General features: G+C 67.9%; 68 protein-coding genes, 3 tRNA genes, 1 rRNA gene and 1 pseudogene (1 of these 73 only partly in view). 40 read left to right on the forward strand and 33 right to left on the reverse strand.

Annotated elements, in window-relative coordinates:
- The 3 genes and pseudogenes from ACWPOC_RS02965 to ACWPOC_RS02975 form a co-directional block, all read right to left on the reverse strand.
- Window positions 1-171, reverse strand: a pseudogene (locus ACWPOC_RS02965) (enterochelin esterase domain-containing protein) (its annotated part extends 909 nt beyond the left edge of the window); the annotation flags it as partial.
- 4 nt (window positions 172-175) lie between these two features.
- Window positions 176-1165, reverse strand: coding sequence for an ABC transporter substrate-binding protein (locus ACWPOC_RS02970; RefSeq protein ID WP_455407976.1), 990 nt, complete (start codon window positions 1163-1165; stop codon window positions 176-178).
- A 72-nt stretch (window positions 1166-1237) separates the two neighbouring features.
- Window positions 1238-2788: a Rieske 2Fe-2S domain-containing protein gene (locus ACWPOC_RS02975; RefSeq protein WP_455407977.1), complete on the reverse strand. Its 1551-nt coding sequence runs from the start codon at window positions 2786-2788 to the stop codon at window positions 1238-1240.
- Between the two features lie 282 nt (window positions 2789-3070).
- Between ACWPOC_RS02975 and ACWPOC_RS02980 the strand changes: the two genes are divergently transcribed.
- Window positions 3071-3886, forward strand: a complete 816-nt coding sequence (locus ACWPOC_RS02980; protein WP_159416993.1) for a lysophospholipid acyltransferase family protein — start codon at window positions 3071-3073, stop codon at window positions 3884-3886.
- A 4-nt stretch (window positions 3887-3890) separates the two neighbouring features.
- Window positions 3891-4754 carry an HAD family hydrolase gene (locus ACWPOC_RS02985; protein ID WP_404817782.1) on the forward strand — a complete coding sequence of 288 codons (864 nt, stop codon included), beginning with the start codon at window positions 3891-3893 and terminating at the stop codon, window positions 4752-4754.
- A 25-nt stretch (window positions 4755-4779) separates the two neighbouring features.
- Here ACWPOC_RS02985 and ACWPOC_RS02990 read toward each other — a convergent pair whose 3' ends face one another.
- Window positions 4780-6924 (reverse strand): N-acetylmuramoyl-L-alanine amidase, encoded by a 2145-nt coding sequence (locus ACWPOC_RS02990; protein WP_455407978.1) that lies wholly within the window; start codon window positions 6922-6924, stop codon window positions 4780-4782.
- 273 nt (window positions 6925-7197) lie between these two features.
- On the opposite strand from ACWPOC_RS02990, the gene ACWPOC_RS02995 reads away from it, so the two are divergent.
- The 14 genes from ACWPOC_RS02995 to ACWPOC_RS03060 all read left to right on the forward strand — a co-directional run bounded on the left by ACWPOC_RS02995 (window position 7198) and on the right by ACWPOC_RS03060 (window position 30592).
- Complete coding sequence (locus tag ACWPOC_RS02995; protein WP_455407979.1) at window positions 7198-8757, forward strand: SpoIID/LytB domain-containing protein; 1560 nt, start codon at window positions 7198-7200, stop codon at window positions 8755-8757.
- Window positions 8758-8897: 140 nt separating this feature from the next.
- Entirely contained in the window at window positions 8898-9650 is a 753-nt protein-coding gene (locus ACWPOC_RS03000) for a MerR family transcriptional regulator (RefSeq protein ID WP_455407980.1), read from the forward strand.
- Window positions 9651-9722: 72 nt separating this feature from the next.
- On the forward strand, window positions 9723-10943 hold the full coding sequence (glf, locus tag ACWPOC_RS03005; RefSeq protein ID WP_120281074.1) for a UDP-galactopyranose mutase: 1221 nt from the start codon (window positions 9723-9725) through the stop codon (window positions 10941-10943).
- A gap of 50 nt (window positions 10944-10993) precedes the next feature.
- Window positions 10994-12892: a glycosyltransferase gene (locus ACWPOC_RS03010; RefSeq protein ID WP_455408014.1), complete on the forward strand. Its 1899-nt coding sequence runs from the start codon at window positions 10994-10996 to the stop codon at window positions 12890-12892.
- Window positions 12893-12938: 46 nt separating this feature from the next.
- Window positions 12939-13487: a phosphatase PAP2 family protein gene (locus tag ACWPOC_RS03015; protein WP_159419070.1), complete on the forward strand. Its 549-nt coding sequence runs from the start codon at window positions 12939-12941 to the stop codon at window positions 13485-13487.
- A complete protein-coding gene (locus ACWPOC_RS03020) occupies window positions 13484-14389 on the forward strand; it encodes a decaprenyl-phosphate phosphoribosyltransferase (RefSeq protein ID WP_455407981.1) in 906 nt (301 codons plus the stop codon). Before ACWPOC_RS03015 ends, ACWPOC_RS03020 begins: the two co-directional genes overlap by 4 nt.
- 4 nt (window positions 14390-14393) lie before the next feature.
- Window positions 14394-16340: a flagellar motor control protein ZomB gene (gene zomB, locus ACWPOC_RS03025; protein WP_455407982.1), complete on the forward strand. Its 1947-nt coding sequence runs from the start codon at window positions 14394-14396 to the stop codon at window positions 16338-16340.
- A 267-nt stretch (window positions 16341-16607) separates the two neighbouring features.
- On the forward strand, window positions 16608-17618 hold the full coding sequence (locus tag ACWPOC_RS03030; protein ID WP_120281076.1) for an alpha/beta hydrolase: 1011 nt from the start codon (window positions 16608-16610) through the stop codon (window positions 17616-17618).
- A gap of 259 nt (window positions 17619-17877) precedes the next feature.
- Window positions 17878-19794 carry an alpha/beta hydrolase-fold protein gene (locus ACWPOC_RS03035; protein WP_455407983.1) on the forward strand — a complete coding sequence of 639 codons (1917 nt, stop codon included), beginning with the start codon at window positions 17878-17880 and terminating at the stop codon, window positions 19792-19794.
- Window positions 19795-19927: 133 nt separating this feature from the next.
- A complete protein-coding gene (locus ACWPOC_RS03040; RefSeq protein WP_120281078.1) occupies window positions 19928-20500 on the forward strand; it encodes a DUF732 domain-containing protein in 573 nt (190 codons plus the stop codon).
- A gap of 20 nt (window positions 20501-20520) precedes the next feature.
- On the forward strand, window positions 20521-21480 hold the full coding sequence (locus tag ACWPOC_RS03045) for a cutinase family protein (protein WP_006553445.1): 960 nt from the start codon (window positions 20521-20523) through the stop codon (window positions 21478-21480).
- A 684-nt stretch (window positions 21481-22164) separates the two neighbouring features.
- The gene (gene fadD32 / locus ACWPOC_RS03050; RefSeq protein ID WP_060652455.1) at window positions 22165-24054 is read left to right on the forward strand and encodes a long-chain-fatty-acid--AMP ligase FadD32; all 1890 of its coding nucleotides are present in this window, start codon (window positions 22165-22167) and stop codon (window positions 24052-24054) included.
- A 53-nt stretch (window positions 24055-24107) separates the two neighbouring features.
- Window positions 24108-29042: a polyketide synthase Pks13 gene (pks13, locus tag ACWPOC_RS03055; RefSeq protein WP_455408015.1), complete on the forward strand. Its 4935-nt coding sequence runs from the start codon at window positions 24108-24110 to the stop codon at window positions 29040-29042.
- A gap of 8 nt (window positions 29043-29050) precedes the next feature.
- Window positions 29051-30592: an acyl-CoA carboxylase subunit beta gene (locus ACWPOC_RS03060; RefSeq protein WP_120281080.1), complete on the forward strand. Its 1542-nt coding sequence runs from the start codon at window positions 29051-29053 to the stop codon at window positions 30590-30592.
- Between the two features lie 36 nt (window positions 30593-30628).
- On the opposite strand, the gene ACWPOC_RS03065 is transcribed toward ACWPOC_RS03060, so the two are convergent.
- The 3 genes from ACWPOC_RS03065 to ACWPOC_RS03075 form a co-directional block, all read right to left on the reverse strand.
- Window positions 30629-31270 carry a TetR/AcrR family transcriptional regulator gene (locus ACWPOC_RS03065; protein WP_230789721.1) on the reverse strand — a complete coding sequence of 214 codons (642 nt, stop codon included), beginning with the start codon at window positions 31268-31270 and terminating at the stop codon, window positions 30629-30631.
- A gap of 148 nt (window positions 31271-31418) precedes the next feature.
- Window positions 31419-34727 carry an arabinosyltransferase domain-containing protein gene (locus ACWPOC_RS03070; protein ID WP_455407984.1) on the reverse strand — a complete coding sequence of 1103 codons (3309 nt, stop codon included), beginning with the start codon at window positions 34725-34727 and terminating at the stop codon, window positions 31419-31421.
- Window positions 34728-34771: 44 nt separating this feature from the next.
- The gene (locus ACWPOC_RS03075; RefSeq protein WP_455407985.1) at window positions 34772-38068 is read right to left on the reverse strand and encodes an arabinosyltransferase domain-containing protein; all 3297 of its coding nucleotides are present in this window, start codon (window positions 38066-38068) and stop codon (window positions 34772-34774) included.
- 130 nt (window positions 38069-38198) lie between these two features.
- On the opposite strand from ACWPOC_RS03075, the gene ACWPOC_RS03080 reads away from it, so the two are divergent.
- A complete protein-coding gene (locus ACWPOC_RS03080) occupies window positions 38199-40976 on the forward strand; it encodes an FAD-binding and (Fe-S)-binding domain-containing protein (RefSeq protein WP_455407986.1) in 2778 nt (925 codons plus the stop codon).
- 14 nt (window positions 40977-40990) lie between these two features.
- Here ACWPOC_RS03080 and ACWPOC_RS03085 read toward each other — a convergent pair whose 3' ends face one another.
- Genes ACWPOC_RS03085 through ACWPOC_RS03100 form a run of 4 tightly spaced genes read right to left on the reverse strand, consistent with a single transcriptional unit; the run spans window position 40991 to window position 43387 of the window.
- Complete coding sequence (locus ACWPOC_RS03085; RefSeq protein WP_455407987.1) at window positions 40991-41647, reverse strand: hypothetical protein; 657 nt, start codon at window positions 41645-41647, stop codon at window positions 40991-40993.
- A gap of 8 nt (window positions 41648-41655) precedes the next feature.
- Window positions 41656-42816 (reverse strand): hypothetical protein, encoded by a 1161-nt coding sequence (locus tag ACWPOC_RS03090; RefSeq protein WP_455407988.1) that lies wholly within the window; start codon window positions 42814-42816, stop codon window positions 41656-41658.
- Window positions 42813-43088 (reverse strand): hypothetical protein, encoded by a 276-nt coding sequence (locus ACWPOC_RS03095; protein WP_455407989.1) that lies wholly within the window; start codon window positions 43086-43088, stop codon window positions 42813-42815. Before ACWPOC_RS03095 ends, ACWPOC_RS03090 begins: the two co-directional genes overlap by 4 nt.
- A complete protein-coding gene (locus ACWPOC_RS03100) occupies window positions 43085-43387 on the reverse strand; it encodes an SAV_915 family protein (protein WP_455407990.1) in 303 nt (100 codons plus the stop codon). The genes ACWPOC_RS03095 and ACWPOC_RS03100 overlap by 4 nt, the downstream gene beginning before the upstream one ends.
- A gap of 124 nt (window positions 43388-43511) precedes the next feature.
- Between ACWPOC_RS03100 and ACWPOC_RS03105 the strand changes: the two genes are divergently transcribed.
- On the forward strand, window positions 43512-43952 hold the full coding sequence (locus ACWPOC_RS03105; RefSeq protein ID WP_120281088.1) for a DoxX family protein: 441 nt from the start codon (window positions 43512-43514) through the stop codon (window positions 43950-43952).
- Here ACWPOC_RS03105 and ACWPOC_RS03110 read toward each other — a convergent pair.
- Entirely contained in the window at window positions 43927-45855 is a 1929-nt protein-coding gene (locus ACWPOC_RS03110; protein WP_455407991.1) for an arabinofuranosyltransferase, read from the reverse strand. The genes ACWPOC_RS03105 and ACWPOC_RS03110 overlap by 26 nt on opposite strands.
- 155 nt (window positions 45856-46010) lie before the next feature.
- Between ACWPOC_RS03110 and ACWPOC_RS03115 the strand changes: the two genes are divergently transcribed.
- Window positions 46011-46331 (forward strand): hypothetical protein, encoded by a 321-nt coding sequence (locus tag ACWPOC_RS03115; RefSeq protein ID WP_159416976.1) that lies wholly within the window; start codon window positions 46011-46013, stop codon window positions 46329-46331.
- Between the two features lie 61 nt (window positions 46332-46392).
- Here ACWPOC_RS03115 and ACWPOC_RS03120 read toward each other — a convergent pair whose 3' ends face one another.
- Complete coding sequence (locus tag ACWPOC_RS03120; RefSeq protein ID WP_016692644.1) at window positions 46393-47154, reverse strand: decaprenylphospho-beta-D-erythro-pentofuranosid-2-ulose 2-reductase; 762 nt, start codon at window positions 47152-47154, stop codon at window positions 46393-46395.
- Window positions 47154-48578 (reverse strand): FAD-binding oxidoreductase, encoded by a 1425-nt coding sequence (locus tag ACWPOC_RS03125; RefSeq protein WP_120281092.1) that lies wholly within the window; start codon window positions 48576-48578, stop codon window positions 47154-47156. The genes ACWPOC_RS03120 and ACWPOC_RS03125 overlap by 1 nt, the downstream gene beginning before the upstream one ends.
- 19 nt (window positions 48579-48597) lie before the next feature.
- Between ACWPOC_RS03125 and ACWPOC_RS03130 the strand changes: the two genes are divergently transcribed.
- On the forward strand, window positions 48598-49131 hold the full coding sequence (locus tag ACWPOC_RS03130) for a GtrA family protein (RefSeq protein ID WP_016692646.1): 534 nt from the start codon (window positions 48598-48600) through the stop codon (window positions 49129-49131).
- Between the two features lie 31 nt (window positions 49132-49162).
- On the opposite strand, the gene ACWPOC_RS03135 is transcribed toward ACWPOC_RS03130, so the two are convergent.
- The 3 genes from ACWPOC_RS03135 to rfbA form a co-directional block, all read right to left on the reverse strand.
- Window positions 49163-50044, reverse strand: coding sequence for a DUF559 domain-containing protein (locus tag ACWPOC_RS03135; RefSeq protein ID WP_159416975.1), 882 nt, complete (start codon window positions 50042-50044; stop codon window positions 49163-49165).
- 94 nt (window positions 50045-50138) lie between these two features.
- Complete coding sequence (rfbC, locus tag ACWPOC_RS03140) at window positions 50139-50720, reverse strand: dTDP-4-dehydrorhamnose 3,5-epimerase (protein WP_455407992.1); 582 nt, start codon at window positions 50718-50720, stop codon at window positions 50139-50141.
- A gap of 1 nt (window position 50721) precedes the next feature.
- Entirely contained in the window at window positions 50722-51597 is an 876-nt protein-coding gene (gene rfbA, locus ACWPOC_RS03145) for a glucose-1-phosphate thymidylyltransferase RfbA (RefSeq protein ID WP_120281096.1), read from the reverse strand.
- 33 nt (window positions 51598-51630) lie between these two features.
- Between rfbA and rfbB the strand changes: the two genes are divergently transcribed.
- From rfbB to ACWPOC_RS03160, 3 genes are all read left to right on the forward strand, one after another.
- Window positions 51631-52638 (forward strand): dTDP-glucose 4,6-dehydratase, encoded by a 1008-nt coding sequence (gene rfbB, locus ACWPOC_RS03150; RefSeq protein WP_455407993.1) that lies wholly within the window; start codon window positions 51631-51633, stop codon window positions 52636-52638.
- Between the two features lie 143 nt (window positions 52639-52781).
- Window positions 52782-54686: a glycosyltransferase gene (locus ACWPOC_RS03155; protein WP_016692651.1), complete on the forward strand. Its 1905-nt coding sequence runs from the start codon at window positions 52782-52784 to the stop codon at window positions 54684-54686.
- 24 nt (window positions 54687-54710) lie between these two features.
- Complete coding sequence (locus ACWPOC_RS03160) at window positions 54711-56195, forward strand: glycosyltransferase family 39 protein (protein ID WP_455407994.1); 1485 nt, start codon at window positions 54711-54713, stop codon at window positions 56193-56195.
- Here ACWPOC_RS03160 and wzm read toward each other — a convergent pair.
- A complete protein-coding gene (gene wzm, locus ACWPOC_RS03165; protein ID WP_006553471.1) occupies window positions 56183-57031 on the reverse strand; it encodes a galactan export ABC transporter permease subunit Wzm/RfbD in 849 nt (282 codons plus the stop codon). The two genes, ACWPOC_RS03160 and wzm, sit on opposite strands and share 13 nt — an antisense overlap.
- 188 nt (window positions 57032-57219) lie before the next feature.
- On the opposite strand from wzm, the gene ACWPOC_RS03170 reads away from it, so the two are divergent.
- The 4 genes from ACWPOC_RS03170 to ACWPOC_RS03185 all read left to right on the forward strand — a co-directional run bounded on the left by ACWPOC_RS03170 (window position 57220) and on the right by ACWPOC_RS03185 (window position 62188).
- A complete protein-coding gene (locus ACWPOC_RS03170) occupies window positions 57220-58464 on the forward strand; it encodes an amidohydrolase (protein ID WP_455407995.1) in 1245 nt (414 codons plus the stop codon).
- Between the two features lie 13 nt (window positions 58465-58477).
- A complete protein-coding gene (locus tag ACWPOC_RS03175) occupies window positions 58478-59125 on the forward strand; it encodes a trimeric intracellular cation channel family protein (protein ID WP_120281100.1) in 648 nt (215 codons plus the stop codon).
- Between the two features lie 172 nt (window positions 59126-59297).
- Complete coding sequence (locus tag ACWPOC_RS03180; protein ID WP_232622138.1) at window positions 59298-59537, forward strand: hypothetical protein; 240 nt, start codon at window positions 59298-59300, stop codon at window positions 59535-59537.
- Between the two features lie 158 nt (window positions 59538-59695).
- Window positions 59696-62188, forward strand: coding sequence for a response regulator (locus tag ACWPOC_RS03185; RefSeq protein ID WP_455407996.1), 2493 nt, complete (start codon window positions 59696-59698; stop codon window positions 62186-62188).
- Between the two features lie 56 nt (window positions 62189-62244).
- Here ACWPOC_RS03185 and ACWPOC_RS03190 read toward each other — a convergent pair whose 3' ends face one another.
- Window positions 62245-64026 carry an AMP-dependent synthetase/ligase gene (locus ACWPOC_RS03190; RefSeq protein WP_455407997.1) on the reverse strand — a complete coding sequence of 594 codons (1782 nt, stop codon included), beginning with the start codon at window positions 64024-64026 and terminating at the stop codon, window positions 62245-62247.
- 143 nt (window positions 64027-64169) lie between these two features.
- On the opposite strand from ACWPOC_RS03190, the gene ACWPOC_RS03195 reads away from it, so the two are divergent.
- Both ACWPOC_RS03195 and ACWPOC_RS03200 read left to right on the forward strand, forming a co-directional pair.
- The gene (locus tag ACWPOC_RS03195) at window positions 64170-66629 is read left to right on the forward strand and encodes a molybdopterin oxidoreductase family protein (RefSeq protein ID WP_455407998.1); all 2460 of its coding nucleotides are present in this window, start codon (window positions 64170-64172) and stop codon (window positions 66627-66629) included.
- Window positions 66626-67114 (forward strand): hypothetical protein, encoded by a 489-nt coding sequence (locus ACWPOC_RS03200; RefSeq protein ID WP_059382170.1) that lies wholly within the window; start codon window positions 66626-66628, stop codon window positions 67112-67114. Before ACWPOC_RS03195 ends, ACWPOC_RS03200 begins: the two co-directional genes overlap by 4 nt.
- 12 nt (window positions 67115-67126) lie before the next feature.
- On the opposite strand, the gene glfT1 is transcribed toward ACWPOC_RS03200, so the two are convergent.
- From glfT1 to ACWPOC_RS03215, 3 genes are all read right to left on the reverse strand, one after another.
- The gene (gene glfT1 / locus ACWPOC_RS03205) at window positions 67127-68017 is read right to left on the reverse strand and encodes a galactofuranosyltransferase GlfT1 (protein ID WP_016692663.1); all 891 of its coding nucleotides are present in this window, start codon (window positions 68015-68017) and stop codon (window positions 67127-67129) included.
- Complete coding sequence (gene wzt, locus ACWPOC_RS03210; protein ID WP_120283862.1) at window positions 68010-68861, reverse strand: galactan export ABC transporter ATP-binding subunit Wzt/RfbE; 852 nt, start codon at window positions 68859-68861, stop codon at window positions 68010-68012. Before wzt ends, glfT1 begins: the two co-directional genes overlap by 8 nt.
- Window positions 68862-68938: 77 nt before the next feature.
- Window positions 68939-69523 (reverse strand): bacterial proteasome activator family protein, encoded by a 585-nt coding sequence (locus ACWPOC_RS03215; RefSeq protein ID WP_060652232.1) that lies wholly within the window; start codon window positions 69521-69523, stop codon window positions 68939-68941.
- Window positions 69524-69670: 147 nt separating this feature from the next.
- On the opposite strand from ACWPOC_RS03215, the gene ACWPOC_RS03220 reads away from it, so the two are divergent.
- Window positions 69671-70870, forward strand: a complete 1200-nt coding sequence (locus ACWPOC_RS03220; RefSeq protein WP_455407999.1) for a cysteine desulfurase-like protein — start codon at window positions 69671-69673, stop codon at window positions 70868-70870.
- On the opposite strand, the gene ACWPOC_RS03225 is transcribed toward ACWPOC_RS03220, so the two are convergent.
- Window positions 70867-71853, reverse strand: coding sequence for an NAD(P)H-quinone oxidoreductase (locus ACWPOC_RS03225; RefSeq protein WP_059382174.1), 987 nt, complete (start codon window positions 71851-71853; stop codon window positions 70867-70869). The genes ACWPOC_RS03220 and ACWPOC_RS03225 overlap by 4 nt on opposite strands.
- Before the next feature lie 119 nt (window positions 71854-71972).
- On the opposite strand from ACWPOC_RS03225, the gene ACWPOC_RS03230 reads away from it, so the two are divergent.
- Window positions 71973-72443: a MarR family winged helix-turn-helix transcriptional regulator gene (locus ACWPOC_RS03230; RefSeq protein ID WP_455408000.1), complete on the forward strand. Its 471-nt coding sequence runs from the start codon at window positions 71973-71975 to the stop codon at window positions 72441-72443.
- Window positions 72444-72494: 51 nt separating this feature from the next.
- Window positions 72495-72582: transfer RNA gene (locus tag ACWPOC_RS03235), tRNA-Ser, on the forward strand.
- A 48-nt stretch (window positions 72583-72630) separates the two neighbouring features.
- On the opposite strand, the gene ACWPOC_RS03240 is transcribed toward ACWPOC_RS03235, so the two are convergent.
- The 5 genes from ACWPOC_RS03240 to ACWPOC_RS03260 all read right to left on the reverse strand — a co-directional run bounded on the left by ACWPOC_RS03240 (window position 72631) and on the right by ACWPOC_RS03260 (window position 76429).
- Window positions 72631-73131: a hypothetical protein gene (locus ACWPOC_RS03240; protein ID WP_455408001.1), complete on the reverse strand. Its 501-nt coding sequence runs from the start codon at window positions 73129-73131 to the stop codon at window positions 72631-72633.
- 61 nt (window positions 73132-73192) lie between these two features.
- On the reverse strand, window positions 73193-73936 hold the full coding sequence (locus tag ACWPOC_RS03245) for an MBL fold metallo-hydrolase (RefSeq protein WP_271039086.1): 744 nt from the start codon (window positions 73934-73936) through the stop codon (window positions 73193-73195).
- A 31-nt stretch (window positions 73937-73967) separates the two neighbouring features.
- Window positions 73968-74366 carry a flavodoxin domain-containing protein gene (locus ACWPOC_RS03250; RefSeq protein WP_060652227.1) on the reverse strand — a complete coding sequence of 133 codons (399 nt, stop codon included), beginning with the start codon at window positions 74364-74366 and terminating at the stop codon, window positions 73968-73970.
- A 99-nt stretch (window positions 74367-74465) separates the two neighbouring features.
- Complete coding sequence (locus ACWPOC_RS03255; RefSeq protein WP_183070628.1) at window positions 74466-75110, reverse strand: hypothetical protein; 645 nt, start codon at window positions 75108-75110, stop codon at window positions 74466-74468.
- A 56-nt stretch (window positions 75111-75166) separates the two neighbouring features.
- Window positions 75167-76429 carry a GAF domain-containing protein gene (locus tag ACWPOC_RS03260; protein ID WP_120281108.1) on the reverse strand — a complete coding sequence of 421 codons (1263 nt, stop codon included), beginning with the start codon at window positions 76427-76429 and terminating at the stop codon, window positions 75167-75169.
- A gap of 146 nt (window positions 76430-76575) precedes the next feature.
- On the opposite strand from ACWPOC_RS03260, the gene ACWPOC_RS03265 reads away from it, so the two are divergent.
- Together ACWPOC_RS03265 and ACWPOC_RS03270 are read left to right on the forward strand one after the other, a co-directional pair.
- Window positions 76576-78417, forward strand: coding sequence for an NAD(P)/FAD-dependent oxidoreductase (locus ACWPOC_RS03265; RefSeq protein WP_120281109.1), 1842 nt, complete (start codon window positions 76576-76578; stop codon window positions 78415-78417).
- A 173-nt stretch (window positions 78418-78590) separates the two neighbouring features.
- Complete coding sequence (locus ACWPOC_RS03270; RefSeq protein WP_120281110.1) at window positions 78591-79589, forward strand: alpha/beta hydrolase; 999 nt, start codon at window positions 78591-78593, stop codon at window positions 79587-79589.
- Window positions 79590-79610: 21 nt separating this feature from the next.
- Here the strand turns inward: ACWPOC_RS03270 and ACWPOC_RS03275 are convergent, their stop codons facing one another.
- Together ACWPOC_RS03275 and hisC are read right to left on the reverse strand one after the other, a co-directional pair.
- Complete coding sequence (locus ACWPOC_RS03275) at window positions 79611-81308, reverse strand: bifunctional metallophosphatase/5'-nucleotidase (RefSeq protein WP_455408002.1); 1698 nt, start codon at window positions 81306-81308, stop codon at window positions 79611-79613.
- Window positions 81309-81407: 99 nt separating this feature from the next.
- Entirely contained in the window at window positions 81408-82487 is a 1080-nt protein-coding gene (gene hisC, locus ACWPOC_RS03280; protein WP_120281112.1) for a histidinol-phosphate transaminase, read from the reverse strand.
- A gap of 148 nt (window positions 82488-82635) precedes the next feature.
- Here hisC and ACWPOC_RS03285 point away from each other — a divergent pair.
- From ACWPOC_RS03285 to ACWPOC_RS03295, 3 genes are all read left to right on the forward strand, one after another.
- Window positions 82636-82727 (forward strand) — tRNA-Ser (locus ACWPOC_RS03285).
- A gap of 37 nt (window positions 82728-82764) precedes the next feature.
- Window positions 82765-82837 (forward strand) — tRNA-Arg (locus ACWPOC_RS03290).
- A 171-nt stretch (window positions 82838-83008) separates the two neighbouring features.
- A complete protein-coding gene (locus tag ACWPOC_RS03295; RefSeq protein ID WP_120281113.1) occupies window positions 83009-83827 on the forward strand; it encodes a RelA/SpoT domain-containing protein in 819 nt (272 codons plus the stop codon).
- Window positions 83828-84149: 322 nt separating this feature from the next.
- Here the strand turns inward: ACWPOC_RS03295 and ACWPOC_RS03300 are convergent, their stop codons facing one another.
- A complete protein-coding gene (locus ACWPOC_RS03300) occupies window positions 84150-85043 on the reverse strand; it encodes a TIGR03619 family F420-dependent LLM class oxidoreductase (RefSeq protein ID WP_120281114.1) in 894 nt (297 codons plus the stop codon).
- 351 nt (window positions 85044-85394) lie between these two features.
- On the opposite strand from ACWPOC_RS03300, the gene ACWPOC_RS03305 reads away from it, so the two are divergent.
- Window positions 85395-86627, forward strand: a complete 1233-nt coding sequence (locus tag ACWPOC_RS03305; RefSeq protein ID WP_120281115.1) for an acyl-CoA dehydrogenase family protein — start codon at window positions 85395-85397, stop codon at window positions 86625-86627.
- Complete coding sequence (locus ACWPOC_RS03310) at window positions 86627-87775, forward strand: acyl-CoA dehydrogenase family protein (RefSeq protein ID WP_120281116.1); 1149 nt, start codon at window positions 86627-86629, stop codon at window positions 87773-87775. Before ACWPOC_RS03305 ends, ACWPOC_RS03310 begins: the two co-directional genes overlap by 1 nt.
- A gap of 30 nt (window positions 87776-87805) precedes the next feature.
- Here ACWPOC_RS03310 and ACWPOC_RS03315 read toward each other — a convergent pair whose 3' ends face one another.
- Window positions 87806-88255: a very short patch repair endonuclease gene (locus ACWPOC_RS03315; RefSeq protein ID WP_120281117.1), complete on the reverse strand. Its 450-nt coding sequence runs from the start codon at window positions 88253-88255 to the stop codon at window positions 87806-87808.
- Window positions 88256-88266: 11 nt separating this feature from the next.
- On the reverse strand, window positions 88267-89412 hold the full coding sequence (locus ACWPOC_RS03320; RefSeq protein ID WP_120281118.1) for a DNA (cytosine-5-)-methyltransferase: 1146 nt from the start codon (window positions 89410-89412) through the stop codon (window positions 88267-88269).
- Window positions 89413-90045: 633 nt separating this feature from the next.
- Here ACWPOC_RS03320 and ACWPOC_RS03325 point away from each other — a divergent pair.
- Window positions 90046-90165 (forward strand): 16S ribosomal RNA (locus ACWPOC_RS03325); the annotation flags it as partial.

The following is a 90165-nucleotide window of genomic DNA, read 5'->3' on the forward strand; positions in this document are numbered from 1 at the left end:
GCTCACCGTGAAGGTCGCGATCCAGCCGTCGTCGTCGGCGGTGAACACCGGCGTACCGTCCCCGAGCACGCGCGAGCGGTAGGCAGCCTCGGGAGGCGTGACGGCACTGCGATCCGGGGCGGGCAGCCGTTTCCGAGGAGATGGGGTAGGCACGCCGGTGTCGTCGGTCATGGCGTCAGGCGTCGCCGCGGACCGCAGCGGCGATCTTCTCGGGCAACTGCTCACCGAGCCACGCCATGCTCAGCAGGCTCGTCGAGCGGAAGGCGCGCCACTCCTCGTCGGTGGGCACGTAGTGACGACCCTCCCGAACGACGTCCAACGACGCGAAGACCGGCATGGCGGAGTAGCTTTCGCGGAACGACTCGTCCGGGAAATAGCCGATGAACACGTCCGCTTCGAACAGGTCGAAGTTCTCCGGGCTGATCTGGTTGTCCTTGCCCTGCGCGACGTACTGCTCGGTGGCAGGGGACGGTACGAGTCCGAGGTCACCGAAGAGCTGGCTCGTCGCCGAATCCGGCCCGGTCAGCAATCCGGCCCGGTCGGTGGAATGCAGGAGGGATACGACGTAGGTCGCGCCGTCGAGTTCGGGATGCTGCTCCTTGGCGGACGCCAATTCGGTCTCGACCGCTTCGATGCGCGCGTCGATCTCGTCGCGGACCCCGAACAGTTCGGCGACACGCTGCGTCTGCTGCGTCCAACTGTCGGCCTTCTTCTCGTCTGCACGCGCAAGGGTGGGGGCGACGGCCGAAAGCTGCTCGTACACCGAGTTCTCCAGCTCGATTCCCGTGGCGAGGATGAGGTCGGGTTCGTAGGAGGCGATCTCTTCGACGGGCACCTCGGTGAACTCGAGCAAGGGTGGGACAGTGCCTCCGAGTTCGGTGACCGCATCCTCGGTCCACGGCATGACGGGTCGGACCACCGAAGCGGTCATGGCCACCGGCACCACTCCGGCCGCCAGAGCGGCGTCGTTGTCGGAAACCGACAGGGTGACGACGCGTTCGGGTGTCTCGTCGAGCGTGACCTCGCCGAACCGGTCGGTGACACTGAAGGTTCGGTTCTCTCCCGGAGGCTCGGTGGAGCCTGCGGGATCGGACGAACCCGAGCAGGCGACGGTCAGGGCCAAGGGGACGGCCAGTAGCGGCACGACACGACGGAGCGACTTCAAGACTCACCTTCCACAACGTAAGGACTAGGTAAGCCTAAACTAATTAACTCGCGGGTTGTGCCGTCATCGTCGTCACAACTTGCTGCTGCGCAGTTCGTGCCCCTTCGAGGTCTTGCAGCGACCCGATTCGAGATCCCACTGCCAGCCGTGCAGGTTACAGGTCAGCGTGGTGCCGTCGACGACACCGAACTTCGACAGGTCCGCCTTCAGATGCGGGCAGCGACGCTGGATCTCGTAGCCGCCCAACTCGATCGACGCCGAGTCGTCGTGCGCCTCGGCGAACCAGCCGTCGGCGTACGCGATGCGCTCGTCGGTCAGGCACTTGAAGAAGGTGTAGAGGAACTCGTTGTATCCGCCGATGCGCCAGGCCGTGAACCGGGTGGACAGGAAGATCGTGTTGACCCAGTCGGGCTCGTCGTCGCGCAGAACCGTGCGCACGAGCTCGGGGGAGATGCGGAAACCGTAACGGTACTTGCCTTCTCCCTCGATGGGTTCGCGCACGACGCGCTTGGGGAAGTCGAGCACCACGGTCTCGTCGCCCATCACCAGACCCACCGGATAGCCGATGCCGTCGCAGATGAGATCGGACTGCGCCATGATCGGCTCGAACTTCGCCTTGAGCGCGGACAGCAGCGGCTCACCCTCGGCGGGAGCCCAGGTCGCCTTCTGCGCCGCGATCACCGGAGCGAAACGCTGCGCCATGTCCTCGATGTAGGCGGCCTTGTTCGTGAAGATCGCCTCGACCTGCTCGTCGGGGATCGGGTGCGTGAGCGTCATGTGCTCGCTGCCCTTCAGATCCACCACCGAACCCGGGATCATGAGCAGACCGCCCTCGCGGCCGTGGATGCGCAGCTGCTCGAGGAAGACCTGCTGGTCGGGGAAGATGTTGCCCTCGTCGCCGTGGTCGTCGTTGAGATCGCGCAGGTCGTCGTCGAGGAAGACCGGCGGACCGGCAGACGGCACGATCCACGTCGCGTCGACCTGGTCGATGTAACTGCGGCAACGGTCCATGCCGCGCTGGCGCTTCTGCTTGCCGAAGTTGGCCTTGGTCTTCTTCGGGATGTCGTAGACCATCGGGTACCAGATGGCGCCCGAGTACTGCAGCAGGTGGATGTCGATCTTCCCGAACGCCTCGTGCATGACGTCCATGTCGATCGGCCGCGCGTCGTTCATGTTGAACACGGTCGACTCACCGTCGGAGACGATCAGGCCCGAATCGCCGATCGGTCCGTCGGCCGGCGCGCGCAGCGCGATGATCATGATGTCGAGATCGCCCTCGGGACCACTTACCGTGTGCTTCACGGAATCGGTGGTCTCGAAGAACTTCGTGAAGCCGAGATTCTCGAGCTCGCGACGCAGGTCCGGCACCGGATAATCGGGCAACAGGACGGTCGCGTCCTTGTTGACGTGCTTGCTCAGCGTGTCGGGATCGAAGTGATCCTTGTGCAGATGCGAGACGTACAGGTAGTCGACGTTGCCGAGAGCGTCCCAGTCGAGACCGGTGTTGTCCGGGAAGGGCACCCACGAGGCGAAGTACGCGGGCGTGACCCACGGATCGCACAGGATGGACCCCGCTTCGGTCTGGATGTGGAAACCGGCGTGTCCGACGCTGGTGATCTGCACTTCGTACCCTCCTGACGTGCTGACCGACGCCTACCAGGGTAGGCGCCGCCAGTCGGTCCACTGCGCCCAGGCAGTACCCGTTGCTACCCGTCGTGAGCAGGACCACCAGGTCACGGGGTGTACCGGCCCCAACGATCGGAATCGTCACACTCGTGTACACCTCCGAGATCGGGGTGACGGAGGCGGCCGCGGCATCGAAGGATTCGAGGTCGCCGCGCACAGCATCGCCTTTCGACGATGATCACGGTCGTTCCTCCACCGGGCCCCGCTAGGCTGACCGGCGTGGAACCCTTCTATCGGACCATCATCGGTGTCGCCCGCACGCTCTTCGCAGCGCAAGGGCTGAAATTCGCGATCACCGGGGCGGAGAACATCCCGGCGACGGGTGGTGCGGTCATCGCGATCAACCACACCGGCTACATGGACTTCACCTACGCCGGGATCCCCGCCCGGGTCACCAAGCGGTACATCCGCTTCATGGCGAAGAAGGAAGTCTTCGACCACAAGATCTCCGGCCCCATGATGCGCGCGATGAAGCACATCCCCGTCGACCGCGGCGACGCCGGCGAGTCCTACCGTCTCGCCGTCGAGGCGCTGCGTGCCGGGCAGCTCGTGGGTGTGTTCCCGGAGGAGACGATCAGCCGCAGCTTCGAGCTCAAGGCGTTCCGGTCCGGCGCGGCGCGGATGGCGAACGAAGCCGGTGTCCCCGTGGTCCCCATGGTCATCTGGGGGTCGCAGCGGGTGTGGACGAAGGGCCACCCCAAGCGGCTCGGACGTACGAACACCCCGATCACCATCGAGGTGGGCGCCCCCATCCAACCGTTCGAGCCTGCAGCGGAGATGACCGCGCAGCTCCACGCGACCATGGAAAAGATGCTCCACCGGGTCCAGGACGGTTACACCCACGAGGCCGGCGCCTACTGGGTGCCCCGCCGGCTGGGCGGATCCGCGCCGACCCTCGAGGAGGCGACCGCCCTGGACGAGGCCGCGGCCGCCGAGCGCCGCGCGCGGAAGGCACGCGAACGTGCCGCCCGTGAAGGTGCTGCCGGTAGCGGCAACGACGACGCAGGCGGCGACCGCGGTACTTCGGCACAATGACGGAGTGAACGCAGAGTCGAGTCGAGAGCCGTATCGGGACCACATCACGGACGCGTCGCGTCCCGGATTGGTGGCCACGGACGTGGACGGCACCCTGATCGACGACACCGAGAAGGTGTCCGATCGGACCCGCGCCGCGGTGCATGCGGTGGTCGACTCCGGTGTTCCGTTCGTTCTGGCCACCGGCCGCCCGCCGCGCTGGATCGCGCCGGTGGTCGAGGAACTGGGCTACGCGCCCATGGCGGTGTGCGCGAACGGTGCCGTGCTCTACGACAGTTCCACCGACCGTGTGCTCAGCGCCGCGGTGCTCGAGGTCGACGAACTGGCGTGGCTCGCCGAGGTGGCCTCGTCGGTGCTTCCCGGTTGCGGTCTGGCCGCGGAGCGGGTGGGGGAGCGGGCCCACGACGCGGCGACGCCGCAGTTCGTCAGCGCTCCCGGTTACGAACACGCCTGGCTGAATCCGGACAACACCGAACTCGCCGAGCACGAGGTGATCGGTGAGCCGGCCATCAAATTGCTCGTCCGGCTCCCCGGCGCGACCAGCCGGGAGATGGCGGAGGCTCTCGTGCCGAAACTGCACGGGCTGGTCGACGTGACCTATTCGACGACCCACGGGCTCATCGAGATCTCCGCGGCGGGGGTCACGAAGGCGTCCGGTCTCCAGGAGATGGCCCGGATGCTCGGTGTCTCCCACGAGAATCTCGTGGCCTTCGGCGACATGCCCAACGACATCCCGATGCTGTCGATGGCGCGTCACGGCGTGGCGATGGAGAACGCGCATCCGGACGCGAAGTCGGTCGCAGACGAAGTCACCGCCACCAACGTCGAGGACGGGGTGGCCCGCGTTCTCGAACGGTGGTGGCGGTGACTCGTTCCTACCGGTGCGCTGCGGGTCAGCCCGCGGGCGCCGGTGCGGGTGCCGGTTCCGGCGCAGGTGCCGGTTCGGGTCCGGGTTCGGGCGCAGGAGCACCCTCGGGTGCGGGTCCTGCGACGTCGGCCGGCTGATCCTGCATCGCCTGGTTGTAGGCGTCGTCGTAGGCGCGCAGCACCTTGGTGACGACACCCGTGACCTCGTTGAAGATCAGCGAGCCGAACTCGAAGTCCGAACGCCAACCGTCCGGCACCCGGTACTCGTCGCTGGTGGGCAACCCCAGCTCACCAGCGTCGAGTCCGTTCTTCTCCCACGCCTTGTAGATCTCGCCGAGTACCGTCCACGTGCCGCCGTTCGGTGACGTGTAGATGGCACCGTTGACGAAATTCACTCGTTCGAAACCGCTCTTGACCGCGGGAAGGATCGAGGTCACCGCCTGACCGAGCCGTCCGAGTTCGCCGCCCTCGGCGAGCCACTTCTGGACCAGCGGGTGACCGCTGAGGCGGATCAGTTCGTCGACGACACCTTCGGCGGTGTCGGCCGAGCCCGAGGCGAGCGCTCCGACGTTGACGTCCGGCACGTTCGGCGACGGGTTCGACGGTGACGGATTCGAGGGCTGCGGGTTCGACGGCTTCGGGTTCGAGGGCTGCGGGTTCGACGGTTGCGGGCTGCCACCGCCACCCTTCGCCGCGGCTGCGGCGATGTCGCGGATCTTCCCCATCTGCGCGTAACCGGCGTCGCCCGGGCAACTGGTGTTGCCCACGTCGCGGTGCGCGAAGATGATCGGCAGGTCGACCGCCGCGCCGCGCGGGTACGGAGTGAACGACGTGCCCTCGGAGTACATGGTGGTGCGACCCTTGGGGTCGAGCCCCGCCCGTGCCAGTCGCCAGCCGAGGAACTTGCCGACCGATTCCACTGCGGCCTGCGGCGGGGCCTGGGTCGAGAAGTCGCCCATCATCGCGATGCCGTGGGTGTTCTCGTTGAAACCACCCGAGTGGGCGCCCTGCACGTTGCGCTCGAGACCACCGGCGCGACCCTCGAAGATCTGGCCGTACTTGTCGACGAGCGTGTTGTATCCGATGTCGCACCAGCCGAGCGTGCGTGCGTGGTACGCGTAGATCGCGCGCACGATCTCGGCCGATTCGGCCTTCGAGTAGTTGTTGCTGCCCGCGGTGTGGTGCACGGTCGCGCCACCGAGGGAGTCGTCGTAGGTCGGGGTCTGGCAGCGCATCGACTCGTCGGCGCCCCACTGCTGGCGGGTGATCACCTTCAGGCCGGAGTTGCCGAGCGGGCTCGCGATGTCCTCGAGTCGCGCGTCCGCCTCGCTGCTGCCGGGCGAGATGAGCACGGCACTGACCGCTTCGGCGGCTGCCTGCAGCGGGTTCTCGCGCAGCGGCTTGGACGAGGACGCGGGCACGTATCCGAGGTCGGGCGCATCGGCTGCGGGTGCAGCGACCGGCGCGGGTGCCTCGTCGACGGGGACCGGGGCCTCCACCGGTGCTGCAGGAGCGGGAGCTCCGGGCGCCGGTGCCTCAGGGGCGGGTGCCTCGGGAGCGGGAGCAGCAGCTTCGGGCGCCGGCGGGGCCTCCGCGCCGGCAAGATTCGGTTCGGGGCCGGGACGCGGCGTCAGCAGCACCTGCACCGCACGCGTGGCACCGACGTAGATCGGCTCCGTGCCCGTGCGTCCTTCGGCGGTGGCGTCGTCGGCGCGCGTCTCGATCGGCTCGGTCGCGGTCCAGGGACCCCAGCTGCCGTCGTCCTTCTGCGCGCGGATGAGCGCGTCGGTGGCGGCGACGTCCTCGGCGGCGAGCGCGACGAGGCTGAACGGGGTGTCGCGGGTGAGTTCCTTGACGGTCGCACCGACGCGCTGGACGAGTCCGCCGTTCGGGTCGGGAGCAGTCGTGATCTGCGGGAGGCCGTCGACGATCTCCTTCAGGCTGAGGTCCGGCAGGTTGAGACCGGTCAGTTCCTCGAGCGGGATGATCAGGTCGGGCACCGAGGCGAGCACGACTTCCGCGATATCGGGTGCCACTGCCTCGACGGTGTCGTTGGCATTCCGGATCTCGGGAGCGGTGCTGGTCAGCCCGGTGACGGCGAAGGGCGTCGCGACGGCCAGGGCGGCGACGGCACCCAGGACGATCGACGGCTTGGGGCGGCGATGCGGCACTGTTTGCTACTCCCTGTCGTTGGTGCTCCAGCGGACGGTTCCGACTTCGGATCGTCCCTTACGTGTCGCTTCCGTAGTCCGGTTCGGACACGAAAGTTCTGTAACTCGTGATTCTTGTGTTGCTTCTGTGACATTTGTTGCCTAGCTCCGTCACTCTTGTCACACTAGACGCAGCAAACCTTAAGCCTCAACCTGAGCTTGAGGATCGGTCGAAATTGTCCGATATCGCGGATCACGAGTTCGCGCCCAGAGCGACAACGAGGGAGCAACGTCATGTCACGACAGTCCATCGGGCGCAGAGGCAAGATCCGGAGGCGGCGCATCATCCTCGGCAGGCCGTTGCGCAACGGATGGCGTCCCTCCGTCGCCCGTGCTGCCGCGATCGGGGTCGCTCCCGCGCTGCTCGTCGGAGCCGGCGTCGGCGCGCTCGTCCAGAGCAACCAGGCGGCACCGGTTGTCGTGCAAGCGGTTTCGGCCGACACGCCCTTCACGTTCAGCGGCTTCGGTCACGGCCACGGTCGCGGCATGGGGCAGTGGGGTGCCTACGGCTACGCCCAGGACGGATGGACCGCCGAACGGATCATCGGCCATTACTACGGCGGTACCGAACTCGGCACGGTTGACGACGCGATGATCGCGGTCCGTCTCATGGCGCGCGACGACCACACCCTCGACGTCTACTCCGACACCGGCATGATCGTCGCCGGTAAGCAGCTCGCGCCCGGCGAGGCCGCGCACCTGACACCCACCCCGGACGGTGGTGCGAACGTCGTCGTCACCGAGGGCTGCAGCGGCGACGTGCTGTGGCAGGCCGCCACCGACCTGCCGTGGGTCGACCCGATCGACCTCGCCGAGGACCGTCCCGCGAACGAGCACCTCACCATGTGCTCGGACGACAAGACCTACCGCGGCGCCCTCGGTGTGGTGCTCGACGGCACCGCCCCGCGCACCGTCAACCGCCTCCACGTCGAGGACTACCTGCGCAGCGTGGTCCCCGCCGAGGCGCTGCCCGCCTGGGCCGACACCGGTGGTGCCGAGGCGCTGCGGGCGCAGGCCATCGCCGCGCGGTCCTACGCCCTCGCCGAGAAGCGTCACGAGAAGTGGCAGACCTGCGACACCACGGACTGTCAGGTCTACGGCGGGTCGGGCGTCGAGGATCCGCGCACGGACGACGGTGTGCGCACCACCCGCGGAACCGTCCTGATGAAGGACGGCGAGGTCGTGCGCAGCGAGTTCTCCGCCTCCACCGGTGGCTACTCGGCCGGCGGCACCTTCCCGCCCGTCGAGGACGAGGGCGACAAGGTCGCCCCGAACCGCGAATGGGCCAAGACCTTCACCGCGGCCGAGATCGGCAGCAAGTTCGGCGTCGGCGACCTCCAGGCCTTCGAGGTGCTCTCCCGCAACAATCTCGGACCCGAGGGTGGCCGCGTGACGCGGGTCCGTGTGGTCGGCTCCGACCGCACCATCGAGACGACGGGTGCCGAGGCACGGACCAAGCTGGGACTGCGTTCCGACTGGTTCACCGTCAAGGAAGGCATCGACGAGGACGCCCCGGAGATCACTCCGGCGCCCGAACCCGGCCCCGAGACCGGCACCGATCCCTTCGGCAGCGGCACCGGCACCTCACCCATCGAGCAGGCCTATCTGGACCTCGGCGGCGTCGACAGCGTGCTCGGCTCGCCCATCGGCCCCGAGCTGATGCTGCCCGACGAGATCGGTAAGTTCCGGATCTTCACCGGCGGCGCCATCGTGTGGACACCGGACCTCGGTGCGCAGGTGATCGATGCGAGCTTCCTCGAGGACTGGTTCCCCAACACGGGTAGCGCCGAGTAACCCGACGGCACACCTCGACCGGCCGGTCGCCCGAACAGGGCGGCCGGCCGGTGGCGTTCCGGCACCGCGACGACGAGTGTTGACGTTGACGCAACGTCAAGATGCACGCTGGTCGTAGCCGGAAAGAAAGAGGTGGGCACGTGCGGGAATGGTCGATCCAGCAACTGGCACGCGCCGCCGGTGTCACCAGCCGCACCCTGCGGCACTACGGCGACGTGGGGGTGCTGCGTCCGAGTCGCACCGGCAGCAACGGCATGCGGTTCTACGACCAGGACGCACTCGTGCGTCTCCAGCGCATCCTGCTGCTCCGCGATCTGGGGCTGGCACTGCCCGCCATCCGCGACGTGCTCGGCGGTCACGACGACACCGCGAACGCACTGCGTACCCACCTCGACCTGCTCGAACACGAGCGCCGGCAGTTGGACCGTCGTATCGCGGCGGTGCGCACCACCTTGGCGAAGACGGAGAGAGGGGAGGAACTCGTGGCAAACGAAGTGTTCGACGGGTTCGACCACACGCAATACCGGGACGAAGTGATCGAACGGTGGGGCAAGGACGCCTACGACTCGGGCGACCGTTGGTGGCGGGGCATGGACGACGCCGCCAGGCGCGACTGGATGAGGCCGGTCGAGCAACTGAACCACGACTGGATCGCGGCGGCCCGGGCCGGGCTCGACCCGGCCGGACCCGAGGCGCAGGACCTCGCACGGCGGCATGTCGCCTGGTTGTCGTCGGTTCCGGGCACCCCGGGATGTGGCACTGCGGAGGGCAGTCCGCGCGAGTACGTGCTCGGTCTCGCCGACATGTACGTCGAGGACGAGCGTTTCGCAGCGAACTACGGAGGACGGGAGGGCGCCGAATTCGTCCGTGACGCGCTCACCTACTACGTGTGAGTGTGACGGCCCTCTCGGCCCGCCCGGACCGAGAGGGCACCTCCGCGACGGAGTCGCATACCCTGGTCTCCCGTGACTGCTGCATCAGCGCCCCAGCCCTCCACCGGTGAGTACGACCTGATCGTCGTCGGCTCCGGATTCTTCGGACTGACGATCGCCGAGCGCGCGGCCACGCAGCTCGGCAAGCGAGTGCTCGTGATCGAGCGTCGCCACCACCTCGGTGGCAACGCGTACTCCGAGCCCGAGCCGGAAACCGGGATCGAGATCCACAAGTACGGTGCCCACCTGTTCCACACCTCCAACAAGAGGGTGTGGGACTACGTGAACCAGTTCACCGATTTCACCGGCTACCAGCACCGCGTGTTCGCGATGCACAAGGGCCAGGCCTACCAGTTCCCGATGGGTCTCGGACTGGTGTCGCAGTTCTTCGGCCGGTACTTCAGCCCCGACGAGGCACGCGCCCTCATCAAGGAGCAGGCCGCCGAGATCGACACCGCCGAGGCGAAGAACCTCGAGGAGAAGGCCATCTCCCTGATCGGCCGCCCCCTCTACGAGGCGTTCGTCCGCGATTACACGGCCAAGCAGTGGCAGACCGATCCCAAGGAACTGCCCGCCGGCAACATCGCCCGGCTGCCCGTCCGCTACACCTTCGACAACCGCTACTTCAACGACACCTACGAGGGCCTGCCGGTCGACGGTTACACGGCGTGGCTCGAGAACATGGCGAAGGACGAGCGGATCGAGGTCCGGCTCGACACCGACTGGTTCGCGGTGCGCGACGAGATCCGGGCGGCGAGCCCCGACGCTCCCGTCGTCTACACCGGCCCGCTCGACCGCTACTTCGACTACTCCGAGGGGCGCCTCGGATGGCGCACCCTCGACTTCGAGACCGAGGTGCTGCCCACGGGCGACTTCCAGGGCACCCCGGTCATGAACTACAACGACGCCGACGTGCCCTACACCCGGATCCACGAGTTCCGGCACTTCCACCCCGAGCGCGACACCTACCCGGCCGACAAGACGGTCATCATGCGGGAGTACTCGCGGTTCGCCGAGAACGACGACGAGCCGTACTACCCGATCAACACCTCGGAGGACCGCGAGAAGCTGGGCGCCTACCGCGCCCTCGCGAAGCAGGAAGCGGCCGAGAACAAGGTGCTCTTCGGTGGCCGTCTCGGCACCTACCAGTACCTCGACATGCACATGGCGATCGCCAGCGCGCTGTCGATGTTCGACAACGTCCTGGCCCCGCACTTCGAATCGGGAGCGCCCATCGCCGGGGACGCCTCGTGAGCGCCGCGAAGCACGCCGCTGCCGCGAACGCCGGCAAGCACGAGGCGGCCGTGAGTGCTTCCGCTGCGGAGCAGGACGACCTGCTCGGGCGGTCGCTGCTGCAGCGCATCATCCTGCCGCGACCGGGCGAGCCGCTCGACGTGCGCACCCTCTACCTCGAGGAGTCGCCCACCAACGCGCGTCGTGCCCACGCGACGAGCCGGACGACGCTGGCGATCGGCGCGGAGTCCGAGGTGTCGCTGTGCACCTACTTCAACGCCTTCCCGGCGAGCTACTGGCGTCGCTGGAGCACGCTCGGTTCGGTGGTGCTGCGTCTCGAGCTCACCGGCCACGGCCGCGTCGACCTGTACCGCAGCAAGGCCGACTCGAGCCGCATCCACGTCACCGGCCGTGAGTTCCGCGGCGACGGGGTGATCGTCGAGATCGACACCGACCTCGGTCCGTTCGAGGACGGTGGCTGGCTGTGGTTCGACGTCACCACCGACAGCGACGTCACCCTGCACGCCGCCGGCTGGTACGCACCCGTCGAGGCGCCCGGACGCGGCTCGGTCGCCGTGGGCATCCCGACCTTCAACCGTCCCGCCGACTGCGTGAAGGCGCTGCGTGCGCTCGCGTCCGACCCGTTGGTGATGGACGTCGTCGACGCCGTCATCATCCCGGACCAGGGCACCCGCAAGGTGAAGGACGAGGCCGACTTCGCGGAGGCCGCCGAACCCTTCGGTGATCGCCTCGTCATCCACGACCAGGGCAACCTCGGTGGCTCGGGTGGTTACAGCCGCATCATGTACGAGGCGCTGAAGACCACCTCCAGTCCCTACATCCTGTTCATGGACGACGACATCGAGATCGAGCCCGACTCGATCCTGCGCGCCCTCGCCCTGTCGCGGTTCGCGCGGACCCCGATGCTCGTCGGCGGGCAGATGCTCAACCTGCAGGAACGCAGCCACCTGCACACCATGGGCGAGGTCATCCACCGCGCGAACTTCATGTGGGGTGCCGCCCCGAACGTCGAGTACGACCACGACTTCTCCACCAAGCCGCTGCGCGACCGGGAGAACTCGAAGCTCCTGCACCGCCGTATCGACGTCGACTTCAACGGCTGGTGGATGTGCATGATCCCGCGCGTCGTCGCGGAGGAGATCGGCCAGCCCCTGCCGCTGTTCATCAAGTGGGACGACGCCGAGTACGGCCTGCGGGCCCGCGAGGCCGGCTACCCGACGGTGACGATGCCGGGCGCCGCGATCTGGCACATGGCGTGGAGCGACAAGGACGACGCCATCGACTGGCAGGCGTACTTCCACCTGCGCAACCGGCTCGTCGTGGCCGCGCTGCACCAGCACGGCGACCCCAAGGCGATGGTGCTCGACACCATCAAGGCCACGATCAAGCACCTCGTCTGCCTCGAGTACTCGACGGTCGCGATCCAGAACAAGGCCATCGAGGACTTCCTCGGCGGCCCGGAGAACCTGTTCGATCTGCTGCCGCGTGCCCTCGGTGAGGTGCACGCGCTGCGGAAGAACTTCCCCGACGCGGTGGTGCTGCCGTCGTCGACCGAACTGCCGATGGCATCCGGCGCCGAGGTCGGCGCCGTGGGACTGCCCGAGGGTGCGGTCGCGAAGGCCAAGCGTCTGGCCAAGGGCGCGCTGCACAATCTGCGTCCCGAGAACCGCGAGCACCACGAGCGGCCCCAGCTGAACGTGCCGACCATCGACGCGCGGTGGTTCCTGCTCTCGCAGGTCGACGGCGTGACGGTCACCACGGCGGACGGTCGGGGTGTCGTCTACCGTAAGCGCGATCGTGCGCAGGCCCAGGCTCTGCTCACGGAGGCGCTCCGGTTGCGACGCGAACTCGCGCGCCGGTTCCCCGAGATGAAGAAGCGGTACCGGGACGCGGTTCCCGCCCTGACCAGCAAGGAGGAGTGGGAGCGTGTCTTCGGTATCGGCAACTGACAGCAGCGCTGCGTCCACGGCCGCAGACGGTGTGACCGCAGACAGTGTGACCGCAGACGGTGCGGCCGCACGTCATTGGAGAAGTACCGACACCGAGGTCCGGATCCTGCAGACCGTCCAGGCGACCGCAGGTGCGGTGCCCGCCGCGACGAAGATCGCCCGCGGCATGTCGCACTTCGGTGAGCACGCTCTCGGCTGGATCGCGATCGGCGCCGCCGGCGCCCTCGTCGACCGCCCCCGTCGCCGCAAGTGGGCGAGTGTGGCGGTCGGTGCGTTCGGTGCCCACGCGGCGTCCGTCGTGATCAAGCGGGTCGTGCGCCGTCCGCGGCCGGTGGACCCGACGGTGCAGGTCAACGTGTCCACGCCGAGCCGGCTGAGCTTCCCGTCGTCGCATGTGACGTCCACGACTGCGGCGGCCGTGCTGCTCGCCCGCACCACCGGGCTACCCTTTCCCGCGGTGCTCGTGCCGCCCATGATGCTGTCCCGCCTGGTGCTGGGCGTCCACTATCCGACGGATGTACTGGCGGGTGCGGCACTCGGTGCGGCGTCCGCGGCCGTCGTGGCGCGGGCAGAGACGAAGTGGGGAGATCGATGAGCGAGGAACCGGCGCCCGTCAAGGAGGCGCCCAAGAGCCTGGGCGCCGGGATCGTCAAGGCGGTCCGTCCCCGACAGTGGGTGAAGAACGTCCTGGTGCTCGCGGCCCCGATGGCGGCCGGCTCGGTCACCCAGGTCGACGTGCTGCTGCCCGTCGCGCTCGCCTTCGTCGTCTTCTGCATGGCCGCCTCGGGCATCTACCTCGTCAACGACGCGATGGACGTCGACGCCGACCGTGCACACCCCACCAAGCGTTTCCGGCCCATCGCGGCCGGTGTGCTCCCGGTACGACTCGCGTACATCCTCGCGACGGTGCTGCTCGTCGGCTCGATCGCGCTGTCGTTCATCGCGAACTGGCAGCTCGCCGTCGTCATGGCGGTGTACATCGGCATCCAGCTCGCGTACTGCTTCGGGCTCAAGCACCAGGCCGTCCTCGACATCTGCATCGTCTCGTCGGGCTTCCTGATCCGTGCCATCGCCGGTGGTGTGGCCGCCGAGATCCCGCTGTCGCAGTGGTTCCTGCTGATCATGGCGTTCGGGTCGCTGTTCATGGCGGCCGGCAAGCGCTACGCCGAGCTGCGCCTCGCGACCCGCACCGGCGCGAAGATCCGCAAGTCGCTCGAGTACTACACCGAGACCTACCTGCGGTTCGTATGGACGGTCGCGGCGACGGCGGTCGTGCTCTGCTACGGCCTGTGGGCGTTCGAGCAGGACAACGTGGCCGGTTCCAACTGGTACGCGATCTCGATGATCCCGTTCGTCGTCGCCATCCTGCGCTACGCGGTCGACGTCGACGGCGGTGAAGCCGGCGAACCCGAGGAGATCGCCCTGAAGGACCGGGTGCTGCAGTTGCTCGCAGTGGTGTGGATCCTGGTGGTCGGCGGTGCTGTCTACCTCTTCTGACGTCGTGCGCGGCGTCCACGACACCGAAGCCGGACCGTCCAGTACGGTCCGGCCCGTTCGGCGTGACCGCCTCGCCGGCGGCGTGTTCGCCGCGGGTGTGGTCGTCTCCGCGTTCCTGATGTTCTGGGGAGCGTGGGAGCGGCGCTGGATCGCCGACGACGGTCTCATCGTCCTGCGGACCGTGCGCAACCTCCTCGCCGGCAACGGGCCGGTCTTCAACGCGGGGGAGCGCGTGGAGGCCAACACCTCCACCGCGTGGACGTACATCGTCTACGCGGGCGGATGGCTCACCGGCCTCCGCCTCGAATACGTGGTGCTCACGATCGCGCTCGTGTTGTCGACGGGCGCGATCGTCCTCGCCATGTTCGGTGCCGCACGCCTGTACCGGTGGCGACTGCGCGCCACCGCAGGCACCGTGCTGCTGCTGCCCGCCGGTGTCCTCGTCTACATCGCGGTGCCCCCGGCCCGCGACTTCGCCACCTCGGGCCTCGAGTCCTGCCTGGTGATCTGCTGGCTCGGCCTGCTGTGGCTGCTCATGGCCCGGTGGGCGACCCCCACGCCGGGAGGGGACGGATCGCTCCCGGGTACGGGGCAGATCCTCGCCACGGCGTTCGTCGCCGGACTCGGCCCGCTCGTGCGACCCGAACTCGCGCTGGTCGCGGTGCTCGCGCTCGCGATGCTGTTCCTCGCGCCCGGCCTCGACCTGCGCATCCGGGTCGCGATGGTCGCGGTCGCCGGGGTGATCCCGGTCGGCTACCAGATCTGGCGCATGGGCTATTACGGGCTGCCCTATCCCAACACCGCGGTCGCCAAGGACGCCGGTGGCGCCAAGTGGTCGCAGGGCCTCGAATATCTCGGCAACCTCGTCTCGCCGTACCTGCTGTGGCTGCCGCTGCTGTTCCTCGCGATCCTCGCCGCGCTCGTCCTCGCGACCAGCCGTGACGCCGTGGGCCTCACCGCAGCGGTGGCGCGTCCCGATCCGCGCGACGTGCGGGCCACGCTGACCTGGGCGCAGAAACTGTTGCGCACGCCGACCGCCGTCGTCGTGCTGTTCCTCGGCTCCGGTGTGCTGCTCGCGCTGTACTCGCTGCGTGTGGGCGGCGACTTCATGCACGGCCGCGTCCTCCTGCCGCCGCTGTTCTGCCTGCTCCTGCCCGTCGCCGTCGTCCCGCTGCGGATCCCGGACCGGGCGGAGCTCGGCAACAACCGGCCGACGCAGGTCGCGGGTGCGCTGGCCGTGCTGTGGCTGGGCACCGTCGTGTGGACGGCCGCCGCGGCCAACACGACCGGCATGACCGAGGGCGCCGTGGTGGGCCGATCCGGCATCGTCGACGAGCGAGCCTTCTACGCCCTCAACACCGGGCATCTGCATCCCATCCTGGCCGAGGACTATCTCGACTACCCGCGTATGCGGGCCATGGTCGAGGCCATCGCGAACACCCCGAACGGTGGGCTGCTGCTGCCGACCCCCTCCTTCGACGCGTGGGACGTCGTGCCGCCACCCGAGCCCATCCCACCGGGCGGTGCCGGGCACACGGTGTTCTTCCTGAACCTGGGCATGACCAGCATGAACACGGGTCTGGACGTGCGGGTCGTCGACCAGATGGGCCTGGCCTACCCGCTCGCCGCGCACACCGAGCGTCTCGAGGACGGCCGGATCGGCCACGACAAGATCCTGTTCCCCGACTGGGTGGTCGCCGATTCGGGCATGGTCGACGTCCATCCGTGGATGCCGGGCTATCTCGACGAGGACTGGGTCGCGATGGCGAAGACCGCGCTGACCTGTCCCGAGACCCGGGAGATGATCGACTCCTCGAGTGCCGAGCTCACGTGGGCACTGTTCAAGAGGAACCTGCGCAACGCGTTCGACTACGCCTCGTACCGGATCGAACGGGTGCCGAAGTACGAGATCCAGCGTTGTGACCTGCCGATGCCACCGCCGCGGGGGTGACGGCCGGACACCGAGATCAACTTGGCCCGCTTCGACTGTCTCGATAGGATCACGGCGCATCACGGATGGGTAACTTTCCGGCAGCGCGTGCTTGACCTACAGGTCAAGAGGTGCCCAAGAGCTGTTGAAACCAGGGTTTGTCAGAGATCACGCGGTCCTTTACAGTTTTGACCGCAGTGTGACTTGGGGCGGCCTTCCGCGGTCGTCATCGCCGGAATCCGGGGGACGCGAACGCGGACGCCGCAGACGAGAAAGAGAGCATTGTTCATGCGTTTTGTCCCGAGGTTGAGGCAGGGCCTTCGACGGCGACTGCTCGGCACCGCCGCCGCAGCTCTGGTCCTCCCCGTGGCTGCCGGCCTCGTCGGAACCACCGCCGCCGTCGCCGCGCCGGCGCAGGGAGCGCCGGTCTCGCACCGCGCGCCTGCAGGGGGCTTCGAAGAGGTCTTCGTCGAGTCCGACATGGGCCCGATCAAGGTTCAGATCCAGTGGGCCGCGCGCGGTGGCGACGCGGCGCTCTACATGCTCGACGGCCTTCGCGCTCGGGACGACGCGAACGCCTGGACGTTCGAGACGAACGCCCTGCAGCAGTTCGCGAACGACAACGTCAGCCTGATCATGCCGGTCGGCGGACAGTCGAGCTTCTACACCGACTGGTACGCGCCGTCCAACCTGAACGGCCAGGACGTCACCTACAAGTGGGAGACGTTCCTGACGGAGCAGCTGCCCGACTACCTCGCCACCCGTGGTGTCTCGCGCAACAACAACGGCATCCTCGGCCTGTCGATGGGTGGCTCCGCCGCCCTGACCCTGGCCGCCTACCACCGCGACCAGTTCAAGTTCGCGTCGTCGCTGTCCGGCTACCTGAACCTGTCGGCTCCCGGCATGCGTGAGGCCATCCGCGTGGCGATGCTCGACGCCGGCCGCTTCAACGTCGACTCGATGTGGGGCCCGCCGTGGAGCCCGGCCTGGCTGCGCAACGACCCGTTCGTCTTCGCTCCGAAGCTCGAGGGTCTGTCGCTGTACATCTCGGCCGCCAGCGGTCTGCCCGGTGAGCACGACAACCCGCAGGGCTTCGTCGGCTACTACAACACCGCCAACGGCATGGCTCTCGAGGCGCTGTCCCTCGCCCAGACCCGCGCGTTCCAGATCAAGCTGGCCACGCTCGGCATCCCGGCCACCTTCGACTTCCCGGCGCGCGGCACGCACGCATGGAAGTACTGGGAGGATCAGCTGTGGAAGGCACGCCCGCAGATCCTCGAGGCGCTGAACGCGTTCTGATCTCCGGTACGCACTGCTAGCAGCGACGCCGCCCGCTCACCGATCCGGTGAGGGGGCGGCGTCGTAACTTTCTGCAACAATTTTCTCACCTGTCACAGCGCGGCACCCGCGATTCCGGGTGCCGCCGGTGTAGAAACAACATCCGGGACTCCGGTATCCCGAGTCGGCATACCCAGCCGGGGCGCCCTGCCACTGCCGCCGTCGCGGTCCACCCGAAGCCGCACTTCGGCAGGAAATCCGGCAACGCAGAAAGTGAGCGATGCAGATGCGAACTGAGCTCGAGCACGGTGAGCGACGGACGGGGCCGAGCAGGAGAGCGACTCGCGTTGCGGGTGCGCGGAGCGGGAGATCCCGTGTGCTCGCACTGATCGCCGCAGCCCTCGTCGCGCCCGTCGCCGCAGGTCTGACCACCGTCTCGGTGGCCACCGCCGATCCGCTCATCGCCCAGTCCGGCCCGACGAGCACCGCCGGTGCCACCGTCCGCTCCGTCGACTGGCTCACCGATCGTCGTGTCGCCCTGTGGATCGACTCGCCGTCGATGGGGACGCCGATCCAGGTGCAGCTGCTGCTCGCGCGCGACTGGAACAGCAAGCCCGACGCGAAGTTCCCGTCGGTGTTCATGCTCGACGGCATGCGCGCACGCGACGACGAGAACGGGTGGACGCTCGAGACCGACGCGGAGGCCTTCTTCGCCGACAAGAACGTCAACGTCGTGCTGCCGGTGGGTGGCCAGTCGAGCTTCTACTCCGACTGGATCGACCAGAACAACGGACAGAACTACAAGTGGGAGACCTTCCTGACGAAGGAACTTCCCCCACTCCTCGAGCGCGACTGGCGTACCACCGACAAGCGTGGCGTCGTCGGACTGTCGATGGGCGGTACCGCCGCGATGTTCCTGCCCGCCCGCAATCCGGGCTTCGCGCAGTTCGCGGCGTCGCTGTCCGGCATCCTCACCACGACCACCCTCGGCATGCCCGAGGCCATCCACTACGCGATGCAGGACGCCGGCGGTTTCGATTCCGAGGCGATGTGGGGTGCGCCCGGCTCCGAGGGCTGGGAGTCGCATGATCCGTACCTGCTCGCCGACAAGCTCAAGGGTGTGAGCCTGTACGTCTCGAGCGGCAGCGGCACCACCGGCCCGTACGACGATCCGTCGGGCATCCCCGGTGTCAGCACCAACTACGCCGGCATGGGCCTCGAGATCCTCTCGCGCCTCACTTCGCAGGCGTTCGCGACGAAGCTCAAGAAGCAGGGCATCCCCGCGCAGATCGTGTACCGGCCGTCGGGCACCCACACGTGGAAGTACTGGGAGTTCGAACTGCACCAGTTGTGGCCGCAGCTCGCCAACACCCTCGGGGTCGGTGTCGACAAGCCCGAGTGCAATCCGACCGGTGCCTTCGGTGACGTCGCGAACGCGAACGCCTGGCTCGGTGACTGCCTCACCTCCGAATACGACGTCGCAGGCGGCAAGGTGCAGGACTTCCGCTTCGGCCGTGTCTTCTCGTCCGACGGCACGACGGTGCCGGTCGCGGGTGCGATCGGCGGCGCCTACCAGGGTGTCGGCGGTCCGGCCGGGCAGCTCGGCTATCCGACCACCGAGGAACGCGTCGCTCCCGACGGACGCGGACGGTTCAACCACTTCCGGAACGGCGCGATCTACTGGACGCCCGAGCACGGCGCCCACGCGGTCCGCGGCAAGATCTTCGAGGAATGGAAGAACCAGGGCTGGGAGGGCGGCCCCCTCGGCTACCCGATCCTCGACGAGGCGGCGACCCCCGACGGTCGCGGCGCGGTCCAGGGCTTCGAAATCGGCGCCATGTACTGGAGCGAGGACACCGGTGCCCACGGGGTACAGGGCATGATCCTCGACAAGTACTCCCAGCTCGGCTACGAGACGGGTGTCCTGGGCTACCCGACGACCAGTGAGCAGCCCGCCGGGCGCGACGGTCGCTTCAACGAATTCCAGCACGGCCACATCTACTGGAGCCCGCTCACCGGCGCCTGGCCGGTCCGCGGCAAGATCCTCGAGGCATGGCTCGCCGAGAAGGGTGCCGAAGGACGTCTGGGTCTGCCGATCAGCGACGAGTTCCCGGCCGCCGACGGCAAGGGTGTCCAGCAGAACTTCCAGAACGGCTTCATCACGCTCGACGGCGACGAGGTGAAGCTGCAGCCGTAACCGAACCACAGCAGGGTCGGCCCGTGTGAACCGGGGGAGGCGGGACGCTCCTACCGGCCGCACGGGCCGCTCTGTAGCCTGGGGCGCATCTGACCAAGTTCGACCGACATCCCGGATGTGAGGACCCCACCACATGCCTTCACGGACCCGCTCGCGCTCGACCCGAGTCCTCGGCGCCCTCGCCGCGGCACTGACCGCCACGGCCGTTCTCTCCGCATGCGGAAGCGACGACTCCACCGCGACGAACACGCCGACCACGTCTGCCGCCACGGAGACCTCGACGTCGACATCGACCTCCGCGGCCGAGACGTCCCCCGGCGCCGCCGGGGCCGAGACCACGGGCGAGACCGAGACGAGCGAGGCGTCCCCGGCTCCGTCCTCGCCCGCTGCCGGAGACGACGATGCCGGAGAGGACACGGGAGCCGGCACGGGCGCGGCACCCGCTCCCACGCCCGGCGCACAGGCCTTCCTCGACGGCCTCCGCGCCGAGGGCGTCGAGCCCAGCGACGAGACCGGCGCGGTGAACATCGCCGACTACATCTGCAGTGCCCAGGCGCAGGGCGGGTCGCCGGAGGAGATCAAGGTGTTCGTGACCGCGCTCGTGGGTAGTGATGCTGCAGCAGGTGGTGTCGAATTGTCGGAGGAGCAGGCCTCCTCGACGGCCGACACGTACATCGCCGTCGCCGGCGAGACGTACTGCAACTAGGGAACGCGGGGACAGCACGAATGGTCAGGACGAAGCAGCGTCGCGGACGCAGGATCGTGGTCGTGGGGGCGCTGCTCGTCCTGGCGATCGTGCTGGTGCTCTGGTACATGCTCGCGGGGCGGCTGGACATCCCGTCACCGATTCCCACCCCGCCGGGGCCGGAGGAGCCGCAGTCGCAGCCGGCCTCGTGCCCCGACGTGCAGGTCGTCGCGGTGCCGGGCACCTGGGAGTCCGCGGTGGGCGACGATCCGTACGCCCCGGCCGCGAACCCGTACTCGCTCATGCTCAACGTGACGAGGCCGCTGCAGGAGCGTTTCGACGCCCAGCGCGCCGACGTCTACACGGTGCCGTACGTCGCGCAGTTCTCGAACCCCATCGCGATCCCGCCGGACGGCCAGCAGTCCTACAACAACAGCCGCAGCGAGGGATTCGCGGCCACCACCGACATCCTCGCGCGACGCTCGGCCGAGTGCCCGCTGACCACCTACGTGCTCACCGGTTTCTCGCAGGGCGCTGTGATCGTGGGCGACGTCGCCGCGCAGATCGGTGCCGGCAACGGCCCGGTCCCCGCCGACCGGGTGCTCGGTGTCGCGCTCGTCGCCGACGGTCGCCGCGACGGGGTCTCGGGCACCGACATCGGTGCGCCCGTCGCCGGAGTGGGCGCCGAACTATCGCTCGACGGCCTGCGGTTGCCGGGGATCACGATGACCGGCGCGCGTCCCGGTGGCTTCGGGGAGCTCGACGACCGCACGATCCAGATCTGCGCACCCACCGACAGCATCTGCGACGCGCCGCCGAACGCGCTGAATCCCGCCAACTGGATGTCGGCCGCTCCGCGTCTGCTCGAGTACGTCAACAACCCGATCCACGCGATGTACAACACTTACGTCGTGGACGAGAACGGCACGACCGCGACGCAGTGGATCGCGAACTGGGCGGCGGAGAAGATCGACGCCGCACCGGAACCCGCAGAAGAATGAGGTGCGGCCGTCGCTACACGCGGGGGCGGTTCGGGTCCGAGTGAACCCTCCCACATATTACTCGCCGGTAGTGTCCGATCTCACCACCCGGTACACTCGAAAGACGGGCTGCCTTTAGACTCATCCCTCGGCTGCGTGCCCGGCCGTCCGGGATCGTGGCGCACGACGACTGCCACAGGAGAAGAGGTTCATGGTGCCAGCGACGGCACGGCGAACGGCCGGCGCCCTCCGGGGGCGTAGCGACGGCCCGCGACCGGGAATGATCCTTGTCACGAGCTCTCGCGTCGGTCGGGCGTACGTACCGGGGCGCCGATCCTGGGCAGCAGAGGACGGCGGGTTGCATCGTCGGCCGGTGCCGGCGTCGAAAAACCGTCGCACACAATCGGATCGTGTGCTCTTCTCCTTCGACGGGCGCGGAATGTGTGTGTGAAGACGACCATGTCGTATCTTTGTGTTTCCCGTGTGCGAGGGGAAGCGTTCCTCCCGGCGACCGCACTTTGCGAGGGTGCGCGTGATGCCGATCTGTAACATATTCGTGATCTGGGGTCGATGGACACGTTCGAGGAACGGACCGCCGGAAGCCGTGGGGGGCGGTATCGGTACGACGATCCGCCGGCGCGGAGGAAAAGTTAGTGGCGCAACCATGTCGAGTGGTTGTGGGATCGCTTCGACAGGGAGAAGGAATTGAGCGTCGGGTTCGAAGAGTTCATCGATGAGAACGGGCGGATCAGGCTGCCGGAAGGGCAGACCCTGCTCGATCACCTCGAGGGGAACTTCGCTTCAAACGGTGACGACCTCGCCTACCGGTACATCGACTACTCGCGGGAACGCGACGGCGAGGTGCACGAGCTGACCTGGGATCAGTTCGGTGTGCGCATCAAGGCCATCGCCGCGCGCCTGCAGCAGGTCACCGCTCCCGGCGACCGTGTCGCGATCCTCGCTCCGCAGGGCCTCGACTACGTCGTGTCCTTCTTCGCCGCGATCTACGCCGGTACCATCGCCGTGCCACTGTTCGATCCCGACGAGCCCGGCCACACCGATCGTCTGCACGCCGTTCTCGGCGACTGCACCCCCAGCGCGATTCTCACCGCCACCTCGTCCGCGGCCGGCGTGCGGCAGTTCTTCCGCCCGCTCCCCGCTGCGCAGCGTCCCCGCGTGATCGCCGTCGACGCCATCCCCGACTCGGTCGCCGAGTCCTGGAACCGGCCGCCCATCGGCACCGACGACATCGCGTACCTGCAGTACACCTCCGGCTCGACCCGCGTTCCCGCAGGCGTCGAGATCACCCACCGCTCGGTGCTCACCAACGTCATCCAGATGGCCGACTCGATCGAGCTCAACGAGTCGTCGCGCGGCGTGACCTGGCTGCCGCTGTTCCACGACATGGGCCTGCTCACGGTGATCCTGCCCGCGGTCGGCGGCAAGTACATCACCATCATGAGCCCGCGCGCCTTCGTGGCCCGGCCGAGCCGCTGGATCCGCGAGCTCGCCGCCGTCTCCGACGGTGCCGGCACCTTCGCCGCCGCCCCGAACTTCGCGTTCGAGCATGCTGCGGCACGCGCGGTCCCCAAGCCCGGCGAAGAACTCGACCTGAGCAATGTCATCGGCCTGATCAACGGCAGCGAGCCGGTCACCACGTCGTCGATGCGCAAGTTCAACGAGGCCTTCGGCCCCTACGGTCTGCCCCGCACGGCGATCAAGCCGTCCTACGGCATGGCCGAGGCCACCCTGTTCGTCTCCTCCACCCGTCACAGCGACGAGGCGAAGGTCATCTACGTCGACCGCACCGCACTCAACGCGGGCCGGGTCGTGCGCGTCGAGCCCGACGCCGAGAACGCCATCCCGCAGGTCTCCTGCGGTTACGTCGCGCGCAGCCAGTGGGCCGCGATCGTCGACGCCGAGACCGGCACCGAGATGCCCGACGAGCAGGTCGGCGAGATCTGGCTGCACGGCGAGAACATGGGCATCGGCTACTGGGGTCGCAAGGAAGAGACCGACAACACCTTCCACAACCGCATCACCAAGCGCCTGGCCGAGGGCAGCCACGCCGAGGGCACCCCGGACGACAGCAAGTGGCTGCGCACCGGCGACTACGGCGTCTACATCGACGGTGAGCTCTACATCACCGGTCGCGTCAAGGACCTCGTGATCGTCGACGGCCGCAACCACTACCCGCAGGACCTCGAGTTCTCGGCGCAGGAGGCCAGCTCCGCGCTGCGCCCCGGCTTCGTCGCGGCCTTCGCGGTGCCGGCCAACCAACTGCCGCGCGAGGTGTTCGACAACGACGCCTCCGGCCTGCAGTTCGATGCCGACGATTCGTCGGAGCAGCTCGTGATCGTCGCCGAGCGCGCTCCCGGCGCCGGCAAGGCCGATCCGCAGCCGATCGCCGACGCGGTGCGTGCCGCGATCTCGTCCCGGCACGGTGTCACCGCCCGCGACGTGCTGCTCGTGCCGGCCGGTTCCATCCCCCGTACGTCCAGCGGAAAGATCGCGCGTCGGGCGTGCAAGACCGCATATGTCGAGGGAACGCTGCGCGGCGGTTACCAGCAGCAGGCCTTCCCGGACAGCGTGTAAGAACGAATGTCCTCTTTCCCGGGTAGCGTGGTGGGTTGATGTCTGACACTGAAATGACGGTTGCGCAGCTGCGCGAATGGCTGCGCAACTGGATCGCCGACGCGACCGGACAGCCGGTCTCCCAGATCTCGGACGATCGTCCGATGGAGGAGTTCGGACTGTCCTCCCGGGACGCCGTCGCCATGGCGGGCGAGATCGAGGAACTCCTCGGTGTCACCCTCAACGCGACGATCGCCTACCAGCACCCGACGATCGCGTCGCTCGCGACGCGCATCATCGAAGGTGAGCCCGAGGCACCCGCCGAGGACGACTCCGCCCTGTACACGGTCGGTGCCGCGGCGGGTTCGAAGGACGTCGCCATCGTCGGTCTGTCCACCCGTTTGCCGGGCCACGTCGACACCCCCGAACAGATGTGGGAGCTGCTCGCGTCCGGACGCGACGGCATCTCCGATCTGCCCGAGGGCCGCTGGTCGGAGTTCGAGAACGACCCCGCCGTGTGGGAGTCGATCCGCAACGCCAACACCAGGGGCGGCTACCTCGACGACGTGAAGGGCTTCGACGCCGAGTTCTTCGCGATGTCGCCGCGCGAGGTCGAGATGGTCGACCCGCAGCAGCGCCTCGCGCTGGAGCTGACCTGGGAAGCACTCGAGCATGCGCACATCCCGCCGAGCGACCTCAAGGGCGGCTCGGTCGGTGTGTTCATCGGCAGCTCGGCCAGCGACTACATGCTCCTCGCGGTCGGCGATCCGTCCGCAGCGCATCCCTACGCGCTCACCGGCACCTCCACCGCCGTCATCGCCAACCGCGTGTCGTACTTCTACGACTTCCACGGCCCGTCCGTCACGCTCGACACGGCGTGCTCGTCGTCGCTGGTCGCCGTGCACCAGGCCGTGCGCGCACTGCGCAACGGCGAAGCCGACGTCGCCCTCGCCGGTGGCGTCAACATGCTGCTCGCCCCGGCCGGCACCCTCGGGTTCGACGAACTCGGCGTCATGGCACCCGACGGCCGCATCAAGGCGTTCTCCGCCGACGCCGACGGCATGATCCGCGCCGAGGGTGGCGGTCTGGTCGTGCTCAAGCGTCTCGAGGACGCCGAGCGCGACGGCGACGACATCCTCGCGGTGATCGCCGGTTCGGCCGTCAACCAGGACGGCCGCTCCAACGGTCTGGCCGCTCCCAACCCCGAAGCGCAGGTCGACGTGCTGCGCCGCGCCTACCGCGACGCGCAGATCCTGCCGTCCGGTGTCGACTACATCGAGGCGCACGGCACCGGCACGGTGCTCGGCGACCCGATCGAGGCCGACGCGCTCGGCCGTGTCGTCGGTCGGGGGCGTGAGGACGACAAGCCGGTCCTGCTCGGTTCGGCCAAGACCAACTTCGGTCACCTCGAGTCCGCCGCGGGTGCGGCCGGTCTCATCAAGGTCGTTCTCGCGATGCAGAACGATCAGCTTCCGCCGACGCTCAACTACACCGCGCCCAACCCGTACATCCCGTTCGACAGGGCGCACCTGAAGGTCATCCCCGAGGGTGCGAAGTGGCCGCGCTACACCGGTCGCGCTGTCGCCGGTGTGTCCGGATTCGGTTTCGGTGGCACGAACGCGCACGTCGTCGTGCGCGAGTACACCGGCCCCGAGGGGCTCGAAGCGTCCGAGGCCGAGGTCGAGGTCCTGCCGGAGGAGATCCCCGCCGCCGCGGAGACCGCCGAGCAGGCCCGTGAGCTGCCCGTTCTGCTCGCCGTCTCCGCTGCGATGCCGTCGCGTCGCCGCCGTGCCGCCGCAGATCTTGCCGACTGGCTCGAGACCGAGAAGGGCAGCACGACGCCGCTCGCCGACGTCGCCCGCACGCTCGCTCGTCGCAACCACGGCCGGTCCCGCGCGATCGTCGTGGCGAGCAACCACGGTGAGGCGATCGCCGGTCTGCGTGCCGTCGCCGCCGGCAAGCCCGCGCAGGGCGTGTTCACCGCCGACGCTCCCGCCTCCAAGGGCGCGGTGTGGGTGCTGTCCGGCTTCGGTGCCCAGCACCGCAAGATGGCCAAGCAGCTGTACCTGGAGAACCCGGTCTTCGCGGCGGCCGTCGACGAGGTCGACGAGCTGATCTACGACGAGTCGGGCTACTCCATGAAGGAGAAGTTCCTCGACGACGCGCAGGACTACGACGTCGAGACCGCGCAGGTCGGCATCTTCACGATCCAGATCGGTCTCGCCGCGCTGCTGCGCCACCACGGTGCCGAGCCCGCCGCGGTCGTCGGCCACTCGATGGGTGAGGCCGCCGGTGCCTACATCTCGGGCGGACTCTCGCTCGAGGACGCCGTGCGCGTCATCTGCTCGCGCTCGCGTCTGATGGGTGAGGCCGAATCCGGCCTGACCGGCGACGACATCCGCCTCATGGCGCTCGTCGAGTACAGCGCCGCCGAGATCACCGACGTGCTGCCCGACTTCCCGCAGCTCGAGGTCTGCGTCTATGCGGCGCCGACACACACCGTCATCGGTGGCCCGCAGGAACAGGTCAACGCGATCGTCGCGCGTGCCGAGGCCGAGGAGAAGTTCGCCCGGGTCCTGCAGACCAAGGGTGCGAGCCACACCTCGCAGGTCGATCCGATCCTCGGCGAGCTCGCGGCCGAGCTCGCCGGCATCGAACCGCACCGCCTGAAGGTCGACCTGTACTCGTCGGTCGACCAGGAGACGCTCTACCGCGCAGGTCACGACGGCATCCACGACGTCGAGTACTGGACCAAGGGCATGCGCCACAGCGTGTACTTCACGCAGGCGATCCGGCAGGCCCTGTCCGACGGGCACACCACCTTCGTCGAGCTCAACGCCAACCCCGCGACGCTCATGTCGGTCGCGGCGACGGCCTTCGACGCCGGTGTGCAGGACGGCCAGTTCATCCAGACGCTCAAGCGCAAGGAGGACGAGTCCCTCGGCGTGCTGACCGCCCTCGCGCAGCTGTACGTGCACGGGCAGTCGGTCGACCTGAAGACCCTGCTGCCGGAAGGCGGCTACGTCGACCTGCCGCGCACCGCCTTCATCCGCAAGCCGTACTGGGTCGAGGCCAACATCGGCACCTCCGGCAACGGCCGCGCGCCCGGCGCCCGCGTCGCACTCCCGGACGGCCGCTACGTCTGGGAGGTACAGGCCTCCGCCGTCACCGACGCCGCCGAGCTGGTCGTCGCGGCGGCCTCGCAGGTGCTGTCGGATGTCACGCTCACCGCGTCCATCCCGCACACCGACGTCCCCGCGACCGGCACCCTCACCACGACGCTCACCCGGCACCCGGGCGGCGCGTCGCTGCAGGTGCACGCGAACGCCGGCGACGGTTTCACGCTCGTCCACGAGGGTGTCGTCACCTCCGGTGAGCCGCTGCCCGCGCCCGTCGCGGTGGCCGCGAAGCCGGCCGTGCAGGCCGAGGAGATGCCCGAGGTCGTCGAGTCGTTCGGCGACAAGTGGGATCCGAGCGGATCGCAGAGCCTCGACGACCGCCTGACGCTGATCGTCGCCGAGTCCATGGGCTACGCGCCCGAGGATCTGCCGGCCGAGATCCCGCTCATCGAGCTGGGCCTCGACTCGCTCATGGCGGTCCGCATCAAGAACCGCGTCGAGTACGAGTTCGACATCCCGCAGCTGCAGCTGTCGGCGGTCAAGGACGCGAGCCTGCGCGACGTCGCGAAGTACCTGCGGTACGCCGTCGAGAACCGCGAGGAGGTTGCGCAGCTCGCCGAGCAGCAGGCCGCCGAGAAGGCAGCCGAGCGCGCCGCCGCTGCGAACGGAGACGAGCTCCCACAGGCCACGGAGCAGGTCGAGCTTCCCCAGCTCGAGGACACCACCGCGGTGGGTGAGGCCGAGCAGATCCTCGCCGACGCCGAAGCGCAGACCGCGGCCGAGACACCCGAGCCGGAGCAGGAGTCGAGCGGGGTCGACGTGCCGCCGCGCGACGCCGCGGAACGGTTGACCTTCGCCTCGTGGGCGGTGGTGACGGGCAAGTCGGCCAAGGGCATCTTCAACCCGCTGCCGAAGCTCGAGCGTGATGTCGCCGAGAAGCTCGCGGCACGGCTGACCGAGCGGGCCGAGGGCGAGATCACCGTCGACGACGTGCTGGCCGCCCCGACCATCGAGCAGCTCGCCGAGACCGTCCGTCAGCATCTCGAATCCGCCGATCGCATCGACGGACTCGTGCGCACGCTGCGGCCCCGCGCCGAGGGATCGGACACCGTGCCGGTCTTCGTCTTCCACCCCGCGGGTGGTTCGACGGTCGCGTACGAGCCGCTGCTGCGCCGCCTGCCCGCGCACACCCCGGTGTTCGGTTTCGAGCGCACCGAGGGCCCGATCGACACTCGCGCACAGGCGTACCTGCCGCTCATCAAGGAGATCCAGGGCGACGGCCCGTACGTGCTGTGCGGCTGGTCGCTCGGCGGTGTCCTGGCCTACGCGGTGGCCCGTCTGCTCCGCGAGGAGGGCAAGGACGTGCGTCTCGTCGGCCTCATCGACACCGTCATGGCCGGTGAGAAGGTCGAGGACACACCCGACGAGATCCGTAAGCGCTGGCAGCGTTACTCGGCGTTCGCGAAGAAGACCTACGGGATCGACGCGCCGCTGCCCTACGACCTGCTGGCCGAGGCCGGCAGCGACGAGGAACAGATCGGCATCCTGATGGGCCTGCTCGAGCTGAGCGGGGCGCAGATCCCCGGCGGCATCATCGAGCACCAGCGCACGTCGTGGCTCGACAACCGCGCCATCCAGACCGCGGAGCTGCTGCCCTACGACGGCAAGGTCGTGCTGTACATGGCCGACAAGTATCACGACGACGCGATCGATCTCGAGCCGGCCTTCGGGACCCGGCAGCCCGACGGTGGGTGGGGCGAGGTCGTCGCGGATCTCGAGGTCGTGCACGTCGGCGGCGATCACCTGCAGATCGTCGACGAGCCGTACATCTCGAAGGTGGGGGAAGACCTGACCCGCAAGCTGGCCGACATCGAGGCCTCGAGGAGCTGAACGAAGAAGTGAGCACCACGGCACAGAAGCTGGCCGAGCTGCGCGAGAAGCTGGAGATCGCGAAGGAGCCTGCCGGCGAACTCGCGATCGCCAAGCGCGCGAAGAAGGGCATCCCGAGCGCTCGCGAGCGCATCGACATGCTGCTCGACAGGGGCAGCTTCGTCGAGATCGGCGCGCTGATGAAGACGCCCGGCCGCGACGATGCGATGTACGGCGACGCCGTCGTCGTCGGGCACGGCACGGTCGACGGCCGCCCGGTCGCGGTGTTCTCCCACGACCAGACCGTCTTCGGCGGCAGCGTCGGTGAGATGTTCGGCCGCAAGGTCGCCGCGGTCCTCGACTTCGCCCTCAAGATCGGTTGCCCCGTCGTCGGCATCAACGACTCCGGTGGTGCCCGCGTGCAGGACGCCGTCACCTCGCTCGCTTGGTACGGCGAGATCGGCAAGCGTCACGAGCCGCTGTCGGGCCTGTGCCCGCAGATCTCGGTGATCGTCGGCAACTGCGCCGGTGGTGCGGTCTACGCGCCGATCAACACCGACGTCGTGGTCGCCACCGAGGGTTCGCACATGTTCGTCACCGGCCCGGACGTCATCAAGGCGGTCACCGGCGAGAACGTGAGCCTCGAGGAGCTCGGCGGTGCCCGTCAGCAGGCCGAGTACGGCAACGTGCACCACGTCGCGCCCGACGAGAAGGCCGCTTTCGAGTGGGTGCGGCAGTACCTGAGCTACATGCCGTCCAACGCGCAGGAGAAGCCTCCGATCATCAATCCCGGTCTCGAACCGGAGATCACGCCCGACGATCTCGAGCTCGACACGTTCATGCCCGACGCCGACAACTCCGGCTACGACATGCACGACATCCTGCTGAAGATCTTCGACGACGGCGAGTTCCTCGAAGTCCGCTCGCAGACCGCGCCGAACATCATCACCGGCTACGCGCGCGTCGACGGTCATGCCGTGGGGGTCGTGGCGAACCAGCCGCTGTACCTGTCGGGTGCGCTCGACGCGGCCGCCGCCGACAAGGCAGCGCACTTCGTGCGTGTCTGCGACGCCTACGACATCCCGCTCGTGTTCGTCGTCGACACCCCCGGCTTCCTGCCGGGTGTGGAGCAGGAGAAGATCGGCGTCATCAAGCGTGGCGGCCGCTTCCTGTTCTCGTACGTCGAGGCGTCGGTCCCGAAGGTGACCGTCGTGGTGCGTAAGGCCTACGGCGGCGGTTACGCCGTGATGGGTTCGAAGCAGCTCGGCGCCGACATCAACTTCGCGTGGCCCACCGCGCGTATCGCCGTGATGGGTGCCGAATCGGCTGTCGCGGTGATCGGCCGCCGGCAGATCGAGGCCGCGGGGGAGAACGCCCCGGCGGTGCGCCAGCAGCTCATCAACTTCTACAACGAGCACGTGGCGACGCCGTACATCGCGGCCGAGCGCGGATACGTCGACGCGGTGATCGAGCCGTCGACGACCCGCCTCGAGATCCGCAAGGCGCTCACCCTCCTTCGCGACAAGGAAGTGTTCAAGAACCCGCGGAAGCATCACCTGCTGCCGCTGTAGAACAGCCGGAGAACCCGCGCCGACGGGGTCTGTGCACTAGGACGTGCGCAGGCCCCGTCGCGCGTATCCGACGATCTGCTCGACCTCTGCGTCGGCGTCGAAGGTGGAGGCGTCCCGCCACAACAGATGTTCCATCACCGCGAGCAGCAGGATCGACGTGGTGAGCGAATCCCGTTGCGGGTCGGCCGATCCCAGATCGGCGATGGGTCCGGCGAGCACCTCCGCGACCGCCTTCTCCAGATCTTCGCGCACCTTCGGTGCATGCGACCGGCCGCCGGCGGAGGACACGACGTTGCGGGTGGCGGCGGCGATCTCGGGATCGACGGCCTGGTTCAGGACGGCCGCGATGCCGGCGCGCAGGGCGGCCTCGGGGTCGGCGGCCTTGTCGATCTTGTGACGCAGATACCGGACGAGGCGGTGTCCGCCCTCCTCGACGACGGCGTCGACGAAATCGCCTTTGCTCTTGAAATAGCGGTAGAAGGCGTCGTTGGAGAGTCCCGCGGCGGCGACGATGTCGGCGACGCGCGCGGGTTCGCCCCGGGTGAGCAGTTCGCGTCCGCACCGGATCAGGGTGTCGACGTCGCGGCTCGCGGCCTCCTGTCGGGGCGTCAGGCTTCGCTTCACGGCCTCGGAGGCGCGGGGGGACAAGGTCGACCCGGCTGAATTCTCGGTGGTCACCCGCTCATTCTAGATAGCCGAAACCCGATTCTGGGATGCTCCGACCCGGACGCGGCCGGAAGATCAGGGAACCGTCCGGCTGCCGACACCGGGCAGGTACGTGAAGCCCGGGGCGGTCACACCACGGCGACGATGCGACCGGTCCCCGTCACTCGTAGACGCGCATCGGCGCGGGCTTCCACAGACCCGACCTCGTCACCTCGGTGGTGGTCAGTTCGGCCGGCTGCGCATTCGGGTAGAAGCGCACGTACCGCTCCACCGAACCCCAGTCGCGACCCCAGTCGTTCTCCAGGTAGGTGGGCACCTGCTCGGGCCGCGCCAGGACCTCCGCGAAGCCGAGCGGACCACCGTTGTCGGCGGACTGCCAGGTGTCGGTCGACGACACCGCGAGCGGACGGTCGGGGAGGACCCGGTAGTTCGGCATCTCGGCCACACCGGCCCAATGGTCGAACGGCCGCTGGCACGGGAACTGCAGACCCACGGCCCAGTCCAGCAGGAGCGGCTGCTCGGAACCGAGCTGGGCGTCGAGCCGCTCGAGGGTCGGGACGCGCGGCGGCGTGAACGCCAGCCACTGGTCGCCGGTGAGATTGGGATCGTTGGCGACGATGCGGACGGCGTCGACGTCGTCGGGCAGGTCGGCGAGCGGCACACGCAGGTTCCGCCACGACGGCGCGGGGCCGATGTCGCGCGGCAGGTAGGTGCCCTTCGCCTCGACGCTGCCGTCGGCCTGGCGGGTGCCGTACTCGACGAGCAGCGACTGGCCGTAGGTCAGGGCACCGGTGTCGTCGTACGACCAGATGCGACCGGCCGCGGAGATGATCACCAGCGGCGTCTCGTCGGTGATCTCGGGCAGGGCGTACCAGCTGGAGGTGAGTGCGGCGGGTTCCTGCACACCCTCCTGGTAGCTGCCGAGCACCGGGGTGACGGCCGGGTCGAGCCCGAAGGGCAGGCGCACGGTGCTGCCGTTGACGGTCTGCTCACCGGAGCCACCCGTGGTGCCGCCGCCCGCGCCGGTCTCGAAGGTCGGGCCGACGCTCTGGTTGTCGGTGTTGCCCTGGCCCGGCTTGACCTCGACGTAGTCGGCGGTCAGGTCGGACGGCACGCCGTCGGGAGTGAAACCGCGCGGCGCCGCACCGGCGAGCGGGTCGTCGTTCGCCGGCGGGTCGGCGGGATCGATGATCGGTTCGAGGCGTCCCTCGTTGGGGTCGGCCTCCACGAGTACGTCGTTCGCGAGACCGCAGGTCTGCCCGGCGACCGCCCCGATGTTGGAGCGGGCGAGCGAGTACGCCGGGTACTGCGACACCGCACCCTTGAGCAGCGACAGCACCTCGAACAGCACCATCACCGCGGCGACGACCGTGAGCGGCGCGGCCGCGAGGGCGCGGATCCGCCGGCCCTTCTTCGTCTCGGGCGACTCCGGCGGCGGTGCGTACCCCTCGCGGAGGTACTGCCACGCGACGAGCACGAGGGCGAGACCGAACAGGATCAGGAACAGCGAGCTGGACTGGTAGCCGCTCAGCGAGACGGTCTTGTCGAACCACGGCACGCCGTAGCTCGAGACGTACCACCAGCCGTTGATGCCGGCGAACGACACCGCCAGGACGAACAGCAGTCCGGCGAGGAAGATCGTGCGGTTGCGCCGCGACCGCAATGCGCTCGCGGAGACCACGACGGCCGTGACCGTCGCGAGCGATCCGGCGATGCCCGCGTACGCCCCGAAGTGGTGGGTCCACTTCGTGGGGTTGAACATCATGAAGAAGATCGTGCCGAAGACGATGCCGAGCAGACGCCAGGTCGGGCTCACGGCGACGCCGGGGATCCGGCGGCGGCGCAGCAGCACGAACAACGTCGTGAACAGGCACAGCAGCATCGTGAGGAACGCGAAGCGGCGCGGCAGCGACCCGTCGACGGTCTGCACCATCAGGTAGTAGTAGCGGAGGAAGTCGTTCCACCACTCCTCGTTGGGTCCGATGATGGTGCGTACGCGGGTCGCCTCGAGGACCGCGGCGAGGGTCTGGTCGGAGAACACCACGACGAGCACGAGCAACCCGGCGGCACCGATCGGTGCGAGCAGTGGCAGGGTGCCGACCTCGCGGTGGCGGCGCACGATGATCCGCGTCATCGGCCGGATACCGGCGATGAGGGCGGCCACACACATCAGGCCGGTCGGTGCCGCGGCGAGCGTGAACGCGCCGATGATCACCGCGGTCGCGGCGGGCAGCAGACGACCGGTCGCGATGGCGCGCTCGATCGAGCACCAGGTCAGCAGCGCACCGAGAGCGACGATCGGCTCGGGCCGCAGACCGTTGTTGTAGGGGAGCCAGAAGGCGAGGAAGACCAGTCCGCCGGTCCACAGTGCGATGCGGTTGTGCCGCACGGCCCGGCCGAGACGCGGCACCACCTCACGGCTGATGACCATCCAGCACAGGATTCCGGCGATCAGTGCCGGGATGCGCATCCACGGGCTGGCCGTGGAGATCTTCGCGAACGCCGCCAGCACGTCGTAGTACCAGCCGAAGGGCGCTTCGGGGACACCGAACCAGCGGAAGTAGTTGGCCATGTAGCCGGAGTTCTCCGACACCCGGGCCATGGTCAGCAGGTAACCGTCGTCCGAGGTGTTCGCGCCGAAGAAGTGCCAGCCGACGAGCGTGAGGACCACGACGACGTCGACGCCGGTGAACTTCCACCAGCGGGCAGGCAGGAAGCGGCGGTGACCGCGACCGTCCGTGCCGTCGAGCTTGGCCAGCGCGCCGAGCGCGAGTGCCGTCGACAGCACCGCCAGGACCATCGCGAGGGACTTGACCAGCGTCGGCGACGACGTGAACCGGGAATCGACATCGACGGTGACGTCGAGGCCGGGAACCGCGGTGGGCAGGTCGCTGAACACGCCCACGACGAGCGGCCGCAGGTCGCCGGTGAGCTCACCGGACCGCGGGTTGCCGTTCTCGTCCGAGAGGCCGACGAACTCGGCGGTGGTGCGTTCGGAGTCGGAGAAGATCTGCAGTTCGCTGCACGCACCCGACTCGACGTCGGCGCGCGGCGCGGTCGCGACCACCACGTTGCGGTCGAGCACGTCGACGTTCTCGGCGCCGACCCGCACGAACATCGCGTTGAGCGCCGCGTCCTGCCCGTTGGTGGGGGCCGTCGCGAGCAGCATCCCGCCGTCGCCGGGCATCTCCGCGACGGCACGGCACGGCACGGTGGCCCGGAACTGGAGGGGGACCTGCGACATCAACGGCAGTTCGACGTCGGTCGCCGCCGCATCCTGCGGCCACGACATCGTCGCCTCGGTCACGCGGACCGGGAGGAACGGTGTGGCCAGCGCCAAGATCATGCCGAGCAACCCGGCGACGACGGCGACGAGTCGCGCGGTCCGGTACCGAGTGCGAAGGTCCTCGCCCATCGACCGTGGGGCGGTCGGAGCGGGCGCGGGTGAGGTCGTCACGTCGTCGGGCACGGGAGTCGATGGTATCCGGCGACGTGGTGTGACGGCACTCGCCCTTACTCGAGCAGGACCGGGACCCCGTCACGGATGCGGCCCGGCGACCACAGGCCGGAGCGGGTCGTCACGTCGGTGGTGACCTCCGCCGGGGAGGCATCCGAGTCGATCGGACGGTACTGCTCGAGCGATCCCCAGTCGCGATCCCAGTCGTGGTTCAGATAGGTGGGGACGGCCTCGGCGTTCAGCAGAAGCGGGATCCAGCCGAGCGGTCCGCCGCCGATGTCGTCCTGCCAGCCGTTCGTCGCGTCGGCCCCGACACGGTCCGGGAGGATGCGGTACTCGGGGACCTCGGCGACACCGTTGCGGTGCCCGAAGGGTCGCTGGCACGGGAAGGCGAGACCCACCGACCAGTCGATGAGGACCGGGGCGTCGGATCCGACGACCTCCTGCAGGGTCTGCATGCGCGGCATCCGCGGCGGCGTGACCGCGACCCACTGGTCGGGGGAGAGGTCACCGTCGTCGACGACGATCCGCACGGCGTCGGCGTCGGCCGGGATCGCGTCGCTCGGCACGCGCAGGTTGCGCCAGGACGGCGACGGGCCGATGTCGATCGGGGCGAGCGTCGCCAACGGCGTCACGTCGTCCCCGGACGACGAACCGAACTCCAGCAGCACGTCCTGACCCGGGGTGATGACACCGTCCGGGTCGACATAGCGGACGCGTCCCGCCGCGGTCACGACCAGCAGCGGCGTCTCGTCGGTGCGCTCCGGCAGCGCGTACCAGCCGGATTCGAGCTCGGCCGACTGCTGCACGCCCGACCGGTAGCTACCGAGGACGGGCGTGGTCTGCGGGTCGAGGCCGAAGGGCAGCTTCACGGTGCTGCCGTTGATGCCCTCGTCGCTGGTGCGACCGCCCTCGGTGCCGGCGCTGGTGGAGGTGGTGGTGCCGCCTTCCTCACTGTCGACGGTGTTGGCGCCACCGGTCGTGGTGGTCTCCGCGTCGGCGGTGAGGTCGAGGGCCACGCCGTTCGGGGTGAAACCGACGGCTGTGCCCGCACCCAGGGCCTCGCCCGCATCACCGTCGAGAGGCTGCAGCATCGTCGCGTTCGGGTCGGACTCGACGAGCACCTCGTTGGCGAGTCCGCAGGAGTTGCCCGTGAGGGCCGCCGCGTTCGACTTGGCGATCGAATAGGCCGGGTACTGCGAGACCGCGCCCTTGAGCAGCGACAGCACCTCGAACAGCACCACCGCCGCCGCGACCAGCGTCAGCGGCGCCGACGCCAGAGTGCGCACCCTGCCGTTGCGGTCGGGCCGCGGCGTCGTGAACGGCTCGCGCAGGTGGAACCACGCGGCGAGGAGCAGGGTGAGCACCGTCAGGCCCAGCAGTGCCGTGGAGAAGGCGTAACCGGAGATCGACGGCGGCTTGTCCCACCACGGGATGCCGTAGCTCGAGACGTACCACCAGCCGTTCGAACCCGTGAAGGCCATCGCCAGGACGAACAGCACCCCGGCGGTGAACAGCGCCCGGTTGCGGGCCGATCGGATGCCCACCGAGCCCACCCCGATCGCGGCGAGCGCAGCCACCGACGCGGCCAGGCCCGCGTACACACCGAAGTGGTGCGTCCACTTCGTCGGCGTGAGCATCATGAGCAGCAACGACGCGAAGACGATGCCGAGGATGCGGCGCGACGGTCCGATCGCGGTGCCCGGGATGCGGCCCTTGCGCAGGATCAGCATGACGCACACGACCAGGCACAACAGCATCACGAACACGCCGAACCGGCGAGCCAGCGAACCGTCGGGGGAGACGGTGAGCAGCGCGTCCCAGCGCAGCCGCTCGTCGAACCACGGCACGTTCGGGCCCACGGCCGAACGCACGCGGGTCGCTTCGAGGACCGACGCGAGGGTCTGGTCGGCGAAGACCGCGATGAGCACGACGGTGCCCGACGCGAGGATCGGCGCGAGGGGCGCGACGACACCGACGAGATGCCGACGCGCGACCAGCACCTTCACCAGCGGGCGCATCCCCGCGACGAGCGCGGCCACCGCGATCAGACCGGTCGGGCCGGCGGCGAGCGAGAAGGCTGCGATGAGGACCGCGATCGCGGCCGGCAACATGCGGCCGGTCGCGATGGCGCGTTCGATCGAACACCAGGTCAGCAGTGCACCGACCGCGATGATCGGCTCGGGGCGCAGACCGTTGTTGTAGGGGAGCCAGAACGCGAGGAAGACCAGCCCGGCCGTCCACAGCGACACCCGGCTGTGCCGGACGGCGACACCGAGCCGGGGGATGACCTCACGGCTGATGACCATCCAGCACAGGATCGCCGCGATCAGCGTGGGTACGCGCATCCACACGCTCGCCGTCGACACCTGCGCGAACACGACGAGCACGTCGTAGAACCAGCCGAACGGCGCCTCGGGCACACCGAACCAGCGGAAGTAGTTCGCCATGTATCCGGCGTCGCCGGACACTCGCGCCATATTGAGGATGTAGCCGTCGTCCGAGGTGTTCGCGCCGAGGACGTGCCAGAGCAGCAGAGTGGCCACGACGATCGCGTCCACAAGGGTGAACCGCCACCAGCGGGCCGGCAGGAACCGGCGCGCGCGGCGCCCGTCGATCCCGTCCAGGCGATGCAGGGCGACGAGGGAGACCAGCGTCGCGAGCGCGCACACGATCATCGCGAGGAGCTTGAGCACCGTGGGGGTCGAGGTGAACCGCGAGTCGAGCTCGGCGCGCACCGACAACCGTTCCGTGGAGTCGTCACCGCCGGGTTCGAAGGCGCCCGCGGGGCCGGTGAGGTCGCTGAAGACACCGACCATCTGCGGTCGCTCGTCGCCTTCGAGCTCGATCGCGACCGGCGGGTCCGCGCCCACGATCTCGGCGGCGGTGCGTTCGGAGTTCGATGCGACGGTCACCGCCGTGCACGGTTCGTCGAGCGGCGCCGAGACGAGCACCGAGTTGCGCAGGACGGCCTCGACGGTGCCGGGGGCGCCGTCCTCACCGGGTACCGCGCGGATCACCAGGCCCTCCGTCGTGGCCTCAGGGGAGCCGGACGGGATGGTCGAGACGAGCGTGCCGCCGTCGGAACCGAGCTGCGCTGCTGCCGCGCACGGCACGCTGGCCCGCAGCGTGAGCGGGGCGTAGGTGACGAGCGGCGCCTCGACACTGTCGATGCTGCCGTTCTGCGGCCATTGCAGTTCGCCGGTCTCCTGCCGGACCGGCAGGAACGGAAGGGTCAGAGCCAGCACGAACCCGAGCAGTCCCGACACGATCGCGACGATCCGCGCTGTGCGGACGCGCGATGTCGGGTCGGACGAATCGGTTTTCCCGGGCGAAGCGGTATCGGCTGGCACAAGCGTCGATGCTAGGCGAGTCCCGTCACGGTCCGGGCTCGTGCCGCTCCGCTCGCACTACTCGTGGGTACTCCGCGGTTCTGTCCGACCACGTCCGGAGCCGTACCTCCCGCCACTAGCATCGCTGTCTATGAAGACCTCCACCCCGATCGGGCGCGCTCTGCGCGCGGCGGGCATCGGGGAGGTCTGCGACGACTCGACCACGCGCGCGCTGTACTCGTCCGACGCCTCTCTCTATCGCGTCCCACCACAGGCCGTGGTGCGCGCCCGATCGATCGACGACATCGCCACGACCCTCGACGTGTGCCGGCGCGAGGGTGTCCCCCTCACCTCCCGCGGCACCGGCACCTCCCTCGCGGGCAACGCCGTCGGACCCGGCGTCGTCATCGACTTCTCGCGTCACCTGAACCGGGTGCTCTCCGTCGACCCGGAGACCCGGACTGCGCGGGTGCAACCGGGGGTCGTGCAGGTCGAGCTCCAGCGCGCCGCGGCACCGCACGGTCTGCGCTTCGGCCCCGATCCGTCCACCCACAACCGATGCACGATCGGCGGGATGATCGGCAACAACGCGTGCGGGGCGCGGGCGCTCGGCTACGGCCGCACGTCCGACAATGTCGTCGCGCTCGAGGTGCTCACCGGCACCGGGCACCCGCTGTCGCTGCCCGGCGAGGACCCGACGCTCGAGCCGCTGCGGGAGATCGTCGCGCGCGATCTCGCAACCATCCGTACCGAATTCGGTCGCTTCGGCCGGCAGGTATCGGGTTACGCACTCGAGCATCTGTTGCCGGAGAACGGATTCGACGTCCGAAAGCTGTTCGTCGGCAGCGAGGGCACCCTCGGGATCACGACCGAGGCGACGGTGCAGTTGATCGCCGATCCTGCCGTCCGCACGATGGTCGTACTCGGTTATCCCGACATCGTCACCGCCGGCAATGCCGCGCACGGACTGCTCGGCTTCCGGCCCACGGCGTGCGAAGGACTCGACTCGCGGATAGTTGACATCGTCCGGCACCGGCGCGGGCCGGAAGCAGTACCGCCCCTGCCGTCGGGTGCGGCGTGGCTGTTCGTCGAACTGGCGGGTGACGACGCCGACGAAGTGCGCGACCGGGCGAAGGCGCTCGCGCACGCCGCAGCCGCGACCGACGTCCTGCACGTCGAGGACCAGGCGCGGGCCGCCGCGCTGTGGCGCATCCGGGAGGAGGGGGCCGGCCTGTCGGCGAGAAGTCCGAAGGGACTGCCCGCGCACGCGGGATGGGAGGACGCCGCCGTCCCCGCCCACCGCGTCGGCGACTATCTCCGCGACTTCGAGGAACTGCTCGCCGGATACGACGTCACCGGCTATCCCTACGGGCACTTCGCCGACGGATGCATCCACATCCGCCTCGACATCCCGCTCGAGGTTCCCGGCCTGTTTCGCGAATTCCTCTTCGAGGCAGGCAAACTCGTCGCCGAGTACGGCGGGTCGATGTCGGGGGAGCACGGCGACGGCCGGGCCCGGAGCGAACTGCTGCCCCTGATGTACTCGCCCGACGCGCTCGCGCTGTTCGGCGCCGTGAAGTCGGTCTTCGACCCGGAGAACATCCTCAACCCCGGAGTGCTCGTCGACCCGCGACCCGTCGACGTCGACCTCCGCGTCCCGGCCGCACGGAAGGTTCGTGAGGGTCTGGCCTTCCGTTATCTCGAGGACGGCGGCGACTTCACGCAGGCAGTCCACCGGTGCACGGGGATCGGCAAGTGCCGCGCCGACAACACCGGCACCGGCGGGGTGATGTGCCCGTCCTTCCTCGCGACCCGCGAGGAGAAGGACTCCACCCGCGGACGAGCCCGGGCACTGCAGGAGATGCTCAACGGTCACCTCGTCGACGAGTCGTGGCAGTCGCCGGAAGTGCACGAAGCGCTCGAGCTGTGCCTGTCGTGCAAAGGATGCCTGTCGGACTGCCCGACCGGGGTCGACATGGCGACCCTCAAATCCGAAGTGCTGCATCAGACCTACCGGGGACGGCGACGGCCCGCCAGCCACTACGGTCTCGGCAGACTGCCGCAGTGGGCGGCGATCGCCTCCCGCGCGCCGCGTGCCGTCAACGCTCTGACCCGGATCCCGGGCGTCGCCCCGCTCGGCTTGACCGTCGCCGGCCTCGATCGACGCCGCCACGTTCCGGCGTTCGCTCCCCGCACCTTCCGGAAATGGTTCGCCGACACCCTCCCGCAACGATCCCGCACGGGCGACCCGGTGTTGCTGTTCGTCGACACCTTCACCGAGTACTTCACCCCGGAGATCGGGGCCGCCGCCGTGCGTGTCCTCGCCGCCGCCGGTTACAGCGTGCACATCACCGACGAACCTCGCTGCTGCGGGCTGACGTGGATCACCACCGGCCAGCTCGATCAGGCCCGGAAGATCCTGGGCCGCACCGTCGCCGAACTCTTCCGCAGCGGCATGCCGATCGTCGGGCTCGAACCGTCGTGCACCGCCGTCCTGCGCTCCGACGCGGTCGAACTGCTCGGGTCCGCGCCCGCACGTCTCGTGGCCGACAGCACCACGACCCTCGCCGAACTCCTCGCCGACTGGGAACCGCCGTCGCTGGAGGGGACACGGATCGTCGCGCAACCCCACTGTCACCACCACGCCGTCATGGGCTGGGGTGCCGATGCCGCCCTGCTGCGACGCGCGGGTGCCCACGTGCAACGACTCGCCGGCTGCTGCGGCCTGGCCGGGAACTTCGGCGTCGAACGCGGGCACTACGACGTGTCGGTGGCGGTCGCGCGGACCCAACTCCTGCCGGCCGTCGAGGTGGCATCCGACGACGCGGTGATCCTCGCCGACGGATACTCGTGCCGTACCCAGCTCAGCGACCTCACGACGCGGCGCGGCACGCACCTGGCCGAGTTGCTGGCCTCACGACTGCCGTAGGTGCGGCGGGCTCATCATCTGCGGCGTCGTCCTTTGGTGCGTTCGCTCCGGGTGGGGCGCGGCCCGAGTTCGTAGGGGATCTTCAGGATGTGGCGGGTCTTGGCGTCGATATCGCAGTTGCCCGACGCGACGGAATGGAGGATGCCGTTGTAAACGAGGTCCCACAGGTCGGGGTTGCGCTGGATCTCGCTGATCTTGAACGAATGAATCTCGTTGCTGTGCGCGTCTTTCAGTCGCAGGACACGACTGGGCCCATCAGCGGAGAAGCGGATGCGAGTGAGGTGGTAGGTATCGACCCAGCTGTCGTGCCATTGGACCCAGGTGGCACCCGCTGCGGTCCAATGGTTTCCCTTGCCGAAGAACAACAATAGTGAACTTCCGGGGATGATGACCCACATGATCCACCAGTGGATCCAGCGAAAGTCTCCATTGATGACGGTGAGGTACACGACCAAGATTGCCGCTATGAGGAATGCGCCGATGTATCGGTCGCGCACGGTGGGCTGGAGCCATTCGAGAACAGGGCCGAGATGCTCGGGTGTTTTCGGCGGCTTACGGGGATGTCTGTCGGTCGGTGTGTATTCGGTTCCGTGGTGGATGCGTGGCGCGCGAGGTGGGCGAGGTTGGCCGTTAACCACATCGGGCATCGGAGGAAGATCGGTTGCGTTCATTTCTGACCTCAGAACAGATTGCCCACCCAGCGTGCCGCAGAGCCGGCAGCACCGGAGATGTCGTCCCAGTGTTCGATCACTTCGCCGACGCCGAACGCGACACCGACTCCTGCGCCCACGGCGAGCAACGTGACGGGACCGCCGGCTGCGCTCGCGAGTATCAATTCGGTCGCTACGGTTCCTGCGACGAACCCCCCGACATCCTTTGCGACGGCCTTTACCGCTTCTCCAGTTGTCTCGGCATTCATCACGTCACTTGCGGTCTGGCCAGCGGTGAGGGCTAGTCCTAGATAAGGAACTTTCGAGCCCACACCCGCCAGGGTTGATCCTTTGGGAAAGAGGTCGCCGAGATTACCGCCGACACTCTGGACGAACTTGTTGTCGCCGACCCCCGCAAGTAGTCGAGAATTCTCCGCAGCGAACCTCGCTGCATCGTCCGCTCCGCCCTGGAAGGACCGAACAGCCCGGGCCGCTGTGGCTTCCGGATACGGATCACCCAACCGCGCCGCTTCCGCGGCAAGCTCACGTAGCCGAGCAAGGTTCGCGCCGCGTGCCTCGGCCAGGTCTCCCCATTTCGACAGCTCGGAAACCGCCGTAGCCAGATACCCACCGACTGTGTGCAGAACCAGCCATTCCCACTGGGCTTCTGCGTCCTTCAGAATCGTCGTCGGCCCGCGCAAGGCCTCTGCGAGTGCGTTGTGCGCTGCGGTTTCGACTGCGCGACCGTCCGCAACGAGCCCCGCAGCCGTCTCGTAGGCCGCGATCTGCTTCGCCCGAAGTGTCTGGAGCGCAATATCGTACGAGTTCGGATCGGCGTCGAGTGGCTCACCGATCCCGACGCCGAACTCCACGGGAATGCCGGCTTCGGCCGCTGTCGCCTCGGCCTGCGACATGCGTGACCGGGCGGTGGCGAGTCCGTCGGCGAATGCGCGGAGGGCAGCGGCGATCACGTCGATCTGGTCTGCAGCCTCGGTCGTCCCGGCGATGATGCGGTCGAGGGTCGTGCGGAACGCATCTCCCGCAGGGCTTCCGAACTCGTATTCGGATTCGGTGCGGCCGTCGCGGGCCGACTTCAACCGGTCGTTCACGCCCGTGGCGAGGGTGGCGAGCGAATCCGCACATGCGTAGCAGGAGGTGGGGTCGCCGAAGACTCGGGTGTCGAGACTCATCCCTCACCGGCCTTCGCGATCTCCTGAGCAGTGTGCGACTCGGCGTCCTGGTAGGCGTGCAGACTGTCCTGGGTGGCGTCTGCTGCACTGGCCAGCGACCGGACCGCCGCGTCCAGGACGGAAGCAATCGACCCGAGAGCGTCGACGAGCAGCGGGGTGGCGGCACCCGCGTCGGGTATCGGTGCGGGATCGGATCCGAGCTCGTCGATTCCCGTCGCTCCGGTCGCCAGGAGTTTCGCGACGGCGTTGAGGTCGCCGATGTCGATGGTCACCGGGACCCCCTCCTTCCGCGCGGGTCCTCGAACGGATGGTCTTCGTCCTCGACCGGGGGCGGAGGTGGTTGTCGGCCGTCGAGCAGGACCACGTCGTACCGGGTGGTCCGATGGATCTCCTGTAGTCCTCTGCTGTCGACGCCCATCCACGGCTGCTGCGGTCCACAACAGCGGACCAGTTCCTCGAGTGAGGTGTAGGCGGGCAACGCCAACCGGTCGTCGGACAGGGTGCGCATCTCGAGCCGGACCTGCCCGGAGCTGTCGCGGCGTCGGATCGGCACATACAGAACGTCGCTCATCGAATCCCCCGATTCCGTCGTACCCCCCGTACGACTCGCCGAGACCTTACCGCAGCGGCGATGAGTTTCCGGCTCCTGCCCGGTCGGTATCTGCGACAACACCGCTACCTACCAGGAGGTCGTCATGAACACCTTCACCCCATCCACCACCGGCACCCGCAACGACACCGCCGCGGCACCCTCACGCACCGCTCGCATCGCAGGCCTGATCGTCAGCGGCCTCGTCGTCCTGTTCCTGCTGTGGGACTCGATCATCCATATCGCCAACGTCTCGCAGGTGCAGGAGGCCATGGCCGATCTCGGATTCGATCCGAGCCTCAACCGCGTGTTCGGCGTGGTCCTGCTGATCTGCCTGATCGCCTACGTCCTGCCGCCCACCGCGATCCTCGGTGCCGTTCTGCTCACCGGTTACCTCGGTGGTGCCGTCGCGACGAATCTGCTCACCGAGCAGCCGATCGTCAGCACGACCCTCTTCCCGATCTACACCGGCATCTTCGTTTGGGGTGGATTGTGGTTGCGGGACATCGGGGTTCGACGCATCATGCCGATTCGCCTGTCGCGGTGACGACGACGAACGGTCCCACCTCGGTCACGGTGAATCGGGGATCGTCGAACAGTTCCTTGGGGAAGGTCACCGTGTACCGCCGCACATTGGGATCGTTCGGGTAGACGTCCTCGGCCAGACGCAGCGTGTAGCCCTCGGCGCCCTGTCGGAAGACGACGGCGTCGGGGGCTCGCCACGGCAACTCCTCCCACGCGGCGAGCAGTTCGTCGGGGGAGGAGAGTTCCGACCACTCCTCGATCGCTGCGGCACGCGCGGAGAATTCCGCCAGCGGGTTGGCGTAGTGCGAGGTCAGGGCCTGGAAACCGAAGTACGGGTAGTAGGCGAGGAAGGACGTGTCGGCCGTGAGGACCACATGGTCGTCACGCTCGCCGCCCAACTGGGACAGCAGGACGTCGTCCACCTCGGCGTAGTAGGACGCGGCACCGGCGGGTCGCTGGTCGGCGCGTTCACCGGCCCCGTCGGTGTCGGTGTAGGCGACGGTGATCTCACCCCCGAGCACCTGCGGGATGTTCTGGGTGAACGCCAGCGCACCCAGAGCGCCCACCGCCACGAGAACCCTGCGCACGCGCGGATTCTCGCTGGTCGCCAGGCTGATCCACCGCGAGAAGTCGACGAAGGCGAATGCGCCTGCCGCAGCGAGCAGTACGAGCAGGATCACCTCGAGACGGAACGCGAGCAGGGTGTTGCCCACGGCGGTCAACGCCATCGACGCGAGGTACCACAGGTAGACCGCGATCACGCCCAGCCCGAGCGCCTGCGCCCGATGCGACGACGACGCGCGGCCCACGAGCCACACGGTGCCCAGCAACGACAACAGTCCGATCAGGGACATGTGGAACATCGGCAACGGCAGTCGCGCACCGCCATCGGGGAGATAGTGCGTTGCGGTACCGGACTCGGACGGAGGATTACCGCCCAGCACGTCGAACACGAACGGCGCCCACACGATCAACGCGACGAGCATCGCGATCACCGCGATCACCACGAGACGCACGAGCACCGGAAGGACCGCCCGCCACGACCCGGTGGCGCGACGCGCGAGGTACGCCGCGACGACAGCCATCACCGTCACCGCGAACGCCGCGATACCAAGATAGAGGGTGTAGAAGGTCGCGGCGAGACCGAGGAACAGTCCCGTACCCACGACGGCGCCCCATCCCTGCCGTCCCCGGCCACCACGCGCCGCGGGCAGGAAACTGCCCCAGGCCAGCACCAACGCCGGCGCGACCAGCACGGCGATCACCGCTCCGTAGGGCTCCGGCGAACCGTAGGCCAGTACGACGAGCGTCGTCGCGGTGGCGGCGAGCACCGCCAGGTCGGAGCGGACCAGTTCGGACCACAACACCAGGGCGACGACCGCCGCGACCGCCAGCGAACCGATCGCATACGGCTTGAACGCTTCCCAGCCGTCCATGCCCAGAACGTTCGCGACACGGCCACCGATCCAGAACCACCCGGCCGGATAGAACGACGGCAGATCGGCGTAGTTCATGTCGCGCAACGCCGCGCTGTCCGTCAGCCGCGTGAGGAACTGGGTGCGGAACTCCTGGTCGACGGAGATGCCGTGCAGATAGAGGCGGGTCGCGGCGAGCGGCATCCCGAGGGTCGCAGTGACCAGGCCGGACAGCGCCGCCCACGACAACACCCGCGCCCCCGTCACCCATCTGCGGCGACGCAACAGATAGATCGAGAGACCGAGCACGGCGAGCGCCGCGAACTGCATCACGGTGGTGACGGCCTGCGTCACGTTCGACGAATTGAACGCCGGCCACTGCACGCGGTCGAAGGCGAACAGCCCCACCGCCGCGACGAGTGCTGCGACGAGCGCTGCGCAGACGAACTGCGCGAGCGTCCAGACGGCACGGCGTAACGGGGCTACTGCTACAGGAGTGTCGGCGAGCACCCCACGAGCATAGAGATGCGTCCGCGAGACGAGTGGTGGCCCGATCCGCACGCAAAAACGCCGCCGTCCACCGGTCGGGACCTTCATCCTGGAAGTTGCGTCGGGAAACCGGGCCGTCGGTACGGCCCGGGGAATCCGAACGAAAGGCTCAGATCATGACAGGTAAAGCGGTTCGTGCGGCCCTTGCAACGCTCGCGACGGCACCTCTCCTCGTCTTCGGGGCGGCGCAGGCCTCGGCGTATCCGGTGATCGCACCGGGTGAGCCCGGCGGCCCGATCGACGGCCGATTGTACGACCACCACGGCGTCGATCCCTACCAGTGCATCGTCCTCGGGACTCCGGGTGTCGGCTACGCGACGAACGAGGCGGGACAGGACGGCACCGTGAACGGCGTCTTCGTGAACGAAGGGTCGATCAACCACTGGTGCTACGGGCCGCCCGGGATGATCCACAGCGGAACCGGATACGTCCGGTAAACCCTGAACAAGACGACTGCCCCGCCGGAACGGGTCCGGCGGGGCAGCGGGTGCACGTCTGTCAGATCGGCAGCTTGCGGAAGATCGCGCGCGGCAGGTGACGCAACACGATCATCACGAACCGGAAGGTGCCCGGTGCCCAGACGATCTCCTTGCCGCGATCGGAGGCCGCGACCGCGAGCTTCGCGACGTCCTCCTTGTTCACGGTGAGCGGCGCCTCGTCGACGTGCGCGCTGAACTGCGTGCGCACCTGGCCGGGGCGCACGACGGTCACGCGCGGACCGAACGGACGCAGCGCCTCACCGAGACCGAGATAGAAACCGTCGAGACCGGCCTTGGTGGAGCCGTAGACGAAGTTGGCGCGCTTCACGCGCTCGCCGGCGACCGACGACATTGCGATGATGCGGCCGAAGCCCTGCGCCTTCATCCTGTCGCCCACCAGCACACCCACGGAGACCGCGGCCGTGTAGTTGACCTCCGCGACCCGCACGGCCTTGCTCTGGTTCTGCCACAGCTCCTCGGCGTCGGCGTCCAGACCGAAGGCGACGATCGCGATGTCGACGTCGCCGTCCTTCCATGCCTGGTCGATGACGGCCGGGTGGCTCGCGGTGTCGAGCGCGTCGAAGTCGATCAGGTCGACCTGCGTCGCACCCGCGGCCTTCGCCTGGGCGACGGCGTCCTCACGACGCGGGTCGCCGGGCAGAGCCGCGAGGATCACGCGGGCCGGTGCCTTGCGCAGATACTCCTCGACGATGGCCAGGCCGATCTCGGAGGTGCCACCGAGCAGCAGCAGGGTCTGGGGGTTGCCGACGGCGTTGATCATCAGTGGAGTTCCAACCTTCTGGACATATCGGAGGCGAAGACGTTCGTGGGGTCGACGGAGCGGCGCACCTTCAGCCACTCGTCGATCCGCGGGTACATGGCGTGGAAGGTCTCCGCGTCGGTCCGCGAGTCCTTCGCGGTGTAGAGGCGACCACCGAACTCGAGGACCCGCTTGTCGAGTTCGCGCACGAACTCGTTCAGACCCGCCTTGATCGGGAAGTCGACGCAGATGTTCCACCCCTTCATGGGGAAGCTCAGCGGCGCCTTGTTGCCCTCACCGAACAGCTTGAAGACGTTGAGGAACGAGTAGTGCCCCGACTTCTGGATGTCGACGATGATGCGCTTGAACTCGTCGACGGACTCCGGCGGCACCACGAACTGGTACTGCAGGAAGCCCTTCGATCCGTAGGCGCGGTTCCACTCACCGAACATGTCGAGCGGGTGATAGAACTGCGTCAGGTTCTGGACCTTGCCGGTGTAGTTGCCCGACTTGCGGTACCAGACTTCACCCACCGCCGAGAAGGTGTACTTGTTCGCCAGACCGTTCGGGAAGACGTCCGGGAAGGTCAACAGCGTCGGCGCGTCGAACTTCAGTGGGTCCTTCTGCAGCTTCTTCGGCAGCTGATCGAGCTTGGCGAGCGAACCGCGGGAGATCGCGGCGCGACCGAGCTTCGGCAGCGGAGCCACTGCGTCGAACCAGGCGCTCGAATAGTCGTAGTTCTCCTCCGAGCCGTCGCTGTGCACGGCGATGGTCTCGTCGAGCGTCGAGGTGACCACACCGTCGGCGATGAAGTACGCCGTCTCGGTCGGGGTCATCTCGATGGTCGCGCGGAGGATGATGCCCGTCAGACCCATGCCGCCGACGGTCGCCCAGAACAGCTTGGAATTGCGTCCGGTGGGCGTGCACGTGCGGACCTGGCCGTCGGCCGTGAGCAGGTCGATCGACTTCACGTGGTTGCCGAAGCTGCCCGCGCTGTGATGGTTCTTGCCGTGGATGTCGGAGCCGATCGCACCACCGATCGTCACCTGCCGGGTGCCCGGCAGAACCGGGACCCACAGGCCGAACGGCAGGGCGGCGCGCATGAGCTGGTCGAGGTCGACGCCGCCGTCCACCACCACACGCCGCGAGTCGCGGTCGATGCTGTGGATCTTGTTCAGCGCCGTCATGTCGACGACGAGCCCGCCGGCGTTCTGCGCCGGGTCGCCGTAGGAGCGCCCGAGCCCGCGTGCGATGACACCGCGACGCAGGTGCGACGGCTTCGACTCGTTGTCTTCCGCGACCCGCGCGACCGCCTTGGCGATCACTTCGACGTCGGGAGTGGACAGCACCTCTGCGGTGGTCGGCGCGGTGCGCCCCCAGCCGGTCAGGGTGCGGGTCTGGGTGGGGAGCGGCTCGCTCGCCTGCTCCGTAGCTGTCGTGGACATCGGGGTAAAGGCTACCCGTGTGTCCTGGTCACCCGGCAAGATGCTGTTCCTCACGGGCGTTACCCTCGTCTGCGTGCCGGAATCCCACGACCATGTGCAGCCGCTGCCGGAGCACCACGCCCCACTGGCTCCCGAACTGCCGTTGACCGATTCGACGGCCGACGAGGCGCTGGACCTGAAGACGCAGCTCACGCGGTTCGTCCTGACCGGCGGTTTCTCGGCGATCGTCGACTACGGCCTGTACGTCCTGCTCATGGCACTGGGCGTCACCCGCGACGTCGCGAAGGCCCTGTCGTTCGTGGCCGGTACCACCACCGCCTACCTGATCAATCGCCGCTGGACCTTCAAGGCCCCGCCGAGCCGCGTCCGCTTCGCGGCAGTGGTGGTCCTCTACGCAGTGACGTTCGCCGCACAGGTCGGCATCAACCGCGTACTCAACGAAGCCCTCGGCGACGAGTGGTGGGTCACGCCCTTCGCCTTCGTCGTCGCCCAGGGCACCGCGACGGTGATCAACTTCGTCGTCCAGCGGGTCGTGATCTTCCGCCTCCGCTGATTCGGGTGGATCCGACCCCGCTCAGCGGGGTTCAACCCACCGAAGTCCGATTCAGGGCCTGACGAATCTGCCGCACCACCTCGTCGGGTTCCTGGGTGATCGCGTGCCAGGTGAAGCGCAGCACGTGCCAGCCGGCGTTGATCAGGACGTTCTGCCTCTCGGCGTCGCGGCGGTGTCGCTCGGCGTCGCGGTGCCAGGCCCACCCGTCGATCTCGATCGCGACCCGCTCGGCGTCGAACACCACGTCGATCTCGAAGCCGCAGCTCATCGCATGTGCCCGCCAGCCGGTGAACCCCGCCCCACGGAGCAGTCGGTGGAAGATGCGTTCGGCCTGGGAGTGGCCGCCTTCGCGAGCCGAACACAACAGATGAGCGGCGCGGGGTGCGCCGTGACGCCCGAGATTCCTTCGATGTGCCTGCTCGAGTGCGGGTAGCGAGGTGTGACGCTGCAGCGCGCGGTCCATGAGCACCGAACCCGTAGGCAGTTCGACGGCGGCTTCGAGCACCGTGAGTGGCAGCGCGGTGACGGGTAGACCGCGCACTACGACGACGTCGCGTCGCTGGAGGTCGCGTCGGCGTACCCGCACCCCGTGGCGTCGGGCGAGGGTGCGCTTCTGTGGCACGGTCACGTAGCGGAGAGAAGGAGCGCGGTCGAGCAGTCCGTACCACCATGCCGCGCTCGGTCCCCACGCCGCCGCTTCCGGACCTGCCGCGTAGACGGCTGTCCGTAGCGCCACGGCCGGCGTGCGTTCCCGGTCGGCACGAAGGTAGACGCCGCGTGCGAGCGCGAGCCAGTCGCGGTTCTCGACCCGTCGGTCGACAGCGGAAGCGCTCATTCCGCAGTCCAGTGCTTGCGCTCGGGTGATGACGCCGTCCTGAGCGGCCATGATGCGGTACGCGTTTCGCAGGTTCATATCCGGTTCGACGCAGTGATCGCCGTTCCGGTTCCGCACCGATCGATTTGTGTGGATCCAGCCCCGGAAACCGGGGTCGAATCCACACAAATCGTCAGAAGTTCGGGAGATGGCCCGCTTCGTGGGCGTCGGCCAGGGTGGGTGCCGCCTGGTCCTTCGCCGACAGTTCGTAGGTCAGCGGGGTGCCGTCGGCACCCGTTGTGGGCCAGTCGATCCCGATCTCCGGATCGAGGGGGTGCACCTCGTGCTCCCGGTCGGGGTTGTAGCCCGTCGAGCACAGGTAGACGACGGTCGAGTTGTCCTCGAGGGCAAGGAAGCCGTGGCCGAGGCCCTCGGACAGGAAGATCGCGCGTCGGTCCTTCGTGTCGAGCAGCACCGAATCCCACTGCCCGAAGGTCGGTGACCCCACCCGCAGATCGACGACGACGTCGAGCACCGACCCCGACACGCACGTGACGTACTTCGCCTGTCCGGGAGGGGCATCCGCGTAGTGGATGCCGCGCAGCACCCCGGCGGCAGAGACCGAGCAGTTCGCCTGCGCCAACTCCAGGGGACGGCCGGCGGCGTCGGTGAAACTCTCCTGCTTGAACCATTCGAGGAACACGCCTCGGTCGTCGCCGAACTGTTTCGGCGTGACCTCCCACGCCCCGGCGATCGTCAGTTCCCGGTACTGCAACCTAGCGGTCCTTTCCTCGTTCGAGCAGATCCAGCAGGTAGCTGCCGTAGCCCGACTTCACCAGCGGCTCGGCCGCGGCGCGCAGTTGCTCGTCGTCGATGAACCCGAGACGCCACGCAACCTCCTCGGGTGCGCCGATCTTCAGGCCCTGGCGTTGTTCGATGGTGCGCACGTAGTTCGACGCGTCGAGCAGCGAGTCGAAGGTGCCGGTGTCGAGCCAGGCGGTGCCGCGCGGCAATACCTCGACCTGCAGTTTCCCCGCTTCCAAGTAGGTGCGGTTGACGTCGGTGATCTCCAGTTCGCCACGCGCCGACGGCTTCAGCGAGCGGGCGATCTCGACGACGTCGTTGTCGTAGAAGTACAACCCCGGCACCGCGAAGTTCGACTTCGGGTCGTCGGGTTTCTCCTCGAGCGACAGGGCGCGACCGGTGGAGTCGAACTCGATCACCCCGTAGGCCGACGGGTCGGACACCCGGTAGGCGAACACCGCGCCGCCGTCGATGTGGGCGAAGCGCTTGAGCTGCGTGCCGAGGCCGGGACCGTAGAAGATGTTGTCGCCGAGGATCAATGCGACCGGCTCGGTTCCGATGTGGTCGGCGCCGAGCACGAAGGCCTGCGCCAGACCGTCGGGTGAGGGTTGGATCGTGTAGGTGATGTTCACGCCGAACTGCGAGCCGTCGCCGAGCAACCAACGGAACTGCTCGGCGTCGTGCGGGGTGGTGATCATGAGGATGTCGCGGATCCCGGCGAGCATGAGCGTCGAGAGCGGGTAGTAGATCATCGGCTTGTCGTAGACGGGCACGAGTTGCTTGCTCACGCCCTGGGTGATCGGATGCAGACGCGAGCCCGTCCCACCCGCGAGGATGATTCCGCGCATGTCGGACAGTCTCGCATGAGTAGGCTTGCCCCAATGAGGCTGCTCGTCACCGGTGGCGCCGGTTTCATCGGCGCGAACTTCGTCCATCAGACCGTCGCGGAACGACCCGACACTCAGGTCACCGTGCTCGACAAGCTCACCTACGCCGGCAACCGCGCCTCCCTGGACCCGGTCGCCGAGAAGATCACCTTCGTCCAGGGCGATGTCGCCGACGCCGACCTCGTCGACCGGCTCGTCGCCGACACCGATCTGGTGGTGCACTTCGCCGCCGAATCCCACAACGACAACTCGCTGGCGAACCCCGCACCGTTCGTACAGACCAATCTCGTGGGCACCTTCACCCTGCTCGAGGCCGTCCGCAAGTACGACGTGCGCTATCACCACATCTCCACCGACGAGGTGTACGGCGACCTCGCCCTCGACGACCCCGCCCGCTTCACCGAGGCCACCGCCTACAACCCGTCGAGCCCCTACTCGTCGACCAAGGCCGGTTCGGATCTGCTGGTACGCGCCTGGGTGCGCTCGTTCGGCGTCCGCGCGACCATCTCCAACTGCTCGAACAACTACGGTCCGTATCAGCACGTGGAGAAGTTCATCCCCCGCCAGATCACCAACGTGCTCACCGGCGTGCGCCCCAAGCTCTACGGCACCGGCACCAACGTGCGCGACTGGATCCACGTCGACGACCACAACAGCGCCGTGTGGACGATCATCGAACACGGACAGCTCGGGGAGACGTATCTGATCGGAGCGGACGGGGAGACCGACAACCGCACCGTCGTCGAAACCGTCCTCGAGCTGTGCGGCAAGGACCGCAGCGAGTTCGATTTCGTCACCGACCGCCCCGGCCACGACCTGCGGTACGCCATCGACGCGACCCGCCTGCGCACCGAACTGGGCTGGCAGCCCCGCTACCGCGACTTCCGTGAAGGCCTGGCCGCGACCATCGACTGGTACCGCGCCAACGAGCAGTGGTGGACGCCACAGAAGCATGCCACCGAGGCCGCCTACAGCCGCACCGAGCGCGTTCTGGGCGGATAACCTGCGCCGTTCGGGGTGATCCCGGCACAATTCGCGAATGGGTCGAAACACTGGTGCACGACGCACACAACCGTGGAGCTCCTGTTTCCGCTGCTACTGTCGCATCGAAAACAGCGGATCGACCACGAGCGGGGAGTAGCCCGATGGAGCAGGCAGCTGCCGGCGACACAAGCACGATCGGACATGACGCGGACACGCTGGACGAGGTTCTCACCGAGCCGGTGCGTCGCGACCGGCTGATCGTCCAGCGCGGCGTCTTCGCATCCCTGTCGCCGCGCGTGCCGGAGAAGATGTACGTCCACACGAAGGGCGACGCGGCGTCCGATCGCTACGGGCTGCAGCTCGCCGACGGCGCGACCGCCCACACCAACACCTACTTCGGGCGTTTCCCCGCGACGTTCTGGCAGCGCTGGACCGACGTGAAGACCGTCAACCTGCAGCTCACCTACGGCTGCTCCGGTACCGCGAAGTTCACCGTGTGGGCGTCCGACGCCCGTGGACGCGAGCGGATCGTGACGGTCGAGACGGTGTCGGGTTCGGGCGAGCTCGACCTCGAGCTGCCGATCGAGCGGTTCGTCGACGGCGGTGCGATGTGGTTCGCCGTCGACGCCAGCAACGGATCGGTGCTCGTCTCCGACGCGCGCTGGACGGTCGCCGCACCCGAGCGCCTGCGACCCGCCGCCGTCGTCATCTGCACCTTCAACCGCGCCGACGACTGCACCGTCACCGTCGGCACCCTCGCCTCGGACGACGGGGCGATGGCCGACATCGAAGCGGTGTGCATCGTCGACCAGGGCACCGACCAGGTGCGCTCGCGTTCGGCGTTCGCCGAGGTCGCCGACAAGCTCGGCGACAAGCTCATCTACCTGACCCAGCCGAACCTCGGTGGTGCGGGCGGCTTCTCGCGAGGTATGTACGAGATCACCGGCTCGGCCAAGGCCGAGCACGCCAACGTCATCGTCATGGACGACGACATCCTGTGCGAACCCGAATCGGTGTTGCGTCTCAACGCTTTCGCGAACATGACGGTGCAGCCGACGATCGTCGGTGCCCAGATGTTGTCGTTGAGCAACCCGCAGGTCCTGCACGTCTCGGCCGAGCGTGAGGTGCTCGACGAGATCACCGCCGGCGCACTGACTCCGGGCGCGCGCATGGGTATCGATCTCGTGAAGAAGAAGCAGGACATGCGTTTCGACGCCGGCTGGAACGGCTGGTGGACCTGCCTGCTGCCGGCCGAGATCATCGCCGACTGCGGCCTGCCCATCCCGTTGTTCTTCCAGTGGGACGACATCGAATACGGCATCCGTGCTCGCTACGCGGGGCATCCGACGGTCACCCTGCCCAACGCGGGTGTGTGGCACGCCGATTTCTACCTCAAGGACTACGACGACTGGGCGCGCTACTTCAGCATCCGCAACGGTCTGATCGTCTCGTCCATCTACGGGCGCTTCGACGGGAACGACATGTCGAAGTACCTGTTCCGCAAGATCAGTGAGCTCATCGTCTCGATGCAGTACGGTCTCGCCGCGACCTTCATCAAGGCGGCGGAGGACTTCCTCGCCGGACCGGACTTCCTCTACGACGGCGGCCAGTCGGTGCTGAAGGAACTGCGCGAACTGCGCGACCGCTATCCCGAGACGAAGCCGCTGCCGGCCGCGCAGGTGGGCAAGGAATCCGACCCGCACACGCAGATGTCGGTGTGGCAGTTCGAGCCCGACAAGAAGCGCGAGGGTCTGGTGCTGCTCAAGCGTGCCGTGCAGCAGTTCGCCGGTAAGGTCGACCGCCGGACGGTCACCGTGCCCGCGCACTTCGCCGCATGGTGGCACGTGTCGCTGTTCGACAAGGCCGTCGTCACCGACGCCTCGCAGAACGCCGTGCGGGTGCGTCACCGCGACAAGGACACCGCCGTCGAACTCGCGAAGCAGACCGCGAAGGTGTGCTGGCAGCTCCGCAAGGAAGCGCCCCGGATGAAGACGGTCTGGCAGGAAGCGCTACCCAAGCTCACGAGCCGCGAGAACTGGGCGCGCCTGTACGGCATCGACGGGTAGACCGTGCGGGCATGGTCGTTTCCCGTGCTCATCGGGGTTGCGACCGTGCTCGTCGCAGGGGCGTTCTCGTGGGTGCCCTCGCTGTGGTGGGACGAGGCCGCGACCATTTCGAGCGCCGACCGGTCCGTCGAGGGGATGCTCCGAGTCCACACCCGGATCGACGCCGTCCACGGCCTGCACAATCTCCTGCTGCACTACTGGTTCTCGCTGGTGGGCGTCGACGAGTTCACAGCCCGTCTGCCCGGTGTGCTCGCGCTCGGGGCGGGTGCCGCAGCCGTCACCGCGACCGGCCAGGTGCTGGCGGGTCGTCGCGTGGGGATCGCCGCCGGGGTGCTGTTCGCGCTGTCGCCGCGGGTGACCTGGGCGGCCACCGAAGCGCGGTCCTATGCCTTCGCTGCGGCGCTGGTCGCGGTGTTGTCGCTGCTGGTCGCGCTCGGCTGCGCGACCGGCCGTCGACGCTGGTGGGCCCTGTACGCCGTCGTCCTGCCGGTCGCGACGGTGATGTTCGTGTACTCCGCGACGGTCGTCGTCGCGCATGCCGTCACCCTGCTGGTCCGGGGTCGTGGGCGCGGTGCGTTCCTGTTGTCCGCAGGGGTTGGCGCGGCCTTGTCGACGCCGTTCGTCCTGCTCGCCTACTCGCAGGCCGAGCAGGTCGCGTGGATTCCCCCGCTCGACTCGATGATCGTCCGCACGATCGCCCTCGACCAGTGGTTCCCGCAGGCCCAGTGGACGGCTGCGTTGTTCGCCGCGATCACCGTCGCCGGGGTGATCGTCGCGGTCCGTCGTGGTGTGGAGCCGGGGGAGCGCACCCTGCTCTGGCTCGCGGTACCGGGCTTCGCCGTGCCGATGGTGCTGCTGCTCGGCTACTCGCTGCTCGAGGACAACGTGTACCTCGAGCGCTATCTGTCGTTCACGGTTCCCGCGATGGTGCTCTCGGTGGGCTGGGCCGCCGCCCGTGTCGCGACCCGCTGGTGGTCGATGCTGATCGTGCTGACCGCGGTCGCCGTCAGTGTCGCGCCGGCCTACGTCCAGCAGCGACAGTCGTTCGGCAAGCCCGGTGGGATGGACTACAGCGTGATCGCCGACCGGCTCGTCGAACGCTCCGAACCCGGCGACTGTGTGGCCTTCGAACCGCGCGTCTCGTGGGCACCGACGTCACTGCGCGCCGTCGTCGACGCCCGTCCCGACGCGGTGGAAGGGCTCGACGACGTGGGACTCGGGTACGACGCCGTCGACCGCGTGAACCTGTGGTCGACCGACGCCCCGCCACCGGAACTCGCCCGACGCGCGGCGGCCCGATGCGAGGTGCTGTGGGTGGTCGCCGACGGCGAGCGCGAGACCGGCTTCCGGGTGTGGCACCCGAACAACGTGTGGTGGCGGTTCGAACCCCACCGGTTCACCGAGACGGACACCTACCGGGAGCTCGAGGCCGTCGGTTTCCGGATCACCGACAGGGAGCCGATCCACCGTTCACAGCTCGTCCGGCTCGAACCGACTCAGACCCAGTAGGCGACGCGCGAGCGGTAGTTGCGCAGCGCGAGCAGGGCGATACCCCAGCCGACGACGGTGATGATCAGGACGATGACCCAGTGGTAGAGCTGCTGGTCGCCGCCGAGCAGCGGGGTCCGCACGATGTCGAGGAAGTGGTAGAGCGGGTTGATCTCCGCGATCCGCGCCCGACCCTCGTTCCCGGTGCCCTCGAGCGTCTTCTCCGTCCAGATGATCGGCGTCATGAAGAACAGCAGCTGGACGATGCTGCCGAGCAGCGGCGCGATGTCGCGGTAGCGCGTGGCGAGGATGCCGAACACCAGCGACACCCACACCGCGTTGATCGCGATCAAAGCCAGCGCCGGGATGGCGAGGAAGGCCGTCCAGTACAGCTGACGTGGGAAGAAGATGAAGATACCGATGTAGATGACGATGTTGTGCGCGAACAGGATCATCTGCCGCCACACCAGCCGGTAGACGTGCACACTCAACGGCGTCGGCAACTGCTTGATCAGGCCCTCGTTGGACATGAACACGTCCGCGCCCTCGAGGATCGACCCCTGGATCAGGTTCCAGATGATGAAGCCTAGCGCGACGTACGGCAGGAACTCCGGGACGTCGAGGTTGAACAGCGTGCCGTAGAGCACACCCATCGCGATCGCCGAGACACCCGTGGCGATCGTGATCCAGAACGGACCGAGCACCGACCGGCGGTAGCGCTGCTTGATGTCCTGCCAGCCGAGCAGCAACCACAGTTCGCGGTGGTTGAAGCCTTCGCGCAGATCCTGGAACGCGCGCCGGAACGAGCGTGAGGACGACTCGATGGGTTCGTCGTCGACGGTGAGGGCATCAGACACGGGTCCCGAGCCTACCCGCGGCGCAAATGCGGCCTGCCGGGGCGCGGGGTGATCGGGAGTCCCGACGGATGCGCAGGTCCTGTCGATCTTGCACGATTTTCTCGACGAGAACCGCACGCCCGTGTCGATTGCGGTCCGGTGCGGTATCCGGACCGTGGTACCACCGATCCGACCACCGAGGAGACGTCATGACGCTTGCTCTGCAGGGCTTGGACGAGATCCGCGCGGACCAGGAGAACTTCTACCGCGACCTGCACGCCCACCCGGAGTTGTCGCACCAGGAGTCGCGCACTGCCGCCGAGGTCGCCGCGCGGTTACGGGCCGCCGGGTGCGAGGTGCACACCGGTGTGGGTGGCACGGGAGTCGTCGGGGTCCTACAGCGAGGTGATGGGCCCGGAGTGCTGCTGCGCGCCGACATGGATGCCCTGCCGGTTCGGGAGGAGACCGGTCTGGCCTACGCCAGTTCCGTGACCGCGACCGGCACGGACGGCAACGCGACGCCTGTCATGCACGCCTGCGGGCACGACATGCACGTCGCATGTCTGGTCGGGGCGGTCGAACTGTTGTCCCGCGCCGGCGAGTGGTGTGGGCGGCTGGTCGCGGTGTTCCAGCCGGGGGAGGAGGTCGCCGACGGCGCCCGGCGCATGGTCGACGACGGGCTCGCCGGGATCGTCGGGAAGGTCGACGTGGCATTGTGCCAGCACGTCCTGGCCTTCCCGGCCGGGCTCGTGGGCACGCGCAGCGGGCCGACCCTCTCGGCCGCCGACAGCATGCGCATCACCGTTCACGGCCGGGGTGCGCACGGGTCGATGCCGCAGGCCTCCGTCGACCCGGTGGTCCTCGCCGCGATGATCGTCGTCCGGTTGCAGACGATCATCGCGCGGGAGACCCGGCCCGGTGAGCCTGCGGTACTGACCGTCGGCAGTATTCAGGCCGGGACGAAGAGCAACGTCATTCCGGACAAGGCGACGATCCTGCTCAACCTCCGCACCTACGACGAGGACACCCGTCATGCGATCCTCACCGCTGTGAAGCGGATCGTCGTCGCCGAGTGCGACGCCTCCCGTTCGCCGCGACCACCCGAGTTCGAACTGTTCGACCAGTACCCCATGACGGACAACGGCCCCGTGGTCACCGAGCGGGTCGCGGCGGCGTTCGCCGAACACTTCGGGGACGACGCGGGTGAACTTCCGTTGCAGACGGCCAGTGAGGACTTCAGCGTCATTCCCCGCGCGCTCGGCATTCCGTACACGTACTGGGGGATAGGTGGCACCGATCCCGAGCTCTACCGTCAGGCCGAAGTCGAGGGGCGCATCGCCGACGACGTGCCGGTCAACCACTCGTCGAAGTTCGCTCCGCTGCTGCAGCCCACCCTCGACGCCGGGACGGCTGCTCTGACCGTCGCTGCGCGGGCGTTCCTGGGGACTGCATGACGGACGGAGACGCGTGACTACCCAGAGCACGTTGCTGCTCGTACTCGATCTGCTCGGCACCTTCGCCTTCGCTGTCAACGGCGCCTTCACCGCCGTGCGGGTCGCGAGGATCGACATCGTCGGCGTGGTGACGCTCGGAATGGTGACCGCGCTCGGCGGCGGGATCATCCGCGACATCCTGATCGACGACCTTCCGCCCGCGACGTTCAGCGACTGGCGCTATCTCGCGGTGGCCGCTGCCGGAAGCCTTCTCGCTCTCTTCGGCCGTAAGCTGGAGCGATTGTCCAAGCCGATCACCGTGTTCGACGCCGCAGGCTTGAGTCTGTTCGCCGTCACCGGTGCGGGTAAGGCCCTCGATTTCGGGTTGGGCCCGGTGCAGGCGATCATCCTGGGCACGATCACCGGGGTCGGGGGCGGCACGGTGCGCGACGTGTTGATCCGGCGGGTTCCGGTCGTGTTGAACAGCGAGCTGTATGCCATTCCTGCGTTGGTGGCCGCGACCGTCCTCGTCGTCTGCGAGAGTCTCGAGGTGCCCACGCTGCCCGCAGCGCTCGGGGCTGCGGCGTTGTGCTTCGTCATCCGAATGGTCGGGGTCCGTTACGATCTCGACGCGCCGCGTCCGCGGGGGTTCGACGACCCCGACCCACCGAAACCGGCCTGACCGAAACCGGTGTTGTTGTCGATTTTCGATGCGTTCTCGCAAACAACGCCGGACTCGATCGGCCGTACGTCAGTCTCCGTCGCCGTCCGCAACCATCTGGCCCGAGTCGCCCGGCCACTCGTACAGTTCCGCCGCCGGCTGTATCTGCGCCCACCACGCCGACGAGATCCTCGTGTACGTCGGCAACGGGAAGAACTCGTACTGGGCGACCGTCGCGCACATCGACGTGCAGGACGGTGTGCTGACCGTCGACGGTGAGACCCGGTACAGCAGGTTCGGAAGCGAACGCATGCCCGGACTCGACTCGTCCGGCACCTGGGTGCGCTCGCCGAAGAGCGGACCGACCGGACGCAGCAAGAAGCGAAACGGCGGCCTCGCTCTGGATCGCTACGCCGGGACGTGCCCGAAATAGCCGGTCGGCTGCCGACCACGCCGTTCTCTCCCTCCCCGACGAACCGCCACCACCGCCCACCTGAGGAAAGGAGGTTGTATGTCCTCTTTGTGGCGTCGCACTGCGCGATATGAGGGGAGAATGGCGGCGGGAAGTACCGGAGATGGGAGTGACGGGGCATGAGGGCGACAGCCGAGTCGGGAGAGGCGTGGTCGGCGGAGCGCCTGTTCGCGGGGCCGGGAGAAAGCCAGGGACGCTTTCGGAAGACCGATTGGTCGGCTACGCCCCTGGGGCCGGTGGAGTCGTGGCCCGCGGAGCTGCGCATGGCGGTGCGGACGGTGCTGCCGTCCGAGGTGCCGATGCTCCTGTGGTGGGGACCGCAGCTGGTGCAACTCTTCAACGACGCGATCATCCCCGTCCTCGGTGACAAGTACCCCGCGGCGGTCGCCCAGCCGGCACCCGAGTGCTGGCACGAGGTGTGGGACGAGGTCGGAGCCCGCGTCGAACGGGCGATGGCGGGTACGGCGACCTTCGCCGAAGAGGAACTGCTGTTCATGCAGCGCCACGGCTACGAGGAGGAGACCTACTGGACCTTCTCCTACAGCCCGATCCGAGACGAGTCCGGCGAGGTGGCAGGGGTGTTCGTCGCGACCACCGATGTCACCTCGCGGGTGCTCGGTGAGCGTCGTCTGGAGGCCCTGAGCCGTCTCGGCACGGTGGCGATCACCGATTCGGGAATGTCGGTGATCGAGACGTGCCGGAACGCGTTGGACGCGCTCGCGCCCAGTCATCAGGACATTCCGCTGGCTGCACTGTTCCTCGACAGTCGGGTGGTGGATCCCGATGATCCGCAACCGAACTGGAAGCAGCTCGCCGCAATCGGGACGAAGCCCGGCTTCTCTGGTTCCCTGCTCGGACCGGATGAGGACCAGCTACTGTCGAAGGCCGCGAGGGCCTCCGAACCCTTCGTCGTCTCCGGCGTCGCCGAGCGTTCCCCGGATCTGCTCGACCCGCAGCGAACCCTCGGAGACCATCCGATCGGCACCATCCTCCTCGTGCCGTTGACGGCGTCGGGACACGACTTCCCGCTCGGTGTCCTCGCCGTCGGACTGAGTCCGTACCGGGTGTTCGACGCCGCGTACTCCACCTTCGTCGAACTCGTCGCCACCAAGATCTCGGGACTGCTGCGTGATGCGTCGGCGATGGATGCCGAGCGTCGCCGGGCCGATGCGTTCGCGGCGCTCGACGCTGCCAAGACCCGGTTCCTCGAATCGATCAGCCACGAGTTCCGCACACCGCTCACACTGCTCCTCGGCCCGTTGCAGAGCATGCTCGACGAGGCCACGACGCTGACGGACGCGCAGCGACAGTCGCTGGAGGTCTCTCAGCGCGCCGCGATCCGGTTGCGGCGACTCGTCGACGCGTTGCTCGAAGCGACGCGTGCCGAGACCGACCCGTCGCGAAAGCCCCTGAGGCCGACCGATCCGGCGGCGCTCACGGCCGAATGTGTGGACCTGTTCACCGACGCGGCTCAACGTGCGGGCCTGGACCTGCGCAGCCGGATCGCCGACGCGGCGGCCGAGCAGACCCGGCTCGATCCCCAGACGTGGGCCCATATCGTGCTGAACCTGCTCTCGAACGCGATCAAGTACACCCCCTCGGGATCGATCGATGTGGATCTGGACGTCGAGGACGATCTGCTGGTCCTGAAGGTCGCCGACACCGGTCTCGGCATTCCGGAATCGGAGCTCGGTCGCATCTTCGAACGGTTCCATCGCGTCGAGAGCGTCGGGGGACGCAGTCAGGAAGGCATCGGGCTGGGTCTGTCCCTCGTCTCGGACTGGGTCCACACGCTCGGCGGAAGTGTGACCGTGTCCAGTGAGCTCGGGCACGGCAGCACCTTCACCGTGTCCGTTCCCCGCGTCCTCGACCCGACCTCGGAGTCGCCGGCGGGAACCGTCCCGGGGGATCTGAGCGCCATGTACATCGGCGAAGCGCAACAGTGGGACAGGGTCGCTTTCGACGAGGACGAATCGTCCACGCAGGGAGAGGATGTGGAATCGTTGCCACGGATCCTCGTGATCGAGGACAACGCGGACATGCGTGACTATCTGACGCAGTTGTTGCGTCGCCAGAGCTGGCACGTGGATGCGGTGGGGGACAGAGATGCCGCCCTCGAGCGGATCCGATCGCGACCGCCGCATCTCGTCCTCAGCGACATCATGCTCCCCGGTCGGGACGGGGTGGAGCTGCTCGGGGAGATCCGCCGCGACCCGGCGACCTCCCGTTTGCCGGTCATCCTCCTGACGGCACGGGCCGGCGCGGAGGCCACGATCGGCGGTCTGCGTACCGGCGCCGACGATTACATCACCAAACCGTTCCATCCCGACGAGCTCATCGCCCGTGTGCGCGTGAATCTCGAATTGTCGTGGCTGCGTGAGCAGATGCTCGCCGCGCGGGAGCGTGAGTCCGACCAGTTGAAGACGGCCCTGGAGACCCGGTCAACACTGAGCAAGGCCGTCGGACTGATGATGGCCACGTTCAAGTGCGACGCCGACGCGGCGTTCGACAAACTCGTCGCCTTCTCCCAGCACCGCAACGTCAAGGTGCGTGAGATCGCCGAGCAGATCGTCGGTGACTACACCGCCTCGCTCAGCAATTCGTCGGGGTAGTGCTCTGCGCCTTCGGTTCCGCCGCTGCTACTGCAGACCGTGAGCGCAGTGACGGATCAGGCCCCCGCGTACAGCTTGTCGATCTCCTCGGCATACTTCGCATCGATGGGCTTGCGCTTGAGCTTCATCGTCGGGGTCAGCTCGTCGCCGGAGGGTTCCCAGATCGTCGGCAGCACCGTGTACTTCTTGATCTGCTCGACCCGCGACAACTTGCTGTTCGCCTCCTCGACCGATTTCGCGATCGACTCGAGGACCACCGGATGCCGGGAGAGCTCCTCGTGGGTGCCGCTGAGACCGTGTTGTTCGGCGAAAACGGCCAGGGCATCGGGATCGAGCGCGAGCAGCGCGACGTTGTAGGGTCGGTCGTTGCCGATGGCGACGGCGCCACCGAGCATCGGGCAAGCGGCACGCAGGGCGCCTTCGATATTGGCGGGTGACATGTTCTTCCCCGCCGCGTTGACGATGATCTCCTTCTTCCGGTCGATCAACCGCACGTATCCGTCCGCGTCGATCTCACCGATGTCGCCGGTGTGCAACCAGCCGTCGGAATCGATTGCATCCGAAGTCTTCTCGGGGTCGTTGCGGTAGCCTTTCATCAACAGCGGACCCGAGACGAGCAGTTCGCCGTCCTCGGCGATCCTGAGCTGCGCACACGGCACGGCCTGCCCGACGGTGCCGATGCGGATGGCGCCCGGCCGGTTCATCGTGACCACGCACGAGGTCTCCGACATGCCCCACACCTCGGAGCACGGAATGCCCAGGGCGAGAACGAACTCGAGGACCTCCGGCGAGATCGCGGCGGCACCGGTGACAGCGGCCCGGACCTGATCGAGGCCGAGCTTGCCGCGGATCGCGGACAGCACCAGCCTGTCGGCCACCGCGTGCTGCACCTCGAGGGTGCGGGGGACCGGTTTGCCGTCGGACTGCAGCCGGGCACGCTTGCGTCCGACGTCGATCGCCCACAACGCGAGTTTCTTCTTGATCGGGCTCGATTCCTCGGCGAGGGTCTTGTCGATCGCGGCCTTGAGCTTGTACCAGACCTGGGGGACGGCACCGAAGAGCGTCGGCCGCAGGCTCGGCAGCACGGTGATGGCCTGCTTGAGGTCGTCGAGCGTGGTGATCTGCATGCCGCTGTACAGGCTCGAGTAGTGCGAGCCCCAGCGGTTGGCGATGTGCGCGTCGGGCAGATACGACAGGATCCGGTCGTCCGGGCCGGTGGGCAGATACGAGCTCGTCGCCTCGAGTTCGGCGAGCAGGTTGGCGTGGGTGAGTTCGACACCCTTCGGCGGCCCGGTGGTGCCGGAGGTGTAGATGAGGGTCAGCAGGTCGGGCGGTTGCACGGCCTTCCACGAGGCCTCGAAGTCGAAGGACGGATCGGCGGCGGCCTCGAGGTCGTCGAGGGAGATGGTGCCTTCCGGTTTGCCGTCGATGCACACCAGGTGCTCGACCTTCGTGTCGCCGAGCGCCTGCCGCAGAACGGGGACGAACTGTTCCTCGGCGATCATCACGCGGTTGCCGGCGTTGCCGAGCACGTACGAGATCTGTTCGGCGGTCAACGAGTTGTAGATCGAGAACGGCACCGCGCCGAGGTGGATCGCGGCGGTGTCGAGAAGGTGGAATTCGGGCCGGTTGGTGAGCATGAGACCGACGGTGTTCCCGCGGCTCACGCCGAGGCCGGCCAGCCCGGCGGCGAGGCGTTCGACGCGCTGCGCGTACTGACGCCAGGTGTAGGAGACGGAGTCGTCGGGGGTGCGCAGCGCGACCTTGTCGGGGTACGCCGCGGCGGTGGTCTGGAAGGCTTCGCAGAGGGTCGACGGTGAGGTGGCACGAGGGGTCATCACTGGCTCCCGAGGTCGAGTGTGGCGAAAGTGTAGGACGAAGTGCGTACATCCGTGGTCGGATTTGCCGGATTGTTGCGCCGGAATCGAGCGGTGATGCAGGCAAGTGTTTGTTCCTGCCCACCCCGGGTACCGCCGGGGACATGACCACCGTGGATCGCATCGCGGATCCGTGGGGTTCGCGCACACCCTATGGACCCGGGCAACGCTGGCCCACCCGCGTCGACACCTATCTCGCCGACGGACTGACCGAGGACGATGTCGACAGGTGGGTGCAGTCGGCGACCATCCTGCATTCCAACGGCGACGGCCTCGACATCGCCGTCAAGGACGGACGCATGGTGGGGGTTCGCGGACGCGCCGTCGACCGGGTCAACCACGGCCGGGTCGACCCCAAGGACCTGTTCGGCTGGCAGGCGAACCACTCGGAGGACCGGCTCACCGCGCCGTTGATCCGGCGCGACGGCAAGCTCGTCGAGACCGACTGGGACACCGCGATGGATGCCGTCGCCGGTCGCACGAAGCAGCTGCTCGACGAGCGCGGCCCCAGCTCGGTCGGCTTCTACACCACCGGGCAGTTGTTCCTGGAGGAGTACTACACCCTCGCGCTCATCGGGCACGGTGGCATCGGCACCAACCACATGGACGGCAACACGAGGCTGTGCACGGCGACGGCGGCAGCCGCCCTCAAACAGTCCTTCGGGTGCGACGGCCAGCCCGGCTCCTACACCGACATCGACCATGCCGACGTCATCGCGCTCTACGGACACAACATGGCCGAGACGCAGACGGTGACATGGACGCGGATCCTCGATCGGCTCGCCGGACCGAATCCACCGGCCGTGATCTGTGTGGATCCGCGGTGGACGCCGGTCGCGCGGGCCGCGACGGTGCACCTCGCTCCGCGCCCGGGCACCAACGTCGTCCTCATGAACGGGCTGTTGCACGAGATCCTGCGACGCGGGTGGATCGACGAGAAGTACATCGAGGACCACACCGTCGGATTCGACGAGCTGCGCAGCCGGCTTGCCGACTACTCCCTCGAGAAGGCCGCCGAGATCTGCGACGTCCCCATCGAGGATCTGCGGGAGGCCGCTCGACTGCTCGGCACGGCGGAGCGGCTGCTCTCGACGGTCCTGCAGGGCTTCTATCAGTCCCATCAGGCCACCGCGGCCGCCGTTCAGGTGAACAACATCCATCTCGTGCGCGGCATGCTCGGCAGGCCCGGTTGCGGAGTCCTCCAGATGAACGGGCAGCCCACCGCGCAGAACACCCGTGAATGCGGAGCCGACGGTGACCTGCCGGCCTTCCGGAACTGGGCCAACGAGGCGCACGTCGAGGACCTCGCACGGGTGTGGAACATCGACCCGATGCGGATCCCGCACTACACCGCGCCCACCCACCTCATGCAGATGATGCGGTATGTCGAGGACGGCTCGATCCGCTTCCTCTACGTGAGCGGGACGAACCCGGCCGTGTCCCTGCCGGAGCTGCGCCGGGTGCGCGAGATCCTCTCCCAGGACAGGCTTTTCCTCGTGGTGCAGGACATCTTCCTGTCGGAGACCGCGCAACTCGCCGACGTCGTCCTGCCCGCTGCGACCTGGGGTGAGAAGACCGGGACGTTCACCAACACCGACCGCACCGTGCACCTGTCGGAGAAGGCCGTCGAACCACCCGGGCAGGCCAGGCCCGATCTCGACATCTTCGTCGACTACGCGCGCCGGCTCGACCTGCGGGACAAGGACGGCGACCCGCTCGTGAAGTGGTCCACGCCCGAGGAGGCCTTCGAGGCGTGGAAGGAGTGCACGGCCGGGCGGCCCTGCGACTACACGGGCATCACCTACGAGAAACTCCGTGGCGGAAGCGGAATCCAGTGGCCGTGCAACGCCGACGCCCCCGACGGGACCGAACGTCTCTACGAGGGCGGAAAGTTCTGGGCCGCACCGGACTACTGCGAGAACTACGGACGCGACATGGTCACCGGAGCGCCGGTCGAACCCACCGAGTACCGGGCGCTGAACCCCTTCGGCAAGGCGATCATCAAGGCGGGTGAGTATCTTCCCCCGCACGAGACGGTCTCCGACGAGTATCCGTATCTGCTCACCACCGGCCGCACGCTCTACCACTTCCACACCCGCACGAAGACCGGTCGTGCCCCGCAACTGCAACGCGCGGCACCGGAGGTGTGGGTGGAGATGTCGGCGGGCGATGCCGAGCGGCACGGCTGGTCGGAGGGCGACCTGCTGCGGGTCGACACCCCGCGCGGGCACGTCACCGCTCGGCTGCGGATCAGCGGGATCCGGACCGGGGTGCTGTTCCTGCCGTTCCACTACGGATACTGGGACACCCCGGCCGGTCACGAACCGGCGCTCGAGGGGCGCGCGGCCAACGAACTGACCTTCACCGACTGGGATCCGGCGTCGAAGCAACCCCTGTTCAAGTCGGGCGCCGCGCGCGTCGAACGGATCGCCGTCGCCGACGACGGGCCTTCCGCGGCACCGACCACCACCGCCTCGGCGCCGGTCTCCGGCGCCGTGCCCGCCACCTCGGGTGGACCGGACGCCGAGATCACCGAGACGCTCGACGACGGAGGGCCGCGATGAACAAGGTCTCCCTGGCGATCCGCGAACTGCACCGATCGGAGAACGACCTGGCGACCGAACTGCTGCGCACCGCGGACCGGCACAAGGTCGACCACGAGATCTTCCACGTGGCCCGTGACATCGCCGGCTGGTCGCAGCAGCACGTGCGCGAACTCGCCCGCGTCGGCCACGACTACGACCTCGACCTCGACGACGAGCCCCAGGGCGTCCACGAGGTGCTCGCGGAGGTGCGGCGGAAGGGAAGCGAGATGCTCGGACGCCGGCACGCCCCGAGCGTCCTGTTGTTGCGGGATCTGCGCACCGTGCACCGCATGGCGGCAGGTGTCTCGCTCGACTGGGAGATCCTCGCCCAGACAGCGCAGGCCCTGAGCGATCGCGAACTGCTCGCCCTCTCCGAACGCTGCCATCCCCAGACCTTGCGTCAACTGCGCTGGGCGAACGCGAAACTCAAGGAGATCGCAGCGCAGACGGTCGTCACCGACTGAGCGGCGGCACCGTCAGGGCCGTTCGAACCTCTCCTCGCGCCCGAGTCTGCGCAACCGGATCCACTCGCGCAGACCGGCCGGGTCGCGGCGCGTGATCAGGAAGTACCAACCGAAGCGCACCCATTCCTGGGGCAGCAACCGGCGCAGTCCCGGCTGCGACAGCAGGTAGCCGCGGTTGCGGTAGGTGAAGAACCGCTTGGTGTCGTTGTCCGGATACTGCGTGTGCATCCGGCCACCGAGAATCGGCTTGAATTCGTCGGCACCATCCGGGTGCAGGTAGGCCGTCTGCAAGCAGGTACCGAACGGCAGTCCCGAGCGGACGAGACGGCGGTGCACCTCGACCTCGTCGCCACGGACGAACAGACGCAGGTCGGGCACGCCCACCGCGTCGATCGCCGCGGCCGTGAAGAGCGCGCCGTTGAACAGCGAGGCGATACCGGGCAGCAGGTCCTCGTCGCCGAGTTCGTGCCGCCACCGCCGCCACACCACACCGCGGCGCAGCGGGAAGGCGAGGCGATCGGGCTGCGCGATGTCGCACACGACCGGCGACACCTCGGCCAGGCCGTTGCGCTGCGCGCAGTCGAGCAGCGTCGCGAGTACGTCCGGTCCCTCGGGGCGGCCGTCGTCGTCGGCGAGCCACACCCGGTCGGCTCCCAGCGACAGCGCGTACAGGATGCCGAGGGCGAAGCCGCCCGCGCCACCGAGATTGTGCTTCGAACCGAGATAGCTCGTGGGCAGGTCCACCGCGTCGACGAGCTCGCGCACCGCGTCCTCGTCGCCGTTGTCGACCACCACGAGATGGTCGAGCGGACGGGACTGCGAGGCAAGAACTTTCAGCGAATCCGCCAGCAGCTCACGACGGCGGTGCGTGACGACGACGCCGATGATCCGTTCGTCAGCCACCGTTCGAACCCGTCGAGGCCGCGGTGTCGTGGGCGGACTTCGCGATCCGCTCACGCTCGAGCTCGTGGAGGATCGTGCGCACGTGATCGCCGGCCTCGTCGCCCTCGTAGGCGCGCACCACGTGCTCGATGTCGCCCTGCTCACGGATCTGGCCGTGGTCGATCCACATCGCCTGGTCGCACAGCTGGGCGAGGAACTCGTTCGAGTGGCTGGCGAACACGAGGATGCCCGAGCGCGCGACGAGATCCTGCAGACGCACCCGCGCCTTCTTCATGAACTCCGCGTCGACCGCGCCGATGCCCTCGTCGAGCAGCAGGATCTCGGGGTCGATGCTGGTGACCACGCCGAGCGCGACGCGCACCCGCATACCGGTCGAGTAGGTGCGCAGCGGCATGTTGAGGTAGTCGCCGAGCTCGGTGAAGTCCGCGATCTCATCGACCTTGGCCAGCATCTGCTTGCGGCTCATCCCGAGGAACATGCCGCGGATGATGATGTTCTCGTAGCCGGAGATCTCCGGGTCCATGCCGACGCCGAGGTCGAACACCGGCGCGACGCGACCCTTCACCCGGGCGTGGCCGCGCGTGGGCTCGTAGATCCCCGAGAGCAGACGCAGCAGCGTGGACTTACCGGCACCGTTGTGGCCGACGAGGCCGACGCGGTCGCCTTCCTTCAGCGACATCGTGATGTCGCGCAGAGCCTCGACGACCACGACGTCGGAGTTGTTGCGGCCGATCGCTCCGCCCGCCTTACCCAGGAAGGCCTTCTTCAAGGAGCGGGTCTTGGCGTCGAAGATGGGAAAGTCGACGCACGCGCCGCGCGTTTCGATGCTGACCCGACTCACGATGCTGCTCCAGACGCTGACACGGGACCCGAGCGTACCCGTCGCGCCGATACCCGAGTCCCGGGGCGTACCCGGCGGGACTACAGGTACTGGCCGGTTCCGGGGTGGGTCTGACCGGGAAGTGATTGATCGTTCTGGCCGCGACCGCCCTGCGCGACGCCGGGAGGAAGCGCTCCCTGACGCATCTGCTCGAGCTGGGCACGAGCCGCCATCTGCTGAGCGAACAGCGCCGTCTGGATGCCGTGGAACAAGCCTTCGAGCCAGCCGACGAGCTGGGCCTGCGCGATACGCAGCTCGGCGTCGGAGGGCACCGCGTCCTCACCGAAGGGCAGCGCGAGCCGCTCGAGTTCCTCCCGCAGATCGGGGGCGAGACCCTGACCGAGTTCGCGGATGGACGACAGATGGATGTCCTTGAGCCGGGTGCGGCTGGCGTCGTCGAGCGGCGCGGCCTTCACCTCTTCGAGAAGCTGTTTGATCATGGTGCCGATCCGCATGACCTTCGCCGGTTGCTCGACCATGTCGGCCAGGGATTCGCCGCCGTTCTCGGTCTTCTCCTCCTCCGGCCGGCCGTCGGCCTCCACTCGGGCCGCCTCCTCGCGGGAGACACGGATGGGCCGGCCGTCGGGGCCGATCACGAGAACCTGGTCGTTGTCCGGATGCGTCATGGCTCCATTCTCCCTTTCCCACCCCGGGTGTGCCCGGTTGCCCGAAGGTCCCGGAGTGCCGGGTACCCCGAGCGAGCCTACCGAGAGGGCAACACCGGATGCAGGCACGGCGCATCCCGATTGACATCGGGACCTAGAGTGTCTGCCATGGCTTACGACGTTGCCCGGATCCGGGGGTTGATCCCCTCGCTCGGGGACGGGTGGATCCATCTCGATCCACGGGCCGGTATGCAGATCCCCGATGTGGTGTCGCGCACCGTGTCCACCGCCTTCCGCAACTCGGCCGCGTCGGCGACCGGACGGCACCTGTCGTCGCGTCGCAGCGCCGCGATCCTCCAGGAGGCGCGCGTCGCGATCGCGGAACTCGTGGGGGCCGACCCGGACGGGGTCGTCCTGGGGCCGAGCCGCGCGGTGTTGCTCGCCTGGCTCGCCGAAGCACTCAGTTCCCGCCTCGGGCTCGGCACCGGCATGGTCCTCTCACGGCTCGACGACGAGGCGAACATCGCTCCCTGGTTGCGGGTCGCGAGCCGCTACGGGGCGCAGGTGCGCTGGGCCGAGGTCGAGATCGAGACGTGCGAGCTGCCCACCTGGCAATACGAGGAACTCATCACGCCCACCACCCGGCTCGTCGCGCTCACCGCGGCGTCGTCCATCGTCGGCACGGCGCCCGACGTGCGGGTCGTCGCGGATCTCGTCCACGAGGTCGGTGGGCTCATGGTCGTCGACGCCGCCGGCGCCGCCCCCTACGCCCACGTCGACATCGACGATCTCGGCGCCGACGTCCTCACCGTGGATATCGCCGCGTGGGGCGGACCGCAGATCGGTGCGCTGGTCTTCTCCGACCCCTCGCATCTCGAACGGGTCCCGGCGATGTCGCTGAACCCGCACGCGCGCGGCGCCGAACGCCTCGAGGTGGGCGGTCACCAGTTCGGTCTGCTCGCCGGTATCCCCGCGTCCATCGACTTCATGGCCTCGCTGGACGACGAGGCCACCGGTTCGCGTCGCGAGCGTCTCGACATCTCGATCAGCTCGATGCAGAACTATCAGGACGTGCTGTTCGACCGCCTGATGCGGCAGCTCGACAGTCTCACCGGCGTGATCGTGCTCGGCCGCGCGTCGAGCCGCGTCCCCACCCTCAGCTTCACCGTCGACGGCGTTCCGGCCGAGAAGGTCGCCGCGCATCTCGCCGACCGTCGCATCGCGACGGTGGCGAGCACCCGCGGATCGAGCCGGCTCCTCGACTCCCTCGGCGTCAGCGACGAAGGGGGAGCGGTGAGCATCGGCCTCGCCCCCTACACCACGAGCTTCGAGGTCGATCAGCTCGTCCGCGAGCTCCGCAACCTCTAGTTCCGCTCGATCCGCAGCACGACCTTCCCGACGGTTTCGGGGCTGTCGAGCAGTTCGTGGGCCCGGGCGGCCTCGGTGATCGGCAGCTCGGCGTGCACGACGGGATGGACCTTCGCCTCCTCGATGAGCGGCCACAGATTGGCGCGCACGGAGTCGATGATCGCGCTCTTGCCCGACGGCCCCGAGTCCGGACGGCCGCGCAGACCGGTCGCGATGACGTGACCGCGCTTGGCGAGCAACTTGCCGAGGTGCAGTTCACCCTTCGTGCCGCCCTGCATGCCGATGACGACGAGCCGTCCGTCCGGAGCGAGGACGTCGATGTTCCGGGACAGGTACTTCGCGCCCATGTTGTCGAGCACCACGTCGGCACCACCGAAGGCATTGCGCACCTCGGAGACGAAGTCCTGTTCGCGGTAGTCGATCGCCAGGTCGGCGCCGAGCTCGCGGCAGCGGTCGAGCTTGCCGGCCGAGGCCGTCACCGCCACCTTTGCGCCGAGCGCCTTGCCCACCTGGATGGCATGCGTGCCGATGCCTCCGCCGCCACCGTGGACGAGCAGGACGTCGCCGCGCTTCAGGCCGGCGGTCATCACGACGTTCGACCACACCGTGCACGCGATCTCGGGAAGCGACGCGGCGACCGCGACGTCCATGCCCTTCGGGACGGGCAGCAGCTGGGAGGCGGGGACCGCGACCTTCTCGGCGTAACCGCCACCGGTGAGGAGGGCACAGACCTTGTCGCCGATGTTCCAGCCCGTCACACCCTCGCCGAGTTCGGAGATCACTCCGGAGCATTCGAGGCCCAGGATGTCGCTCGCCCCCGGGGGCGGCGGGTAGAGGCCGCGCCGTTGCAGCAGGTCGGCGCGGTTGACCGCGGTCGCCGCAACATCGAGAAGTACGTGCCCGGGAGGCAGGTCCGGGTCGGGCTGCTCGGTCCACCGGAGAACTTCTGGACCACCGGGTTCGGTGGCGACGATTGCATACATGTGTTCGACGCTATCGCGTGCGGGGCAGTGAGGGGACGGTCACTCCGCTCGTGGCGCGCTCACCTGCTCGAAGCTACCGCGCGGTAACCGGATCGGGCCGTCGGCATTACACTCCCGGCGTGACCAGCGAACGAGACGAACCCAAGTGGTTGACCGCAAAGGAGCAGGAGGCCTGGCGTCTCTACATGGACGGCAACAACCGTCTCATGAGCGCCCTCAGTCGGTCCCTCAACGACCGACACGACCTGTCGCTGGCGGAATATCGGATCCTGGTCATGCTCTCCGAAGCCCCCGACGGCGCCCTGCGCATGAGCGATCTCGCCGACGGCGTGCTCTCCTCACGCAGCCGGCTCACCCATCAGATCCGGCGGATGGAGCAGGAGAAGATGGTCGTGCGCAGCTCGTGCCCCGACGATGGTCGCGGTGTGCTCGCCACCATCACCGACGAAGGCAGGCGACGTCTGGCGGAGGCCGCCCCCACCCACGTCGACGACGTGCGCAACTACCTCATCGACCTGCTGTCGGCCGACGAACTCGACATGCTGGCGCGGGTCTTCGCGCGCGTCGAGCAGACTCTGGCCGACCGCTGAGGTCGCGAATCGGTTAGGCCCTGCTTGCGCCGAGCGGTTAGGATCTGCCACGGAAGCGTGGCAGAGCGGCCGAATGCACTCGCCTTGAAAGCGAGCTTGGGTAACACCAACGGGGGTTCAAATCCCTCCGCTTCCGCCACAGAAGAGGTTCCGGCACCCGACAGGGAGTCGGAACCTCTTCTCGTTTCTACCGCCGGGTGGCGACCATCTTCTCCTCGAGGATCCAGGTGCGCCCCTCGTCGACGGAGTACTCGCCGAGCCAGACGAAATGATCCGCACCCACCTCCGTGAACCGCCACCGGAGGAACGGGTCGCCGTCGGTGCTGATCAGGTGCATCTCGTCACCGGACGGTCGTCCGACGAACTTGCGGACGCGCCCGTGGATCGGCTCGATCCAGGTGGAACGCCAGGCGCCGATCCCGTTGTCGAAGAACCGGATCGTCGTGCCGTGGAACGAATAACGCTCGTCCTCGGTCGACTGCGGACCGCCGGCCGGGACGATCCACACGTCCTGGATCGCGCGCCCGCCGAGCACGGTGCCGAAGTGCAGTTCTCCGCGGAGCGACGCGGGCGCCTCCTCGTCCCCGGGGTGGCTCCACTGCAGATCCCAGCTTCCGTCGAACCGTGAGAAGGCCTCGAGCTTCGGGTCGGCGACGCCGGTCAGAAGAGTGGCATCGAGAGCATTCATGCGGCCAGTGTGCCCGCGCCGTGCGGGCATGTCCCCGGTTCCCGAGGACCGATCACATCTGTCAGCTCGGTCCGGCGGCCACCGCTCGTTCCACGGCCGCGGCCGCACCGTCGTGCCAGGGTTCACCGTGGCCGACGAGGACGTGTTTCGCGCCGGTGCCGGCGATGGCCGCCAGCGAGGCGAGGGCCGTCCTGCTGTCGGCGGTCGCCGCACCCGAGACGATCTGCGGACCGTGCCTGCCCGTGTACGGATCGAGGGTGACGATGGCGTCGCCGACGATCACGGTGTCGCGGTCGGGGAGATGCAGCGCGCAGTGCCCGTAGGTGTGGCCGGGGGTGTGCAGAGGGACGGGCCGGCCCGGCAGGTCGAGCGGTTCGGAGTCGTGGAAGAGCGTCACGTCGTCGACCCCGCGCACCCACAGCGCACCGGCCACGGTCATCCGGGCGAGCACGGGGATGCAGGCGGGATACCGGACGGGATAGAGCAGTCGGTTGCGTTCGTGCTGGTAGCGATAGGGATGGGCGGCGAGGAACTTCTCGTCGCGATGCGCCCATACCGGCACCCGCCACCGTTCACGCAGCCGCTTCGCGGACCCGACGTGATCGAAGTGGGCGTGCGTGAGGACGACTCCCTGCACGTCGTCGATCCGGCGACCGATGTGTGAGATCGCCTCCTCGATGCGACCGGCGGTGGCGGGCAGTCCCGTGTCGACGACGGTCACTCCGGCGTCGTCCTCGATCAGGTAGACGTTGACGTCGGCGTGCGCGAGGCGATGCACGCCCGGTGCGACATCCGTGTGGAGCATGGCGGCCCTTCGCTCGGGGGAACGTGCGGGTTCAGCTGTGTCCGTCGATCTCGTCGGCGATGAAGGCGGCCCACGACCGCACCTCGTCCTCGCCTGCGGACGGACCGAACGACCGGTAGTCGAGCGCGGCGAGTTCGGAGACCAGATCCGGTGTGTCCTCAGCGCTTTCGTCGCCCACCGCGAACAACCACACGAGCTGCTGACTCAACCCGGAGGCCCGCGACGACAACAGTTCGACGGTGTCGGGCGAGTACTCGCCGGCGTCGACCTCGCCTCCGAAGACGACGCCCTCGAACTCCTCCGACCGCTCGAGGTCGGAGGTGTCACCGACGGTGACGTCGATGTCCCGCTCTCCCAGCGCGTCGGCGACGAGCCGGGCGATCTTCTGGGTCGGACCTTCGGGACTGTCCGTGACGACGAGAACGGTCATTGTGTCTCCAGCATGTTCGGCGACTCGGGTTCACTGGTGCGTTCCCGGTCCCCGAGGGGCGGAAACATGTGCCCGGCCGTTGCGGGAGGCCGATCCGGTCTACGGCGTGCTGTCGGGGAAGACCTCGAACGTCTTCGTGCCGACGGCGGTGGAAAGTCCTTCGGGTCCGACGACTTCGGTCGTGACCGTGTAGACACCGGGGGTCCCCAGTACGAGTTCGTTGGCGCGCATCCGCCCCGAGCAGGCGGCGCTCCGGTCGTTGTGGACGTACCCGCCCGGGCCGGTCACCGTCGAGACCACCTGGCAGGTCTCCTTCCAGAGTTCACCGTCCGCGGTCTGCGCCCGCCACCGGAAGATCACGCTCGCCTTCCCCCACGAGGTCGCCTCGTACATGTCGGGTCCGATGAGGTGACCGAGTCCGGAACGCTCGGTCAGGACGGTCACCGCCGTGACGACGGGAACGGCCGGCGCTGCGGACGTGGTGGTCGGTGGGGTGGTGGTCGGCGGGGCCGCGACCGGCGAGGTGGTCGAGGACGCGGGCGTACTCGGCGTGGTCGTCGCGGGCACCGATGTGGTCCGCGGGGTGGTGGTGGCCGGAACCGTCTCGGTGACCGTCACGTACGAGGTGACCGTCGACGGCGGTGTGTCGGCCGCAGGACTCGCACCACCACAGGCGGTCAGTGCGGTGACGCCCGCGGCGCAGCCGAGCGCGAGCAAACCTGTCCGGAGCAGTCCACGACGCATGACGACCATGCTCGATCACACGGCCGCCCCGCACAGTCGTCCGATCGATCGACGTCTCAGCGGGAGACGCCGAGCGCCCGCACCCCCGGCGCCCCGGAGCGGCGGACGAACTCGGAGTCGGCGAGGCGTTCGTCCGCACCGAGATCCAGCGACAGGTCGACGGTCGCGGCGAGCCGGTACGGCTTGCTCTCGATCACGTCCCCGATCGCGCGTCGCAGTCGCGACACCTCGGCGCGGACCGACACGGCATGGTCGTCGTCCCCGTAGAGGGCCCGGCTGAGCGCTGCGACCGTCATGCCCTCCGGGCCGCGCTCGTGCAGCAACAGCAGGATCTCGGCCTGACGTGCGGTGACGATGCTGCGCCACGAGTCGTCGTCCCCGAACACCTCCACCGTGGGCGACGACGACACGTGCAGCACCATCCGCATGCGCGACGACGAGGCCGCGCCGCGGATCAACCAGCCGTGCGAAAGACGCTCGGGCACACACAGTCCCATACCGGGAACGGTCAGCGGGCGTGCGTGCCGCGGAACCGCGACCCGCTCGGCGGCGATACCGGAGGCGTGCGCGACCCAGCCGTCCTCGTCGACGAGCAGCACCGGTCCCCGCGTCGACGACAGCAGCGGAGCGGCCTCGGTGCGCAGCCGTTCGAGTCGCACCTCGTGCCGCCGCCACAGTTGCGCTTCGGCGAGCCGGACGGCGGTGTCGACGAGGGCGATGATGGCCGGGTGCAGGGTCAGCGCGGGACCGCTGACGTCGACGATGCCCAGCAGGTCGCCGCGGATCGGATCGTGGATCGGCGCGGCGGTGCAGTACCAGGGATGCTGGGTCGTCTCGAAGTGCTCACCCGAGAACAACTGCACGGGCGCGGCCTCCGCGAGCGCCGTGCCGATGGCGTTGGTGCCGACCGTCGACTCGGTCCACACCGTCCCCTCCTGGAAACCGAGGGCGTCGGCGCGCGAACGGATCGGTGCCGAACCGCTGCGCCAGAGGATCACGCCGTCGGCGTCGGTCACCACCAGCAGCAGATGCGAGGCGTCGGCGACGGGTGTGATGACCTGTTCGAGATCGCCGATCACCGCGGAGAGGGCGGACGCGCGGCGACGTCGCTCGACCTCCGCGACGGGCAGCCGGCTGCGTTCGTTGGTGCCGGTGGGATCGAGGCCCGCGTCGAGTACGCGCTGCCACGAACGGGACACGAGCGGACGGGGTCGCATGGGTGACCGGGCGCCGCCGATGACCGCGTCGTGCATCCGCGTCAACTCGCGCGCGTAGCGCGACAGGTCGGTGCCGGGCGCGATCGCGCTGAACGTGGTCACGGTCTCCTCTTCGTCGTCGTCCTCGGAGCATAGGTGGCAAATGTGTGCTGCGCCACAAATCGGGCGCCGTGCAACGTGACGCAACGCTTGTGGGGGACCGGCCACGGGGAGTGTCCTGGATCACATCACCACGGAAAGGACTCACCATGACCGACACCCTCGACAAGCCCACGACCTCCGGCACCGCGACGCCCGACGAACGCGTCGACGCCTGGTTGCAGGCTTTCGAAACCGCCCTCGCGCAGCGCGACGTCGACGCCGCTGCGGGCCTGTTCGGCACCGATTCCTTCTGGCGCGACCTGGTCGCCTTCACCTGGAACCTCAAGACCGTCGAGGGACGCGAAGGTGTCTCGGACATGCTGCACGCGCGACTCGCCGACACCGACCCGAGCGGCTTCCACACCACCGAACCAGCGAGCGACGACGACGGCGTGCTCAGCGCCTGGATCGCGTTCGAGACCGCGGTCGGTCGCGGCGTCGGCCACCTGCGTCTGAAGCGCGACGAGGAGAGCGGCGAAGACCGCGCCTTCACGTTGCTGACCACGATGCAGGAGCTGAAGGGTTACGAGGAGAACAAGGGCACGCGTCGTCCCCGCGGCACGAAGCACGGCGCCGACAAGCACCGCGTGACGTGGTCGGAGCAGCGCGAGATCGAGGAACGCGAACTCGGTTACACGCGTCAGCCCTACGTCGTGATCATCGGTGGTGGTCAGGGTGGTATCGCGCTCGGTGCGCGCATGCGTCAGCTCGGTGTTCCCGCGATCGTGCTCGACAAGTACGACCGTCCCGGCGACCAGTGGCGCGGCCGCTACAAGTCGCTGTGTCTGCACGATCCCGTCTGGTACGACCACCTGCCGTACATGCCCTTCCCCGACAACTGGCCGGTCTTCGCACCCAAGGACAAGATCGCGGACTGGCTCGAGATGTACACGAAGGTGATGGAGGTTCCCTACTGGTCGAAGTCGGAGTGCACCTCGGCGAGCTACGACGAGGCGACGGGCGAATGGACCGTCGATGTCGTGCGCGACGGCGAACCGGTGGTCCTCCGGCCGAAACAGCTCGTCATCGCGACCGGCATGTCGGGTAAGCCGAACATCCCCGACTTCCCCGGGATGGACCTGTTCCGCGGCGAACAGCACCACTCCAGCGCCCACCCGGGCCCGGACGCCTATGCCGGCAAGAAGGCGGTCGTGATCGGTGCCAACAACAGTGCGCACGACATTTGCGGTGCCCTGTGGGAGGTCGGCGCCGACGTCACGATGGTGCAGCGTTCGTCGACGCACATCGTCCGGTCCGATTCGCTGATGGACCTCGGCCTCGGCGACCTGTACTCCGAGCGGGCCCTCGCCGCCGGTGTCACGACCCAGAAGGCCGACCTGACCTTCGCGTCCCTGCCGTACCGGATCATGCACGAGTTCCAGATCCCGATCTACGAGAAGATCCGCGAGCGCGACGCCGAGTTCTACGACCGGCTCGAGAAGGCGGGCTTCCAGCACGACTGGGGTGACGACGGTTCGGGTCTGTTCATGAAGTACCTGCGTCGCGCATCCGGCTACTACATCGACGTCGGTGCCTCGGAACTCGTCGCGAACGGCGACATCAAGCTCGCCCACGGCAATGTCCGCGAACTCACCGAGACGTCGGTGATCCTCGAGGACGGCACCGAACTCGAGGCCGATCTCGTCGTCTACGCGACCGGCTACGGCTCGATGAACGGCTGGGTCGCCGACCTGATCTCGCAGGAGGTCGCCGACAAGGTGGGCAAGTGCTGGGGCCTGGGCTCCGACACCACCAAGGACCCCGGTCCCTGGGAGGGTGAGCAGCGCAACATGTGGAAGCCCACGCAGCAGGACGGCCTGTGGTTCCACGGCGGCAACCTGCACCAGTCGCGGCACTACTCGCTCTACCTGGCGCTGCAGCTCAAGGCGCGCTACGAGGGCATCCCGACCCCGGTCTACGGACTGCAGGAGGTGCACCACCTCCGCTGACCGAGACAGCTCCCACCGTGTCGCTCCCGCCCCCGGCGGGGGCGACGCGGCCGTACATCCTCCTATTCGTCACGAATCGGAGGGTGAGTATTAGGGTCGCGTGCAGGTCCGCTTGACCGGGTACAGGTAGTGACTGTGAGATCACTGCAGGTCGTCGGGGGACGGGGAGTTCGATGGTGAAGAGACTTGCGGCGGCTGTGGCGGTGGCCCTGATGATGCCGGTCTCCGGCACAGTGATGGCCCATGCCCGACCGGCCCATGCCCAACCGCCCCAGATGCAACCGGCGTCGGCCAGGATCGACCACGTCGAGCGCGTCGGCGACCGGCAGACGAAGCTGTTCGTCCACTCGGCCGCGATGAACCGGATCGTGGCGGTGCAGGTGCTGCACCCGGCTTCGGCGGGGCCGCGTCCCACCCTCTATCTGCTCGACGGTGTCAGCGCCGGCGAGGAGTCCGAATTCCGTGAGAGCACGTGGACGCAGCGCACCGACATCGAGGAGTTCTTCGCCGACAAGAACACCAACGTCGTCCTTCCCGTGGGTGGCACCGCGAGTTACTACACCGACTGGAACAACCCCGACCCCGTTCTCGGCGTCAACAAGTGGGAGACCTTCCTGACGGAGGAACTACCCCCGCTGATCGACGCCGAATTCGACGGCAACGGCACCAACGCCGTCGCGGGACTGTCGATGGGTGCCACCGGCGCGATGTCCCTGATCACCCGCAATCCCGACCTCTACCAGGGGGTCGCGGCGCTCAGCGGTTGCTACGACACCTCCAGCGACCGCTCCCGCGACACCGTCCGCGGGACCGTCGCGTACAAGGGCGGCAACCCCGACAACATGTGGGGACCGCCCGAGGACGCCCGGTGGGAGGAGCACGACTCCTACCTGCTCGCCGAGAAGCTGCGCGGCAAGGAGGTCTTCCTCAGCACCGGCAACGGCCTGCTCGGCCCGCACGATCTCGGCGCCGGCCAGGACGTGCTCACCGTCGGCGCGCCGCTCGAGATCGGCACCTTCGTGTGCACCGTCACCTACGACCGTCGCCTCCGCGAACTCGGCATCCCCGCGCAGGTCGTCTACCGCCCGTGGGGCACGCATTCGTGGGGTTACTGGCAGGACGACATCAAGGCCGCCTGGCCGACCCTCGCCGACGCCCTCGGACTCCGCTGACCGCGCATCGACGGCACCGTCTCAGTGCAGGCGGATGCGGTCGACCGCCGGCGGCTCCACGCGTGAGCGGGTCGCCAGATAGCTGTTGAGGGCGTCGAGATCCTTGCCCGCGCCGACCAGCCCGTGCGCTTCCGTGCACACGGTGAAACCGTCGCCGCCGCCGGCCAGGAAGTTGTTCATCACGACCTTGTACACGCGCTCGGGGTCCACGGCCTCGCCGTCGATCGTGATCGAGCGGATCCGTTCGCCGCGCGGCGCCAGGCGGTCGAGTGTGTAGGTCAGATTGTGCGAGGGGGCCAGGATGCGTTCGATCTCCGAGCCGACCGGGCTGTCCTGGAACTGCTGCTCGAGCAGCGCGTCGAGTTGGGCTCCGGTGAGGTCGAGTACCTGCAGCATGTTCCCGAAGGGCTGCACGGCGTAGGTCTCCCGGTAGGAGACGGTGCCGTCGCCGGCGAGGAGGTCGCCGCGGAGTCCGCCGGGGTTCATCAGGGCGATCTGCGCCCCGAGATGTTGCGTCGCGGCGAGTTGCGCGTCGGCCACCAGATTGCCCAGCGCCGATTCTCCGCTCGGGCTCTTGCTGCGCGTGACGTCGCCGCCGATACGGGCGATGGACCGGTTCGCGACCTCCGCCGACTTCTCGACCGCCCGGTCGACGAACTCGAGGGTGGTCGGATCCGGGTCGATGTCGTGCGTGACGACCTGCGTGAAGACGACGGTCCGGTCGCGCAGCACCTCGCGGCTCTGCCGGTCGATGACGAGATCGGCGACCGACAGGATGCGCCCGTGCGAAGCGCCCTGCACGACGGTGCGCGGTTTGCCCGCGGGATCGGTGTAGGTGCAGTTGAAGTGCCGGTCGCCGTCGGAGGTGATGATGAGGTCCACCTCGGGGGAGACGGACGTCGCGATCGCCGCCGCCCCGCCGTCCCCGCTCGGGCACGGATCGTCGCCGTCGATGGCTCCGATGTCGCCCTTGTAGAGCACGACGATCGAGCGGACGCCGAGCGCGCCGAGGATGTCGGCGGTGCGGTTGACGGCGGCGATCTCGTCCTCGAACCGCAGTCCCGCGATGGCGTCGGGCCGGATCATGTCGGGGGTGTTGCTCGGCACGACGCCGATGACCCCGACGGGCAGCCCGTCGACGTAGTCGATGCTGTAGGGGAGTGCGGCCGGTGTGCCGTTCGTCGTGGTGAGGTTGGCGCCGAGGATCGGGAAGTTCGCGCCGTCGAACGGCTCGGTGTAGAGGCACCCTTCCTTCGGGTGACAACCGCCGTCCCGGAGCCGCTCGAATTCGGCGTAGCCGCGGTCGAGTTCGTGGTTGCCGAGGGTCGCGGCGGTGAGGTCGAGTTCGTCGAGCAGGGCGATGGTCGGCTCGTCGTGGAACAGACCCGACTCGAGCGGCGACGAACCCCACGTGTCGCCCACGGCGTAGAGCACGGAGTTGTCGGCCTGCTCCCGGAGCTGGCGGACGTAGGCGGCGAGATAGGCCGCACCGCCCGCGGGGACCGAGACGTCATCCGACCGGACGACCTCGCCGTGCAGTCCCTGCGGGGGCAGCAGATTTCCGTGCAGGTCGCCGAATGCGATCACCCGGAGCGGGACGGTGTTCGAGGGGACGGTGCTCGACGGTGCAGCGCCGGCAGGTGCCGCACCACCGAAGGCGACCAGTGAGCCGACGACTGCGCAGGCCGACAGGGCGCGCCGCACCTTGCCTGCCCCCATGCAGTTCCTCCGACCCCGGCCCGATCCGACCGCCCGAGTCTGTCAGGGCCGGATCACGCCACCGATACCCAGCCATAACGGTTGGGTCTCGTCACAGGATCAGCCGATGCCGGCGAGTGCCCGTCCCTGCCCGGTCGCGAAGTCGAGGAACAGATCGTTCTCGTGCGGGTCGCCGATCGTCACCCGGGTGCCCTCGCCCGTGAAGTTGCGCAGGACCACGCCTGCCTCCGCTGCGGCCTCGGAGAACGCGGCGGAGCGTTCACCCAGCGGCAGCCAGAGGAAGTTCGCGGCACTCGCGGGCACCTCGTAGCCGGCCTCGACAAGCGCCGCGTGGACCCGTTCCCGCTCGGCGACGACGCCCTCGGTGCGCGCGAGCAACTCGGTCGCGGCGGCGAGCGAGGCCACGGCGGCCGTCTGGGCGAGCGAGTTGACGGAGAACGGGGTGTGGACCTTGCTCAGCGCCGTCACGACGGACGGGTCGGCGACCGCGTATCCGACACGGATGCCGGCGAGACCGTAGGCCTTGGAGAAGGTACGGAGTACGACGACGTTGCTGCGACCCTCCGCGAGCTCGAGACCGTCGGCCAGATCCTCACCGGGCTCGGGGCGGACGTACTCGAAGTACGCCTCGTCGAGGGCGACGACGATGTGCTCGGGGACGGCGTCGAGGAACTGTGCGAGCTCCTCCGTGCCCAGCAGCGACCCGGTGGGGTTGTTGGGATTGCACACGAAGATCAGCCGCGTGCGGTCGGTGATCGCGGCGAGCATGGCCTTCAGGTCGTGACCGTGGTCCGCGGTGTTCGGGACGCGAACGGCGGTCGCGCCGGCGACGGCCGCGATGATCGGGTACGCCTCGAACGACCGCCACGCGAAGATCACCTCGTCGCCCGCATCGCACGTGATCTGCACGAGCTCCTGGCACAGGCTCACCGATCCACAGCCCACGGCGATCCGCTCGGTCGGGACGCCGAGTCGCTCCGACAGTGCCGCGACGAGCTCGGTCGCGCCGTTGTCGGGGTAGCGGTTGAGGCCTGCGGCAGCGTCGGCGATCGCCTCCCGGACGCTGGGGAGCGGGCCGATGGTGGTCTCGTTGCTGGCGAGCTTCACCGCACCGGGGAACGAGCGGCCCGGAACGTAGGCGGGGATCGATTCGAGGTCGGGGCGGGTCCGTGGAGTCACGAGCCGATTATGCTCCTCGTCGTGGGACCGCCTGTCGGCAGGATGGGGGAGACCGTCCATCTACACGCCTCTGACCAGGCGTTTTGCGTTTCCCCTCGGGGCATGTGTAATGTTTCGATCCGGCGGTTCGAGAGCATCGAATCCCCGAGGAGGCGTGCCAGAGCGGCCGAATGGGACTCACTGCTAATGAGTTGTCCCCCTTACCGGGGACCGGAGGTTCAAATCCTCTCGCCTCCGCCAGTTGGTGTAGCGTCACCAACGACAATTGAATACACATGCGCCCGTAGCTCAACGGATAGAGCATCTGACTACGGATCAGAAGGTTAGGGGTTCGAATCCCTTCGGGCGCACACACGAAAACCCTCACCGGTACTTCCGGTGAGGGTTTTCTCGTATCTGGTTACGGAGTCGCCACGACACAGAATCGACACGGCTTGCTGACCGGCTTCAGCGACATCTTTGTGGCTATCTTCACTCCGCAAGGGACGTCACGTGACTTCCCCCGGACTACAGGAGGGTGTGTGCAAGATCGGCCCTGGTCCAACAAACAGATGGAGATTCTTGCCCAGTGCCTCCGTGACAATGTCGCGACACCGGAGGGCGCTCCCGACTACGACGACGTCATGATCTGGTACGACGAGTTGGCGGCAGAGGTTCACGGCATCGTCCATGCTCTGCCGTGGAAGACGATCTTGCCTCATTCACATTCCGAGGTGGACATCACTTACCGAGCGAAGACGATCGACACGCTCCGTGACAAGCTGGTCCGCCTTTCCTCTGGACCTTTGACCAACATCGTTGATATCGCCGGCGTCCGAGTGGACGCCGAGATGACGCTGCATGAGCAGGACAGAGTCGCTGCTGCCATCGCTCGGGCCTTCGGGATGGACCCTGAAAAGGCAGTGAAAGATCTACGGGTCGAGCACCACAACGGGTACCGCGCCGTTCACGTCCATCTGAAGCTTCGGCGTGCGATGGCCGAGGTTCAAGTTCGTACACAACTCCAGAGCAAGTGGGCGAACACGTACGAACGGTTGGGCGACTTGGCCGGCCGAAGTATCAGATATGAGCGAGTCACGGGGTCTGGTGGTTGGAGTGGGATTGCCTCGAAGCTTCAGGGGATCTCCTCGAATCAGATCCGGCTGATCGAAGAGGCGAAGGACAAGATTGCTGAGATGTCTCCTGATTCCGGCTATGTATGGAACAGTCTTGACGATCTGCCCGAAGAGGTTCGCGAGATCGGGTACAAGGTGCTGGAAGACGAAGCCGAACTCTCTACTATGCTCGACGATGTAGAGCAGCTGCTTCGAGACGCACAGCGGAAGGGGATGGAACAGTGACGGCTTTCGTGATCGAGTACAACCGGAAGACTGCCGACCGGACGGTTACGTCATTCCCCGGCGTCGAGGGACGACGTGCTGCTATGCGTCGGCGTCTCGAGCTCGAGAAGTCTCGAACGGACAAAGATGTGGAGATTGTTTCGCTGGTGAGCGACTCCCTCGAGACGCTTCGTCGCACGCACTCCAGGTACTTTCAGGGCCGGGAACTGGCTGCAAACGCCTGACAGGCCAGGGTTCGATCCCTTCGGGCACACAGACCAAACCCTCATCGATCCTGTCGGTGAGGGTTTTCTCGTTCGAGGATTGCTGTTTCCGGTTGCGCTCACGTGAGCTTCGTGATGATCCTCTCGGCGAAGTCCTCGATCGGCGCGCGGTACTGCTCGGCGGTGCCGAGGAGGTGATCGTGGTCGCCCGAGTGGGTGGCCTCCCAGTTCGCCCACGGCGACACCATGACGCCGGTGATGCCGATCTTCTCCGCCCGCCGGTACAGCTCCACGGACGGTTCGTCGCGCAGGCCGACGATGAAGTCGAAGGGCTCGTTCTCGCGTCCGTACTCGCGGCGGTAGCCGTTGATGCGATCGATCCACTGCTCGGCGACGTCGATCGTGTAGGCGGTGCCGACCCAGCCGTCGCAGTAGCGCGCGGCACGTCGGAGCGCCGGTCCGGATTCACCACCGCACAGGATCGGCACCGGGCTCGGCGGGTGGGGTTCGATGGTCATCTCGGGGATGTCGTAGTACTCGCCCCGGAACGAGACCCATCCTCCCTTCCACAGTTCGCGCAGCGCCCGGATCATCTCGTTCAGCCGGGGCCCGCGGTTGTCGAAGTCCTGGCCGAGCAGTTCGAACTCCTCGCGCATCCATCCCGCGGACAGTCCGATGGAGACCCGGCCGCCGGCGATCGTGGCGGCGGTGCCCACCTGCTTGGCGACCTCGAGGATCGGCCGGGACGGCGCGATGTAGACGTTGTTGCCGAAGTGCAGGTTCTTCGTCACGGCGGCCATCGCACCGATGAGCACCCAGGCGTCGGGCCACTCGGTCTCCGGCGACCAGAACGGCTTGCCGCTCTCGTGCCCGGGGTAGACCGTCTTCATCTCCTTCGGGTAGATGAGGTGGTCCGAGACGAGCAGGCCGTGGAATCCGGCGTCGTCGAGCATGCGGGCGACGGTCGGCATCTCCGCGGTCTTCATGAATGCGGTCCCGCTCCAGAATTTCATTCGAATGCCCTCCGAATTTTCGATGCCCGCCGACGATGAAAGAGTGACGTTTACATTCTCAAGAACAAGGTTCTATCAGAATGTGTGACCGCAGTCACGAGGTGAAACGCCGCCGTCCCCGGTTCCTGCGCTGCGAGTGAACGATGCGTCTTCGTTTCGAGTGGACCTTCCACCCGGAGTCGGGGACTCGATCGTTTGCGTCCCCGGTCGGAGATCCTGCCGGTACCACAAGGAAATCCGTCTATTGACGAGCCCGCTGGGACGGAAGTAGATTTCGTACCACTCTCGAAAAGTTAACGACAATTCGCACGACGGTCCGGCAACGACGGTCGCGCTCTGCGGGGAGAAGACATGGAACTTGCGTGGTCAGAGGCCGACGCCGCCTTCAGAGACGAGGTGCGATCGTTTCTCGAAGAGAAGCTGACGCCCGAACTGCGGCGGGCCGGCCGACTCGCGACGAGCGTGTACTCCGACCACGAAGCGAGCATGGAGTGGCAGCGCATCCTCCATGAGCGTGGTTGGGCGGCGCCGGCCTGGCCGGTCGAGTACGGCGGATGCGACTGGACGCAGACGCAGCACTACATCTTCAGCCGCGAGTCGATCCTCGCGGGCGCCCCGAACCTGTCGCCGATGGGCATCCGCATGGTCGCGCACGCGATCGTCGCCTACGGCACCGAGGAACAGAAGAGCTACTTCCTGCCCCGGATCCTCACGGGCGAGGTCTTCTTCTGTCAGGGCTACTCCGAGCCCGAGGCCGGCTCCGACCTCGCGTCGCTCAGCATGGCGGCGGTCGACGACGGCGACGACCTGATCGTCACCGGCAGCAAGATCTGGACCACGCATGCCACCGAGGCGAACTGGATGTTCGCGCTCGTGCGCACGTCGAAGACCGGTCGCAAGCAGCAGGGCATCACCTTCCTGCTCATCGACATGACCTCGCCCGGCATCGAGATCCGTCCTCTGGTCATGACGTCCGGTGAGGAAGTGCAGAACCAGGTCTTCTTCGACGGTGTGCGTGTCCCGAAGAAGAACGTGCTCGGGAAGATCGACGACGGCTGGACCGTCGCGAAGTACCTGCTCGTCTTCGAACGCGGGGGAGCGGCGGCAGCGCCGGCCCTGCAGGTCATGGCCGAACGGATCGCCGAGGCGGCCGCCGAACAGCCCGGTCCGTCGGGTGGCAGGCTCATCGACGATCCGGCGTTCTCCGCCAAGCTCGCCGAAGCGCGTATCCGCACCGAGGTACTCGAGATCCTCGAATACCGCACTCTCGCAGCGTTGTCCGCGGGCAAGAATCCCGGTCCCGCGTCGTCGATGCTCAAGATCCTGGGCACCGAACTCAGCCAGACGATCACCCAGCTGACCCTCGAGGCGGCCGGTCCGCGCGGTCGGGTCTACCAGCCGCACATCACCGCGCCCGGTGGTCCGGTGGCCGACTACGTGCCGCCCGCCGACGGTTACGTCAGCGGTGAGGAGTGGCAGGCCGTCGCGCCGCTGCGTTACTTCAACGACCGTGCCGGGTCGATCTACGCCGGCAGCAACGAGATCCAGCGAAACATTCTCGCCAAAGCAGCATTGGGGCTCTGATGGACTTCGGTTTGAGCAAGGAGCAGGAGCTCCTTCGTGATTCGGTCACCAAGTTCCTCGCCGGTCGCTACGACCTGGCGCAAAGCCGGAAGGTCGCGACCACCGGCGAAGGTTGGCAACCGGAGGTGTGGCGGGCATTCGCCGAGGATCTCGGAATCCTCGGGGCCACGCTTCCGGAAGAGGTAGGGGGGATGGGCGGCGGACCGGTCGAGTTGATGGTGGTGTCCGAGGCACTCGGGCACGCACTCGTCATCGAACCGTACGTCGACACGGTCGTCCTCGGGGGCGGGCTGCTCGGTCGTGCAGGGGTCGATCGAGCCCGGTCCGTCCTCGAGGCGATCGCTGCCGGTGAAGCCGTCACGGCGTTCGCCGCGACCGAGCCCACCTCCGGATACGTCTTCCACGACGTGTCCACCACCGCGCGTCGCGAGGGCGACGAGTGGGTCGTCGACGGTGAGAAGACCGTCGTCACCAGCGCTCCGCTCGCAACGCACCTGCTCGTCACCGCCCGCACGTCGGGTGAGCGCACCGACACCGACGGCATCTCGCTGTTCCTCGTCGACTTCGACCCCGCGAACCCGCCGAGCGGTGTGGAGATCCACTCCTACCGCACGATCGACGACCGGCGCGCCTCCGACATCGTCTTCTCGGGTCTGCGATTGCCCGCCGACTCGCTGCTCGGCGAGGAGGGCGGCGCATGGCCGTCCGTCTCGCGCGGCATCGACGAGGCGACCGCGGCCGTGTCCTCCGAAGCGGTGGGCCTGATGCGCAAGGTGCTCGCCGACACCGTCGAGTACGCCAAGCAACGTCAGCAGTTCGGTCAGTCCATCGGCAGCTTCCAGGCGCTCCAGCACCGCATGGTCGACATGTACATGGAGGTCGAGCAGGCGGTGTCCGCTGTCTACCTGGCCGTTCTCCATCTCGACAGCGACGACGCCACGCGGGCACGCGCGGTCTCGGCCGCGAAGGCGACGATCAGCCGTGCGGCACGCTTCGTCGGCCAGAACGCCGTCCAGCTCCACGGCGGCATGGGCATGACGGAGGAACTCGCCGTCGGGCACTACTTCAAGCGACTGACCGCGATCGAGTACGAGTTCGGCACCGCCGAACAGCATGTCGCCAGGTACGCACAGCTCACGAAGGGCTGATCGGATCGGTGCCAGGGCCGGTGCGGGGGATCACCCCTGCGCTGGCCCTGCATCCGTTTCCGGCGGAGCCGACAGAGCATCCTCCACGCGCGTCGCGGCGACGACGGGGTCCTCGTGCTCCCACACCCGCACCACCGTCCAGCCCGCGGCCTGCAGGCGCGCATCGGTGTCCCGATCGCGCTGCACGTTGGCGGCGAGCTTGGCCGCCCACCACTCGGCGTTGTTCTTCGGGAACGTCGCGTGCTGCGGGCAGCTGTGCCAGAAGCATCCGTCCACGTAGACCGCGACCCGACGACGAGGGAAGACGAGGTCGGCCCGGCGTCGCATACCCGGCAGAGGAGCGCGGTCGACGAAGAACCGCCGCCCCCGGTGATGCAGTTCCCTGCGTAACGCCACTTCGGGAACGGTGTCGCGTCGGCGTTGCCGGCTCATCCGCGCACTCGTACGCGGATCCGTCCCGGGCCGATCCGACGACGCCATCACGGTGTCTTTCAGGCCGCCACTCGCGGGAAGCCACCCATGCGTTCGAGGTGGTTCTCGACGTCCTCGAGGAATCCGGGCAGGAAACGCAGGTTGCCGGAGCGTGCGCGTCGGAGGAATCCTGCCGTCGCCCGCGCCGACAGCAGACGGGCGTCGAGGAGGAAACCGCCGAGGTCCTCGTAGGGAGCCTGGACGGGCCACTGCGACTCGTGCACGCGGAACGCCTGTCCGCGGGCACCCCACGCTGCGGTCGGCCACGTGTCGCCCGGAAGCAGCGGGGTCTCGTGGTCGGAGCTGTAGGCGATGGGGTTGTTCAGACGGTGGCCCACCCACGACGCCATCCGCACGCTGACCGCATTGCCGACCAGACGCCACCGATGCCCGGCACGGACGCCGGGCGCCTCGATGGCAGGAGCCGTCCAGTCGGCGTCGAATCCCTGGAGTCTCTCCGCGTCGGTCAGGCCGGGGGTGACGATCTCGCCGGACGGCAGTCGCACGGCCGGAGGGCTGGCGATACCGAGCGTCGAACCGCCCTTGAGCGTGGGCACGGCATTGACTGCCCATCCGAGACCGCGCACACCCTCGGTCCAATAGAAGCCGCAGGGGAACAGATCGGGATTGCCCTCCATGGGCATGCCGGCGTCCTGGCCGAACAACACCGTGCGGGGATCGTCCGTACGAGAGGCGACCATCAGGACGCGGTGCCGACGCTGGGGGAGACCGAAGGCGCGGGCATCGACGACGCGATAGGCCCACATGTAGCCGAGCTCCTCGAGGGCGTCGGTGATGTGGCGCATCGCCGCACCCCGGCCGAGCTGCAGCATGAAGGGAACGTTCTCGACGACGAGCCAGCGCGGGCCGTTCTTACGCTTCACGAGACGGAACACTTCGTCGACGAGCCCGGACTTCGAACCCGTGATGCCGGCCGTGCGTCCGGCCTGGGAGAGGTCCTGGCAGGGGAAGCCTGCGGCGACCAGTTCCGTATCGCGGGGAAGAGAGCGGAGACGCGTGACGTCCGGATGAAGCGGGACGTCGGGGAAGCGCGTACGTAGTACTGCCTGAGCACCCGGCTCGATCTCGCAGAGGAGTTCGGTGTTCCACCCGTGTCGCCCGAGTCCGAGCTCCAGTCCGCCGATACCGGCGAACAACCCCACCATGTTCCCCGTCGACGTCACGGCACCCTTCCTCGCTCAGCTCAACGGTGAACGTTACTCGAGAAGTAGGACGATCCGTGAGCGGACGCGACGAGCACCACGATGGAGGGGTCCTCCTACCCCTCCTGCGAACGGCGCCGGGCTACCGAAACCGCCGATGACCTGGCGATTTGGTGTTCTCGGAGATGTTCGCGTAACTTATTCCAGGTCAGAGCGACACGGACACCGACCCGGGCCGAGAGGAACGGGACAACGAGGTTGGACGAGGGCGCCTGCGAATTTGATGGCTACGAACCTTCTGGTAAGGTTTCGAGCCGCCCCTGGTTCCGAAAACCACACGGACTTGCGTTCGTGAGGATGAGGAAGTAGGCTGGAACAGTTGCCTCAGAGCGGGTCGGACGTCAGTCCGGAGCGTGATGATGTGTGCGTGTTCTTTGAGAACTCAACAGTGTGCCGATGAATGTCAGTGCCAAATAATATTTGGTGCGACCACTTCACTTTTTGTGGGTGGTTGTTGCTGGACATCGCATTCTTCCGTCTGCGGTGATCCAGTGTTTGAGCTAGTTTGAGTTTTTATGCTAGTGATTTGACTCTTGTGTCTTTGACTGATTGCCCCTTCGGGGTGATTGTGAGTCTTCAACGGAGAGTTTGATCCTGGCTCAGGACGAACGCTGGCGGCGTGCTTAACACATGCAAGTCGAACGATGAAGCCCAGCTTGCTGGGTGGATTAGTGGCGAACGGGTGAGTAACACGTG

Source organism: Rhodococcus sp. 5G237 (assembly GCF_053764735.1).

Bases quoted from the DNA above. Each gene is read 5' to 3' on its own strand.
- ACWPOC_RS02995 (WP_455407979.1), top strand. From the start codon at position 7,198: ATGTCACGACAGTCCATCGGGCGCAGAGGCAAGATCCGGAGGCGGCGC.
- ACWPOC_RS03020 (WP_455407981.1), top strand. From the start codon at position 13,484: ATGAGCGAGGAACCGGCGCCCGTCAAGGAGGCGCCCAAGAGCCTGGGC.
- ACWPOC_RS03030 (WP_120281076.1), top strand. From the start codon at position 16,608: ATGCGTTTTGTCCCGAGGTTGAGGCAGGGCCTTCGACGGCGACTGCTC.
- ACWPOC_RS03035 (WP_455407983.1), top strand. From the start codon at position 17,878: ATGCAGATGCGAACTGAGCTCGAGCACGGTGAGCGACGGACGGGGCCG.
- ACWPOC_RS03040 (WP_120281078.1), top strand. From the start codon at position 19,928: ATGCCTTCACGGACCCGCTCGCGCTCGACCCGAGTCCTCGGCGCCCTC.
- ACWPOC_RS03045 (WP_006553445.1), top strand. From the start codon at position 20,521: ATGGTCAGGACGAAGCAGCGTCGCGGACGCAGGATCGTGGTCGTGGGG.
- pks13 (WP_455408015.1), top strand. From the start codon at position 24,108: ATGACGGTTGCGCAGCTGCGCGAATGGCTGCGCAACTGGATCGCCGAC.
- ACWPOC_RS03080 (WP_455407986.1), top strand. From the start codon at position 38,199: ATGAAGACCTCCACCCCGATCGGGCGCGCTCTGCGCGCGGCGGGCATC.
- ACWPOC_RS03085 (WP_455407987.1), bottom strand. From the start codon at position 41,647: ATGAACGCAACCGATCTTCCTCCGATGCCCGATGTGGTTAACGGCCAA.
- ACWPOC_RS03090 (WP_455407988.1), bottom strand. From the start codon at position 42,816: ATGAGTCTCGACACCCGAGTCTTCGGCGACCCCACCTCCTGCTACGCA.
- ACWPOC_RS03100 (WP_455407990.1), bottom strand. From the start codon at position 43,387: ATGAGCGACGTTCTGTATGTGCCGATCCGACGCCGCGACAGCTCCGGG.
- ACWPOC_RS03105 (WP_120281088.1), top strand. From the start codon at position 43,512: ATGAACACCTTCACCCCATCCACCACCGGCACCCGCAACGACACCGCC.
- ACWPOC_RS03115 (WP_159416976.1), top strand. From the start codon at position 46,011: ATGACAGGTAAAGCGGTTCGTGCGGCCCTTGCAACGCTCGCGACGGCA.
- ACWPOC_RS03120 (WP_016692644.1), bottom strand. From the start codon at position 47,154: ATGATCAACGCCGTCGGCAACCCCCAGACCCTGCTGCTGCTCGGTGGC.
- ACWPOC_RS03125 (WP_120281092.1), bottom strand. From the start codon at position 48,578: ATGTCCACGACAGCTACGGAGCAGGCGAGCGAGCCGCTCCCCACCCAG.
- ACWPOC_RS03135 (WP_159416975.1), bottom strand. From the start codon at position 50,044: ATGAACCTGCGAAACGCGTACCGCATCATGGCCGCTCAGGACGGCGTC.
- rfbA (WP_120281096.1), bottom strand. From the start codon at position 51,597: ATGCGCGGAATCATCCTCGCGGGTGGGACGGGCTCGCGTCTGCATCCG.
- rfbB (WP_455407993.1), top strand. From the start codon at position 51,631: ATGAGGCTGCTCGTCACCGGTGGCGCCGGTTTCATCGGCGCGAACTTC.
- ACWPOC_RS03155 (WP_016692651.1), top strand. From the start codon at position 52,782: ATGGAGCAGGCAGCTGCCGGCGACACAAGCACGATCGGACATGACGCG.
- ACWPOC_RS03170 (WP_455407995.1), top strand. From the start codon at position 57,220: ATGACGCTTGCTCTGCAGGGCTTGGACGAGATCCGCGCGGACCAGGAG.
- ACWPOC_RS03185 (WP_455407996.1), top strand. From the start codon at position 59,696: ATGAGGGCGACAGCCGAGTCGGGAGAGGCGTGGTCGGCGGAGCGCCTG.
- ACWPOC_RS03190 (WP_455407997.1), bottom strand. From the start codon at position 64,026: ATGACCCCTCGTGCCACCTCACCGTCGACCCTCTGCGAAGCCTTCCAG.
- ACWPOC_RS03195 (WP_455407998.1), top strand. From the start codon at position 64,170: ATGACCACCGTGGATCGCATCGCGGATCCGTGGGGTTCGCGCACACCC.
- ACWPOC_RS03200 (WP_059382170.1), top strand. From the start codon at position 66,626: ATGAACAAGGTCTCCCTGGCGATCCGCGAACTGCACCGATCGGAGAAC.
- ACWPOC_RS03215 (WP_060652232.1), bottom strand. From the start codon at position 69,523: ATGACGCATCCGGACAACGACCAGGTTCTCGTGATCGGCCCCGACGGC.
- ACWPOC_RS03220 (WP_455407999.1), top strand. From the start codon at position 69,671: ATGGCTTACGACGTTGCCCGGATCCGGGGGTTGATCCCCTCGCTCGGG.
- ACWPOC_RS03225 (WP_059382174.1), bottom strand. From the start codon at position 71,853: ATGTATGCAATCGTCGCCACCGAACCCGGTGGTCCAGAAGTTCTCCGG.
- ACWPOC_RS03240 (WP_455408001.1), bottom strand. From the start codon at position 73,131: ATGAATGCTCTCGATGCCACTCTTCTGACCGGCGTCGCCGACCCGAAG.
- ACWPOC_RS03245 (WP_271039086.1), bottom strand. From the start codon at position 73,936: ATGCTCCACACGGATGTCGCACCGGGCGTGCATCGCCTCGCGCACGCC.
- ACWPOC_RS03250 (WP_060652227.1), bottom strand. From the start codon at position 74,366: ATGACCGTTCTCGTCGTCACGGACAGTCCCGAAGGTCCGACCCAGAAG.
- ACWPOC_RS03255 (WP_183070628.1), bottom strand. From the start codon at position 75,110: ATGCGTCGTGGACTGCTCCGGACAGGTTTGCTCGCGCTCGGCTGCGCC.
- ACWPOC_RS03265 (WP_120281109.1), top strand. From the start codon at position 76,576: ATGACCGACACCCTCGACAAGCCCACGACCTCCGGCACCGCGACGCCC.
- ACWPOC_RS03270 (WP_120281110.1), top strand. From the start codon at position 78,591: ATGGTGAAGAGACTTGCGGCGGCTGTGGCGGTGGCCCTGATGATGCCG.
- ACWPOC_RS03275 (WP_455408002.1), bottom strand. From the start codon at position 81,308: ATGGGGGCAGGCAAGGTGCGGCGCGCCCTGTCGGCCTGCGCAGTCGTC.
- ACWPOC_RS03300 (WP_120281114.1), bottom strand. From the start codon at position 85,043: ATGAAATTCTGGAGCGGGACCGCATTCATGAAGACCGCGGAGATGCCG.
- ACWPOC_RS03305 (WP_120281115.1), top strand. From the start codon at position 85,395: ATGGAACTTGCGTGGTCAGAGGCCGACGCCGCCTTCAGAGACGAGGTG.
- ACWPOC_RS03310 (WP_120281116.1), top strand. From the start codon at position 86,627: ATGGACTTCGGTTTGAGCAAGGAGCAGGAGCTCCTTCGTGATTCGGTC.
- ACWPOC_RS03315 (WP_120281117.1), bottom strand. From the start codon at position 88,255: ATGGCGTCGTCGGATCGGCCCGGGACGGATCCGCGTACGAGTGCGCGG.
- ACWPOC_RS03320 (WP_120281118.1), bottom strand. From the start codon at position 89,412: ATGGTGGGGTTGTTCGCCGGTATCGGCGGACTGGAGCTCGGACTCGGG.